This is a genomic window from Burkholderia sp. D-99 (assembly GCF_011605345.1).
In the GTDB taxonomy this organism is placed as follows: Bacteria; Pseudomonadota; Gammaproteobacteria; order Burkholderiales; family Burkholderiaceae; genus Burkholderia.
Map to the genome: position 1 here is coordinate 54,832 of NZ_JAAOXM010000014.1, position 112,457 is coordinate 167,288.

The 112,457-nt window shown below is 67.3% G+C and carries 105 protein-coding genes and 1 pseudogene (2 of these 106 only partly in view); 40 read left to right on the forward strand and 66 right to left on the reverse strand.

Features of this window, described 5'->3' with window-relative positions; all coding sequences use genetic code 11:
- Window positions 1-627 carry the 3' portion of an HlyD family efflux transporter periplasmic adaptor subunit gene (locus HAV18_RS33420; RefSeq protein WP_166964497.1) on the forward strand. 534 nt of this gene lie to the left of the window's left edge, so the window shows 627 of its 1,161 coding nt (coding positions 535-1,161); the start codon falls outside the window, past its left edge; it ends in the stop codon at window positions 625-627.
- Between the two features lie 60 nt (window positions 628-687).
- Window positions 688-2,244: a DHA2 family efflux MFS transporter permease subunit gene (locus HAV18_RS33425; RefSeq protein WP_166964498.1), complete on the forward strand. Its 1,557-nt coding sequence runs from the start codon at window positions 688-690 to the stop codon at window positions 2,242-2,244.
- 115 nt (window positions 2,245-2,359) lie between these two features.
- Here the strand turns inward: HAV18_RS33425 and HAV18_RS33430 are convergent, their stop codons facing one another.
- Window positions 2,360-3,091, reverse strand: a complete 732-nt coding sequence (locus tag HAV18_RS33430) for a TetR/AcrR family transcriptional regulator (RefSeq protein WP_208102220.1) — start codon at window positions 3,089-3,091, stop codon at window positions 2,360-2,362.
- 26 nt (window positions 3,092-3,117) lie between these two features.
- Here HAV18_RS33430 and HAV18_RS33435 point away from each other — a divergent pair, with 26 nt between their 5' ends.
- Entirely contained in the window at window positions 3,118-3,516 is a 399-nt protein-coding gene (locus tag HAV18_RS33435; protein ID WP_166964499.1) for a nuclear transport factor 2 family protein, read from the forward strand.
- Window positions 3,517-3,640: 124 nt separating this feature from the next.
- Here the strand turns inward: HAV18_RS33435 and HAV18_RS33440 are convergent, their stop codons facing one another.
- The 5 genes from HAV18_RS33440 to HAV18_RS33460 all read right to left on the reverse strand — a co-directional run bounded on the left by HAV18_RS33440 (window position 3,641) and on the right by HAV18_RS33460 (window position 7,724).
- The gene (locus tag HAV18_RS33440) at window positions 3,641-4,363 is read right to left on the reverse strand and encodes a hypothetical protein (RefSeq protein WP_208102221.1); all 723 of its coding nucleotides are present in this window, start codon (window positions 4,361-4,363) and stop codon (window positions 3,641-3,643) included.
- 43 nt (window positions 4,364-4,406) lie between these two features.
- Entirely contained in the window at window positions 4,407-4,811 is a 405-nt protein-coding gene (locus tag HAV18_RS33445) for an ester cyclase (protein WP_166964500.1), read from the reverse strand.
- A 148-nt stretch (window positions 4,812-4,959) separates the two neighbouring features.
- Window positions 4,960-5,721 carry an SDR family oxidoreductase gene (locus HAV18_RS33450; protein ID WP_166964501.1) on the reverse strand — a complete coding sequence of 254 codons (762 nt, stop codon included), beginning with the start codon at window positions 5,719-5,721 and terminating at the stop codon, window positions 4,960-4,962.
- Window positions 5,722-5,770: 49 nt separating this feature from the next.
- The gene (locus HAV18_RS33455) at window positions 5,771-6,577 is read right to left on the reverse strand and encodes an alpha/beta hydrolase (protein WP_166964502.1); all 807 of its coding nucleotides are present in this window, start codon (window positions 6,575-6,577) and stop codon (window positions 5,771-5,773) included.
- A 142-nt stretch (window positions 6,578-6,719) separates the two neighbouring features.
- Complete coding sequence (locus HAV18_RS33460) at window positions 6,720-7,724, reverse strand: LysR family transcriptional regulator (protein WP_166964503.1); 1,005 nt, start codon at window positions 7,722-7,724, stop codon at window positions 6,720-6,722.
- A 236-nt stretch (window positions 7,725-7,960) separates the two neighbouring features.
- Between HAV18_RS33460 and HAV18_RS33465 the strand changes: the two genes are divergently transcribed.
- The gene (locus HAV18_RS33465) at window positions 7,961-8,617 is read left to right on the forward strand and encodes a glutathione S-transferase family protein (protein WP_166964504.1); all 657 of its coding nucleotides are present in this window, start codon (window positions 7,961-7,963) and stop codon (window positions 8,615-8,617) included.
- Window positions 8,618-8,755: 138 nt separating this feature from the next.
- Here HAV18_RS33465 and HAV18_RS33470 read toward each other — a convergent pair whose 3' ends face one another.
- Entirely contained in the window at window positions 8,756-9,028 is a 273-nt protein-coding gene (locus HAV18_RS33470) for a DUF4148 domain-containing protein (protein ID WP_166964505.1), read from the reverse strand.
- Between the two features lie 290 nt (window positions 9,029-9,318).
- Here HAV18_RS33470 and HAV18_RS33475 point away from each other — a divergent pair, with 290 nt between their 5' ends.
- Window positions 9,319-10,032, forward strand: coding sequence for a gamma-glutamylcyclotransferase (locus HAV18_RS33475; protein ID WP_166964506.1), 714 nt, complete (start codon window positions 9,319-9,321; stop codon window positions 10,030-10,032).
- 48 nt (window positions 10,033-10,080) lie between these two features.
- Here the strand turns inward: HAV18_RS33475 and HAV18_RS33480 are convergent, their stop codons facing one another.
- On the reverse strand, window positions 10,081-10,992 hold the full coding sequence (locus HAV18_RS33480) for a LysR family transcriptional regulator (protein ID WP_166964508.1): 912 nt from the start codon (window positions 10,990-10,992) through the stop codon (window positions 10,081-10,083).
- A gap of 117 nt (window positions 10,993-11,109) precedes the next feature.
- Window positions 11,110-11,562: a MaoC family dehydratase gene (locus HAV18_RS33485; RefSeq protein WP_166964510.1), complete on the reverse strand. Its 453-nt coding sequence runs from the start codon at window positions 11,560-11,562 to the stop codon at window positions 11,110-11,112.
- A 397-nt stretch (window positions 11,563-11,959) separates the two neighbouring features.
- Between HAV18_RS33485 and HAV18_RS33490 the strand changes: the two genes are divergently transcribed.
- The 3 genes from HAV18_RS33490 to HAV18_RS33500 all read left to right on the forward strand — a co-directional run bounded on the left by HAV18_RS33490 (window position 11,960) and on the right by HAV18_RS33500 (window position 14,827).
- Window positions 11,960-12,544: a GNAT family N-acetyltransferase gene (locus HAV18_RS33490; protein WP_208102222.1), complete on the forward strand. Its 585-nt coding sequence runs from the start codon at window positions 11,960-11,962 to the stop codon at window positions 12,542-12,544.
- A gap of 432 nt (window positions 12,545-12,976) precedes the next feature.
- Complete coding sequence (locus tag HAV18_RS33495; protein WP_166964514.1) at window positions 12,977-13,201, forward strand: LysR family transcriptional regulator; 225 nt, start codon at window positions 12,977-12,979, stop codon at window positions 13,199-13,201.
- A gap of 168 nt (window positions 13,202-13,369) precedes the next feature.
- Window positions 13,370-14,827 (forward strand): hypothetical protein, encoded by a 1,458-nt coding sequence (locus HAV18_RS33500; protein WP_166964516.1) that lies wholly within the window; start codon window positions 13,370-13,372, stop codon window positions 14,825-14,827.
- A gap of 69 nt (window positions 14,828-14,896) precedes the next feature.
- Here HAV18_RS33500 and HAV18_RS33505 read toward each other — a convergent pair.
- Window positions 14,897-15,064 (reverse strand): annotated as a pseudogene (locus tag HAV18_RS33505) (helix-turn-helix domain-containing protein); the annotation flags it as partial.
- Window positions 15,065-15,309: 245 nt separating this feature from the next.
- On the opposite strand from HAV18_RS33505, the gene HAV18_RS40325 reads away from it, so the two are divergent.
- A complete protein-coding gene (locus HAV18_RS40325) occupies window positions 15,310-15,627 on the forward strand; it encodes a terminase large subunit domain-containing protein (RefSeq protein WP_347814795.1) in 318 nt (105 codons plus the stop codon).
- A gap of 146 nt (window positions 15,628-15,773) precedes the next feature.
- Complete coding sequence (locus HAV18_RS33510) at window positions 15,774-16,097, forward strand: hypothetical protein (RefSeq protein WP_166964518.1); 324 nt, start codon at window positions 15,774-15,776, stop codon at window positions 16,095-16,097.
- A 220-nt stretch (window positions 16,098-16,317) separates the two neighbouring features.
- Here the strand turns inward: HAV18_RS33510 and HAV18_RS33515 are convergent, their stop codons facing one another.
- From HAV18_RS33515 to HAV18_RS33595, 17 genes are all read right to left on the reverse strand, one after another.
- Window positions 16,318-16,971 carry a glutathione S-transferase family protein gene (locus HAV18_RS33515; protein WP_166964716.1) on the reverse strand — a complete coding sequence of 218 codons (654 nt, stop codon included), beginning with the start codon at window positions 16,969-16,971 and terminating at the stop codon, window positions 16,318-16,320.
- A 111-nt stretch (window positions 16,972-17,082) separates the two neighbouring features.
- A complete protein-coding gene (locus HAV18_RS33520) occupies window positions 17,083-20,244 on the reverse strand; it encodes a multidrug efflux RND transporter permease subunit (protein ID WP_166964520.1) in 3,162 nt (1,053 codons plus the stop codon).
- Window positions 20,245-20,265: 21 nt separating this feature from the next.
- Complete coding sequence (locus tag HAV18_RS33525) at window positions 20,266-21,627, reverse strand: TldD/PmbA family protein (RefSeq protein WP_166964522.1); 1,362 nt, start codon at window positions 21,625-21,627, stop codon at window positions 20,266-20,268.
- Entirely contained in the window at window positions 21,627-23,078 is a 1,452-nt protein-coding gene (locus HAV18_RS33530; RefSeq protein ID WP_166964524.1) for a TldD/PmbA family protein, read from the reverse strand. Before HAV18_RS33530 ends, HAV18_RS33525 begins: the two co-directional genes overlap by 1 nt.
- Window positions 23,071-24,714 (reverse strand): ABC transporter ATP-binding protein, encoded by a 1,644-nt coding sequence (locus HAV18_RS33535; protein WP_166964526.1) that lies wholly within the window; start codon window positions 24,712-24,714, stop codon window positions 23,071-23,073. Before HAV18_RS33535 ends, HAV18_RS33530 begins: the two co-directional genes overlap by 8 nt.
- Window positions 24,714-25,826 carry an ABC transporter permease gene (locus tag HAV18_RS33540; protein ID WP_166964528.1) on the reverse strand — a complete coding sequence of 371 codons (1,113 nt, stop codon included), beginning with the start codon at window positions 25,824-25,826 and terminating at the stop codon, window positions 24,714-24,716. The genes HAV18_RS33535 and HAV18_RS33540 overlap by 1 nt, the downstream gene beginning before the upstream one ends.
- Window positions 25,780-26,832, reverse strand: coding sequence for a microcin C ABC transporter permease YejB (locus tag HAV18_RS33545; RefSeq protein WP_166964529.1), 1,053 nt, complete (start codon window positions 26,830-26,832; stop codon window positions 25,780-25,782). Before HAV18_RS33545 ends, HAV18_RS33540 begins: the two co-directional genes overlap by 47 nt.
- A gap of 13 nt (window positions 26,833-26,845) precedes the next feature.
- Window positions 26,846-28,699, reverse strand: coding sequence for an extracellular solute-binding protein (locus HAV18_RS33550; RefSeq protein WP_166964719.1), 1,854 nt, complete (start codon window positions 28,697-28,699; stop codon window positions 26,846-26,848).
- A 308-nt stretch (window positions 28,700-29,007) separates the two neighbouring features.
- Window positions 29,008-31,806: a TonB-dependent receptor gene (locus HAV18_RS33555; protein WP_166964531.1), complete on the reverse strand. Its 2,799-nt coding sequence runs from the start codon at window positions 31,804-31,806 to the stop codon at window positions 29,008-29,010.
- Window positions 31,807-32,154: 348 nt separating this feature from the next.
- Window positions 32,155-32,730: a helix-turn-helix domain-containing protein gene (locus HAV18_RS33560; protein WP_166964533.1), complete on the reverse strand. Its 576-nt coding sequence runs from the start codon at window positions 32,728-32,730 to the stop codon at window positions 32,155-32,157.
- A 291-nt stretch (window positions 32,731-33,021) separates the two neighbouring features.
- The gene (locus HAV18_RS33565) at window positions 33,022-34,212 is read right to left on the reverse strand and encodes a tetratricopeptide repeat protein (protein ID WP_166964535.1); all 1,191 of its coding nucleotides are present in this window, start codon (window positions 34,210-34,212) and stop codon (window positions 33,022-33,024) included.
- Between the two features lie 16 nt (window positions 34,213-34,228).
- Window positions 34,229-34,660 carry a biopolymer transporter ExbD gene (locus tag HAV18_RS33570; RefSeq protein ID WP_048022780.1) on the reverse strand — a complete coding sequence of 144 codons (432 nt, stop codon included), beginning with the start codon at window positions 34,658-34,660 and terminating at the stop codon, window positions 34,229-34,231.
- Window positions 34,661-34,934: 274 nt separating this feature from the next.
- Complete coding sequence (locus HAV18_RS33575; RefSeq protein WP_021160935.1) at window positions 34,935-35,357, reverse strand: biopolymer transporter ExbD; 423 nt, start codon at window positions 35,355-35,357, stop codon at window positions 34,935-34,937.
- A 20-nt stretch (window positions 35,358-35,377) separates the two neighbouring features.
- Window positions 35,378-36,295 carry a MotA/TolQ/ExbB proton channel family protein gene (locus HAV18_RS33580; RefSeq protein ID WP_166964538.1) on the reverse strand — a complete coding sequence of 306 codons (918 nt, stop codon included), beginning with the start codon at window positions 36,293-36,295 and terminating at the stop codon, window positions 35,378-35,380.
- An 86-nt stretch (window positions 36,296-36,381) separates the two neighbouring features.
- A complete protein-coding gene (locus tag HAV18_RS33585; RefSeq protein ID WP_166964539.1) occupies window positions 36,382-37,080 on the reverse strand; it encodes an energy transducer TonB in 699 nt (232 codons plus the stop codon).
- A gap of 825 nt (window positions 37,081-37,905) precedes the next feature.
- Entirely contained in the window at window positions 37,906-38,391 is a 486-nt protein-coding gene (locus HAV18_RS33590; protein ID WP_122945468.1) for an aminoacyl-tRNA deacylase, read from the reverse strand.
- Window positions 38,392-38,491: 100 nt separating this feature from the next.
- Window positions 38,492-39,478: a cysteine synthase A gene (locus HAV18_RS33595; RefSeq protein WP_166964541.1), complete on the reverse strand. Its 987-nt coding sequence runs from the start codon at window positions 39,476-39,478 to the stop codon at window positions 38,492-38,494.
- A gap of 140 nt (window positions 39,479-39,618) precedes the next feature.
- Between HAV18_RS33595 and HAV18_RS33600 the strand changes: the two genes are divergently transcribed.
- Together HAV18_RS33600 and HAV18_RS33605 are read left to right on the forward strand one after the other, a co-directional pair.
- The gene (locus HAV18_RS33600; RefSeq protein WP_208102223.1) at window positions 39,619-40,107 is read left to right on the forward strand and encodes an adenosine-specific kinase; all 489 of its coding nucleotides are present in this window, start codon (window positions 39,619-39,621) and stop codon (window positions 40,105-40,107) included.
- 321 nt (window positions 40,108-40,428) lie between these two features.
- The gene (locus tag HAV18_RS33605) at window positions 40,429-40,716 is read left to right on the forward strand and encodes a YciI-like protein (RefSeq protein WP_166964543.1); all 288 of its coding nucleotides are present in this window, start codon (window positions 40,429-40,431) and stop codon (window positions 40,714-40,716) included.
- A gap of 13 nt (window positions 40,717-40,729) precedes the next feature.
- Here HAV18_RS33605 and corA read toward each other — a convergent pair whose 3' ends face one another.
- Complete coding sequence (gene corA / locus HAV18_RS33610) at window positions 40,730-41,707, reverse strand: magnesium/cobalt transporter CorA (protein ID WP_166964545.1); 978 nt, start codon at window positions 41,705-41,707, stop codon at window positions 40,730-40,732.
- Window positions 41,708-41,886: 179 nt separating this feature from the next.
- Between corA and cydX the strand changes: the two genes are divergently transcribed.
- Together cydX and HAV18_RS33620 are read left to right on the forward strand one after the other, a co-directional pair.
- Window positions 41,887-42,033, forward strand: coding sequence for a cytochrome bd-I oxidase subunit CydX (cydX, locus tag HAV18_RS33615; protein ID WP_166964546.1), 147 nt, complete (start codon window positions 41,887-41,889; stop codon window positions 42,031-42,033).
- Window positions 42,030-42,647 carry an ATP-binding protein gene (locus HAV18_RS33620; RefSeq protein ID WP_166964548.1) on the forward strand — a complete coding sequence of 206 codons (618 nt, stop codon included), beginning with the start codon at window positions 42,030-42,032 and terminating at the stop codon, window positions 42,645-42,647. The genes cydX and HAV18_RS33620 overlap by 4 nt, the downstream gene beginning before the upstream one ends.
- Window positions 42,648-42,743: 96 nt before the next feature.
- Here the strand turns inward: HAV18_RS33620 and HAV18_RS33625 are convergent, their stop codons facing one another.
- On the reverse strand, window positions 42,744-43,844 hold the full coding sequence (locus tag HAV18_RS33625; protein WP_085039114.1) for a saccharopine dehydrogenase family protein: 1,101 nt from the start codon (window positions 43,842-43,844) through the stop codon (window positions 42,744-42,746).
- 249 nt (window positions 43,845-44,093) lie between these two features.
- Between HAV18_RS33625 and HAV18_RS33630 the strand changes: the two genes are divergently transcribed.
- The 4 genes from HAV18_RS33630 to HAV18_RS33645 all read left to right on the forward strand — a co-directional run bounded on the left by HAV18_RS33630 (window position 44,094) and on the right by HAV18_RS33645 (window position 47,512).
- Window positions 44,094-44,876, forward strand: coding sequence for a hypothetical protein (locus HAV18_RS33630; protein ID WP_166964550.1), 783 nt, complete (start codon window positions 44,094-44,096; stop codon window positions 44,874-44,876).
- Between the two features lie 47 nt (window positions 44,877-44,923).
- Entirely contained in the window at window positions 44,924-45,364 is a 441-nt protein-coding gene (locus HAV18_RS33635; protein ID WP_166964552.1) for a hypothetical protein, read from the forward strand.
- A gap of 82 nt (window positions 45,365-45,446) precedes the next feature.
- Window positions 45,447-46,112 (forward strand): response regulator transcription factor, encoded by a 666-nt coding sequence (locus HAV18_RS33640; RefSeq protein WP_166964554.1) that lies wholly within the window; start codon window positions 45,447-45,449, stop codon window positions 46,110-46,112.
- Window positions 46,088-47,512 (forward strand): HAMP domain-containing sensor histidine kinase, encoded by a 1,425-nt coding sequence (locus HAV18_RS33645; RefSeq protein WP_166964556.1) that lies wholly within the window; start codon window positions 46,088-46,090, stop codon window positions 47,510-47,512. Before HAV18_RS33640 ends, HAV18_RS33645 begins: the two co-directional genes overlap by 25 nt.
- Window positions 47,513-47,515: 3 nt before the next feature.
- Here the strand turns inward: HAV18_RS33645 and HAV18_RS33650 are convergent, their stop codons facing one another.
- Entirely contained in the window at window positions 47,516-47,980 is a 465-nt protein-coding gene (locus HAV18_RS33650; RefSeq protein ID WP_006481526.1) for an Lrp/AsnC family transcriptional regulator, read from the reverse strand.
- 255 nt (window positions 47,981-48,235) lie between these two features.
- Here HAV18_RS33650 and HAV18_RS33655 point away from each other — a divergent pair, with 255 nt between their 5' ends.
- Together HAV18_RS33655 and HAV18_RS33660 are read left to right on the forward strand one after the other, a co-directional pair.
- Complete coding sequence (locus HAV18_RS33655; protein WP_166964558.1) at window positions 48,236-48,781, forward strand: Spy/CpxP family protein refolding chaperone; 546 nt, start codon at window positions 48,236-48,238, stop codon at window positions 48,779-48,781.
- A gap of 140 nt (window positions 48,782-48,921) precedes the next feature.
- Window positions 48,922-49,353 (forward strand): PGDYG domain-containing protein, encoded by a 432-nt coding sequence (locus tag HAV18_RS33660; RefSeq protein WP_021160921.1) that lies wholly within the window; start codon window positions 48,922-48,924, stop codon window positions 49,351-49,353.
- Between the two features lie 22 nt (window positions 49,354-49,375).
- Here HAV18_RS33660 and HAV18_RS33665 read toward each other — a convergent pair whose 3' ends face one another.
- From HAV18_RS33665 to HAV18_RS33700, 8 genes are all read right to left on the reverse strand, one after another.
- Window positions 49,376-49,738 carry a DUF3022 domain-containing protein gene (locus HAV18_RS33665; protein WP_166964560.1) on the reverse strand — a complete coding sequence of 121 codons (363 nt, stop codon included), beginning with the start codon at window positions 49,736-49,738 and terminating at the stop codon, window positions 49,376-49,378.
- Window positions 49,739-49,751: 13 nt separating this feature from the next.
- Entirely contained in the window at window positions 49,752-50,540 is a 789-nt protein-coding gene (locus tag HAV18_RS33670) for a YhfC family intramembrane metalloprotease (protein WP_166964562.1), read from the reverse strand.
- 54 nt (window positions 50,541-50,594) lie between these two features.
- Window positions 50,595-51,638 (reverse strand): LacI family DNA-binding transcriptional regulator, encoded by a 1,044-nt coding sequence (locus tag HAV18_RS33675; protein WP_166964564.1) that lies wholly within the window; start codon window positions 51,636-51,638, stop codon window positions 50,595-50,597.
- 525 nt (window positions 51,639-52,163) lie between these two features.
- The gene (locus HAV18_RS33680) at window positions 52,164-53,129 is read right to left on the reverse strand and encodes an NAD(P)-dependent oxidoreductase (RefSeq protein ID WP_166964566.1); all 966 of its coding nucleotides are present in this window, start codon (window positions 53,127-53,129) and stop codon (window positions 52,164-52,166) included.
- A gap of 5 nt (window positions 53,130-53,134) precedes the next feature.
- Entirely contained in the window at window positions 53,135-54,415 is a 1,281-nt protein-coding gene (locus HAV18_RS33685; protein ID WP_166964568.1) for an MFS transporter, read from the reverse strand.
- A 347-nt stretch (window positions 54,416-54,762) separates the two neighbouring features.
- Window positions 54,763-55,755 (reverse strand): sugar kinase, encoded by a 993-nt coding sequence (locus HAV18_RS33690; protein WP_166964570.1) that lies wholly within the window; start codon window positions 55,753-55,755, stop codon window positions 54,763-54,765.
- A gap of 28 nt (window positions 55,756-55,783) precedes the next feature.
- Window positions 55,784-56,548 (reverse strand): sugar phosphate isomerase/epimerase, encoded by a 765-nt coding sequence (locus HAV18_RS33695; RefSeq protein ID WP_166964572.1) that lies wholly within the window; start codon window positions 56,546-56,548, stop codon window positions 55,784-55,786.
- Window positions 56,549-56,719: 171 nt separating this feature from the next.
- A complete protein-coding gene (locus HAV18_RS33700) occupies window positions 56,720-57,613 on the reverse strand; it encodes a LysR family transcriptional regulator (protein ID WP_166964574.1) in 894 nt (297 codons plus the stop codon).
- A gap of 112 nt (window positions 57,614-57,725) precedes the next feature.
- Here HAV18_RS33700 and HAV18_RS33705 point away from each other — a divergent pair, with 112 nt between their 5' ends.
- Together HAV18_RS33705 and HAV18_RS33710 are read left to right on the forward strand one after the other, a co-directional pair.
- Window positions 57,726-58,793 (forward strand): YeiH family protein, encoded by a 1,068-nt coding sequence (locus HAV18_RS33705; protein ID WP_166964576.1) that lies wholly within the window; start codon window positions 57,726-57,728, stop codon window positions 58,791-58,793.
- A gap of 103 nt (window positions 58,794-58,896) precedes the next feature.
- Window positions 58,897-60,630, forward strand: coding sequence for a ClcB-like voltage-gated chloride channel protein (locus HAV18_RS33710; RefSeq protein ID WP_347814796.1), 1,734 nt, complete (start codon window positions 58,897-58,899; stop codon window positions 60,628-60,630).
- A 96-nt stretch (window positions 60,631-60,726) separates the two neighbouring features.
- Here HAV18_RS33710 and HAV18_RS33715 read toward each other — a convergent pair whose 3' ends face one another.
- A complete protein-coding gene (locus HAV18_RS33715; protein ID WP_166964580.1) occupies window positions 60,727-61,347 on the reverse strand; it encodes a TetR/AcrR family transcriptional regulator in 621 nt (206 codons plus the stop codon).
- A gap of 186 nt (window positions 61,348-61,533) precedes the next feature.
- Between HAV18_RS33715 and HAV18_RS33720 the strand changes: the two genes are divergently transcribed.
- The 4 genes from HAV18_RS33720 to HAV18_RS33735 all read left to right on the forward strand — a co-directional run bounded on the left by HAV18_RS33720 (window position 61,534) and on the right by HAV18_RS33735 (window position 68,511).
- Window positions 61,534-62,643, forward strand: coding sequence for an efflux RND transporter periplasmic adaptor subunit (locus HAV18_RS33720; RefSeq protein WP_166964582.1), 1,110 nt, complete (start codon window positions 61,534-61,536; stop codon window positions 62,641-62,643).
- Window positions 62,640-65,786, forward strand: a complete 3,147-nt coding sequence (locus HAV18_RS33725) for an efflux RND transporter permease subunit (RefSeq protein WP_166964584.1) — start codon at window positions 62,640-62,642, stop codon at window positions 65,784-65,786. Before HAV18_RS33720 ends, HAV18_RS33725 begins: the two co-directional genes overlap by 4 nt.
- A gap of 2 nt (window positions 65,787-65,788) precedes the next feature.
- A complete protein-coding gene (locus tag HAV18_RS33730) occupies window positions 65,789-67,363 on the forward strand; it encodes an efflux transporter outer membrane subunit (RefSeq protein ID WP_166964586.1) in 1,575 nt (524 codons plus the stop codon).
- A 119-nt stretch (window positions 67,364-67,482) separates the two neighbouring features.
- Complete coding sequence (locus HAV18_RS33735; RefSeq protein WP_166964588.1) at window positions 67,483-68,511, forward strand: MerR family transcriptional regulator; 1,029 nt, start codon at window positions 67,483-67,485, stop codon at window positions 68,509-68,511.
- A 57-nt stretch (window positions 68,512-68,568) separates the two neighbouring features.
- On the opposite strand, the gene HAV18_RS33740 is transcribed toward HAV18_RS33735, so the two are convergent.
- From HAV18_RS33740 to HAV18_RS33760, 5 genes are all read right to left on the reverse strand, one after another.
- Window positions 68,569-69,276, reverse strand: a complete 708-nt coding sequence (locus tag HAV18_RS33740; RefSeq protein WP_166964590.1) for a hypothetical protein — start codon at window positions 69,274-69,276, stop codon at window positions 68,569-68,571.
- Entirely contained in the window at window positions 69,251-69,475 is a 225-nt protein-coding gene (locus HAV18_RS33745) for a helix-turn-helix transcriptional regulator (protein WP_027787308.1), read from the reverse strand. Before HAV18_RS33745 ends, HAV18_RS33740 begins: the two co-directional genes overlap by 26 nt.
- Window positions 69,476-69,483: 8 nt before the next feature.
- Window positions 69,484-70,044 (reverse strand): DUF2975 domain-containing protein, encoded by a 561-nt coding sequence (locus HAV18_RS33750; protein WP_166964592.1) that lies wholly within the window; start codon window positions 70,042-70,044, stop codon window positions 69,484-69,486.
- A 165-nt stretch (window positions 70,045-70,209) separates the two neighbouring features.
- Window positions 70,210-70,740, reverse strand: coding sequence for a M949_RS01915 family surface polysaccharide biosynthesis protein (locus HAV18_RS33755; RefSeq protein ID WP_166964594.1), 531 nt, complete (start codon window positions 70,738-70,740; stop codon window positions 70,210-70,212).
- 79 nt (window positions 70,741-70,819) lie between these two features.
- The gene (locus HAV18_RS33760) at window positions 70,820-72,217 is read right to left on the reverse strand and encodes a sigma-54-dependent Fis family transcriptional regulator (RefSeq protein WP_166964596.1); all 1,398 of its coding nucleotides are present in this window, start codon (window positions 72,215-72,217) and stop codon (window positions 70,820-70,822) included.
- A gap of 221 nt (window positions 72,218-72,438) precedes the next feature.
- Between HAV18_RS33760 and HAV18_RS33765 the strand changes: the two genes are divergently transcribed.
- The 4 genes from HAV18_RS33765 (at window position 72,439) to HAV18_RS33780 (ending at window position 77,635) form a co-directional block, all read left to right on the forward strand.
- Entirely contained in the window at window positions 72,439-73,350 is a 912-nt protein-coding gene (locus HAV18_RS33765; protein ID WP_208102224.1) for an MBL fold metallo-hydrolase, read from the forward strand.
- 29 nt (window positions 73,351-73,379) lie between these two features.
- Window positions 73,380-75,050, forward strand: a complete 1,671-nt coding sequence (locus HAV18_RS33770; RefSeq protein WP_166964598.1) for a bifunctional protein tyrosine phosphatase family protein/NAD(P)/FAD-dependent oxidoreductase — start codon at window positions 73,380-73,382, stop codon at window positions 75,048-75,050.
- 18 nt (window positions 75,051-75,068) lie between these two features.
- Window positions 75,069-75,875 carry a sulfite exporter TauE/SafE family protein gene (locus tag HAV18_RS33775; RefSeq protein ID WP_166964600.1) on the forward strand — a complete coding sequence of 269 codons (807 nt, stop codon included), beginning with the start codon at window positions 75,069-75,071 and terminating at the stop codon, window positions 75,873-75,875.
- Window positions 75,876-76,033: 158 nt separating this feature from the next.
- Window positions 76,034-77,635 carry a DUF3472 domain-containing protein gene (locus tag HAV18_RS33780; RefSeq protein WP_166964602.1) on the forward strand — a complete coding sequence of 534 codons (1,602 nt, stop codon included), beginning with the start codon at window positions 76,034-76,036 and terminating at the stop codon, window positions 77,633-77,635.
- Between the two features lie 139 nt (window positions 77,636-77,774).
- Here HAV18_RS33780 and HAV18_RS33785 read toward each other — a convergent pair whose 3' ends face one another.
- The 5 genes from HAV18_RS33785 to HAV18_RS33805 all read right to left on the reverse strand — a co-directional run bounded on the left by HAV18_RS33785 (window position 77,775) and on the right by HAV18_RS33805 (window position 82,405).
- A complete protein-coding gene (locus HAV18_RS33785) occupies window positions 77,775-78,176 on the reverse strand; it encodes a hypothetical protein (protein WP_166964604.1) in 402 nt (133 codons plus the stop codon).
- Window positions 78,177-78,323: 147 nt separating this feature from the next.
- A complete protein-coding gene (locus HAV18_RS33790) occupies window positions 78,324-79,145 on the reverse strand; it encodes an ABC transporter permease subunit (protein ID WP_166964606.1) in 822 nt (273 codons plus the stop codon).
- Window positions 79,142-80,068: an ABC transporter permease subunit gene (locus HAV18_RS33795; RefSeq protein ID WP_011352199.1), complete on the reverse strand. Its 927-nt coding sequence runs from the start codon at window positions 80,066-80,068 to the stop codon at window positions 79,142-79,144. The genes HAV18_RS33790 and HAV18_RS33795 overlap by 4 nt, the downstream gene beginning before the upstream one ends.
- Window positions 80,065-81,225: an ABC transporter ATP-binding protein gene (locus HAV18_RS33800; protein WP_166964608.1), complete on the reverse strand. Its 1,161-nt coding sequence runs from the start codon at window positions 81,223-81,225 to the stop codon at window positions 80,065-80,067. Before HAV18_RS33800 ends, HAV18_RS33795 begins: the two co-directional genes overlap by 4 nt.
- 85 nt (window positions 81,226-81,310) lie before the next feature.
- Window positions 81,311-82,405 (reverse strand): polyamine ABC transporter substrate-binding protein, encoded by a 1,095-nt coding sequence (locus tag HAV18_RS33805; RefSeq protein ID WP_166964610.1) that lies wholly within the window; start codon window positions 82,403-82,405, stop codon window positions 81,311-81,313.
- 511 nt (window positions 82,406-82,916) lie between these two features.
- Between HAV18_RS33805 and HAV18_RS33810 the strand changes: the two genes are divergently transcribed.
- Window positions 82,917-83,120, forward strand: a complete 204-nt coding sequence (locus HAV18_RS33810; RefSeq protein ID WP_166964612.1) for a DUF1289 domain-containing protein — start codon at window positions 82,917-82,919, stop codon at window positions 83,118-83,120.
- An 86-nt stretch (window positions 83,121-83,206) separates the two neighbouring features.
- On the opposite strand, the gene HAV18_RS33815 is transcribed toward HAV18_RS33810, so the two are convergent.
- The 3 genes from HAV18_RS33815 to HAV18_RS33825 form a co-directional block, all read right to left on the reverse strand.
- Window positions 83,207-83,848 (reverse strand): OmpW family protein, encoded by a 642-nt coding sequence (locus HAV18_RS33815; protein WP_166964614.1) that lies wholly within the window; start codon window positions 83,846-83,848, stop codon window positions 83,207-83,209.
- Between the two features lie 65 nt (window positions 83,849-83,913).
- On the reverse strand, window positions 83,914-85,104 hold the full coding sequence (locus HAV18_RS33820) for a nitronate monooxygenase family protein (protein WP_166964616.1): 1,191 nt from the start codon (window positions 85,102-85,104) through the stop codon (window positions 83,914-83,916).
- A gap of 123 nt (window positions 85,105-85,227) precedes the next feature.
- The gene (locus HAV18_RS33825) at window positions 85,228-86,664 is read right to left on the reverse strand and encodes an aldehyde dehydrogenase family protein (protein WP_166964618.1); all 1,437 of its coding nucleotides are present in this window, start codon (window positions 86,662-86,664) and stop codon (window positions 85,228-85,230) included.
- Window positions 86,665-86,788: 124 nt separating this feature from the next.
- On the opposite strand from HAV18_RS33825, the gene HAV18_RS33830 reads away from it, so the two are divergent.
- Window positions 86,789-87,550: a hypothetical protein gene (locus tag HAV18_RS33830; RefSeq protein ID WP_166964619.1), complete on the forward strand. Its 762-nt coding sequence runs from the start codon at window positions 86,789-86,791 to the stop codon at window positions 87,548-87,550.
- 319 nt (window positions 87,551-87,869) lie between these two features.
- Window positions 87,870-88,235, forward strand: coding sequence for a hypothetical protein (locus HAV18_RS33835; protein WP_166964620.1), 366 nt, complete (start codon window positions 87,870-87,872; stop codon window positions 88,233-88,235).
- Window positions 88,236-88,362: 127 nt separating this feature from the next.
- Here HAV18_RS33835 and HAV18_RS33840 read toward each other — a convergent pair whose 3' ends face one another.
- Window positions 88,363-88,842: a DUF2501 domain-containing protein gene (locus tag HAV18_RS33840; protein WP_166964621.1), complete on the reverse strand. Its 480-nt coding sequence runs from the start codon at window positions 88,840-88,842 to the stop codon at window positions 88,363-88,365.
- A 286-nt stretch (window positions 88,843-89,128) separates the two neighbouring features.
- Between HAV18_RS33840 and HAV18_RS33845 the strand changes: the two genes are divergently transcribed.
- Window positions 89,129-89,668 (forward strand): hypothetical protein, encoded by a 540-nt coding sequence (locus tag HAV18_RS33845; protein ID WP_166964622.1) that lies wholly within the window; start codon window positions 89,129-89,131, stop codon window positions 89,666-89,668.
- Window positions 89,669-89,700: 32 nt separating this feature from the next.
- On the opposite strand, the gene HAV18_RS33850 is transcribed toward HAV18_RS33845, so the two are convergent.
- From HAV18_RS33850 to HAV18_RS33895, 10 genes are all read right to left on the reverse strand, one after another.
- Entirely contained in the window at window positions 89,701-90,939 is a 1,239-nt protein-coding gene (locus HAV18_RS33850) for an MFS transporter (RefSeq protein ID WP_166964623.1), read from the reverse strand.
- A 36-nt stretch (window positions 90,940-90,975) separates the two neighbouring features.
- Window positions 90,976-92,079: a 3-deoxy-7-phosphoheptulonate synthase gene (locus HAV18_RS33855; protein ID WP_166964624.1), complete on the reverse strand. Its 1,104-nt coding sequence runs from the start codon at window positions 92,077-92,079 to the stop codon at window positions 90,976-90,978.
- A 34-nt stretch (window positions 92,080-92,113) separates the two neighbouring features.
- Complete coding sequence (locus tag HAV18_RS33860; RefSeq protein ID WP_166964625.1) at window positions 92,114-92,908, reverse strand: 2,3-dihydro-2,3-dihydroxybenzoate dehydrogenase; 795 nt, start codon at window positions 92,906-92,908, stop codon at window positions 92,114-92,116.
- Window positions 92,905-96,825 carry a non-ribosomal peptide synthetase gene (locus HAV18_RS33865; RefSeq protein WP_166964627.1) on the reverse strand — a complete coding sequence of 1,307 codons (3,921 nt, stop codon included), beginning with the start codon at window positions 96,823-96,825 and terminating at the stop codon, window positions 92,905-92,907. The genes HAV18_RS33860 and HAV18_RS33865 overlap by 4 nt, the downstream gene beginning before the upstream one ends.
- Before the next feature lie 44 nt (window positions 96,826-96,869).
- Window positions 96,870-97,202, reverse strand: coding sequence for a DUF2218 domain-containing protein (locus HAV18_RS33870; protein WP_166964629.1), 333 nt, complete (start codon window positions 97,200-97,202; stop codon window positions 96,870-96,872).
- Entirely contained in the window at window positions 97,199-98,089 is an 891-nt protein-coding gene (locus HAV18_RS33875) for an isochorismatase family protein (protein ID WP_166964631.1), read from the reverse strand. Before HAV18_RS33875 ends, HAV18_RS33870 begins: the two co-directional genes overlap by 4 nt.
- 45 nt (window positions 98,090-98,134) lie before the next feature.
- Window positions 98,135-99,751 (reverse strand): (2,3-dihydroxybenzoyl)adenylate synthase, encoded by a 1,617-nt coding sequence (locus tag HAV18_RS33880; protein WP_166964633.1) that lies wholly within the window; start codon window positions 99,749-99,751, stop codon window positions 98,135-98,137.
- Complete coding sequence (locus HAV18_RS33885; protein WP_166964635.1) at window positions 99,748-100,932, reverse strand: isochorismate synthase; 1,185 nt, start codon at window positions 100,930-100,932, stop codon at window positions 99,748-99,750. Before HAV18_RS33885 ends, HAV18_RS33880 begins: the two co-directional genes overlap by 4 nt.
- Window positions 100,933-100,981: 49 nt before the next feature.
- Window positions 100,982-103,183: a TonB-dependent receptor domain-containing protein gene (locus HAV18_RS33890; protein WP_166964637.1), complete on the reverse strand. Its 2,202-nt coding sequence runs from the start codon at window positions 103,181-103,183 to the stop codon at window positions 100,982-100,984.
- Between the two features lie 117 nt (window positions 103,184-103,300).
- Window positions 103,301-104,272, reverse strand: a complete 972-nt coding sequence (locus HAV18_RS33895) for a helix-turn-helix transcriptional regulator (RefSeq protein ID WP_166964639.1) — start codon at window positions 104,270-104,272, stop codon at window positions 103,301-103,303.
- Between the two features lie 162 nt (window positions 104,273-104,434).
- Here HAV18_RS33895 and HAV18_RS33900 point away from each other — a divergent pair, with 162 nt between their 5' ends.
- The 5 genes from HAV18_RS33900 (at window position 104,435) to HAV18_RS33920 (ending at window position 109,422) form a co-directional block, all read left to right on the forward strand.
- Window positions 104,435-105,556, forward strand: coding sequence for an ABC transporter substrate-binding protein (locus HAV18_RS33900; protein ID WP_166964641.1), 1,122 nt, complete (start codon window positions 104,435-104,437; stop codon window positions 105,554-105,556).
- Window positions 105,557-105,578: 22 nt separating this feature from the next.
- Window positions 105,579-106,496, forward strand: a complete 918-nt coding sequence (locus tag HAV18_RS33905; RefSeq protein WP_243771816.1) for an alpha/beta hydrolase — start codon at window positions 105,579-105,581, stop codon at window positions 106,494-106,496.
- A complete protein-coding gene (locus tag HAV18_RS33910; RefSeq protein ID WP_166964645.1) occupies window positions 106,493-107,557 on the forward strand; it encodes an iron ABC transporter permease in 1,065 nt (354 codons plus the stop codon). Before HAV18_RS33905 ends, HAV18_RS33910 begins: the two co-directional genes overlap by 4 nt.
- Entirely contained in the window at window positions 107,550-108,359 is an 810-nt protein-coding gene (locus tag HAV18_RS33915) for an ABC transporter ATP-binding protein (protein WP_166964647.1), read from the forward strand. The genes HAV18_RS33910 and HAV18_RS33915 overlap by 8 nt, the downstream gene beginning before the upstream one ends.
- A gap of 487 nt (window positions 108,360-108,846) precedes the next feature.
- Window positions 108,847-109,422 (forward strand): polysaccharide deacetylase family protein, encoded by a 576-nt coding sequence (locus HAV18_RS33920; RefSeq protein ID WP_166964649.1) that lies wholly within the window; start codon window positions 108,847-108,849, stop codon window positions 109,420-109,422.
- 18 nt (window positions 109,423-109,440) lie between these two features.
- On the opposite strand, the gene HAV18_RS33925 is transcribed toward HAV18_RS33920, so the two are convergent.
- The gene (locus tag HAV18_RS33925; protein ID WP_208102226.1) at window positions 109,441-110,436 is read right to left on the reverse strand and encodes a phosphotransferase; all 996 of its coding nucleotides are present in this window, start codon (window positions 110,434-110,436) and stop codon (window positions 109,441-109,443) included.
- Between HAV18_RS33925 and HAV18_RS33930 the strand changes: the two genes are divergently transcribed.
- A complete protein-coding gene (locus HAV18_RS33930; RefSeq protein ID WP_166964651.1) occupies window positions 110,435-111,124 on the forward strand; it encodes a CmcI family methyltransferase in 690 nt (229 codons plus the stop codon). The genes HAV18_RS33925 and HAV18_RS33930 overlap by 2 nt on opposite strands.
- Here the strand turns inward: HAV18_RS33930 and HAV18_RS33935 are convergent.
- Entirely contained in the window at window positions 111,081-112,286 is a 1,206-nt protein-coding gene (locus HAV18_RS33935) for a glycosyltransferase (RefSeq protein ID WP_166964653.1), read from the reverse strand. The two genes, HAV18_RS33930 and HAV18_RS33935, sit on opposite strands and share 44 nt — an antisense overlap.
- Window positions 112,287-112,293: 7 nt before the next feature.
- Window positions 112,294-112,457, reverse strand: partial view of an asparagine synthase-related protein gene (locus HAV18_RS33940; RefSeq protein WP_166964655.1) — the end only. 898 nt of this gene lie beyond the right edge of the window; 164 of the gene's 1,062 nt are visible here — the last part of the coding sequence; its start codon lies off the right edge, out of view; it ends in the stop codon at window positions 112,294-112,296.

The window sequence follows — 112,457 nt, forward strand, 5'->3', positions numbered from 1 at the left end:
CAGCTCGGCTCAAACCGGGCGCTGACGTCGAACACGACCGTCGACCACCATCCGGACGTGATGGCGAGTGCCGCGCGCGTACGCGACGCGTATCTGGCCTATTCGCGCACGACGCTGCCGGCGCCCGTGACCGGCTACGTCGCGCAACGCTCGGTCCAGGTCGGGCAGCGCGTGTCGCCGGGCGCCGCGCTGATGTCGGTCGTGCCGCTGAACCAGGTGTGGGTCGACGCGAACTTCAAGGAATGGCAGCTGCGCCACATCCGCATCGGCCAGCCGGTCGAGCTCACGGCCGACGTCTACGGTTCGTCGGCCGTCTACCACGGCAAGGTGGCCGGCTTCACGCCGGGCACCGGCTCGGCCCTCGCGCTCCTGCCGGCGCAGAACGCGACGGGCAACTGGATCAAGGTCGTGCAGCGGCTGCCGGTGCGCATCGAGATTCCGCCCGAGGAGCTGGAAAAGCATCCGCTGCGCGTCGGGCTGTCGATGACGGTCGACGTCAACGTGAAGGATCACGGCAACACCGGCCCGGAAACCGATCCGCCGTCGACCTACAAGACCGACGTGTTCGCGAAATACGGCGACAAGGCCGATGCCGCGATCGCCGACATCATCGCCGCCAACCAATGACCTCCCGTCGCCCGGCGCACGTGCGCGCGCAGCCGGCCCGACCTTGACCGGATCACCAACATGACCGCCAACCAATCGAATCCTCCTCCGCTGACGGGAACGGCGCTCGCACTGGGCTCGCTGAGCGTGGGCCTAGCGGGTTTCATGACCGTCCTCGATTCATCGATCGCCAACGTTGCGATCCCCACCATCTCGGGCAACCTCGGCGTGTCGGTCGACGAGGGCACCTGGGTCATCACCGTCTTTGCCGCGGCGAATTCCGTCGCCATCCCGCTGACCGGCTGGCTGACGCAACGGCTCGGGCAGGTCCGGCTGTTCGTCGGCTCGATCCTGCTGTTCGTGCTCGCGTCGTGGCTATGCGGCATCGCGCCGTCGCTGCCGTTCCTGCTCGGGGCGCGCGTGCTGCAGGGCCTCGTGGCCGGGCCGCTGATCCCGATGTCGCAGGCGCTGCTCCTCAGTTCGTGGCCGAAATCGAAATCGTCGCTCGCGCTATCGCTGTTCTCGATGATCGTCGTGACCGGGCCGATCGTCGGGCCATCGCTCGGCGGCTGGGTCACGGACAGCTACGCGTGGTCATGGATCTTCTACATCAACATCCCGGTCGGGCTGTTCGCGGCCACGATGGTCTGGTTCCTCTACCGCAAGCGCGATACGCCCACCCGGAAGCTGCCGATCGACTTCGTCGGGCTGACGCTGCTGATCGTCTGGGTCGCGTCGCTCCAGGTGATGCTCGACAAGGGCAAGGATCTCGACTGGTTCTCGTCGAACACGATCGTCGTGCTGACCGTCGTCGCCGTCGTGGGCCTGGTGCTGTTCGTCATCTGGGAGCTGACCGACAAGAACCCGGTGGTCGACCTGACGCTCTTCAAGCAACGCAATTTCCTCGGCGGCACGATGTCGATTGCGATCGCGTACGGGATCTTCTTCGGCACACTCGTGCTGCTGCCGCAGTGGATGCAGGAATATCTCGGCTACCGGGCCGTCGACTCCGGGCTCGCGACGGCGCCGCTCGGCATCTTCGCGGTGATCGGCGCGCCGATCATGGGCAAGCTCCTGCCGCGCTCGGACGCACGCATCATCGGCACGCTCGCGTTCGTCGGCTTCGCCATCGTCTACTACATGCGCACGTTCTTCTTCACCGACATCAGCGAGGGCTACATCATCCTGCCGACGCTGCTGCAGGGTATCCCGATGGCGCTGTTCTTCGCGCCGCTGACCGTGATCATCCTGTCGGGGCAACCGCCCGAAAAAGTGCCGGCGGCGGCGGGGCTGTCCACCTTCGCGCGGATGTTCTTCGGTGGCATCGGCACGTCGCTCGCGGGCGTCGTGTGGAACAACCGGACAATCATGCACCACGAGATCCTGACGCAGCAGTCGAGCCCGACCAACCCGCTCTTCAATGCGCAGATGGACAGCTACCATTCGCTGCTCGGGCTCGGCCAGGGATCGTCGTATGCGCTGTTCGACCACGTCGTGCAGTCGCAGTCGGCCATGCTCGGCCTGAACGACGTGTTCTACGGCGCGGCGGTCGTGATGATCATCATCATTCCGCTCATCTGGATTACCAAGCCGGGCAAGGCGGGAGGATCGAGCGACGCGGCAGCGGCCGCGCACTGAAGGGAAGGGGGCCGGCGCTCAGTGGTGACGCCGCCGGCCCTCGACTCGCCGGATGAACGCCAATGCATCGCCAGGCCGCGCCCGAACCGGAGCGCGGCCTTTTGCATCGGGCGGCTCAACGCTCGTCGGGAGACGCCTGGATTGCGCTGTCGATCAGCCGTCGCGCGCCATCGGCCAGCTCGCCCTTCAGATCCGCGACGCCAAAGGTCATGGCCGACGCATACGCGCCTTCCATCAGCAGCGACAACTGGTTGCCCAGGCGCACCGGATCGTCGACCACCAGCGCGCGGCACAGCGCGTGCAGACGGTGACGGACCTCCGCCTTGTTCGCGCACGCGATGACCGTGCCGGGATGGTCGCGATCGGGAAACTCCGTCGCGAGATTGACGAACGGGCACCCGCGGAATCCTGGGCTCGCGATCAGGCCGGCGATTGCGTCGAACAACGCGTCGATCTGCCGGCGCGGTGCGCCGGGGTGCGCGGCAACGATCGCGTCCCACCAGGCCCAGAACCGGCGGTTCTGCTCGTCGGCGAAGGCCGCGATCAATTCATCCTTCGACGCGAAGGTGCGATACAGCGATGACTTCGATACGCCCGAACGTTCGAGCACGGCATCGATGCCGATCGCCCGGATGCCGTGCTGATAGAACAGTTCGATCGCGGTCTCGACAAGCCGTTCACGTGCGGAAGGCTCGCCCCGTTTCGGGGCGCCCCGCCTTGTGGTCGTTGTCGTCTTGCTCACCGGGCCCTCCGCGCTTTCGTGATTGACAAAAGTACACCAGACGCCCATTCTGAGTAAAGGAACAGATCTGTACCTTTGTCGGACGCGACCGGCCGCGCGAATCATCGGCCCTCATTCATCGGAGCACGGCAATGACGACATCCGGGTCAACGGCAGCAAACAAGGCACTGGTTCTCGAGGCGATCACCGGCGTATTCATCGACCGCGATCCTGCCGTGCTGGACCGGCTGTTCAGCGAAGACTATCGGCAGCACAACCCGAGGATTCCGAACGGGACGGCCGCGATCAAGGCGCTGCTCGGCAATCTGCCGGCCGATTTCAGGTACGAGCCGGGGCTCGTCGTGGCGGAAGGCGACTATGTCAGCATCCACGGACGCTATGTCGGATGGGGCCCGGAACCGATGGTGGCCGTCGACATCTTCCGCGTGGAGAACGGCAAGGTCGCCGAGCACTGGGACGTCATGCAACAGGAGGTGCCCGCGGCACAGAGCGCCAACGGCAACAGCATGCTGACGTCGGCGCAAGGCTAGGGCGACGCAGGGGCCTCATCGGCCCGTCGCATGGCGGCACGGTGACGGACCCGACGCGCGGATCGACCGTCGCGCAAGAAGCGGTCACAACACGCTCCTGCGAACCATCAACGGCATCCCGCACCTATTCGGTGTGGAAATCGATGCTGCGGAAATCGATGGATACGAGCAGCGGTTCGTCGATCTTTTGCGTCGCATCGTCGTACGCAAAGACCCGGCGCGACATCGGCACCATCACGCCACGCACGTTGCGGTAGTCCGACGCATAGTTCGCACCGCGTGCGCCGCCCATCACGTCGACCGTGTAATCATGGCGGCGCAGCAGCCCGTCTTCGCCGAAATAGGAAATCTGTTCGCGGCTGTGGCTCGCGATCGCATCCGGGAACGTGACCTTCAGACGCCGCCAGGTTTCGCCGTTCTCGTGCCAGTCAGGTAGCTGCTCCGTCCGGAAACCCGGGCGGGCGTAGAGAAACGGAATGGTCAGGTAGGTCCACAACGCGTAGCCGGTGAAGTACATCGCATGCAGGCGATCCCAGCGGGTTTGCTGCGTGTGGCCCTGATAGGCGCTGCGCGGCGTGCGCCTTGCTTCGGGCGCCGCGCCGTTCATGGAGTCGATAGCGACGACGTCCGACTCGAACGTGCCGCGCCAGTTGCCGCCGCTCGACGTGATCGCGACGTGCTGGCGCCGCAGGTCGGCGGCCAGCTCGATACCGTGGAACATCCCGGGCTGGTCTTTCAGGTGCCAGACGGCCCCCCCGATATCGAGTTCCGCCGAAACCGTGCGGAATCTTTCCCAGTTGTCGATCCCGCCATGGGCGTGGATGGCCTCGTCGAGCAGTGTATTCATTGCGTCCTCCGTAGGTTGGGCCGAGTGAACTGGCAAGCGCGTGTCAGCGCTCGTCGCCGAACCTGTCGCCGAACATCGGATAGCCGCCGGCGGATTCGCTGCGCGCCGCTTCGTTCTGCAGCACGTCCCAGTGCTCGACCAGCTTGCCGTTCTCGATGCGCAGGATATCCATCGCGATCAGCGCGACAGGCGACGCTGAGTGGCTGTAGCGGCTGTGCACCCACACGAAATCGCCGTTGGCGGCCACCATGTCGTATTCGAAGCGCAGGTCGGGCATCGAATCGACGAGGCCGAACAGGCCGTCCCGGCCAGCCGGCACGTGCTGGCTGTGCTGGATATACGCGTCGGACCAGAACTGCGCGGCCTTCTCGTAATCCTTCTTGTTGAACAGGGTATCGAGCGCGTCCAGCACGAACGCGATGTTCTTCTCTTCCATTTCTTTCGACATGATTCGGACTCCGATAATTAAAGGTGTCGTTCCATTCATTCCGGTTAGCTTTCACCGCGGCACGATCCTCCGGAACGACAAGGCAGGGTGACGGGAAAGCGTCTTCAGTACGTGTTGCTGCGCTGCGCATGCGTGGCGCTTGCGGCTGTCATGCGACCGGAATCGGGTTCTCCGCAATCATCCGGTTGAACTGCTCGACGAACGCGTGTTCGTTCGGCCCCGCGTTGTCGCGCAGCGGCTTGCCTGCGTCGACGACGACTTCGGTCGTCGCGGTTTCGAGCAGCGTCAGCGTTTCGGCAATGAACGTGTCGACCGGCATCGCGCGCGGGTCGCCGCTCTTGTGCACGAGATCGGTGTCGACCCACGGCGGCGCGATTTCGAGCACGCGCACGCCGGTGTCGCGCAGCGCGAAACGCTGCGACAGCGTGTACGAGTGGATCGCAGCCTTCGTCGCCGAGTAGAGGGCCGTCGCGGCGAGCGGCACATACGCGAGCACCGAGCTGTTGTTGATGATCGTCGCGTCGGGCTGCCGCTTCAGGTGCTCGACGAACGCCGCGCTCACGCGCACGGGGCCGAGCAGGTTCGTCGTGACGAGTCGCACCGCCTGTTCGTCGTCGAGCGGCCCGCCGGCATCGTCGAACGGCATGATGCCGGCGTTGTTGATCACGACGTTCAGCGCCGGATAGCGCGCGATCAGTTGCGCGGCGACTGTACGGATCTGCGCCGCATCGCCGATATCGAGCTCGACGGTGTCGATGCCGGGGTTCCGCTGTGCGATTTCATCGAGCAGCCCCTTGCGGCGGCCAGCGACGATGACCTTGTTGCCGCGCCGGTGGAAGGCTTCCGCCAGCGCACGGCCGATACCCGACGTGCCGCCGGTGATGAAAATGGTGTTTCCGCTGAGTTTCATGATGAGTGCTCCTGGGTGGGTGAAAGGTGTCGATGTGCGTGCGCGGCTGTCAGCTGCCCGTGAGATGGCGCTGAAGAAAGGCGCCGACGGAGCGCAGCACGGGGGAATACGTCGCGATGCCTGCGCGCGTCGTGTCGGCATAGCGTGCGCATTCGGTGGGAACGCCCGCGGCAATCAACGCCGCGGCGTAATGTTCCGCTTCGAGATGCAGCGGATCGTGCTCGACCGTGGCGATGAACGTGGCCGGCAGGTGGGCGAGGCGACACGATTCGAGCGGCGCGGCATACGGATGAACGCGCTGCGACAAAGTCGGCAGATATGCACGGTAGCTGGCCGCCAGCGTGTCGATGGCCGGTGTCGTGGGCGTCGCGGGCGTCATGTAGCGGCCGATGCGCGTCATGCTCGGGTCGAGCAGCGGCGCGAGCAGCACCTGCGCGCGGATGCCCGTGTCGCCGCGGTCGCGCGCAATCGCGGCGAGGCCCGTGGCGATATTCGCGCCGGCGTCATGACCGGCCACGGCCATCTGCCGCTTGTCCGCACGCATGCCCCGGGCTTCCGCCCGCGCCCACAGCAGCGCGCGATGCGCGTCTTCCACCGCATTCGGAAACGGCAAGGCCGGGGCGAGCGAATAACCGACGGAGACCACCCACGCACGCGCCTGCAATGCGAGCGCCTCGCACACGGCATGCGTTTCGTCGAGCGAACCGGCGGTGAACAGGCCGCCGTGGAAATAGAGGACGATCGAGAGCGGGTGCTTTTGCGCCAAAGGCCGGAAGCTGCGCACGTCGATCGGCTGGCTATGGCCGTCGATGCGTGCGTCTTCAACCAGCAAACCTGCAAGAGAAACGGTAGACATACCAGTCAACGCGGCTGCGTTCTCGTTTGCTTGAACAATGAACGCATTCTGGTTGTTACCGCGAAACCGATAAATCTCGCGCTCACCTCAACAGTGTTCTCTCCTCGAGAACAATGCGCGGGCCGTGGCCGGCAGGGCTTGCCTACGCCAGCGGCGCTTCCTCGTCACCGTCCAGGTCGATCGCATCGCCGTCCTGCGACTCGATGCTGGCCGGGCCGCAGCGGGCATCCGTCTCCGGCGTGCTGGCCAGGCGCGGATCCGTGCGGAACAGCTCGGCGATCCAGTCGACGAATGCGCGCACTGTGGCGGACAGGTGGCGATTGTGCGGATAGACCGCGGAGACGGGCAGCGGCGGCGGTTTCCATTGCGGCAGAAGCTCGACCAGTGCCCCCGATTCGAGGTGCGGCAGTGCAAGGAAGCGGGCACCCTGGACGATCCCGAGGCCCTTCAGCGCGCCGCTCAGGTAGGCCTCGGCATCGTTCACCGCGATCGCGCCGCGCATCTTCACTTCGACCACCTTGCCGTCGACGTCGAACGTGAGCGGCATGATCCGCCCCGTGCGGCCCCAGTAGTAGTTCACGGTGCGGTGATCGTCGAGCGCTTCGAGCGTCCGCGGGGTGCCCGATCGCGCCAGGTAGTCGGGGCTCGCGACCGTCACACCCTGGTAGACGCCGACGCGCCGCGCCACGAGCGACGAATCCTGCAGCGTACCGATGCGCACCACGCAGTCGATGCCTTCCTGGACGAGGTCCAGCGGCTTGTCGCCGAGGCCGAGCATCAGGTCGATGTCCGGATAGCGCGCATGAAAATCGCTCAGCGCGGGCATCACGATGACGCGCCCGAACGCGCCCGGCATGTCCACGCGCAACCGGCCGCGCGGCGATCGCTCCTTGCCGAGGAACGAATGCTCGATGTCGTCGAGATCCGCGAGCACGCGAACGCAACGCTCGTAGTAGGCCGCGCCGTCTGCGGTGAGGTTCAGGCTGCGCGTGGTGCGCTGCAGCAGCCGCGCTTTCAGATGCGCCTCGAGGCCCTGGACGATCACGGTCACACGCCCGCGTGTCAGGTCCATCGTATCGGCTGCACGCGTGAAGCTTTTCGTCTCCACGACACGCGCGAACACTCGCATGGCCAACACGATATCCATGACTCGAACCTTTCAGAATGACGCATCGAAATTCCCGAGGCTCCGGAGCGGGCAATACGCGCGGGAGGTCGCCCCTGGGCCATGACGTCCAGCGCGCAGTCTAAACCGCGGCGGGGAAGGCCGCCACACGCCACGGCGCTGCGTGATTACCCGGCCCGCCATCGCGCCGATTCGCCAAGGAATTGACCTACACTGACGCTTCGCGTCGTCCAAACGATCTCCATGGAGATGTCACGATGAAGCTGGTGGGTCCGTGGTTGTCCGGGTACACGCGCCGCGTCGGCGTGACCTTGAATCTTCTGAACATTCCGTTCGAGCACCTGCCGTATCACGCGTACCTGCAGCCGGAGCGCGTCGCGGCCTTCAGCCCGATGAAGCGGGTACCCGCGCTGCAGCTGGACGACGGCCAGGTACTCATCGACAGCGGTGCGATCGTCGACTATCTGGACAGCCTCGTCCCGGCCCGGCAGCGCCTGATGCCTGCCAGCGGCCCGGAGCGCATGCGTGCGATGCAGCTCGTGAGCTACGCGAGCGCGTGTTACGACAAGCTGGCCCGCTATTGCGACGAACTGATGCTGCGCCCCGAGTCTCATCGGCTGCCGCATCTGCAGGCCGGCTACGTGGCGCAGATGCAGGCGGGGTTCGGTGTACTGAATTCTGCCGGTTCGCAGCCATGGTTGCTTGGCGCACGCCTGTCGCAAGCGGACGTGATGACGGTCATCGCGTTTCAGAGTGCCGCCGTGGTCTTGCCGCAGGCCGTTGGCGACGACGCCTTCCCGGAACTGGCGCGCCTCGCGCAACGTGCGATGCAGTTGCCGGCGTTTTCTTCGACGGTGCCTGATCTGGCCGATCTGCAAGCGTCGGGATTGCTCGGCGCGAACAGCGGGGCATGACGGCCGTTCGTGTCGGACTCACCACGTCGTTCTTGGCGGGCGAGGAACGGCGATGTCGCTCCTCTCGTCCCTATCGGTGAGACATCCTTCCCGATGCCGATGGATGCACGGGAAGCCGGTGCTCCTGCACCACGGCCCTCATTTCCGCGCGACGTTCAGCGGCGAATGCGCTTCGGCCTGTGACATGACCTGCTTGCTGCCCGATTCCGCCTGCTGGCGCGCGATTTTCGCTTCTGCGGCCTGCAGGCTGTCCGCATAGTAGTAGTCCATCGGGTTGTAGCCGGCCCGTTCGAGTTGGACGAGCTCGTTGCGAACCTGCGCGCGTGTCAGCGGCTGCGTTTCCTGTGCGAACGTGATTGCCGGTGCAGCGAGCGCAGCGGCAACGACGAGTGTACGAATCAGCGATTTCATGATGACCCCCTCCGGAATATCGGGTGAAGCGACCTTTGCGTCAGTCGTTGAGCGCAGCTTAGGATCGAACGTCGACGCGATAAATGGCCGCTGCTCCAATTCAACATTCCAGCCGGAACAAAAATGCCCGCGCGATCGTGCCGCCCGGCAGGCGCGTCGTGGATCATGCGTCGGCACGCTTCGCGCACCTTTTCATTCGCGTCAAAATCGCATTGTTTGCCCTCGGCTTTCGCGCGACGGCCGCGCGGCATACAGTCGCCTCACCACCACGACGCGCAATCGCTCCAGCCATGGCTGACGACCGAAGCCTCCCCGATTCCGTCTACGAGATGACGCGCGAGCGTCTCGCGCGCGGCACGCTGCTGCAGGCGCTGCGCGCCGATCCGCCGGCCGGCATGACGGTACGAAGCGATGCGGAACTGGAGCGCACGTTGCGCGCCACACTCGAGCGCCACACGCCCGGGCGCGATCTCCACGTATTCGCCTACGGTTCGTTGATGTGGAATCCGGCGCTCGATGTCGCTGGCGAGTCGGTGGCGCGTGTCGACGGCTGGCACCGCGCGTTCTGCCTGCGGCTCGTCATCGCGCGCGGCACGCCCGAGCAGCCGGGCGCGATGCTCGCGCTAGACCGCGGCGGCCGATGCGACGGGCTGCTGTACCGGATCGACGCGCCCAAGGTTGAAGCGGAATTGCGCCTGCTGTGGCGACGCGAAATGCTCGCCGATTCGTACGAACCGCGCTGGATCGCCGCACAGGTCGACGGCCGGCCGATCCGCGCGCTGACGTTCGTCGTCAACCGCTCGCACGACCGTTACCTCGGCGGATATACGCTCGACCGTGTGGCGCACCTGATCCGCACCGGCCACGGCCCGCTCGGCACGTCGCGCGACTACTTCGACTCGACCGTGCAGGCGTTGGCGCGCCTCGGCCTTCGTGACGCCGGCATCGAGCGGCTCCGGCGCGAAATCCGCGGTGCGGACGATGCCGACTCGGCACGCGGCTGATTCCACGCATCGGACGGACGTGCGCATGCCGCGGCCAGCCCCGCGACGTCAGCGGCGCCGGAGGTGCTCGTCGCGCTCGAACAGCGCGATAACCCAGTCGATGAATACGCGCACTTTCGCGCTCAGGTAGCGGTTGGGTGCATAGATCACGCACACCGGATTGGAAGAGGGCGTCCAGTCCTCGAGGATCGGCACGAGCGTGCCGGCGGCAATCGCGTCGCGAACCGAATACGACGGTGCCTGAATAATCCCGAGGTGCGCATGGCCCGCGGCAAGATAGGCGTTCGTATCGTTCACGACGAGCCGATGATTCAGCGCGAGATCGCTTCGCGTGCCGTCTTCCGAGAACTGGAACGGCAGCGAGCGGCCACCCCGGGAGGGGATCATGCCGAGCGTCGGAAACTCGCGCAATGCGTCCGGCGACGCCGGCGTACCGTGTGCGTCGAGGAACGCAGGCGTCGCGCAGGTCGTAAATCCGAAGCTGCCGATCTGCCGGGCAACCAGCGACTGCTCGTCGACTTCGCCTGCGCGTATCGCGCAGTCGACGCCCTCGGCGATCAGGTCGGTCCGCTTGTTGCCGATGTCGAGTTCGATCTCGACGTCGGGATACGCGTCATAGAATTCCGCAAGCGCGGGCACGAGGACGAGCGTGCCGATCGCCGCGGCGGTATCCACGCGAATCTTGCCGGACGGCTTCGCGCGAGCATGGGTCGTCGACGATTCGATTTCCGCGAGATCGGCGAGCAGCCGCACGACGCGCTCGTAGTAGATCGCGCCTTCGGGCGTGACCGTCACCGATCGCGTGGTGCGATGCAGCAGGCGAACCTGCAGGTCTTCCTCGAGCTTCTGGATCAGCCGCGTCAACGTCGCATTCGGCATGTCGAGCGTATCGGCCGCTTTCGTGAAGGTGCCGGCTTCCACGACGCGGACGAAGGCGTTCATCGCAGCGATGCGGTCCATGTGCGCGGCTCCAGTCGAGAGTGGAATCGCCATTTAACCGCAATCCGGCCGCGCCCCGCCAGCATCCGCGGAAATCCATCGCCGGGCGCGGGCGGCCTTCGTTCAGGGCAGGACACGTCACGCGGCGCGACGTTCGACCAGCAGCCGGGCCGTCAGGAGCTGCACGACCTCGCCATGTTGATTCAACGTCCTAGATCGCAACGTCAGCATCCCGTATTGCGGGCGCGACCGGGACGGCGTCAGTTCCACGACCTCGCTTTCGACCCGCAGCACGTCGCCGGCACGGGTCGGCCGCTTCCATTCGATGTCGGCACCCGCGCCGAGTATTCCGTTCGCGAGCTTCGGCCCGCTCGACACGAGCAAACGCATCGTGATCGCCGCCGTGTGCCAGCCGCTGGCCGCCAGACCGCCGAACAGCGTGTTGCGCGCGGCTTCGTCGTCGAGATGGAACGGCTGCGGATCGAATTCCGCGGCGAATCGCTTGATGTCGGCGGCGGTGACCTCGTACGTGTCGCCGACGAAGGTATCGCCGACCGTGAAATCGTCGAAGTAAAAAAGCGGCTGTTCCATGGACGTTTCCGATGCGCTGGGGAGATCCGGGCGGCAGCGCCGTTGCGTTGCCGTTCGGGCTTGCTCCAATGTATGAGAGGTTCCGGGGCGAAGTAAGAGGCCGGCGATGAATGCGGCATTCCGGATCGGTCAATAATCGGCACACGTGGAGGCGGGTGCTGCAGGCGGCAGCGTGCAGGGGAGAAGGCCACGCATGACCGGTAGTCGTGCGCACGCGGCAAGCCGCGCTGCATTATTGATACGACTGGAAAACCGCTTTGATCCGGCACGACTGGGGTCGAGGCGGGCGCATCGCTACACTGGGTGCATGACGAAGCGCCGGCCAAAGGCGGTTTGCCTGCCGTGTCGAACGGAATCGGGACACGCCGGGCAGGGCGCACACCATGCGGAGGTCAGGATGGACACGATCGAGCTCGAACCGGCCGCATGCTGCAAGCCCCCGCCGGACATGCCGGCCCTCGGCATCCGGCGCACCTGGGAGGCGAGCGACGGCACACCGGTAAGCCTGCGTGCGATCGCGCGCAGCGATCTCAAGATGGAGCGCGAGTTGGTGGGCCGGCTGTCGAGCCAAAGCCGCTACATGCGCTTGATGTCGGCGCGCATGCCGACTGACGACGAGATGATCCGATGGACCCGCATCGACCGCCGGCGCGAAGGTGCGGTCATCGCAACCGTCCGGGCCGACTGGCGCGAACGGCTGATCGGCGTCGCGCGTTATGCGATGGTCGAGGGCGAAGCCGATGTCGTCGAGTGCGCGATCGTGATCGACGATGCGTGGCAGCGGCAAGGTCTTGGCCGTACGTTGTTGTCGAGCCTGGTCGACCTGGCGGAACGGTCCGGCATGAAGCGGATGGTCGGCACGACGCTGACCGAGAACGACGCGATGACCGGTCTCGCGCGCTCGCTCGGGTTCAGTCTGTCACGGGAGCCGGGGGCGGCGTTCGTGACGGAACTGTGGCTCGATCTGGGCGCTCGACGTTAGTCGCCCTGGGGATGGAATCCTGATGCTGGTCGGGAATTGAGCCGATCGGCAGGCCGAGTCGCGACACGCGTCCGGTCTCCAGGGACTCTCGTCACGATCGCGCTTCGGGAAGCGATACATGCTGCGTCGAAGCGCTGCTCGCGCCCAGGATTCCTTGAGAGACAAGGGAGGGCGCACAATGGCATCGCTCAATTCAGGCTCCGGATTGAATCTCGCGGTTTCAGGCACCGTCAGCCAGATCGCACGTGTGCCGCATGCGTCAGTTGCCGACAACAGGCCGGATGATAAGTGACCGTCGACGATCTAAAAAATGTATTAATTGGATGGATCCGTTCGACACCATTGATCGATGTTGCTACGCTGGCGCAATCGACTTGCACGCTCGCTCGAGCGTGACCGGGCAGCATCGTGAAGAAACCACGTCAGGCACCTATGGAACTGCGGCACCTTCGGTATTTTCTGGCCATCGCTGAACTGAACAACCTGTCGCGAGCCGCCGAAACGATGTGCGTCGCGCAATCCACGCTGTCACACGCGCTGCATCAGCTAGAAGAGGAGTTGGGCGCCGCGCTGTTCGACAGGGCAGGGCGAACCCGCTCGGCGAGCATGTTGTTGAGGCGCCTGCCCGCCAAGCCCGCGGATAGCTCGCGCGCTTGATTCGTGATCGAGTATCGGGAACGTCGGCGCAACGTCCGCGCCGACGTTCGTCAACACGACCCATTTGAATTCGACGCCAGGTTTCCAGATCGCGGCAGCGCAGCTCGCGCCGGCAATCGGGATCGATGCGTCGGGAGCACAGGTATGAAAAGGGTGTTTGGAGTCACGATGGCGTTCTTCGCATCGGTAGCGGTCGCTCAGACCTTTCCGGTGCATAACCTCTCTGTCAATGGCGTTGCAACGATCGCCACGCCGCTAGGTGTCGCGTCAGGCGGTACCGGTTCGAACACGGCAACCGGATCAGGCGCGGTTGTGTTGGCAACGTCGCCAACCGTATCCGGCAGCGCCAAGTCGCCGTTCACCGTCAACGGCTTGCAGTCGGTCAACGACAGCGGCCGCGCAAGCAGCGACAACACGCCTACGATCAATCTGAGCGTGAGCGAGGCGTTGAACTACACGGCGTCATACGCCACTCACTACGGGCTGATCCTCAACGCGCACGAACTGAAGGGCGCAACGGGCGACCGCATTGGCATCGGCGCTGTCCAGAAGTGTGATGCGACGCTCGCCGGCAAGTCGTGCGTCGGCGCATCGGGGCTGTCGGTGGCGGGCGGTACGTCGCTCGGGAATTACACCGGCATGAATCCGAAGGCGCTGATCCCGGCCGGGCTGACTGGTCCGGCGGGCGCGGCGGTCGGCATGGAAAGCGATATCGAAACGCACAGTCCCGTGTCGATTCGAAACGGACTGCGCATCGCCGACGAGAACCTCGCGGGCGGTACGATCACGCACGGAACCATCGAAGACGCGGCTATCGCGATCGTCACTGATGCATCGGCCGGCACGCCCGGATTCAAGACGGGCATTCAGTTTGGCGAAGCGACGCAGGGCTATCCGCAGTACTGGCCGATCCTCGCGGGTGGCACACTGATCGAGGCGAACAACCCGAACGTGCCGTTGAAGCACGGTCTGGATTTTTCCGGCGCGACCGGAGGTTTTACCGGTAACGCAATCGTGCTGCCGGCTGTCACGTCGGGCAACGATATCGCGTGGGGTGGCGGCGGCCACGAGGGCGGCTCGATTGGCAGCGTCGCGGCTAAATCGGGCGGCCATATCAGCTTCACCGATGCAGGAATCAGCTTGAATGACGCGGGCGGTCGTGTCGTGATGAACGTCGGCGGGTCGACTGGCGCGGACGTAACAAACCGGGGATACGAGACGCAGTACTCACTCACGGGTTTCGTCTACTGCAACGGCTCGGCGGGGAGATGCACTGCGTCGAAGAGCGTCAACACGCCGACCATCACGCACACACAGCAGGAGTTCGACAAGTCGTATGTGGTTGCGAGCCCGAACAACGGTGAGACGCTGCATTTTACGGCCGGCGTCGAAACGCTGATCGTCGATCCGGCCAGCGCACGTACGTCGCTCACGATCACGATGCCGGCGTGCAATGCGGGTAACGATGGCCTGATTGCGCGCTTCTCGACGACGCACAACATCACAGGCCTCACGGTGAATGCGACGAACGGTTCCGTCGCCAACGCGCCTGCGTCGATGAACGCAGGAAGCGGTAAGGGCTATCTGTGCGCGGGCGCTCGGACGACCTGGTACCCCCTGTATTGATGAGCGACAGCACTGGCCGAGCGGTGTTGGTACTCGCAACCGGTGCGACTGCAATCCCGGCTACGCCGCTGGCCCGTGCTCTCGATACCGGATGTCCAATCGCTCCACCTGGCGCACGCTCAGGCCCAGCCGTTCCGCCGCACGCCCAGGCTTCAAACCCGTGTCCACTACAGCCTGGATTACCTTGAGTCGATCAAGCTCTCGCATCGTCAGTGTCACCAATCCGGCTGGCTGCATGGTCGGCTCCCGTGCTTGCTCAACGAGCCGTCCAGCATGCCAGCAGTCAAAAACACGACATCTGTAAATAGCTAGAACACGACATTTCTAAAAAGCTACTACAACACAAATTATCGATAATGATGATTATGTCAACTCACAGAAACTGATGAAATTCAGCGTCGTGACGACCGCGGCTTGCCGCCGGCCGTGCGTCGCGAGGCTTCCACTGCCTGCGTCAAATCCGTGAAGCGCTTGTCGTCGGCATCACCCCTGTTCCTGACAATGCCGAGCAGCTCGGCGACACGGCCGAAGATAGACAGTGCCGGCGTCTCGAAAAAAGCGCCGACGATTTCGCGCAGCTCTATCTCTGCCAGTTCATCGACGACAGCACATCGATATTCAAGTTCGCTGATATCCAGCGATGCATGATCGACTCATGGGAAGAATGGGACGACGTTGAATTCCTGATCCAGCGACCGTTCGGCCATCACGGCGGCCTTATCCATTCCCAGACGATTACGGTGCCCGTCTCCTGTCTGCCCACCACGAGCCTGATGCGTACGACGTGTAATCACGCGTAATGGAAAAATCGATTTTTATTTTGTACTTTGAACTCGCAGCACGCCACACACGACGACGCCAACGAACACCCGATCGCCGAAATCTTAACTTGCCCGCCCAATGTGTCGCGGACTTTATTGACTATTGAGCTTAACTGGAGAAAGTCATGAGCGAGTCGCAGAAAGAAGTGAATGTTCCTCATCAAAAAACGGCTGTCACCTACTGGTCCAATATGATTGTGTCGGCTATTGCAGTGGCATCGCCTGAATATCCCTACAATCACAAGGTCACACTGTTAAATAACGATGGCTCAAAATTTGGCGACTTTTTGCTGGATAACAGCTTTGGCCAGGCAAACAATGTCCTTGCCGGCCTATTTGTTGCTCTTTCCGATGCCGCTTCAATTGGAGTGTATGGGGTCGTAGGGGAAACCCAGGGAGGTCTCCAACTCATTTTCGGGCTTTACCTGCCTGGCCCGAACACCCAATAGGGCGAATCGAGATCATTTGAAAATTTGAGAGCCGATTAGCCTTGGCGAGATCGGATTTTCAGAAGCGAAAAGGCTGCCGCGCGTTACCACGTCGGCGGCCTTTTCCACTCTCAGCCGGTCCCAGCCGGCCTGCGCCGTTTTCCACGGGCAGGCGCCCTTGCCTACTGTTCAAAAATATCAATTAAAAAGTAAATGTATCGAATGAAAAACTCGCCGGGCATCATCGCGAATCTTCCGCGTTCATCCACTCCGTCAGTCCTTCGCGCGCGTTCAATTCCAGAAATGCCGGCATCGCGCGAAGTTCCTGTATGTAGCGCGCCAGATTCGACCATGTCGTTGCCGGGCGCGGCATGTTGCGCGTCCAGCGCATCAGCATCAGCGCCAGGAAGTCGACCGTACTCAACCGATTGCCGATCAGGTACGAACGACCGTCGGACAGCAGATTGTCGAGATGCGCCATCGACGCCTCGACTTGCCCCTGCGAAAACGCCTTCACCATCTCAGCGCATCGCGGATCGCCATCCGTCTCCGCATAGAACCAGTTTCGCATCGCAGGCAGTACGGAATTGGCCAGATAGATCATCATCTCGAACCACTCGGGACGTTCGGGCGCGCCCGGATGCGGAGCCAGGGCCGGCTCCGGATGACGTTCGGCAAGCAGCATCAACAAGGCGGCCGATTCGGTCCGCGGTACGCCGTCGACGACCAGCGTCGGCACGCGGCCGGCCGGATTCAGCCGCAGGTACTCGGCCGTATGCTGCGCACCCGTATCGATATCGACGAGGCGCGTTTCGAACGGCACACCGAGTTCGATCAGCATCCAGTGGACGGCCATGCTTGCCGCGCCGGGCGAGTAATACAGAACGTAGGACATGGTTTGAATCAGTCTCCTTGAGTTGAGTTGTCTGCGAGTCGCCTGCGAGCCATCCGCACGACGATCGAATTTGATCAACGCAACGCACGAAAATCAGCTGCCGGAACGGCATCACTCCCCTACCGTCTCCGCCTGACGATCGTCGCGCGTCGTCACCGCTGCACGCCGGCCGCGTCGCCCGGCCGACGCCACGACACGAAACGCCACCGGCGCGAACACGAGCCCGAACACCGTCGCCGCCAGCACGCCTCCGAACGCGCCCGTGCCGATCGAGCGCCGGCTTTCCGCCCCGGCGCCCGTCGCCAGCACGAGCGGCACGACCCCGAGCAGGAACGCCATCGACGTCATCACGATCGGCCGGAATCGCGCAGCGGCCGCGTCGACCACCGCCTGCCGCAACGACACGCCGTGACCAGCCAGGTCGCGCGCGTACTGCACGATCAGGATCGCGTTCTTCGCCGCCAGCCCGACCACGGTGATCATCCCGACCTTGAAGTACACGTCGTTCGGCATGCCGCGCGCGAGCGCCGCCGCGATCGCGCCGATCATGCCGAGCGGCACGATCGTCAGCACGGACAGCGGGATCGTCCAGCTTTCGTACAGCGCGGCGAGCGCCATGAAGACCGCGAGCACGGACAACCCGACGAGCAGCGGCGTCTGCCGTGCGGCGACCTGCTCCTCGCGCGCCGCATCGACCCAGTCGAAGCCGATCCCGGCCGGCAGCGCACCGGCAAGCCGCTCCATCTCCGCCATCGCCGCGCCCGAACTCGTACCGGTCGCCGCCCGCCCGCTGATGTCGAGCGACGGATAGCCGTTGTACCGGTTCAGCATCACCGGGCCGATCGTCCAGTGCGGCGCGGCAATGGCCGAGAGCGGAACCATGTCGCCGGTGCGGTTCGGCACGGTCAGCGCCATCAGCTGCGCATCGGTCGCGCGTGCGACCGGATCGGCCTCGATGATCACCCGCCGCATCCGGCCCGACGCCGGAAAGTCGTTGATGTAGTTCGAGCCGAACGTGCCGCCCAGGAGCCCCGCGATCCGCTCGAACGGCACGCCGAGCGCATACGCCTTCGCGCGATCGACATCGAGCTCGATACGCGGCGCGTCCGGCAGGTCTTCGAAATGCACGGCAGAGAGCTGCGGATCCGCCTTCGCACGTTCGGCAAGCTGCTCGCGAGCCGCCTTCAGCGCGTCGAGCCCGACCCCGCCGCGATCCTCGAGCCGGAACGTGAATCCGTCGGAATGCCCGATGCCCCGCACCGAAGGCGGTAGCGCCGCCTCGACGTCGCCATCGAGGATCGCGCCGAAACGCCCGTTGAGCCGGTCGCGCAACGCCATCGCGTCGACGTCGCGCTGCGCCCAGTCCTTCAGTTCCACGAACGCCATCCCGACGTTCTGCCCGCTGCCCGCGAAACTCCAGCCGATCACGCTCGTCACGTTCGCAATCGCCGGCTCCGCGTGCAGGATCGCCTCCACCCGCTCGACGACCGCGAGCGTGCGCGCCTGCGTGGCGCCTGCCGGCAACTGGATCATCACCTGCAGTTGCCCCTGGTCCTCGGTGGGCAGGAAGCCGCCGGGCATCATCCAGTACAGCAGCCCGCATGCGATCACGAGCCCCGCATAGACGGCCACGGCCATGCCCGTGCGCCGCACGGCGAACACGGCAACGCGGCGATAGCCGGATTCGGCGCGCGCGAAAGCCGCACCGAACCGGTCGGCCAGGCGCGCGCCGATGCCGCGTCGCGTCGCACGCGCGGCTCCGCCGTCGTGTCGCGCGACGGGCTTCAGCAGGTTCGCGCACAGCGCGGGCGTGAGCGACAGCGCCATGAACGACGACACCAGCATCGACGCGATCATCGACACCGCGAACTGCCGGTAGATGCCGCCGACACTGCCCGGGAAAAACGCCATCGGCACGAACACGGCGGTCAGCACCGCGGTCACGCCGACGATCGCCCCGCCGATCCGCTTCATGGCCCGGCGCGTGGCGTCGCGCGGCGACACGCCCTCCTCCATCACGCGATGCACGCTCTCGACGACGACGATCGCATCGTCGACGAGGATGCCGATCGCCAGCACGAGGCCGAACATCGTGAACACGTTGATCGACAGCCCGAACGCCCACATCGCGACGAATGCGCCCATCAGCGTGACCGGGATCACGACAGTCGGCACCAGCGTGTAGCGCAGGTCGCGCAGGAACAGCCACATCACGCAGAACACCAGCACGACAGCCTCGACGAGCGTCAGCACGACTTCGTGGATCGCGATCTTGACGAAATGCGCGCCGTCGAACGGAATCTCGACCGCGACGCCCGGCGGCAGCGTCCGCGACAGCTCGGCGAGCCGCGCGCGAATCGCATTCGACGTTTCGAGCGCATTGCCGCGCGGGCCGAGCTGGATGCCGACCGTCGCGGCCGGCCGGCCGTTCAGCCGCGAATAGAACGAATAGTCGTCGCGGCCGATCTCGACGCGCGCGACGTCGGCGACGCGCACCGCCGAACCGTCCTGCTTCGACTTCAGCACGATCCGGCCGAACTCCTCGGGCGACGTCAGCTGCCCCTTGACCACGACCGTCGCGGTGAGCTGCTGGCCATGCACGAACGGCGCGTCGCCGATCGCGCCGGCCGTGACCGTCGCATTCTGCGCGCTGATCGCCGCGATCACGTCGTCGGCACCGAGGTCGTATTCGCGCAACTTGACCGGATCGAGCCAGACCCGCAGCGCCTCGCCGGCATCCCACAGCTCGGCCGCACCGACACCCGGCGCGCGCTTCAACTCGCGCAGCACGTAGCGGTTCAGGTAATCGCCGAGCTGCGCGGAATCGCGCGTGCCGTCGGTCGACGTCAGCGTGACGAGCATCAGGAACGTGTTCGCTGCCTTGAACACGCCGATCCCCTGCTGGACGACCTGCTGCGGCAGCCGCGGCTCGACCTGCTTCAAGCGGTTGTTGACGTCGACGAGCGCGATGTCCGGATCGGTACCGGGCGAAAACGTCACGTCGATCTCGAGGTTGCCGTGACCGTCGCTGCTCGTCTCGTAGTACAGCAGCCCGTCGGCGCCGTCGAGGCTTTCCTCGATGATGCTGCCGACGTCGGCATCGACCGTCTCGGTCGACGCGCCCGGATAGGCCGCGGTGATCACGACCCGCGGCGGCGCCAGGCGCGGATACTGCGCGATCGGCAGTTGTGGAATGGCCAGCACGCCCGCGACGACGATCGCGAGCGCGACGATCCAGGCAAAGACGGGACGGTCGATGAAGAATGACGGCATCGGCGAGTGTCGGCGAACGCCCTACAGCGTGAGTTCGAACGCGCGCGCGAGCAGCCCCGGCAGTTGCGCGCCCCCGGTGGCGCGTTCGCCGTACGTGTCGTCGTTCGCGAGCAGCGTCGGCACCGCGCCGAGCTGCTCGAGCTCCGGCCCGAACAGCCGGTAGAAGCTGTCGTCGAACCGCATCGCGTCGACCGGCGCGACAATGCGCCCGCCTTCGACCCAGAACGTCGCGAAGCGCGTCATCCCCGTCATCCGGCAGGCGATCGGGTCCGAGAAGTTCAAGTACCAGAGGTTGCCGACGTAGAGCCCCGTGTCGAGCGCGGCCAGCACGTCGGCATCCGCGAGCGTGCCGCCCGCGATCGCCAGCGACTGCGGCGATTCGCCGTTGTCCGCGCCGTTCGGCGCGCGCCCGTGCTCGCGCGCGGTGCGTGCGCTCACGAGTTGCCCTTCCCCCCGCCCGCCGACGACGAGCGGCACGCTGTCGCGCCGGTAGCCGTCCGCATTGAACGCCGGCGCGAGGCCCAGCGACAGATCCTCGGTGATCGACACGCGCGGATCGAGCGCGACCTCGCCGGCGTACAGGCGATGCAGCGGGCTGCGCGCGCTCGCCAGCGCGCGCGCCGAAAAGCCGCTCCAGCCAAGCAGGCTCGTCATCTCGTGGACGGCGTCCGGCGCGAAATACGCACGGTAGCGCCCGGGCGCAAGCGCCTTCGGCGTGCGGCCGAGCACGGGCAGCCGCGCGGCGGCCGCCTCGACGCGGGCGGCGAACGCCGCATCGCGCCAGTCGTCCCCCGCATAGACGGTCTTGATCGCCCGTCCGCTCGGGTCGTACAGCGACCAGCTGAAGTTGAAGTTCTCGACCTCGTACCAGCCGCGACTGCCGGTCGACGACGCGAAGCCGCGCGCCAGCGTGCCGCCCGCGTAAAAGCCGACGAAGTCGAGCCCGCGCGCGCATTCGGTCACGATGCGCGCGAGCCCGTCCGCATCCGGCAGGCGCCCGGTGCGGCGCGTTTCCTGAACCCACGACGAGGTATCGAACAGCAGGTGCGGATCGTCCGGCGCATCGCGCAGGCCGTCGCGCAGCACGGCCAGCGCGGCCGCCAGTTCGGGCAGGTCCGCCGCCGGATCGCCGCAGACGGTCAGCGCCGAGTGCGCTTGCCGCGCCCCGTCGACGAGCCGCACGGACAGTCGCCCCTGCGTGACGCGGCCGGTCTGGCGGATCCTGCCGCCATTGAAGCGGATGAAGTCGGACGTTTCGCCGGAGAAGCCGAGCAGGACGGTTTCGGCCGGCGCCGTCAGCCGTTGTGCCTCGTCGGCGAGCCGGGTGAAATGCGCATGCCAGTCGATGCCGGCGCGGCGTGCCATCGGATCGAATCCTGTCATCACGCCCCTCCGAATACGTCGACGCCGGCGAACACGCAGGCCGGCGCGGCGTGGCCGACACGGATGATCTGCGCGGGTTCGCCCTTCCCGCAGTAAGGCGTGCCGTAGATGCCGAACGTGCCCGCATCGCCCACCGCGCGCAGGCTGCGCCAGAACTGTGCGGAGATGCCGCGGTAGTTCGGGCGCTTGACGACCTGCGTGAGCCGGCCGTTCTCGATCAGTTGCCCGAATTCGCAACCGAACTGGAATTTGTTGCGGTGGTCGTCGATCGACCAGGACGTGTTGGTGCGCATCAGGATCCCGTGCTCGGTACCCGCGATCAGCGCATCGAGCGACTGGTCGCCGGGTTCGACATTCAGGTTAGCCATCCGGTCGATCGGCGCGCGGTTCCAGCTCGACGCGCGCGAGTTGGCCACACCCGGCAGGCCCGCACGCTGCTGTGACAGCGCCCCGCCGAGCAGCCGTTCGAGCACGCCGTTGCGAATCAGGTACTGCTTGCGCGCCGGCATGCCGTCGTCGTCGAACGAGTAGGACGCGGCTTCGGCGGCCGACTCGGGATCGAACGTGACGTTCAGCAGCGGCGAGCCGTACTGATAGTGCCCAACCATCTCCGGCTTGACGAAGCTCGATCCGGCGAAGTTGCGTTCGTCGCCGAGGATCCGGTCGAGTTCGAGCGGATGGCCGATCGACTCGTGGATCTGCAGCATCATCTGGTCCGGCATCAGCAGCAGGTCGCGCCGGCCGGTCGGGCAGTTCGGCGCGGCGAGCAGTTGCAGCGCCTCGTCGGCGACGCGCGCGCCGGCGCCGTCGAAGCCGTAGCGCGCCAGCACGTCGATGCCGCCCTGCGCCAGCGTGCCCGATTGACCGAGCGAGCGTGTCTGCGTGTCGCCGTCGGCGTGGGCGACCGCGTGCAGTTCGGGCATCAGGAAGCGGAACCGCTGGTCGATCCGGACGCCGTCGCTCGTCAGATAACACTGCTCCGTGTTGACGATCATCACGCTCGCCACACGCTCGACGATGCGCGCGCCGAGGTTCGCCGCCGCGCATTCGTGCGCGAGACGCTCGATCCATTCCGCGCGCGACGGCAGCGCCGCATCGACATCGGGCGACGCATGGGTGCCGCTCGCCTGCGGGCGCGCAGCCTGGCGATGATCGACCAGCGCCCACGGCGCGCTTGCCCGTGCCCGCGCGGTCGCGATGTCGAGCGCCGCCTGCAGCCCGGCCGGGGACAGGTCGGGCGTCGCCGCATAGCCCGCGCCCGTGCCGGCCCAGGCCATCAGCATCGCGCCGCGCTCGCGCGTGCGCGAGAACGGCTGCGCGACGTCGTTACGCACCGCATGTTCGTCGATCGTCTCGTCGACGATGCGCAGCGACCAGAAATCGGCGTCACTGCGCAACCCCTGCGCCGCCTGTACGGCTCGGGCGCCCGGCGCCCGGTTCTCGTCAATCATCGGTTCTCTCTTGCCTCTCCTGCGCGGCGCGCTCCGGCGCCAGCAGGGACGACGCGAGCAGCGCCCGCGTGTAAGGATGGGATGGCGCGTGCAGCACGTCGAGCGTCTCGCCCTCCTCCACCACGCGCCCCGCCTTCATCACGACGACCCGGTGGGCCATCGCGCGCATCACCGCCAGATCGTGCGTGATGAACAGGTAGCTGAGTTTGTACTTCTTTTGCAGATTCGTCAGCAGATTCAATACCTGCTTCTGGATCGACACGTCGAGCGCGCTCGTCGGCTCGTCGAGCACCAGCAGTTCCGGCTCCACCGCCAGCGCCCGCGCGATCGCGATCCGCTGCCGCTGCCCGCCGGAAAACTCGTGCGGATAGCGCAGCATCGCCTCGGCCGGCAGGCCGACCTCCTGCAGCAGCGCGGCGATCCGCGCCCGCCGTGCGTCGCCGGCCACCTGCGGCCGGTGTACGCCCAGCCCCTCGCCGACGATCTGCTCGACCGTCATGCGCGGCGACAGCGAGCCGAACGGATCCTGGAACACCACCTGCATGCGCCCGTACAGCGTGCGCCGGCCCTGCGTCGTGCGCAGCGACGCCAGCGGCATGCCGTCGATCTCGATCCCGCCCGACGCCGGCCGCTGCAGGCCGAGCACCGCAGCCGCGAGCGTCGATTTCCCCGAGCCCGACTCGCCGACGATCCCGAGCGTTTCGCCGCGCTTCAGGCTCAACTGCACGTCATGCACGGCGCGGAACGTCGTCTTGCCCAGCACCGAGCGCCAGCCCTTTGCCGTCATGCGGTAGTCGACGGCGAGGTGCCGCACGTCGAGGATCGTCTGCGCGCCAGCGGCGACCGGCTCGAGCGCCCGTTGCGGCGCACTGTCGAGCAGCCGGCGCGTATACGGATGCTGCGGTGCCGCGAACAGTGCGGCGGTCGTGTTGGTCTCCACCAGCACGCCCTTCTCCATCACGGCCACGCGCTGCGCGAAGCGCCGCACGAGGTTCAGGTCGTGCGTGATCAGCAGCACGGCCATCCCGCGCGCGGCGGCCTCCCGCTCCTGCAAGTCGATCAGCAGGTCGACGATCTGCTGGCGCACCGTCACGTCGAGCGCCGTCGTCGGCTCGTCGGCGAGCAGCAGCCGCGGCCGGCACGCCAGCGCCATCGCGATCATCGCGCGTTGCCGCTGCCCGCCCGACAGCTGATGCGGGAAACTGTCGATGCGCCGCTCCGGCTCGGGAATCCCGGTGCGCCGCAGCAGCGCGATCCCGCGCTCGCGCGCGTCGCCCGGGCGCAGCCCCTCGTGCAGCCGCAGGCTCTCGGCGATCTGCTTGCCGATCGTATACAGCGGATTGAGCGCCGTCATCGGCTCCTGGAACACCATTGCGATATCGGCACCGCGGATCCCGCGCATCTGCTGCTCGGTCTTCGCGAGCAGATCCTCGCCGTCGAACAGCATCCGCCCCGACAGCGTCGCCTGCTGTGCGAGCCGCAGGATCGACAGCGCGGTCACGCTCTTGCCCGACCCCGACTCGCCGACGAGCGCCACGCGCTCGCCGCGGCCGATCGACAGGCTCAGGTCCTGGACGGCCGCGTTCGCGCCGAAATGCGCGGAAAACCCGTCGATCTGCAGCAACGGTCTCGTCATCATCGCCCTCCGCCGAATGCCGAACCGCGCGTGCGCGTGTCGAGCGCGTTGCGCAGCGCATCGCCCATGAAGGTGAGCAACAGCAGCGTCACCACCAGCGCCGCGAACGCCGCGATCGAGATCCACCACGCATCGAGATTGTTCTTGCCCTCCTGCAGCAGCTCGCCGAGGCTCGGCGTCGGCGGCGGCACGCCGAGGCCCAGGAAATCGAGGCTCGTCAGCGACAGGATCGCCGCGCTCATTCGGAACGGCAGGAACGTGATCACCGGCGTGAGGCTGTTCGGCAGCACGTGGCGCCACATGATCTGCGCGTTCGTCAGCCCCATCGTGCGCGCCGCTTTCACGTAATCGAGCGCGCGGTTGCGAAGGAATTCGGCGCGTACGTAGTCGGACAGCACGAGCCAGCCGAACATCGACAGCAGGATGAACAGCAGCCACAGCGACGGTGTGAAGATCGACGCGAAGATGATCAGCAGGTACAGGTCCGGCAGCGCGCTCCAGATCTCGATCAGGCGCTGCCCGACCAGGTCGGTACGGCCGCCGTAGAAGCCTTGCAGCGCGCCGGTCAGCACGCCGACCAGCACGCCCGATACCGTCAGCGCGAACGCCATCAGCACCGACAGCCGGAATCCGTACAGCAGCCGCGCCAGCACGTCGCGCCCGAACTGGTCAGTGCCGAGCCAGTTGCTGGCCGACGGCGGCGCCGGATACGGCCGCGACGCGAAATAGTCGATCGTGTCGTAGCGATAGCGGATCGGCGGATAAATCGCGAAATTGCCGTGCGACTCGAGTTTCGTGCGGATGTACGGGTCGAGATAGTTCGTCATCGCGGGAAAGTCGCCGCCGAACGCGGTCTCCGGATAGTCCTTCACGATCGGGAAGTAATAGTGGCCGTCGTAACGCACGATCAGCGGCCGGTCGTTCGACAGGAGGTTCGCGCCCAGGCTGAGCACGAACAGCACCATGAAGATCACGAGGCTCCCGTAGCCGAGCGGCTGCGCGCGGAAGCGCAACCACGTGCGCCGCCACGGTGACGGCGACGCGGCGCACGCGGCGCATGCCTGGTCAGTGGTCCAGGCGGTTGAACTGGATACGGGGGTCGACGAGGACATAGCAGATATCCGCGATGAGTTTGGTCAGCAGGCCGATCAGCGTGAACAGGAACAGTGAGCCGAGCACGACCGGATAGTCGCGGCGGATCACCGAGTCGTACGACAGTTGCCCCATGCCGTCGAGCGAGAACAGCGTCTCGATCAGCAGGTTGCCGTTCAGGAACGCGCCGACGAACGCGGCCGGCAGCCCGGTGAGCAGCGGGATGGCCGCGTTGCGCAGCACGTGCTTCCACAGCACGTCGCGCTCCGGCGCGCCCTTCGCGCGTGCGGTCAGCACGTATTGACGGCCGATTTCCTCGAGGAACGTATTCTTGGTCAGGATCGTGACGATCGCGAAGTTGCCGACGACCGACGCCGTCACCGGCATCACGATGTGCCACAGATAATCGAGCGCCTTGGCCATCAGCGTCAGGTCGTCGAAGTTGTCGGACGTGAGCCCGCGCATCGGGAACACCTGCCAGAACGTGCCGCCGCCGAACAGCATCAGCAGCAGCACGCCGAGCACGAAGCCCGGCACCGCGTAGCCGGCCAGCACCAGCACGCTCGTCACGGTGTCGAACCGCGACCCGTTGCGCACCGCCTTCGCGATGCCGAGCGGCACCGACACCAGGTACGTGAGGATCACCGTCCACATCCCGAGCGTGATCGACACCGGCAGCTTCGAGCGAATGACCGCCCACACGCTGCGGTGCGCGAAATAGGACTGGCCGAGATCGAACGTCGCATAGCTCTTCAGCATCAGCACGTAGCGTTCGAGCGGTGGCTTGTCGAAGCCGAACTGTTTGCGGATCTGCTCGATCTGCTGCGGGTCGACGCCCTGGCTACCGTGGTAGCCGCCGCCTGCGCCCCCCGCCTCCCCGCCCCGCGCATTGCCGTGGCGCAACTGCGCGAGCACCTGTTCGACCGGGCCGCCCGGCACGAACTGCGTGACCGCGAACGTGATCGTCACCACCCCGATCAGCGTCGGGATCATCAGCAGCAATCGCCTGAGTATGTATGCCAGCATCGTCGTTCCCCCGTCAGGCCGCCGGCGCGGGTTTCGCCGCCGGCTGCTTCACGTACCAGTAGTCGATGATCCAGTCCTCGTATTGATAGGAGTCCGGCACGATCGCCGGATGGCCGAGCGCCGCCTTGTACGCGATCCGCGCATTCGGCAGGTAGTACTGCGGAATCAGCGCGTACAGGTTGATCAGCACGCGGTCGAGCGCATGCGTGGCCGTCTCGAGATCGTCGAGCGTGTCGGCCGCGAGCGCCGCGCGGATCAGCGCATCGACGGCCTGCGACTTCACGCCCGGATAGTTCTCGGAGCCCGGCTGGGACGCGGCCGCGCTGCCGAAGCGGCGCGTCAGCTCCGCCCCCGGGATCGTCACCGGCAGGTAGATGTACGTCGTCATGTCGTACTCGAAGTTGTCGAGGCGCTTCAGGTAGACCGCGCTGTCGATCTCCCGCAGGTACGCGTGGATGCCGAGCATCGCGAGCGCCTGCGTGTACGGAAGGATCAGGCGGTCCATGCCGGGCTGGTCGTCGATGATCTCGATCGTCATCGCCGTGCCGTTCGCGTCGCGCAGCGCGCCGTCGCGGTAATGCCAGCCGGCCTGCGCGAGCAGGTCGCGCGCTTGCTTCAGATTCGCGCGCAGCGAATCGGGCGGCAGCGTCGACGGCTGCTGGACCATCGGGCCGAACACTTCCGGGGGCAGCGTCGAGCGGAACGGTTCGAGCAGCGCAAGCTCCTTCTCGCTCGGCGTGCCGGTTGCCGCGAACGGGCTCGCCTCCCAGAAGCTGTTGGTCCGGCGGTATTGCCCGTAAAACATCATCCGGCTCATCCAGTCGAAGTCGAACGCCAGCGCGAGCGCATGCCGCACCCGCACGTCCTGGAACATCGGCTTGCGCATGTTCATCAGGAAGCCCTGCATCTGCGCGGGGCCGTCGGGAAACTCGCCGCGCTTGAGCATGCCGTTGCGGAAATTCTTGCCGACGTACTTGCGCGCCCACTGCGTCGCGCTGTATTCCATGCGCGCGTCGATATCGCCGGCCTTGAATGCCTCGAGCGCCGTGTACTGATCCAGGTACAGCTTGAACGACACGTGCGCGAAGCGGAACATGCCGCGCCGTGACGGCAGGTTCGCCGCCCAGTAGTGCGGGTCGCGCACGTAGCTGATCTGCTTGTCGTTCTTGCGCTGGTCGATCAGGTACGCGCCGCTCGCGATCGGCGGCACGTTCGCGATCTGGTCGAACGGCGGTCGCGTGCCGTCCGCACGCTGCCCCCATTTCGGCGAGAACACCGGCAGGTCGCCCGCGATCAGCGCGGCGTCGCGCTCCGCGTGCTTGAACTCGAAGCACACCGTGTGGCCGTCGACGACCACCGCGCGCTTGATGATCGAGAACTGCGCGTTGTACAGCGGCGAGGCCTGCGGGCTCGTCAGCGTGTCGAACGAATATTTGACGTCGGCCGCGGTGATCGGGTCGCCGTTCGAGAAGCGTGCGGCCGGATTGAGGTGGAACGTCGCCGACAGCCCGTCGGGCGCGACGTCGACGTCGTCGGCGATCAGCGCGTATTCGGATGCGAGCTCGTCCCAGCTGCGCTGCATCAGCGTGTCGAACATCAGGTTCTTGATGTCCGGTGCGGGCGAGCCGCGCACGAGGAACGGGTTCAGCGAGTCGTAGCTTTGCGTTTCGTCGTAGTTCTCGAAATTGAGCGTGCCGCTGTCCGGCGCATCCGCATTCGCGTAGTCGAAATGCGTGAAGCCCGGTGGATATTTCGGATGATCGTATTGCGAGATCGCCGGCACGGCGAGCGCGGCCTGCGGCATGACGCCGCCCGACACGAGCCACGCGGCGCACGCGAGCAGCGCGGCGCGCGTGGCGGCGCGCATCCGCGCGTGCGTGCGCTTCAGGTGCGAGTGGCGCGGCACGCGTGCCCGTCGCCCATTCAACAGTCTCATGGTCAGTCTGTCCGGAAACGTGCGGGCGCGATGCCTGCGCACGGTCGATGCCTGTGCCGGACGCCGCATGCCGGCCGCGTCCCGCGAATGGTTCGTGCTGTACTCGATCGGATCAACTGCGCCGCCGCGCGTCCCGGTTGCGGGCCGTCGTGGCGCCAGGCGAAAAAAGGCCGCTCCCAAAGGGGGGTAGTGGACGTGGAGCGGCCGGTCTAAAGCCTGTCAGTGCATCGCGATCGCCATCAGAACTTGTACGTCGCGCCGATCTGCGCAAACCGGCCGATGTACGAATACACCGACGTGTCGTACCCGCTCTGGTCCAGCGTGCCGTTCGCGAATTCCGGGTCGTACGGCGGCGTGCGGTTGAAGAGGTTGTTGATGCCGCCGTAGATCGTCCAGTTCTTGAAGCCCGTGTACGTCATCATCAGGTTGAACTGGCTGTACGACCCGACCTTCGACGGGGCGGGTGCGGGCATCAGGTTCTGCGCGTACGGGCCCGTGAATTCCCACGTCAGCGCCGCGTCGAACTTCCGGTAGTTCCAGTCCAGCGTCGTGTTGCCGCGCCAGCGCGGGAAGCTGCCGCCGAACGGCTGCGTGATCGTGTAGTTGTTGCCCGCGCCGTTCACCGGTGTGCCACCCGGGAAGCCGATCTTGTAGCTGTTGATGTACGCCCAGTCACCCGACAGCGTGACCGTGCCCCAGCCCTTGAGCGGCAGCCCCTGGCGGAACGTGCCTTCGAAGCCGTTCGTGTCGAGGTAGCCGAGGTTCTGGTACGGGATCACCTTGTACAGCAGCTGGCCCGTCGTCGGATCGGTCACGACCTGCGACGGCGCACCCTGGCCGATCACGTTGTCGATGCGGATCTTGTACCAGTCGAAGCCGAGATCCGTGTAGCGGCTCGGCGACACCTGGAAGCCGATGTTGAAGTTGCGCGTGCGTTCCGGCGCGAGGTTCGGGTTGCCGACGGTGATCGACGTATAGTTCTGGCCGGTGGCCGGGTCGATCTGGATGCCGAGCGTCTGCGACTTGCTGTCCTCGACGAAGGTCGGTGCGCGGAACCCGCGGTTGTACGACGTATACAGCGTGAGGGCCTTGATCGGCTGGTAGCGCAACGCGAAGCGCGGCGAGAAGGCACCGCCCACGTCCGTGTAGTGGTCGTAGCGGCCGGCCTGGCTGAACGTCAGGTTCTCGAGGATCGGCACGTTGATCTGGTAATACACGGCCGCGACGTTGCGCTGGCCGTTCACCGTCTCGAGGTCCGGCGTGATGACCGCCCCGCTCAGGTATTCGGAGCCCGGCGTCAGCACTTCGCTCTGGTGCGTGAACTGCGCGCCGAAGCCGATACCGACGTCGCCGGCCGGCAGATGGAACAGGTTAGGCGTCGACAGCGTCGCGTCGATCGTGTCGAGCTTCGAGATGCCGAAGTTGTTCGCTTCCTGGTACAGCCCGTTGAACGCGTTCGGCGTCGCCGCGGGGTTCGCGAAGTTCAGCGTGCCGTTCTGGTAGATGTTGTTCAGCGCATTGACGTTCAGCTGGTTCGTGAACACGTTCGACACCGTGCTCTGCGAATGGCTGACCGACGTCGCCCAGTCCCAGTCGCCGTACGGCAGCGTGAACGACCCCTTGATGCCGGCGGCCGCACGCCAGTAGTTCGCCCAGGTCTTCTGCGCGACCGTGTTCGGGAACGCGTAGGTGAGCGGCGTGGCCGCGCCTGTCGTGTTGTACGGGTTGCTGACCGGTACCGTGAAGTTGAACGGCGACAGCAGCTTCGTCTGCGGATTCCAGACGAGCGCCGGGTTCTGCGAGTTGCCGATCACGTTGTTCCACAAGCCGTCGTTGGTCGTGGTCGTGTTGTAGCTCTCGAGGAAATCCGCGAATGCGGTCGTCTTGTCATCGATCTTGAAGTCCGCATGGAGCTTTGCGTTCAGGCGCTCGGTCATCGGCAGGATCGACGTGCTTTCAGCGGTGTTGTACCCGCAGACCGTGCCCTGCGACCCGGCCGACAGCGAATTCGACACGGCCGGATGCACCGAGCCGCCGAACGGGCAGCCGCCGCTCAGCGCCTGCGCGACACCGCCGGGCATGTTCCAGTACGACGGCGCGAGCAGCGAGAAGCCGCCCGGCTTGCCCGTGAAGTCCTGGTTGCGCGTCGAATCGCGGTCGGCCAGCGTGAAGCCGTTCGACTTGTAGTAGCTCATCGCGGCCGTCACGTTGAAGCGGTCGGCGTTCAGGTCGCCGAAGCCGCCGAGCACGCCGAACTTCACCGTGCCGTCGCCGTTACCGGCGTTGATCGCGCTGCCGAGGCTGCCGTCGAGCTGCAGGCCACGGAAATCGTGTTTTGTGATGATGTTGACGACACCGCCGATCGCGTCCGAACCGTACTGCGACACGGCGCCCGTCTTCACGATTTCGATCCGCTCGATGTCGTTGAGCGGGATCGTGTTGAGGTCGAAGAACGAGTCGACGCTGTTCGAAAAGAATGCATACGGTGCGACGCGCTGGCCGTCGACCATCACGAGCGTGTACTTCTCGGACAGGCCGCGCAGCGCGATGCCGGCCGCGCCGGCCGCGAAGTTGCCCGATTGCCCTTCGCCCCAGCTGTTCGCCGAGTTGGCCGCCGCGTCACGCAGGAAGTCGGTGACGGTCACCGCGCCGCTGGCCTGGATTTCCTTCGGCGTGATCGTCTGCACCTGCTGGAAACCGGTCTTGTCGGCCTGCCGGATCAGCGAACCCGTCACTTCGAAGCGCTTGATCTGTGCGACCTTGCCCTGCCCGTTCGCACCGGGTACAGCGGGCGTGGCCTCGGTTGCCGCGCCCGCTGGCGCATCGGGCGCCGCGGCGCCCGTGGCAGCGGCGGCGCCCGGCGTGCCACCCGCCTGTGCAACGGTCACGGGCGCGCCGTTCGCGACCGCATCGGCGACCGCGACGGCGCCCGGCGCCGGCTGGCTCTGGGCAAACGCCGGCGGCGCCAGGACTGCCGTCAGCGCCAGTTCCGCCCAGACTATCCTCTTGATGGCCAACGCCAAAACTCTCTGCTTCATCTTGTTCCCTCTCGCTCGTAGTAAGACCCCACCTGCTGTGCGCCGGAACCTTGTGAATTCCTTGCGCGTCCTGGGTGCCCGTGTGCCGGAACCCGCGATTGCCATGCTTTCGACTGCCACGACTCGAACGGATCGGCTTCGGGGCACCAGCACCTTTCAGCATCACCGTCGTTTTCTATTTTGATTCGTCATGCTAACCACCTACATTGAGCGCCTTGCCTGCTTCCTGCCGATTCGACGGACAGCCGCGATGCACACGGCGAGCCTCTGCACGCGCCGTACTGCGCACCCTCCGCTACCGATCGGGTACTTCTCCTTCGTGGCGGCCTGCCGCGCCGGCCGCCTTTGCTAGAACAGCCTGGGCGTGCCGACCCAGACGATCACCGCCTCTTCGTCGGCCGTGTTGCGCCACGCATGCGGCATCGTCGATTCGTAATGCGCGGTGTCGCCCTCGTTCAGCGTGAACGTGCAATCCTCGAGCGTCAGCGCCACCTGCCCGCGCAACACGTAGACGAACTCCTCGCCCGCATGCGTCGTCACCTCGGACGACAACTGCCCCGCCGGCATCCTGACGAGAATCGCGTCGAGCTTGCGGCCGTCCACCAGATTCGTCAGCCGGGCGAACCGGCTGGCCGAGTTCGTGAACTGGAAATACTGCAGCGCATCGCCGCGGCATACCGAGCGCGCTTCCGTCGGCGTGTCGATGAAGTACTGCATCGTCACGCCCAGCGCCTTCGCGATCCGGACCAGCGACGTGATCGACGGCGTCGCCCGCCCGCGCTCGACCTGCGACAGGAACGGCTTCGAAATGCCGGCGATCGTGGACGTTTCGTCGAGCGTGAGTTTCAGGCGCTGGCGCAGCGCCCGGATCTTGTTGCCTAGCGACACGGCGACGAGCACCGACTCATCAGGGGGCAAAGCCATGGAAAGACGGACCCTCGCAGTCGAATTCGGTTTGATGTCGTCAAGCGTCGACCGATGCCGTGACGCGACCGGCCCGGCGCGATACCCGGCTGCACGCCACGCGTGGTGCGGCACGGCACCTGCGTCGCGCGGCCGCGCAGCCCTCGCACATTTCATTCGGTTTACTAATCAAAAAGGTTGCCCCTTTCCATCGGCTGACCTGCCCGTCGTGCATCGGTGCTATCGCGGCGGCACCTCGCTTGCCGATCGCATCCGCTCGCGCACCGTGCGCCGTCGTACCCTTGCGTTGCGTTACCGGGATGCCACCACCGTCCAGAGCCGTGCGAGATCACCGGAACCGTCGGTACCCTTGACCGTGCGCAGTACCTGGACCGCCCGCGCCTTCTGGCCGGCCACGTAATACGCCTCGCCGAGCCGCAGTCGCGCCGCATCGGGATGCTCGAGCCCGCCTTTCGCGATCGCCTGCTCCATCATCGGCAGCCCCTGCTGCGCATTGCCTGCGAAGACGAGGTTCATACCCGCGTCGATCGGCGCAGCCGGCGTTGCGGCGTCCCCGCCCGATTGCGCGCGCTTTGCTGCGAGCGTCTGCAACCGCTTCTCGCGATCCGCCTGCGCGTCCTTGCCGAGTACGCCGGACGCGAACCCCTGGTCGATCACCTGCTTGCCTTCGGCGGGCGACCCCGCAACCAGCGCGAGCTGCGTCATCTCCATGTACGCGTTGGCTGTCGCGAGCGAGCCTGTCGCCCGGCGCAACCGGTAGATGTCGAGGTCGAGCGACGGCAGATAGCCGGGGTTGCCGCGAATGGCCGTGACCATTTCGTCCCAGTACGCGGGGCTCGGGTGGTAGGCCACCAGCAGCCCGAGCGCGCTGCGATACGCGTTGCCGTCCTTCACCTTCTGAGCACAGGTCGCAAGCATCTGCAACTGCCCTTCATCCGGCGCGTGCCCGCCATTCGCCTGCGCGTCGGTGCTCGCTTTCAACTGGCTCACGAGCGGCGCGCAATCGTTTGACAGGTAGTACGACTGCGTGAGCAGCGTGCGCATTTCCGGATCGGATCCATCAGCCTTCAGGTAGCGCTGGGCAATCCGGATCGCCAGCGGGTAGTTCTTCTGCTGGAAGTAGATGCCGGCCAGCGCCGCCGTCGTCCGCTGCTCGTCCTCGCCCGACAGCCGCCCCGAGTTCAGCACGGCCTCGTAGGCCTGCGCGGCCGTACCCGGGTCGCCGGCCGCCATCGCGGCCGCGCCGCGCATCTCCTCCACCATGTAGGTTTCGTACGGCGTCCGGTTCGGCACGGCGGCCGCCTGGGCAATCTTGCCCAGCGCGTCGCGATACTTGTGCGCCCGGTACAGCTCCTGTGCGGCCGCCAACGGTTTCGCCACGTCCGGCCGCAGTGCGTCCGCCGGCAACGCCGGGCGTCCGAGCAAGCCTGCCGCGCCGAGCGCCGCCACCGCCATCATCCGTTTCCATCGTCGCTGGTTCATCGGCTCGTCCGTGTCGTCATTGCATGAACTGTTCGTTACCGATCAGGCCGATCTTGGTCGCGCCCACGCGTTGCGCGGACGCGAGCACGGCGGCCACGTCCTTGTACGGCACCAGCTTGTTGGGGCGCAGGTGGATTTCCGCCTGAACGGGTTCCGCCGCCACCTGGGTCAGTTTCGCCTCGAGCGCCGTACGGTCCGGCACCGGTGCACCGTTCCACGTCGTCGTGCCGTCGAAGTCGATGTCGATCTGCACGATTTCCGGCGGCGTGGCCGGCGGTGGCGGATTGCCCACCGGCAGGTCCATCTTCACCGAATGCATCTGAATCGGGATCGTGATGATCAGCATGATCAGCAACACCAGCATCACGTCGATCAGCGGCGTGGTGTTGATATCGACCATCACTTCCGGTTCGGCATTGCTTCCGCCCGAAGGCACATTCATTCCCATCGTCGACTCCTGTCGATCTGCGTTAGTGCTTCAGCACTTACGCTGGTCCCATGCTTCGCGGTCGATCTGCGTTAGTCCTTCAGCACTTACGCAGATCCCATGCTTCGCGGTCGATCAGCATTAGCGCTTTAGCACTCACGCTGGCCCCATGCTTCGCGGTCGACCGGCGTTAGCACTTCAGCACTCACGCAGATCCCATGCTTCGCGGTCGCCCGGCATCAGTGCTTCAACCCTTGCCGCCGGCCCCCTGCCTCACCAACGCTCCCGTGCACGACTATCCACCGCGCGCGGGCGGCTCCGTAATGAACGACAGTTTCGCAATCCCCGCGCGCTCGCACATCGTGACCACCCGACCGATGAACTCGTAACGCGTGTTCTGGTCGCCCCGCACGTGGACGCTCGGCTGCGGCTGCTGTTGCGACACGTCCTTCAGCTTCGCGAGCAGTGTCTGTGCATCCACCAGCTGCTCGCCCCAGAAGAAATCGCCGTCGCGGTTCACCGCGATCTCGATGCTCTTCGGCGTCGTCTGCAGCGGCTGCACCGTTTCCTTCGGCAACTGAAGCTGGATCGTGTGCGTCACGACCGGAATCGTGATCAGGAAGATGATCAGCAACACCAGCATCACGTCGACGAGCGGCGTCGTGTTGATGTTGGCGATCACCTCGTCGCTATCGTCCTGCCCGACGTTCATGGCCATCGCGCGTCTCCGTCAGCCGATCAGTTCGCAAGCGATGCTGCTGCAGGCGACGAGGACGATGCGCGCACCGGGCGCCGATTGCCGGCCAGCAGCACCGTATGCAGTTGCGCGCCGAAGTTGCGAACCCGCTCCATCACCGACTTGTTGCGCCGGACCAGGAAGTTGTAGCCGAGCACCGCGGGCACCGCGACGGCGAGGCCGATCGCGGTCATGATGAGCGCCTCGCCCACCGGGCCCGCGACCTTGTCGATCGACGCCTGGCCGGCGATACCGATGGCCGTCAGCGCGTGATAAATCCCCCAGACCGTGCCGAACAGCCCGACGAACGGCGCCGTGGAGCCCACCGTCGCCAGGAATGCGAGTCCGTCCTGCATCCGGTTCGACACGTTCGTGATCGAGCGCTCGACCGAGACGTCGATCCACGTGTTGCGGTCCACCGCTTCGAGCAGCGCGTCTTCATGATGCTCGCCGGCCTCGATTGCCGTTTCGGCGATGAACCGGAACGGCGACGCCTCGTCGAGCAGCTTGGCGCCCTCGGCCAGCGACGGCGCGGACCAGAGCTGTGCATCCGCCAGCTTCGCGCGGCGGTTGGCACGCAACTGCTCCAGGAACTTCGTGATCATGATGTACCAGCTTCCCATCGACATGATCACCAGCAGGATCAGCACGAAACGGGCGACAAAGTCGCCGTTCTTCCATAGCGCACCGAGCCCGTACGGATTCTCGACCGCTACCGTTGCGGCCGGTGCGGGCGGCGGAGCCGGCTCGGCGGCGGCTGGAGCCGTGGCCGGCGCGGCCGACGGCGCCGCGGCCTGTGCCGATGTGTCGGCCGCGCCGCTTGCCTGCGCATGGGCGAGCTGCGGCGCAACGAACCCGTCGATTGCGGCGACGGACATCAGGATGCTTGCCGCCAGCGCGGCCATTGAACGCTTCGTCATACCCCACTCCAGTTATTTCGGTGAACTTAATACGTCAGTTCGAGATGGTTTTTCCCGGCCCGGTTCGCGCCGGGCCGCCCACTGCATCAATTCAGATTGAACGAGAACGGTACCTGGACCCGCACCGACTGGCCCTGCGCGACGCACTTGAATCGTTTCACGGTGTTGAAAGCAGCGCGATCGAGGATCGGGTCCGCCGACTGCGCCACGCGCTCGTTCGTGATGTTCCCTTCCGCATCCACGACGAATTCGATCGTCACGTCGCCCGTGATGTTGTTTTCCTGTGCTTCCTTCGGATACTGGATCGACGCACGCAGCGTGTCCGAGTTCGGGCAGACGACCCCCACGTCATGGCTGACGGGCTTGGCGGGTGCCGGGGGCGCCACGACCGGTGCCTGCACGGCCGGCGAGGACGGTACCGGGGCCGACTGGTGCGTGATCGTCGCCTGCGGCGGCGCCTGCACCGGCACTTCCGGCGGCGGGACGAACGGCGGCGGCGGCGGCGCGAATTTCGGCGGCGGGAGTTTGACCACGGGCATCGGCGGTGGCGGCGGCGGCTTGACCGGCTCGATGATGCGGGTTTCGATCGGGTGCTGGATAACCTGGACGACTTTCGTCGCCAGGCCGTTGAGCAGCGCGTAGATCAGCACTGCATGCAGCACCAGGACGATTCCGATGCCGCCGAACCGGCGTACCGGGTTCTGTTGCTTCTTGCCGAACTCTCGCGGACGGCCCAGCGTAGCCAGTCCGCTGTTCGATGTAGCCAGACGTTCTTCGACTTTCATGCCCACCATCCATCCCCCAAGCGATTCGCCCAGTTTCGGATTGCAGCCGACGGTGAAGCCAGGTCGGCATCACCACCGCATCAACCCGAACATTTCATTTCAAATTCAATTAGCAATCCGAATTGAAAGAATTACATTCGAATTCCAATTCATTCTTTTTCAAGGAATCGTTCCGGCCGGCGCGGCCCGGTGTGGTACCGGAAAACCACGCGCCTGCTCGTTCAGGCAATTGTCAGCTGAGCGGGCGGCACCTTGTAAGTCGCATGACGATTAGCCGTTCGTTACACGGTGATGTCACTGGCGCCGTTCACTTGGGTGCAGAAGATAGCAAGGAAAAAATTTGCGCGTCAAACTTTATTTGATGCCCGAATACAAAGTTTGGAGGGTTTATTCAAATAATATTCCGGTAAGCACAAATCAAACTTTTATTATTAAACGGTAATTGAATTGTATGGATATATGCAAAACCGGATATTAAGCCGCTTCAACATAAATAAAGGCGTATTTCCTGCACCGCACCAAAACGGGTCGTCCGGGAAGCGACCGGCTGGATGCGCACCCTCGCTTCGTCAATGCCCGCATCGGTCGCCAGGCGCGTCAATCGACCGCCTCGAACTGGCCGATATCGTCTCCTCAAAACGTCTGGCACGCAGAAGATATCCGGACAGTTAATCTGGAATGCGATGGAAATTTCAGGTTGATCAGCCACCTGAAAAGCTCGACATAATATTTCGCATATCGAAACACCTAGCCGAAAACTCGCCGATTGCCCCGACACACAACCCTGTTACACACGCTCCGGCAAATGCCCATGCACCGTGTGCGTCAGGACTGCATGCCCTGCATCTTGTGCGAGAAATGCGCACGCTCGGCCGTCTCCATCAGCATCAGGAATTCATCCTGCATCATGTGGATCAGCGCTTCGTGGTCGCCGGCCTCGAAATAGACTTCCGGCTGCTGCGCGAGACGTTCCTCGAGAAACGTCTTCATTCCGTACGCCATGCAGACCGGCGGCAGCGCACCCATGTCGCAATCCTTGAACAGCTCGCGCAGTTCGACCTCGCGGGCAAGCACGAGATGGCGTCCCGTCTTCACCCAGAGATCCGACAGGCGCACGGCGTGCGTGGTCGGCAATACGGCGGCGACGTAGCCTTCGTCGTCTTCAAGGAGCACCGTTTTCGCGAGGCGATCGCCGGGAATATGCGCGGCGGCGGCGGTCTCCATGCTCGTATGGCTATAGGGGTGGTACACCACTTCGTACCGCGATGACTTCTGGCGCAGGCAATCCTGCAGGGTGGCAGATACAGGCATGGCACACCTCGTCTGGGCGAATCGGGCGAACGGAGTTCGCTCCGGATTTGTTCAGCATAGGTCGCATTCGAGCCAATGGAAACGCCGCTTCGCCCCTTCCTCATTCGGGCGCCCGCTCCGGTTCCAACCCCTTTTCGCGCAGCCATTCGCGGTTGAAAAGCCGCGCACGATAGATGTCGCCGTGATCGCACAGCAAGGTCACGATCGTATGCCCCGGGCCCATCCGGCGGGCCAGCCAGACCGCCGCCGCGACGTTGATGCCGCTCGATCCGCCGACGTACAGCCCTTCTTCGCGCAGCAGCCGGTAGACCATCGTCACGCACTGCGTATCGTCGATCCTCACGGCGTCGTCGATCGGCGCGCCGGCCAGATTCGCGGTGACGCGCGTCGAACCGATGCCTTCGGTGATCGAGCTGCCTTCGGCGCTGAGGTCGCCCGTTTTCACGTAACCGTAGAGCCCGCTGCCGTGCGGATCGGCCAGCACGATCCGGATCTCCGGATTCTGCTCTTTGAGGTAGCGGCTCACGCCCGCCAGCGTGCCGCCCGTGCCGGTCGCACAGACGAACGCATCGACCGTGCCCGCCGTGTCGCGCCAGATTTCCGGCCCGGTCGTCTCGTAGTGCGCCTGCCGGTTCACGATGTTGTCGAACTGGTTGGCCCATACCGCGTTGTCGAGTTCGTCCGCGAGCCGTCCGGCAATTTTCTGATAGTTGTTCGGGTCACGGTACGGCGCCGCCGGCACCGGGCGCACGTCGGCACCGAGCGTGCGCAGGATCGCCATCTTGTCCGGTGATTGCGTATCGGGAATCACGATCACGCAGCGATAACCGCGCGCCGCGCAGATATGCGCAAGACCGATGCCCGTGTTGCCCGCCGTGCCCTCGACGACGGTGCCGCCCGGCTTCAGCGCGCCACGCCGCTCGGCGTCCCGGATGATGTAGAGCGCCGCGCGATCCTTCACCGAGCCGCCGGGATTCATGAATTCCGCCTTGCCCAGGATTTCGCAGCCGGTTTCCGCGCTGAGCTTCGTCAGCCGGATCAACGGCGTGCGTCCCACGCAGTCGACGAAGCCGTGTCGCACGTCCATGTTGCCCTCCGTTGCATTCGCGCTCGCGCGCCCTACACAACGAAGGATAGGACGCGCCCGCGGCTTTCGACGCCGGCCGCCGCGTACTAAGCTTGGAGAGCCCATTGCGGCACGCGCCGCATCGCCAGACGAGGTCCGCCATGCTGCAATTGCAATCCGTTGCCATTGACAAGCCCGAGGCCGTGAATTTCATCCTCGGCCAGTCGCATTTCATCAAGTCCGTCGAGGACATCCACGAGACGCTGGTCGGCACCGTGCCCGGCATCCGTTTCGGGCTCGCGTTCTGCGAGGCATCGGGCAAGCGGCTCGTGCGCCGTTCCGGCACCGATGCCGAACTCGTCGAACTCGCGTGCCGCAACGCCCTTGCGATCGGCGCCGGTCACGCGTTCATCGTGTTCCTCGGCGACGGCTTCTATCCGGTCAACGTGCTCAATGCGATCAAGGCCGTGCCGGAGGTCTGCCGGATCTACTGCGCGACCGCAAACCCGACCGACGTGATCGTCGGGGAAACCGCGCAGGGGCGCGGGATCGTCGGCGTCGTCGACGGCTTTCCGCCGCTCGGCGTCGAGAACGACGACGACGTGCGCTGGCGCAAGGATCTGCTGCGCACGATCGGATACAAGGCTTAGGCGCGCGCCGCCGGGGCCGACGCGCCGCGCGTGCGGCACGTCCCCCGGGCCCTGCCCTGCAGACGTGACCGCATCATCGATGCGGATCTCGCCTCCCGGCCTTGCAGAACGAAATGAACAGGCGCCTGGATCAAAAGCACGAGCGCGGTCAGGATTCGAGGGCGCAAGATGTCCTGACCGTTAGTTGCAATTTAGGGGGCGAGAACACGCTTCTTGCTGCAGCGCGCTGGCCACCCGGCTGTCCTATACTGCCCGCAGCAGACTGACCGAAAGCCGCGCCGGCACGACGGCCGTGGCCGCCAACCCTTCCCGGAGCAACGCATGCATTACCAGTTGATCTACGAACTCGTCGACGATTACCTGTCCCGTCGCGAACCGTACCGCGCCCAGCACCTCGCGCTTGCACAGGCTGCGACCGAGCGCGGCGAACTCGTACTCGCCGGCGCGCTGTCGGACCCGGCCGACCAGGCCGTGCTCGTATTCGAAGGCGATTCGCCGGAGGCGGCCGAATCGTTTGCACGCGCCGATCCGTATGTGCAGAACGGCCTCGTGAAATCGTGGCGCGTGCGTCCGTGGCGCGTCGTGATCGGCAAGCACGCGCCGCGCTAAGCGCGACGCAGGACTACAACCACCCTGCCCGCTTGAATCGCCACCACAGCGCGAAGTCGGCGACGACCATCGAGGCGATGCAGCCGTAGAAACCGTATTTCAGGTGCAGTTCGGGCATGTTCGCGAAGTTCATCCCGTAGATGCCTGCGATCATCGTCGGTATCGCGAACAGCGCGGCGAACGACCCGAGCCGCTTCGTCACTTCGCTCTCGGCCAGCGAAATCATTCCGAGGTTGACCTGGATCGCCGTCACGACCATCTCGCGGCGCCCTTCGATCGTCTTCACGATCCGCTGCAGATGGTCGTACACGTCGCGAAAATAAGCCGCCATCCCGCTGCAGACCTGCGGAACGCGCCCGCCGGTGAGTTTCGCGAGCGGTTCGATCAGCGGCGCCGTGTGCTGGTACAGCATCACGAGGCGGCGCTTCAGCGAATAGAGATCCTCGATGATCGCGCGCGACGACGCGGGCGTGGCCTTCGCGAAGATGCGATCCTCGAGTTCCTCGAGCTCGGTGCCGAGCGTTTCGAGGATCGGGAAATAGCGGTCGACGACCTGGTCCATCAGCGCGTAGAACACGAACGCCGAACCTTCCTGTAACAGGTGCGGCTCGCGCTCGCAGCGCTTACGCACGTCGCGGAAATCCTGCTCGGTATGGTTGCGGATCGACAGCACGTAGTTCGGGCCGACGAACACGTTCAGCTCGCCCATCTTGAATTCGTCGTCATCGTCGAGCTCGACCGTATGCAGCACTGCGAACAGCGAATCGCCATACTCCTCGATCTTCGGCCGCTGATGCCCCTTGCGGGCATCCTCGAGTGCCAGCTCGTGCAGCCCGAACTCCTCGCCCATCAGGTCGATTTCCTCGGGTGTCGGATCTTTCAGCGCGACCCACACGAAGCATTCGGGCTTCGACACGTAGTCGCTGATGGCGTCGATATCGATGTCGGCCAGCTTGCGGCCGTCCTGGTATGCAGCACAGTTGATCAGCATGGTGTCCGTGATGTTGCGGTTTGCGCATCAGTTTACCGGTTTGCTGCGCGGGCAGCCCGGCTTGCGCGGCACGGCGATATTGGTCATGATCGTGCTGCGTGCGCCGCAGCACGCGCACCGGAACACTGCGGCACACACGCCGCACGGCCGTGCGGCCCAACCGTCAAGGAGACAGACCCATGTGGTATTTCTCGTGGATACTCGGCATCGGCGTGGCGCTCGGCTTCGGCATCATCAACGCGATGTGGCTGGAAGCGGAAGTGTTCTCGCGCGGCGACAAGCGCAACGGTGCGTCGAGCCCGCGGCCGGGGGGCAAGGTTTCGTGACGCACCTGGTGTTCTTCTGCGGTCACGCCGGCACCGGCAAGACCACGCTCGCGAAGCGGCTCATCGGGCCGCTGATGCGCGCGACCGGCGAGGCGTTCTGCCTGCTCGACAAGGACACGCTGTACGGCCGCTACAGCTCGGCCGCGATGGGCGCGCTCACCGAGGATCCGAACGACCGCGACAGCCCGCTCTACCTGAAGCACCTGCGCGATCCCGAATACCACGGCCTGCTCGACACGGCCCGTGAAAATCTCGCGCTGGGCATCGGCGCGCTCGTCGTCGGCCCGCTGTCGCGCGAAGTGCGCGATCGCCGCATTCTCGACCGCGCATGGCTCGGCATCGCACCCGACGTCACGCTGACGGTCGTCTGGGTCCATACGTCGGAAGACGTCGCGCACCAGCGGATCGTCGCGCGCGGCAACCCGAACGACGCGTACAAGCTCACGCACTGGGACGAATACCGGCAGCGCCGATTCGTGCCGACCGGCCACGAATGCGACGGCATCGTGATGTTCGACAACACCGCGCCATCCGACACCGACGTCGATACGCTGCTGTACCGCATCGCGCCGCCTCCGCCTGCGGCAACGATCGTCCCGCCGCTGCCGGCCTGAGCGCCGCACCTTTTTCGCTCCCCGCAAAAAACAACGCCGGAAGCGCTGCTGCGCTCCCGGCGTCGTACGGCCCTCGTGCCAGAGGCTGGCGGACGCTCAGGCCACCGCGTGCACACGCTCCATCGTGCCGCCTTCGTACAGCTTGCCGAAGCGGTTCGACAGGAACGCCTTCAGCGAGACCTTTTCCTGCGGGATGAAACCGCTTTGCGGCAGCTTCTTCTCGCGGAACAGATCCAGCACCGCGCACATCGCACCGGCCGTCGTGATCTGGATCGCGCTCATGTGCATCCCGCACACGTCCTTCGCGAAAATCTTGCGCGTGAACACGTCCTGCACCAGCTGGCCATCCTTCACGCCCGTCACCGTGATGAACACGAGCACGACGTCCTGCTTCGTCGACGGCACTGCACGGCGCATGATCGACTTCAGCGTGTCGCGGTCGGTCGACAGGCGCAGGTCTTCGAGCAGGAACTGGACGAGATCGCGGTGGCCCGGGTAGCGCACCGACTTGTAGTCGAGCGTCTCGACCTTGCCCGACAGCGTCTCGCACAGCGTGCCGAGGCCGCCCGACGTGTTGAACGCTTCGTATTCGGTACCGTCGAGCGAGAAGTGCTCGAGGCCTTCGAGCGGCTGCACCCACTGCTTGCGGCCGTCGCGGATCGCTTCGCACGGCTGGCAGTATTCGTTGATCAGGCCGTCGACGCTCCACGTCAGGTTGTACTTCAGCGCGTTGGTCGGATACTCGGGCAAGGCGCCTACGCGCATCTTCACGTCGCGCACTTCGCTGAAGCCGTTCACCAGTTCATGCGCGGCGAGACCGATGAAGCCCGGTGCGAGGCCGCACTGCGGCATGAACGCACGGTCCGAGCCGTCGGCCAGCTCGCGGATCGCGTGGGTCGCGCGCACGTCTTCGGTCAGGTCGAAGTAGTGGACGCCGGCAGCCTTCGCGGCGGCGGCGACGTTGACCGCGAGGTAGTAAGGCAGCGCGTTGACGAGCGCATCGAAGCCCTTCACTGCTTCGCGAATCGCGTTGGCGTCGGCCGAATCGACCCGTTGCGTCGCGATGCCTTCGCGCGAGAGCTTCGCGAGCGCATCCGCGTCGCGGTCGAACGCGACGACTTCGTAGTCGCCCGTTTCACGCAGCATGTGAGCAATGGTGTGGCCGATCAGACCTGCGCCGACGATGGCGATTTTCATGCGCTTATCTCCTGATGATGGGTTTGGTGTTGTGGACGGCGTTGAGCCATGAACACAGTTTAGGGACGCGCAAAATCAGTTCCAAGACGAAGAATGATGCGAAACGACCGATAATTTCGACGTTACGACGACACATTTCGTCGAAACGTCGAAACGAGCGTTTTTCACCCGCTGCCGGCCCGCTATGGCTGGCCTAAGTCTCGCGATTCAGACTGCATGCCGACCACCCGATTGCCAAGGAGGCATCGCATGCAATCCCTGCCCGCCCATCGCACGCCGCACTGGCTGAACAAGGTGCCCGACGTCGCGCTGTCGTTCTGGATCATCAAGATCATGTCGACCACGGTCGGCGAAACCGGCGCGGACTTTCTCGCGGTCAACGCGGGGCTTGGCCAGACCGTCACGCGCGTCGCGATGGCGTCGCTGCTCGCGATCGCGCTGTGGCTGCAGTTGCGTACGCGCCGCTACGTGCCGTGGATCTACTGGCTCACGGTGGTGCTGGTCAGCATCGTCGGCACGCAGATCACCGACCTGCTCACCGACGGCCTGAACGTCAGCCTGTATGCGAGTACCGCCGCGTTTGCCGTCGCGCTCGCCACGATCTTCTTCGTGTGGCATCGCGTCGAAGGCACGCTGTCGATCGACACGATCGTTACGCCGCGGCGCGAACTGTTCTACTGGGCCGCGATCCTCTGCACGTTCGCGCTCGGCACCGCAGCCGGCGATCTCGCGACCGAAGCGCTCGGGCTCGGCTTCACGCTCGGCGCGCTCATCTTCGGCGGGTTGATCGCGGCCGTGTTCGTGATGTGGCGGCTCGGCGCCAATGCAGTGCTGGCGTTCTGGATCGCGTACATCCTGACACGCCCGTTCGGCGCATCGCTCGGCGACCTGCTCACGCAGGCGCGCACCTATGGCGGGCTCGGCTTCGGCGCCGCATGGACGAGCCTGCTGTTCCTGACCGTGATCGTGCTGCTCGTCGCCGTCGCGCAGTTCGGCAGCGGCCCGCGCACGCGTGCCGGTACCGCCGAATGACGCCCCTTTCTTTCCGTTCTTTCCGTTCACCGAATCGAGGACACGCCATGCGCATCCCCCATCCCGTTACCCGTCTCGCCCTTGCCGCGGCCACCATTGCGCTGTTGAGCGCCTCCGCCGGCTGCTCGAAGCAGCAGGATGCGAACGCATCGACCCCGTTGCCCGCCTCGGCTGCAACATCGCCCGCGGCGGCCCACGCATCGAAGCTCGGCGACCTGTCGCAGTTCCGCACGATCGCCGTCGACGTGAACACGCTCGTCGCCAAGGGCGACCTGCCCGGCGCGAAAACGCGCATCAAGGATCTCGAGATCGCGTGGGACGCAGCCGAAGCCGGCCTCAAGCCGCGCGCGGCCGCCGACTGGCACATGGTCGACCAGGAGATCGACCGGGCGCTCTCCGCGCTGCGCGCCGACCATCCGACGCAGGCCGATTCGGCCGCCGCGATGAAGAGCCTGCTCGCGGCCCTCGACCGGTTCAGCGGCACGTGAGGATCGCGGCAAGCGCACGGCACGTGACGCACGCGCGGGAATCGCATACGCTGGCGGCGTTTGCGCGGCACGGAGAACACGCATGCGAATACTGCTCGTCGAAGACGACCCGATGATCGGCGAGGCCGTCCATGCCGCGCTGAAGGATGCGTCGTACGCCACCGACTGGGTCACCGACGGCGTGCGCGCGTTGACCGCGTTCGCCGCGCAGCCCTACGACCTGGTCCTGCTCGACCTCGGCCTGCCCGGCCGCGACGGGCTCGACGTGCTGGCCGCCATCCGCGCGAAAGATGCCAGTACGCCGCTGCTGATCGTCACTGCACGCGACGGGCTCGACGATCGCTTGCGCGGCCTCGACGGCGGCGCCGACGACTACATCGTGAAGCCGTTCGAGATGGCCGAACTGCTCGCGCGGATTCGTGTCGCGATCCGGCGCCGGGCCGGTTCGGCCGCGCCGCTGCTGAGCAACGGAATCGTGTCGCTCGACCCGGCGACGCGCGAGGCCGCCGTCGACGGGCAGGCGCCGGTGCCGCTGTCGAATCGCGAGTTCTCGCTGCTGCGCGCGCTGCTGGTGCGCCCGGGCGCGATCCTGTCGCGGCGCGAGCTCGAAGATCGCCTGTACGGCTGGGGCGAGGAAGTCGAAAGCAACGCGGTCGAATTCCTGATCCATTCGCTGCGCCGCAAGCTCGGCAGCACCGTGATCAAGAACGTCAGGGGTGCGGGATGGATGGTTTCAAGAAACGTCTGAACGAATCGATCGGGTTCCGCCTGTCGGTCGCGCTGTCGGCCGCGATCCTGGCCGTCGCGATGGCCGCGGCCGCGTTCGCCTTTTCATCGGCATTCGACGAAGCGCACGAATTGCAGGACGACGTGCTGCGCGAGGTCGCGACGCTGCTCGACCGCCAGCAGACACCGTCGCTCCATGCCGGCGGCGCCGGGCCCGCACGTGAGAGCGACGAACTGTCGCGCGTGATCGTGCAGCCGCTCGGCGGCGCACCGCAGCCGGGCAGTGACGGCGCGCCGCGGCTCGCGCTGGCGCCGACGCTCGCCGACGGGCTGCATACGGTCGACGCCGGCGGCAGCACGTATCGCGTGATGGTCCGGACGTTCGCGAACGGCGAGCGCATCGCGGTCGCGCAGGAAGCCGGCATGCGCGACGATGTCGCGCGCGAAAGCGCGTGGCGCACCGCGTTGCCGCTGCTGATCCTCGTACCGATCCTGTTGCTGCTCGTCGCCGATCTCGTGCGCAAGCTGTTCCGCCCGGTGGCCGCGCTGTCCGCCGGTATCGATGCGCGCGACGAGCACGACCTGCGCGCGGTGCCGGTCGATCGCGTGCCGGTCGAGGTACGGCCGTTCGTCGTCGCGATCAACCGGATGCTGGCGCGTGTCGCGCAATCGGTCGCCGCGCAGCGCCGCTTCGTCGCCGACGCCGCGCACGAACTGCGCTCGCCGCTCACGGCGATGTCGCTGCAGGCCGAGCGCCTGGCCGAGTCCGACCTGCCGGACGATGCGCGCGCGCGGCTCGCCGCACTGCGCGGCGGACTCGACCGCAGCCGCCACCTGGTCGGGCAACTGCTCGCGCTCGCGCGGGCGCAAAGCGCGCCGGCTACGCCGCCCGGCGACGTGTCGGTCCATGCGGTCTATCGCCGCGTGCTGGAAGACCTGATGCCGCTCGCCGAAGCGAAAACGATCGACATCGGCATCGAAGACGGCCCGGATACCTCCGTGTCCGTCGACGAGCGCGAACTCACGTCACTGGTGATGAACCTGGTCGACAACGCGATCCGCTACACGCCGCCGGGCGGACGCGTGGACCTGTCGACGCAATGCACGGACACGCACGCGTGCGTGACAATCGCCGACACCGGGCCGGGCATCGCGCCGCACGAACACGAGCGCGTGTTCGATCCGTTCTACCGGGTGCCCGGCAACGCGCAGATCGGCTCCGGGCTCGGCCTGTCGATCGTGAAGATCGTCGCGGACCGGATGGGCGCCGACATCACGCTCGCCTATGCGGACGAAGCGGAATCGCGCGGCTTGCGCATCTCGGTGCGGATTCCGCTTGCGCGGCCGCCCGGTGCGGCGCTGCCCGACAGCCGGGCCGATACGGCGGCGCAACACGCGCGGCGCGACGGACACCGCGCTTGAGCGTCAGCCGCCGATCGTCCCGCGATCGATCTTGCGCGACAGGATGATCGACGTCGTCGTGCGTTCGACGCCTTCGAGCGTGCCGATCTGGTCGAGCAGGTCGTTGAGCCGTTCGGGCGAATCGGCGCGCAGCCATGCGACGTAGTCGTACTCGCCGCTCACCGCGCACAGCAGTTGCACCTCGGGCATCCGGTCGAGCTTGCGCAATACGTCCTTGCCGAACTTCGGCGTGAGGATGATGCCGACATACGCGTAAATGCTCGCGTCGAGCACGTCCTGCCCGAGCCGGACGCTGTAGCCGGCGATCACGTTGGTGCGTTCGAGCCGCGCGATGCGTGCGACGACCGTCGTGCGCGCGACGTCGAGCTGGCGCGCGAGATCCGCGACGCTGGCGCGCGCATCGGCCTGCAGCAGCGCGACGAGTTGCCGGTCGAGATCGTCGAGTTGGTCGAGGCGGGGTGGACGCATGAGGCTGGGCCGGGGCACGACGCGCCGGCGAAGTGGAAGGTGACGCGATGATAGCGCCGAACGCCGGAGCGCCCAAACGGCATCGCCCGGAGCCGATACGAACCTTTCAATTTCGATTCGTATCGGATGTAAGCAAGTGTCGCATTCACTGCTGCGCCGCACGCAACGTGCTACTAATAGCGGGCGACGCGAGATGCGCGCTTGCGGCAGTTGCCGCCGCGCCCGTTCGCACGACACCACCCCGGAGAGCCAACCATGAAGAAAATCTCGCTCACCCTCGCTACGCTCGCCGTTGCAGCCAGCGCGTTCGCGCAAACCCCGGCGCAGCCGCAAGCGCCCGCTCAGGCCACGATGGCCGCGGCTTCGGCCCCGAGCGCCGAGCAGCGCGAGGCGCGCCACGAAGCGCGCGTCGAGCAGCGCATCAAGTACCTGCACGACCAGCTGAAGATCACGTCGGCGCAGGAACCGCAGTGGAAGACGTTCGCCGACACGATGCGCGACAACGGCGACACGATGGGCCGCCTCTATCGCGAACGGATGGCCAAGCATGACGTCTCCGCGCTCGACGACATGAAGCAGTACGCGGAACTGTCGCAAGCGAACGCCGACGGCGCGAAGAAGCTCGCCGACGCCTTCGCACCGCTCTACGAGAGCTTCCCGGCCGACCAGAAGGCCCTGGCCGACACGACGTTCCGCAGCTGGCTGCACCACGGTGGCGAGCACCGCGGCAAGGGCAAGGCGAAGGGCAAGGAAAGCAAGGCGGCAGCCGCGCCGGCCGCCAGCGCGCCCGCGCAGCCCTGATACCCTCCCCGCCGGCGCCGTGCCGCCCGTCCGGGCCGAACGGCGCCGCGTCGCGCCGCTACAGGCGACCGGCGCGTCACACGGCGCGCCGGATTCGGGATAAGCTCCCGGCTTTTCCAGCTTTCCCGCACTTCCCCGCCATGCTCGAACTCAAGCACATCGACCTGCGTACCGATCCGCAGGCCCGTCGCGTCGTCAAGGACGAAACCGTCGCCGTTTCCTTCGCGGATGCGGACGGCGAACTGATGAGCCTCGAAGGCCCGAACCGCTATGTGGCGGGCGACGCGCTGATCACGGGCTCGACCGGCGACCGCTGGGTCGTGTCGCGCGCGCGCTTCGACGCCAAATACCTGCCCGCCGATCCGGCACTCGCGCACGGCGCACCGGGCGCCTACCGGAACCGGCCGGCCGTCGTGCTCGCCCGCCGCATGGACGAACCGTTCACGATCGCCCGCTCGGAAAACGGCGACACGCTGCGCGGCGTCGCCGGCGACTGGGTGATGCAATACGCGCCCGGCGACTACGGTGTCGTGCAGGCGCAGCGCTTCGCGCAGGTTTACCGCGACGCGTAATGCGGCGCGCCGGCGCGAACGGTCACGCAAAGTCTTCGTCGAGCTCGAGTTCGGCGTCGCGCTCGACGGCCTCGCCGGCCGCGTGGCGCTCCTCGAGCGACCCGAGCATCGCTTCCGTATACGCGTGCAACACCGCATGGCTGCGTGCACGCTGCATCGGCTTGAGCGCCAGATAGCGCGCGAGCGCCGCCGGCACGATGCGGATATCGAGCGTCATCCGCTTCGGCACAGCGCCGAAACGCATCGCCAGCCAATGCACGGACAGGAACCGCCCGCGCTCATCGCTGCTTTCGGCGAAACGCGTCTGCTCCGGAAAGAGATCGCAGATCACGCGAGCGAGCGCGTCAAATTCCGCGCTCTGGCATTCGATCAGATAGTCGTCCATCCCGTCTCTCCCGTCAGGCTGCCGATTGCGTCGGCCGGCACGTCTTCACCAGCACGACGACCAGGATCGCCGCCAGCACAAAATACGCGGCCTCGACCCAGCCGGCCGGCAGCACACGCACCTGGTACAGCAGCGCCGGCGCGGCCGCCAGCGCATGCAGCACGATCGCAAGCGGCAACACGCTCGCGCGGCCGGCGCGCACGCCGCGCCAGACCAGCACCGACAGCGCAAGCTGCAGCACGAACGCCGCGCAGCGCTCAAGCAGCAACAGCAGGATCGACTGTGTCGACAGCGTCGCGAGCATCACGTGCAGCCGCACGACGGTATCGCCCGGCAGGTCGGCGAGCTGGGTCTCGAGCTGGCCGCGGCTCGCGAGCCACGCGAGATACGACCACTGGCCCCACACGAGTACGCCGACGAACCACGCTTCGGCGCCACCGTGACCGATCCCGTAACCGATTCCACGGCCGTCGCCGGCCGACGCGCCGTAACGGCGGTTCAGGAAACGCATCCCGAGATAGCGGCCGACTTCCTCGAACACGGCGGTCACGAGCGCGCTGTACGCGACGAACGCGAGCGGCTGCGTGAGCCAGCCGTCCGGCGGCGTCCGGCTCAGCACGAGCCCGTGGAACGCGCGTTCGAGGATCATCGCAAACAGCGTGAAGACGGCCACGCCGACGATCGTGTCGCGGCGGTTCAGCGCAAGCGGCTTGCGCAGGATACGGTAGAGGACGAGCGGCAGGAGCGCGATGATCAGCGTGGCGGCGATCAGCACCGCCAGCGTGACGGGAGCGACAGTCATGTATTTCCTTGTTCGGGGCAGCGCACCTGGCGCGCTGCGTGCCCCGAATGATACTCAGCTTGCGGTCGACGCGCGCGCAACCAGCTCGCCCGGCAACAGCGAGACGCGTACGTCGCCCGCCGCGCCGTCGATCCGCTCGTGCACGAATTCGACGGCCTTGTAGCCGATTTCGTAGGTCGGCTGCCGGATCGTCGTGATGCCGATCAGCTCGGCCCATTCCGGATCGTCGATCGACAGCAGCGCCGCCTTCTGCTGCCACGCGGTGCCGAAACGCGCGCGCAGATGGCGCGCGATCGCGAGCGCGACCGGCGCGTTCGCGGCGAACAGCGCCGCGCGCACGCCGCGCCGTGCCGCGTCATCGATGCGGGCATCGATGTCGGCCAGCGCCGCTGTGACCGCGTCGGGCTCGTTCAGGTCGAGCACGACCGTCGACGGCACCGTCAGCCCGCGCGCCGCCAGTGCCGCGCGGAATGCGGCCTCGCGCAGGCGCCGCGAGCTGACGCGCTCGAACGGCTGCACGACGAAATGGATTGCATCGAAACCGTGTTCAATCAGGTGCGCGAGTGCCGTCTCGATCGCGTCGGCGTTGTCGAGGCCGATCAGGTCGGCCTCGAAGCCTTCGACCGTCCGGTCGACGAGCACGGCCGGGATGCCGGCCCCGCGCAGCGGGCGCAGCACGTCCTCATCGGCGCCGAGCGCGTTGACGATCAGCCCTTCGACGCGGTAGGTCGTGAGCAGCTGCAGGAAGCGGCGCTCCATCTCGACTTCGTTCGCCGCGTGACAGATCAGCGGCATGTAGCCGAGTGCGTGGCAGGCGGCTTCGACGCCCTGCAGCACTTCAATGGTATAGGGATTGGTCAGGTCGGCTGCGAGCATGCCGAGCAGCCGGTTGCGGCCGCGCTTGAGCCCGCGCGCCATCTGGTTCGGCCGGTAGTTGAGCCGCGCGATGGCTGCTTCGATCCGCTGGCGCAGATCGGTGGACAGCACGTGCGTCTCGCCGTTCAGGTAGCGCGACACGCTGGTCTTGCCTGTGCCGGCCTCGCGCGCGACATCGCTGATCGTCGCCGGACGCGTCGTGGTTGGTTGCGAATTGGTCACTGTCGTGCCTCGCGACGTGCGATCCGCGCCGCTTCGTGAGCAGACGGACCTTTGTTGTTGGAAACGTAAGCCACCCGGTGGAATCTCCTGTCGGTCCGCGTTAGCGCTTTAGCGCTTACGCGGACCCCATGCTTCGCGGTCGGTCAGCGTCAGCCCTTCACCGCTTACGCGGACCCCATGCTTCGCGGTCGGTCAGCGTTAGCCCTTCACCGCTTACGCGGACCCCATGCTTCGCGGTCGGTCAGCGTCAGCCCTTCAGCACTTACGCGGCCCCCATGCTTCGCCATCGATCGGTGCCGGCGCGGTGGCACCCGCCCCGGTCACGCGCAAAAGCAGTCGGCAGCATCGGACCTGGCGTGGATACCCGTCGCGGGACGCCGCCGGCATCGTGGCCGGACGCATCGATACGACGCGCGGGGATCATAACGCAGCCAGCCCTCCGGCACCAAGATCATCGACTCTAACGAAGCCGGCCCCCCCGCCGGCCGGACGTCGACTGCTGGCCGGCCCATTACCCGTCGCGGCTCAGGCGCGCGCGAGCGCATCCAGATTGACGAGATTCGTGCGCAGCGTGCCGGCCAGCGCGCCGACCAGGTTTTCCGCGGCGCAGCGCGCCATCGCATGGCGCGTCTCGTGCGTCGCCGAGCCGATATGCGGCAGCGCGACGACATGCTTCATCTGCAGCAGTGGCGAATCCGCCGCCAGCGGCTCCTTCTCGAACACGTCGAGCCCCGCGCCGCGGATCGTGCCCGCACGCAGCGCATCGATCAGCGCGGCTTCGTCGACCACCGGCCCACGCGACGCATTGATCAGGATCGCGCTGCGCTTCATCTTCGCGAACTCGGCCGCGCCGATCAGGTGGTGCGTTTCCGGCGACAGCGGCACTTGCAGGCACACGAAGTCCGATTGCGCGAGCAGTTCGTCGAGGCTCACGCGCCGCGCACCGTACTGAGTCTCCGCTTCCGCATGCGCGGACCGGTTCGCGTACAGCACCTGCATCCGGAAACCGAGTGCCGCGCGACGCGCGACCGCGCCGCCGATCCGCCCGAGCCCGACGATGCCGAGCGTCTTGCCCTGCACGTCGGTGCCGTACAGGTCAGGGCCGATGCTGCGATGCCAGTGGCCCGCCTTCACCCACTCGGCCAGTTCGACCACGCGTCGCGCGGACGCGAGGATCAGCGAGAACACCGTGTCGGCGGTCGACTCGGTCAGCACGTCCGGCGTATGCGCGAGCACGATCCCGCGCCGCGTGAGATCCGCGACGTCGAAGTTGTCGTAGCCGACCGAAATCGTCGACCACGCCTTCAGCCGCGGTGCGCGGTCGAGCATGTCCGGCGTGACCTTCAGGCTCGCGCCGATCGCGCCGTCCGCGTCGCCGAGCGCATCGGCGAGGGCTGCGACACCGTCGGCCTGCACGACGTCCGCATGTTCGCGCAGGTACGCGAGGACGTCATCGGGCAGCGGCTTGTACGCGACGATACGGGGCTTCATCTGATTCATTTTCCTTGCAGCGGCGCCGCGAGCGAATGCGCATCGGGCGCGTGGGGTTTGACGGACAGCGTGAGGATCACCGCAGCCACGAGCGCGGCGCTCATGAATGCGTACGACGCGACGGGCGAGCCGGTCGCACCGTTCAGGTAGCCGACGAAGTACGAGCCGACGAACGAGCCGAGCGCGCCCATGCTGTTGATCAGCGCCATCGCGCCGCCGGCGACGTTCTTCGGCAGCAGTTCCGGCACGATCGCGAAGAACGGGCCGTACGGCGCGTACATCGCGGCGCCCGCGACGACCAGCAGCGCGTACGAGATCCAGAAATGCGACGAGCCGAGCGCGTACGACGCGGCGAACGCGGCCGCGCCGATCAGCAGGAACGGCCACACGAAGCCGCGGCGCGAGCCGACCTTGTCGGACGCCCACGACGCCGCGATCATCGCGATCGTCGCGGCGAGATACGGCAGCGCGGACAGCCAGCCGGTCGCGACCATCCCGAGGTCGGAGCCGTTCTTGACGATCGACGGCAGCCACAGCACGAAGCCGTACACGCCGATGCTCCAGCAGAAATACTGTGCGCACAGCTTGATCACGGCCGGCGAGCGGAATGCCTCGCCATAGTTGCGCACGGGCTTGATTGCTGCCTGCTCGGCTACGAGCGCGGCGTCGAGGTCGCGTTTTTCCTGCGCGGTGAGCCACGGCGAATCGGCCGGCTTGTCCTGCACGAGGAACCACCAGCACACGGCCCAGAGCACGGCCGGCACGCCTTCGGCGATGAACATGTGGCGCCAGCCGAATTCGTGCACGAGATAGCCCGAGACGATCGACATCCACAGCACGGTGACCGGGTTGCCGAGAATCAGGAACGTGTTCGCGCGCGAGCGCTCGTTCTTCGTGAACCAGTTGCTGATGTAGATCAGCATCGCCGGCATCACGGCCGCCTCGACGACGCCGAGCAGGAAGCGGATCGCCATCAGCGACGGGATGTTGCTGACCACGCCCGTGAGCGCCGCGCAGGCGCCCCACAGGATGAGGCTGACGAACACGAGCTTCTTCACGCTGCGGCGTTCCGCATAGATCGCGCCGGGGATCTGGAAGAAGAAGTAGCCGAGGAAGAACAGCGCGCCGATCAGTGACGAGAGACCCTTGCTGATCCCGAGGTCCTGGTTGATGCCGGCCGCGGCGGCGAACCCGTAGTTCGCGCGGTCGAGGTAGGCGAGGCTGTACGTGATGAAGACGATCGGCATGATCGTCCACCAGCGGCGGGCAGCGAGAGTATTGGCCATCAGAATGTCTCCTATGTCGACCGGAGTTAGTGCTTTAGCACTTACTCCGGTCCCATGCTTCGCGGTCGACCCGAGTTAGTGCTTTAGCGCTTACTCCGGTCCCATGCTTCGCGGTCGGCCAGAGTTAGCGCTTTAGCGCTTACTCCGGTCCCATGCTTCGCGGTCGGCCAGAGTTAGTGCTTCAGCACTTACTCCGGTCCCATGCTTCGCGGTCGACCCGAGTTAGTGCTTCAGCACTTACTCCGGTCCTATGCTTCGCGGTCGACCCGAGTTTGCCCTTCAGCACCGACTCAGATCCCATGCTTGTACGACGAAATGAGTCCGCGGATTGTGCCGTGTCCGGCCTCTCATTGCGCGGTGAAGGTTTCCTCTAAGCGATCGGCGCGATTGCTGACATTTTCGAACCGATCGAGCGCAGCACGGGTCGGCAGCCCTTCCGAGTCGCCGATCACCTGGATCGCAAGCGCGCCGATCCGGTTGCCACGCGCCACGGCCTGCTCGATCGTCTTCCCCTCCAGCAGCGCGCTGACCACGCCGACCGCGAAGCCGTCGCCGGCGCCCACCGTATCGACGACGTTCTGCACGCGCTCGCCCACCACCGTTCCGTCGCGGCCGTCAGCCGTCCGGTAGTACGCGCCTTGCGCACCCAGCTTGATCACGACGCCGCGCGCGCCCTGCGCAAGATAGAAGCCCGCGATGTCGGCCGGCGTGTCGTGTCCGGTCAGTTGCCGCCCTTCGGCGATGCCCGGCAGTACCCAGTCGGCGAGCGACGCGAGCGCGTTCAGCGTCTTCGTCATCACGTCGGCGGACGGCCACAGCGTCGGGCGCAGGTTCGGGTCGAACGAGATCGTCTTGCCGGCCGCGCGCATTTCGCGCGCCAACTTGAACGCGAGTTCGCACGACGTCGCGGAGATCGCGGGCGCGACGCCCGTCAGGTGCAGGTGGCACGCGCCGAGCACGTAGTCGGCCACGTAGTCGTCGCACGACAGGTGGCTCGCGGCCGAACCCTTGCGGAAATACTCGACGGTCGGGTCGCTGCCGTCGTCGTTGCGCGACTTGAGCTGAAAGCCGGTCGGGTAACGCGGATCGACCGTCACGCACGACGCGTCGATGCCCTCGCGCGCCAGCGTGTCGAGCACGTAGCCGCCGAACGAATCGCGGCCGACGCGGCTCATCCAGCCGACCCGGAAGCCGAGCCGCGACAGGCCGATTGCAACGTTCAGGTCGGCGCCCGCGATCCGCTTCGAGAATTGCGTCGCGTGCGCGAGATGGCCGGGCTCGGTCGCGACGAACATCGCCATCGCTTCGCCGTAGGTCACGACATCGAGTGCTGCTTTCATGAATGAACTCTCCAGGATCCTTCCGCGGTCACGCGGTTGCGAGCCACGCGACACGCCGGCACGCGTCGCCCGCCAGGTCGGCCGCATCGAACGGAAACTCGATGCCGCGCGGCGCCTGCTGCGGCAGCGCCGCGAGCACGCCGGTCACGAGCGGGTCGTTCGGCGCCGGCGCGGCGGCGAAACGGCGCGCGCCCTCGCCCTCGACAGCCTTGCAATGAATGTATTCCACATGCGGCGCGAGCACTTGCGCGCAATCAAGCGGCGCTTCGCCCGGCCATTGCCAGTTGCCGATGTCGAACGTCATCCCGAGCGCATCGGGCAGGCCCGCCGCGGCCAGTGCCTCGAACAGCCCGCGAAACTGCGCGAGCGCGCCGCCGACCGGAAGCTGGCCGTTCTCGACCACCACGCGTGCCCGTGCGCCGCGCGACAGCGCGACGATGTCGGCCGCGTGTGCGTCGCCGGCGAAGCCGCCGAGCTGGAATTTCACGAAGCGCGCGCCGAGCGCGTCGGCTTCCGCGAGCGCGCCGCGCAATGCATCCGCGTCGAGCGCGCCCGTTTCCGTGTACAGGTTGGCCGGCGTCGAATAGACCGACCACAGCCCCTGGCCGGCCAGTTGCGCACCGAGCGCGGCCAGCGCGCCGTGCGCCGCATCCGCTTCCGATGCGAACAGCTCGCGCCGCACCTCGAAACCGGTCGCACCGGATGCCGCCGCGGTCGCGACGAATGCGCTGTGGCCCTCCTGACGCACGCGGTCCATCCCGAATGCGCTCGCCACGATCACGATGTCTGTCATTTTGCCCTCTTTCCCCGGAATGGAACCGGTTCCATTTGCTTGAGACGGATGGTGCGCTTCGCCTCGAACCCACGCCATAGAGGAAATCCCTAAGACGGTGCACGGCGCGAACGCGCGCCTGACGACACGCATCGCGCGTGCCCGGTCCGGGTTCGGTCGTTCAGGCGAGGTTCAGGCGATGTCGTGCGCGAGGCTCATTTCGAGGAATTGCGCGGCGACCCGCGACGGCGCGCCGCCGTGCGGCACGAGGATGGAGAAGTGGCGCGTGAGCGGCGCGGGCGCGAGCGAGCGCAGGACGAGCGCGGCATCGTCGTGGCGCAGCGACATCGCGGACACGAACCCGACACCCATCCCGGCACGCACGGCCTCCTTCACGGCCTCGACACCCGCGATCTCGAATGCGACACGCATCGGCGCCGCGCCATGCGCGAACGCGCGCTCGACGAGTTGCCGCACGGCGGAGCCCGCCTCGCGCAATACGAGCGGATGCGCCGCCAGCGCGGCGAGCGTGACCCCCGGCGCGTATTCGGGAGCGGCCAGTGGATGCCCGGTCGGCACGATCGCCACGATCTCGTCCTCGCGCCACGCGTGCACCGCGGTGCCCGGCGGCAGCGCCTCGCCGGGCGGCCCTTCGATCATCGCGATATCGAGCGACGGCAGCGCCGCGACCACGTCGGCCGTGTTGCCGCTCATCGTGTGAATCGCCACGCGCGGTGCGCGCGGCTGGAACGCCGCGATCAGGTACGGCAACAGGTAGCTCGCGGGCGTCGTGCTCGCGCCGATGCGCAGCGTGCCGGCCTCGAGGCCGCGTACCGCGTCGCGAAACGCGCGCGCCTGCGCGAACGTGTCGCGCTGCGCCTTCGCGTACTGCGCGAGCTGTTCGCCGACCGGGGTCAGGCGGATGCCGCGGCCTTCGCGCTGGTACAGCGGCTCGCCGAATTCGTCCTGCAGCAGCCGCAGCTGGCCCGACACGGCCGGCTGCGACAGATGCAGCGCCACGGCGGCGTGGCTGATGTTCAGGTGTTCGGCGACGGCGGCGAACGTTATCAGTTGATCCGGGGTCATGGGGATAAATTATCGGCTTTCCGGATAGTTTATGTCACAAATCACAATTTTTCATATCGATATAACGAAATTAGGATTACAGCATCGCAACACGCTCCAACACGGTGCTTCCATGTCCACTGCCCCGACTCCCCATCTCAGCCCCGCCGCGCCGTCAATGCGCGGCCAGTTGAACGGCGTGCTGTTCGTCGCGCTGTTCGCCGCCGCCGTCACGAGCCTGTCCCAGCTTCCCGCGATCGCGGGGCTCGGCCTGTCGCCGCTGATCGTCGGCATCGTCGCCGGCGCGCTGTACGGCAACGCGCTGCGCGACGGCATGCCGGCCAGCTGGGCGGCCGGCGTCAATTTCTCCGCGCGCAAGCTGCTGCGCATCGCGGTCGCGTTCTTCGGGTTGCGCGTGAGCCTGCAGGAAATCGCGCAGGTCGGGCTGCCGGGCCTGACGGTGTCGGTGCTGGTGGTCGTCAGCACGCTCGTGATCGGCACCTGGGCCGGCATGAAGATCATGAAGCTCGACCGCGATTCCGCCCTGCTGACCGCTGCCGGCAGCGCGATCTGCGGCGCGGCCGCCGTGCTCGCGTTCGAGTCGACGCTGCAGTCGAAGCCGCACCAGAGCGCGATGGCCGTGGGCAGCGTCGTGCTGTTCGGCACACTGTCTATGTTCCTGTACCCGATCGCGTATCACGCCGGGCTGCTGAACCTCGATCCGGCCGGCCTCGGCCTGTTCTTCGGCGGCACGATCCACGAGGTCGCACAGGTAGTCGGCGCGGCGAGCGACATCAGCCCGCAGGTCGCGCACATCGCGACGATCGTGAAGATGACGCGCGTGATGCTGCTGGTGCCGGTGCTGCTGGTGCTCGGCTGGTGGCTCGCCCGCTCGGCACGTGCGACGGCCGGCGGCGCGCAAGGCAAGCGCAAGGTGGCCGTGCCCTGGTTCGCACTCGGTTTCCTCGGTTTCGTGATCGTCAATTCGCTGAACGTGCTGCCGGGCCAGGTCACCCACACGCTGAACGTGCTCGACACCTTCGCGCTGACGATGGCCATGACCGCGCTCGGCATCGAAACCCGCGTCGCGCAGATCCGCGCGGCCGGCCCCCGGGCACTGATGACCGGCCTGATCCTGTACGTATGGCTGATCGTCGGCGGCTACGGGATCACCTGGGCCGTGCAGCACTGGCTTGGCTGAGTTGCCCGCCCGTGACACTTCGCGCGCCGCGCCCGACGGGATGGTCCCGCGGGCGCGGCGCAGTGCTATGCTTCGCGTCGTTTTCCATCGCCCTCTTTCAGCCGTGCTCTCGTTCCTGCTGAAGCTGCGCACTCGCGCCCAAAAGCTGTTCCGCCTGTCGGACGCCCATACGATGCTGATCTGGTCGGCCATCGTCGGCGTCGGCGGCGCCTTTGCCACGATGGCGTTCCGCGAAGGCATCGACCTGATGCAGCACCTGATCTCCGGGCAAAGCGGCAGCTTCGTGCAGATGGCGAAGCGCCTGCCGTGGTACGTGCGGTTCTGGATGCCGGCCGCGGGTGGCTTCCTCGCCGGCTGCGTGCTGCTGCTCGCAACGCGCGGCGACAAGCAGGCCGGCAAGACCGACTACATGGAATCGGTCGCGCTCGGCAACGGCGTCGTCCCCGTGCGGCAGAGCCTGTGGCGCAGCGTGTCGTCGCTGCTGACGATCGGCAGCGGCGGCTCGATCGGCCGCGAAGGCCCGATGGTGCAGCTCGCGGCGCTCGCCGCGTCTCTCGTCGGCCGCTTCGTACACTTCGACCCGCCGCGCCTGCGCCTGCTGGTCGCCTGCGGGGCGGCGGCCGGCATCACGTCCGCGTACAACGCGCCGATCGCCGGCGCGTTCTTCGTGTCGGAAATCGTGCTCGGCACGATCGCGATGGAGAGCTTCGGGCCGATGGTCGTCGCATCGGTCGTCGCGAACATCGTGATGCGCGAATTCGCCGGCTACCGGCCGCCGTACGAGATGCCGGTGTTTCCGGCCGTCACGGGCCCCGAGGTCCTGCTGTTCGTCGTGCTCGGCGCGCTGTGCGGCGTGCTCGCGCCGCAGTTCCTGCACCTGCTCGACGCGTCGAAGAACCAGTTCAAGCGGCTGCCGCTGCCGCTACCGGTGCGGCTCGCGCTCGGCGGCCTCGTCGTCGGCGTGATCTCGGTGTGGACGCCGGACGTATGGGGCAACGGCTACAGCGTCGTGAACCAGATCCTGCATTCGCCGTGGACCTGGCAAGCGCTGGTCGCGGTGCTCGTGTTCAAGGTGATCGCCACCTCCGCCACGGTCGGCTCGGGTGCGATCGGCGGTGTGTTCACGCCGACGCTGTTCGTCGGCGCGGTGTTCGGTTCGCTGTTCGGGCTCGCGATGGAAGCGCTGTGGCCGGGCCATACGTCGGCGTACTTCGCCTACGCGATCGTCGGCATGGGGGCGTTCATGGCGGGCGCCACGCAGGCGCCGCTGATGGCGATCCTGATGATCTTCGAGATGACGCTGAGCTACCAGGTCGTGCTGCCGCTCCTGGTGTCGTGCGTATTCGCGTATTTCGTCGCGCGCGCGACGGGCACGACGTCGATGTACGAGATCACGCAGCACCATTACCAGGACGCGCAGGAGAAGCTGCGGCTGCGCACCACGCAGATGCGCGAGCTGATCCAGCCCGCGCAGACGGTCGTGCCGCTCACGGCGAGCGTCGCCGACATGACGCGCGTGTTTCTCGAATATCCGGTGAAGTATCTGTACGTGACCGACGACGCCGGGCGCTTTCGCGGCGCGGTCGCGCTGAAGGACATCACGTCCGACCTGCTGGACAAGCGCGACACGACCGACAAGACGGCCGCGCATTACGCGCACACGCCGTTTCCGCTCCTGACGCCCGACATGCCGCTCGCCACCGCGCTCGAACGCTTCATGGCGTTCCAGGGCGAACGCCTGCCGGTGATCGAAAGCGAAGCCGAGCCGACGCTCGCCGGGGTCGTCTACAAGACGTCGCTGCTCGATGCATACCGGCGGATGACCGGCGAGCGCTGATTCGCACGACGCCATGAGGCGCGGCGCGCGCCGCATGCTTCATCGCACCCCGCCTCTGCCGCGCATCGCACACGGCACGACGAACCCGCTGCCGCGTCAGTCCGGCGCGCGCCCGAGCACGACGCGCGCGAAGAATCCCGCGAGCACCGACTCGGCCACGTCGGCCGACACGTGCTGCGGATCGGCCGTGTAGTACGACTGCACGCCGTCGCACAGGCACATCAGCCCGAACGCAAGCGTCTCCGCCGGCAGCAGCAGCGGCGTGCCCGCGCGCTCGGAGAAACGCCGGATGAACTCGGCCATCTGCAGGCGCTTGCCGTGCAGGAACTGGTTGAAGCGCACGCGGAATTTCGCGTCGCGCGCGGCCTGCAGTTTCGCCTCGCCCCACAGCAGCGAATATTCGTCGTCCTGAAACAGCGTTCGGTAATACGCGAGCGCCATCGACTCCATCTGCTCGCGCGCTCCGCCCCCGTCGAAGATCGCCTGGAAGTCGGCCTGCACCTCGGCGTGATCGCGCTCCAGCAACTCGAGCAGCAGGTCGGACTTGCTGCGGAAATTCGAGTAGAACGCGCCGCGCGTATAGCCGGCCGCCGCCGCGATGTCCTCGACGCTCGCGGCCACATAGCCTTTCTTCAGAAAAATACGGTGCGCGGCAATCAGCAGACGCTCGCGCGTCTGGTCCCTGCTCTGCTCGCGTGTCAAGCGCTGTGGTTTCATGGCGCGCAGTCTAGCACCAATTGCCTTTCAGATTCATCTTTGCACTCAGATACAGGTGTGTATTAGAATTCGCCACAGTTTCTGAAAGATGGTGTCCGCGCGCCCGTGCCGGCGCCGCTCGGGGCAAGCGCCCGCCGCGCTTGCCGGCATCGTTCCGCTCTCGCTCTCACCTCATCTGGGGGTTTCGTGAATCGCTCCGGTTCCCGCGCCGCGCTGCTGATCGGCGCCGCGCTCGTCCTCGCCGCCTGTCATCCGAAAGAATCCGCGCCGCCCGCCCCGCGCCCCGTCGTCGCGCTGCCCGCCCATGCCGACGACGCCGCTGTCGCCCGCACGCTCCCCGGCGAGATCCAGCCGCGCTACGCCACCCCGCTGTCGTTCCGCATCGCCGGCAAGATCATCGAGCGCAAGGTGCGCCTCGGCGATACCGTCAAGGTCGGCCAGGTCGTCGCGCTGCTCGATCCGTCCGACGTCGAGAAAAACGCCGCGAGCGCGCAGGCGCAACTCGATGCCGCGACGCACAGCCTCACGTTCGCGAAGCAGCAGCTCGACCGCGATCGCGCCCAGGCGCGCGAAAACCTGATCGCGACCGCCCAGCTCGAACAGACCCAGAACAGCTATACGTCGGCGCTCGCGCAGCGCGACCAGGCGCAGCAGCAACTCGCACTCGCGAAGAACCAGCTCCGCTACGCGACGCTCGTCGCCGATCATGCGGGCTACATCACCGCCGAACAGGCGGACACCGGCCAGAACGTGTCGGCCGGCCAGGCCGTCTACCAGCTCGCGTGGTCCGGCGACGTCGACGTCGTCAGCGACGTGCCCGAGGCCGCGCTTGCCTCGCTCGCGCCCGGCCACGCAGCCGCCGTCACGCTGCCGTCGCTGCCGGGCCGCCAGTTCGCCGCGAAGGTGCGCGAAATCGCGCCGGCCGCCGATCCGCAAAGCCGCACGTATCGCGTGAAGCTCACGCTCGCCGCGCCCGATCCGGCGATCCGGCTCGGGATGACGGCCAGCGTCGCGTTCGACGGCGCACCGGCCGCCGGCGACGCACCGTCGATCACGCTGCCCGCGACCGCGCTGTTCCATGACGGCGCGCAGCCGGCCGTATGGGTCGTGCGCGCGAAGGACGACACGCTCGAGCTGCGCCGCGTCGACGTCGCGCGCTTCAACGAGCGCACGGTGACGGTGTCGCACGGGCTGCAGCCCGGCGAGCGCGTCGTGCTGCAGGGCGTGCACACGGTCAGCGCGGGCGAGAAGGTACGCGCGATCGCGCCGCTGCATCCGGAGGACTTCGCATCGTGAGCGTTTCGTACGAAGAAGGCCGCTTCAATCTCTCCGCGTGGGCGCTGCGCCACCAGGCGCTGGTCGTCTACCTGATCGCGCTCGCGACGCTCGCGGGCATCCTCGCGTACACGCGGCTCGCGCAGTCCGAAGACCCGCCGTTCACGTTCCGCGTGATGGTGATCCGCACGTTCTGGCCCGGCGCGAGCGCGCGGCAGGTGCAGGAACAGGTGACCGACCGGATCGGCCGCAAGCTGCAGGAAACGCCGGCCATCGACTTCCTGCGCAGCTATTCGCGCCCCGGCGAATCGCTGATCTTCTTCACGATGAAGGATTCGGCGCCCGTGAAGGACGTGCCCGAGACCTGGTACCAGATCCGCAAGAAGGTCGGCGACATCGGCTACACGCTGCCGCCCGGCGTGCAGGGCCCGTTCTTCAACGACGAATTCGGCGACGTCTATACCAACATCTGGACGCTCGAAGGCGACGGCTTCACGCCCGCTCAACTGCACGACTACGCCGATCAATTGCGCACCGTGCTGCTGCGCGTGCCGGGCGTCGGCAAGGTCGACTATTTCGGCGACCCCGACCAGCGGATCTTCATCGAGGTGAACAACGCGCAGCTCACGCGCCTCGGCATCTCGCCGCAGCAGCTCGGGCAGGCGATCAACGCGCAGAACGACATCTCGTCGGCCGGCGTGCTGACGACCGCCGACGATCGCGTGTTCGTGCGCCCGAGCGGCCAGTTCGACAATGTCGACGCGATCGCCGACACGCTGATCCGCATCAACGGCCGTACGTTCCGGCTCGGCGATCTCGCGACCGTCAAGCGCGGCTACGACGATCCGGTCGTCACGCAGATGCGCTCGAACGGTAAGGCCGTGCTCGGCATCGGGGTCACGATGCAACCGGGCGGCGACGTGATCCGGCTCGGCAAGGCGCTCGACGCCGAATCGAAGGACCTGCAGGCGCAACTGCCGGCCGGCCTCAAGCTGGTCGAGGTGTCGAGCATGCCGCACGCGGTCGCGCACTCGGTCGACGACTTCCTCGAAGCCGTCGCCGAAGCAGTCGCGATCGTGCTGGTCGTGAGCCTCGTGTCGCTCGGCCTGCGCACCGGGATGGTCGTCGTGATCTCGATTCCGGTCGTGCTCGCTGTAACGGCCCTCTTCATGTACATGTTCGACATCGGGCTGCACAAGGTGTCGCTCGGCACGCTCGTGCTGGCGCTCGGGCTGCTCGTCGACGACGCGATCATCGCGGTCGAGATGATGGCCGTGAAGCTCGAACAGGGCTACACCCGCGCACGCGCCGCCGCGTTCGCCTATACGAGCACCGCGTTCCCGATGCTGACCGGCACGCTCGTCACCGTGTCGGGCTTCCTGCCGATCGCGCTCGCGAAATCGAGCACCGGCGAATACACGCGCTCGATCTTCGAGGTGTCGGCGATCGCGCTGATCGCATCGTGGTTCGCGGCCGTCGTGCTGATCCCGCTGCTCGGCTACCACATGCTGCCCGAGCGCAAGCGGCAAGCACACGAGGCTCATCTGCCCGACGATCACGAGCATGACATCTACGACACGCGCTTCTACCGGCGGCTGCGCGGCTGGATCGACTGGTGCATCGAGCGGCGCTTCGTCGTGCTGCTGATCACGGGCGCCCTGTTCGTCGTGTCGCTGATGGGCTTCTCGCTGGTGCCGCAGCAGTTCTTCCCGAGTTCGGACAGGCCCGAGTTGCTGGTCGACCTGCGGCTGCCCGAAGGCGCGTCGTTCGCGGCGACGCTGCGCGAGACCGAGCGCCTCGAGAAGGTGATCGACAAGCGCCCCGAGATCGACCGTTCGGTGAACTTCGTCGGCAGCGGTGCGCCGCGCTTCTACCTGCCACTCGACCAGCAGTTGCAGTTGCCGAACTTCGCGCAGTTCGTGATCACCGCGAAATCGGTGAAGGATCGCGAGAAGCTCGCGACCTGGCTCGAAACCACGTTGCGCGACCAGTTCCCGGCCGTGCGCTGGCGCCTGTCGCGGCTCGAGAACGGCCCGCCGGTCGGCTACCCGGTGCAGTTCCGCGTGAGCGGCGACAGCATCGCGACGGTTCGCTCGATCGCCGAGAAGGTCGCGGCGACGATGCGCGGCGACGCGCGCACGGTCAACGTGCAGTTCGACTGGGACGAACCGGCCGAGCGCTCGGTGCGCTTCGAGATCGACCAGAAGAAGGCGCGCGAGCTGAACGTCACGTCGCAGGACGTGTCGAGCTTCCTCGCGATGACGCTGTCCGGCACGACCGTCACGCAGTACCGCGAGCGCGACAAGCTGATCGCGGTCGACCTGCGCGCGCCGAAGGCCGATCGCGTCGACCCCGCGAAGCTCGCCGGCCTCGCGCTGCCGACCCCGAACGGCCCGGTGCCGCTCGGCTCGCTCGGCCGCTTCAAGCCGACGCTCGAATACGGCGTCGTGTGGGAACGCGATCGCCAGCCGACCATCACCGTGCAGTCGGACGTGCGCGCCGGTTCGCAGGGCATCGACGTCACGCATGCGGTCGACGCGAAGCTGAACGCATTGCGCGCGCAGTTGCCGGTCGGTTATCAGATCAACATCGGCGGCTCGGTCGAGGAAAGCGCGAAGGCGCAGAACTCGATCAACGCGCAGATGCCGCTGATGGCGATCGCCGTGTTCACGCTGCTGATGATCCAGCTGCAGAGCTTCTCGCGCGTGCTGATGGTCGTGCTGACCGCTCCGCTCGGGTTGATCGGCGTGGTCGCCACGCTGCTGCTGTTTGGCCAGCCGTTCGGCTTCGTCGCGATGCTCGGCGTGATCGCGATGTTCGGGATCATCATGCGCAACTCGGTGATCCTCGTCGACCAGATCGAGCAGGACATCGCGGTCGGCCACGGGCGCGTCGACGCGATCATCGGCGCGACCGTGCGGCGTTTCCGCCCGATCACGCTGACGGCCGCGGCCGCCGTGCTCGCGCTGATCCCGCTGTTGCGCTCGAACTTCTTCGGGCCGATGGCGACCGCGCTGATGGGCGGCATCACGAGCGCGACCGTGCTGACGCTGTTCTACCTGCCCGCGCTGTATGCGACGTGGTTCCGCGTGAAGCGCGACGAACGCGACCCGCAGGACGGCCCGCCGCCTGGTGGCACGCCTGCCGCGCCGTCGGGAGCCTGACCATGGATCGATCGATGAACCTGAAAACCAAAGCCGTGCGGGCACTCGCCGTGGCGAGCCTCGCCGGCCCGCTCGCGGGCTGTTCCTGGTTCGCGCCGAGCGGCGAGCCGCCCGCGATGCCGTCGCCCGCGCACTACGGCACCACGCCGCAAGTCCAGCAGACCGTATCCGCGCAAGGCGTCGCGCAGCAGTTCGAGGTCGGCGCGCAGCCGGTGCCCGACTGGTGGAAACAGTACCGCTCCGATGCGCTGAACGCGCTCGTCGACGAAGGGCTGCGCAACAGCCCGACACTCGGCGCGGCATCGCATTCGCTCGATGCCGCGCGCGAACAGTTGCGCGGGCAGATCGGCAGCTCGATGCTGCCGTCGATCGACGCGGGCGGCCAGGCCACGCGCCAGCGTGCGCTCGGCGTGCCGATTCCCGCGCTCGGCGCGCCGACGCTGCTGTACGACACGTTCGTCGGCCAGCTGCAGGCGAGCTACACGATCGACCTGTTCGGCGCGTCGCGCTTCGCGAACCGCGCGCTGGCGCGACGCGTGGACGTCAGCGCGTTCCAGCTCGAATCCGCACGGCGCGCGCTGGCCGCGAACATCGTCACCGCGTCGATCACGGTGTCGGTGCTGAATGCGCAGATCAACACGACCGAGCGGCTCGTCGCGCTCGCCAACGATCAGGCCCACGATGCCGAACGCCGCTACGCACTCGGTTCCGCCTCGCGCAGCGACGCGCTGAACGCGCGGCAAAGCGCCGACACGTTCGCGGCAAGCCTGCCCGCGCTGCGCCAGCAGCGCGACTCGGCACGCCATGCGCTTGCCGTGCTGGTCGGCCGCACGCCCGACCGGCCGCCGGCCGATCTCACGCTCGCCGATCTGCACCTGCCCGAGCAGGTGCCCGTCGTCGTGCCGTCGGACCTGCTGCAAAGCCGCCCGGACATCCAGGCGGCCGACGCGGGGCTGAAGGCCGCCGCGGCCGAGGTGGGCCTCGCGACCGCGCAGATGTTCCCGCAGCTGTCGCTGTCGGCGGCGATGGGACAAGGCGGCTTCAGCTGGCCGACGATGCTGTCGGGCGCCGGCGCGATCTGGAACGTCGGCGCGTCGCTGAGCCAGCCGATCTTCCACGGCGGCGCGCTGCTCGCGCAGCGCCGCGCGGCGAAGGCGACTTACGAGGCCGCCGTCGACCAGTACAAGCAGGCCGTGCTCGGCGCGTTCCAGAACGTCGCGGATTCGCTCGCGGCGCTCGAACACGATGCGGAAGCACTCGATGCGTCGTCGCGTGCCGCGCTTTCCGCGCGCGGCGCATACGACGACGCGGCGGCGCGCGTGCGGCTCGGCGCGCTGCCGCCGTCGGCCGCGCGCGCCAGCGAGCTGCAGTACCGCAATGCGCGGCTCGACGAGATCCGCGCGACCGGCGCACGGTTCGCGGATACCGCGCGGCTTTACCAGGCGATGGGCACGCCGCCAGTCGACAAGGCCGATAAGTCCGGCAAGCCCGGCAACGCAGGCAGCGACGGCGCAACCGGCCAGCAAGCACGCGCCGCCACCGCCGACATCGCCCACACCCCGCCTTCACCGCAATAAGCCGGCCGTGCCATCGGGTGCGCGCGGAATCCCCCGCGCACCCGTTTCCCGATCTTCCGCTTGACCCTCACGTAGCGTAACGTTCGAGACTCCAGTGTGCGTACCGAACGGAGGAACGAATGCGACTGAAAGTGGGAGAGCTGGCGAAACGCAGCGGGCTGACCGTCCGCACGCTTCATCACTATCACGCGATCGGTCTGCTGACGCCTTCGGCGCGCGCCGACAACGGCTACCGGCTGTACGACCGCCACGACATCGCCCGGCTCCACCAGATCCAGGCGTTGCGTCGCTTCGGCCTGTCGCTCACCGAAATCGGCGACCACCTGAACCAGCCCGACACCCCGCTCGTCGATCTCGTCGCGAAGCAGATCGCGCTGCTCGACCGTCAGCTCGCGCAAACCGCGCAGCTGCGCGAGCGGCTCGTGAGCCTGCACGCGCAGCTCGCTGCAGGCACGGAGCCGGAGCTGGCCGATTGGCTCACCACACTGGAGTTGATGACCGTGTACGACAAATATTTTTCCGAGGAAGAACTCGCGCGCCTGCCGATGTACCAGAAAAGCCAGGCGGGCGACGCCGAATGGATTGCGCTCATCGACGAAGTTCGCGCGCTGCACGACGCGGGCATACCCGCCGAAGACGAACGCACCCGTGCGCTCGCCGGTCGCTGGATGATGATGCTCGTGCGCGACACGAACAACGACCCGCGACTGCTGGCGAAGCTGAACCTGATGCACCAGCACGAACCGGCGATGCAGTCGAAGATCGGCATTTCGACCGCGCTGCGCGACTATGTGCTGCGCGCGTCGTCGGAAACCAAGATGCGGATCTTCGAGAAGTATCTCGCACCGGACGAGATCCGCTTCATGCGGGCGCACTACGGCGAGCACGCGATGGAGTGGCCGCAACTGATGGGCGACGTGCGCGACGCGATCGATGCGGGCATCCGACCTGCTTCGCCGGAAGGCCGCGCGCTCGCGCAGCGCTGGCTCGAGCTGTTCTGCAGCTATGCCGGCACCGATCCGGCCACGCATGCGAAATTCCGCGAGGCGATGATGAACGAGCCTGCACTGACGCGGGATACGTGGGTCGACGATACGCTGATCGGCTTCGTGCGGGAGGCGATGGCGCAGCTTGCGCCTGCGCGCTGAACGCGTTGAGCGCATGAAGGTGCGGGCGGCAGGCGGGTTTCCCGCGTGCCGCCCGTTTCACCATTTGCAGCCCGCGTCGCGCACCGCATCCAGTGCGAGCATCGGCAATGCCAGCAGGCCCGCACGCGAATACGCTTGCCGGCAGTCGGTGCGACGGGCCTCCGACACGCCGTCGGCCAGCCTCGCATCGACGGTGTCACGACGCGCGGCCATGCCGCCGGACGACGCGCCCAATGCCCCGACCGCCGCCTGCGCCGGGCTGCGCGCCGCCGCAGGCCGCGAACCGATCGCGTCCAGGTCGCGGCGCCAGTCGAGAGCGGGGCCTGGTGCGGTCTCGGGACGGAGTTCGCGTCGGCCCGCGATTGCGGCGGCAGGTGTTTCGCCTTGCCGATGCGCAACGCCTGCTGCATCCGAAGACGACCGCGTCGTCATGCGCGACGCTGCAACCGCGGCGGATCGTTTCGTCGACGGCTCGGCCCCCTCGGCAACGCGCCCACCCGCGGCTGGCCCGATTCGCCCGGCGCCATGCGCGCTGGCCACGGGCACCGGCCGCGCGGGAATCAACTCGACGCGCAGTGCTACCCGGGGCCGCGCCCCGGCTTTCGGGCCGGCCACCGTCGACGCCCGTTGCAGCACGAACCATCCGAGCAGGTGAAGCGATACGGAGGCGGCGACGGCCAGCGCGACGATGCGCGACCGGCGCCGCCCCGCCGCCTCGGCACGTCGCGGTGGCGATGTGTCAGTCCGGCTCGCCGACACCGTCATCGCTGAACGCGAGCAGGTCGCCGGGCTGGCAGTCGAGATAGCGGCAGATCGCCTCGAGCGTCGCGAAACGAATGCCCTTGACCTTCCCTTGCTTGAGCAGCGACAGATTCTGTTCGGTGATGCCGACCGCTGCCGCGAGATCCTTCGAGCGGACCTTGCGCGTCGCGAGCATCACATCGAGCTTGACCACGATCGACATGGCGCGCCTCAGACGAACTGCCGATGTTCGGCATCGAGTTCGCTCGCCTGCCGGAGGATGTGCGCGATGACCGCGATGCAGGCCGCGGTGAACAGCGCGACCACGTACGGCAGGCTGAAACCGATGGTGATCACGCGATGGCCGACCGGTTCGCGCAGCGTCGCCCACACGCTCAGAAGCGGTTCGCACAGCAGGCTCAGCACCACCCACATCCCGATCGCACGGCCCGTCTTGCCGAGATGGCCGGCCGCTTGCGCGGAGAAATAGTCGCGCCGCGCGTAGGTGCGAAACAGGGCACGCAGATGACGCAGGCCGTTCGCGAGCGCGATCAGCGGCACGCTCGACAGCAGGATGCCGACCGCCTTCTGCCACCACGGGAATGCGGCGACATCCACGCGCAGGTTCGAGATCACCGAATCGGTGAGGCCGAATACGAGGCCGGGCCCGGAAGCCGCGTTCAGTGACGGGAACGCCCAGCACGCGGCGTTGAGCACCAGCATGGCGACGATGAACCACAGCGTGACGGTGGCCATCTGCTGGCTGATACGAGCAATGCGATCGGAATGCATGCGAAGTCCTCGACGGGGAATGAACGTGCGTCGATTGTACGACAATTAATTATCGTGAAACGATAATTAATTGTCGTAGTCTCATGATTTCTTATCGCATGACATGCTCAACCCGCCTCGACAGGCGCGTGTCGCGCGCACCATCGCGTGTCGCCGGGCGCGCGCCTATCGATAGTCTTGCGCGCTGATCCCGTGCCAATGCTTCATCATGTAGCGCAGAAACGCGGGTTGGGCTTTCAGGTCTGCATTCGGCACGGGCGCCGCGCCGCCGTCCATGAACTTGCCGTTGACCGTGACGGTTTCCTCGCCGCGCAGCACGTACTTCGTGCCCTGGTCGATCAGGAAGTACTTGACCTGGTCAGCGCTGACGTCGCCGCGGCAGCCGATCTTGTACGCAAACAGGAACTGCTTGCGGCCGTTGCCGAGCAGGTCGCGCATTTCGATCGACGCGGGCACGACATCGAGAATCACGTCGACCGGGCATGCCTTCACATAGTCGCGCACGGTCCAGTCAGGCCGGCCGTCGAGCGTCGCGGCAACCTTGAGCTCGAGGTCGTCGCCGGACGCGGTGCGTACGAGCGTCACCGCATGCGCGCCGGCCGCATCGGTCCAGGTGTATTCGGTGGCGGCCTGCGCGAGGTTGCACAGCGCAGTGGTGGCAAGAAACAGGCAAGGCGAAAGGAAGCGTCGTTTCATCGGCGAGGTGGAGGCAGGATCGAACGCGCCATTATCGACAAAGCCACCCGCCGCTGCCAGCCGCACGCCGCACGCCCGTTCAGCGCTCGCGCGCCCCGAGCCCGAGCGCCCTCATCCGCCGGTACAACGTCCGCTCGCTCATCCCGACCTGCTCGGCGAGCGCCTTGCGCGTGCCGTCGAACGTGCGCGCGATGCGCACGAGCTCAGCGTCCGACACGCCGCGCGCATCGGCCGTACGATCCTGCGGCGCCGCCGATGCGGCGACCAGCTCGGCCGGCAGATGCTCGACCCGGATCGTCCCGTCGTCCGCGAACAGGCACGCGCGTTCGAGCACGTTGCGCAGCTCGCGGATATTGCCCGGCCACGCATACGCATCGAGACACGCGCGCGCGCGTTCGGTCAGTCCGAACGGCCGGGCCGCGAATGGCCGTGCGCCCGCGTCGCCCGCGCTGGCACGCGCGTTCGCGATCCGCCGCAGGATCGATTCGGCCAGCAGCGCGACGTCCCCGTGCCGGTCGCGCAACGCCGGCAACGGAATCGGAAACGCGTTGATCCGGTAGTAGAGATCCTGCCGGAACCGGCCGTCGTCGATCATCTCGCGCAGCGGCTTGTGCGTCGCCGCGACCAGCCGGAAATCCGCACGCAGCGCCTCGACGCCGCCGACGCGGCGGAACGTGCCCGACTCGATCAGCCGCAGCAGCTTCACCTGCATCGGCAGCGGCACGTCGCCGATCTCGTCGAGAAACAGCGTGCCGCCCTGCGCGGTCTCGACGAGGCCCGGCTTGCGCTGGTTCGCGCCCGTGAACGCGCCCTTCTCGTAACCGAACAGCTCGCTCTCGAACAGCGACTCGGCGATCCCCGAGCAATCGACGACGACGAACGGCCCCATCGCCCGATCGCTCGCCTCGTGCAGCGCGCGGGCGAACAGTTCCTTGCCGGTGCCCGATTCGCCGAGCAGCAGCACCGGCAGCATCGACGGCGCGACGCGCTGCAGTGCGCCGAGCGCCGCATTGAATGCGTCGGCGCCGCCGACGAGCCCTTCCGCACTCGGCTGCGCGGACGCGCTGCGCACCGTCGTCAGCCGCTCGACATACGCAATCACGTTGCCGTGCGCATCGAAGATCGGCCGCAATTCGACGTCGACATGCTCGGGGCCGCGCGGCGTGTGATGGATGTGCAGCACGCGGTTCAGCCCGCGCGATTCGAGCGCCTGCTTCATCGGGCAATGCTCGCCGGCCTGGTCGCACGGCACGTCGTAGTGATGCGAGACCTGGAAACAGTGCCGACCCACGTGCTCGACGCCCGCGACGCCGAACTGGCGCCGGTACGCATCGTTCGCCGCGAGGATGCGGTAATCGGGATCGACGACGATCATCGGCTGCGGGTCCTGCTCGAGATACGCGACGAGCGCGCGCACGTCGGGCATGACGTCGCGACGCGGCGCGGGGACGATCGGGATGGTGTCGTGCGGATTCATGCGGACGCTCGGTGAAGGGTTGCTGACGAACTGCCAGGCAGACTGCCAATTCTGCCACGACACTGCCAGATGTGGCAGTCTGCGGCAGCAGCCGGGGGCCGCCGACGCCCGCGCATCGCTGCGACCGCACCGAAAACCCGAGCCGAATCAAGTCCTTGGCAGATCGGCCGGCGCCGCGCTGCACGCTGGCACGCTTCTTGAGTTACAGATCCCGATTGCAGATGCAGAACCCGATCGAGGACACCCCCGTGAGCCATGCCACCACGCTGTCGGTCGAAGGCTTTTTCGACCCGGCGACCCACACCGTCAGCTATCTCCTGCTAGATACCGCGAGCCGCGCGTGCGCGCTGATCGACAGCGTGCTCGACTACGACCCGAAATCCGGCCGCACGCACACGGCCAGCGCCGACCGGCTGATCGCCCGCGTCGCCGAACTCGGCGCGGACGTGCACTGGCTGCTGGAAACCCACGTGCACGCCGACCACCTGTCGGCCGCGCCGTACCTGAAGGAACACGTCGGCGGCCGGATCGCGATCGGTTCGCACGTGCGCCGCGTGCAGCACGTGTTCGGCACGCTGTTCAACGCAGGCCCCGGTTTCGCACAGGACGGCCGCCAGTTCGACCGGCTGCTCGACGACGGCGACACGCTCGCGCTCGGCGCGCTGACGATCCGCGCGCTGCATACGCCGGGCCACACGCCCGCGTGCATGACCTATTGCGTCGACGATGCGACGCAGCGCGCGGCATTCGTCGGCGACACGCTGTTCATGCCCGACTACGGCACGGCCCGCTGCGACTTCCCGGGCGGCGACGCGCGCACGCTGTACCGCTCGATCGAGCGCGTGCTCGGCCTGCCGCCCGACACGCGCCTGTACCTGTGCCACGACTACCAGCCCGGCGGCCGCGACGTGCAGTTCGTGACGACCGTGGCCGAGCAGCGACGCGCGAACGTGCACGTGAAGGACGGCGTGACCGAGGACGATTTCGTCGCGATGCGCACCGCGCGCGACGCCACGCTCGCGATGCCCGTGCTGATGCTGCCGTCCGTGCAGGTCAACATGCGCGCCGGCCACCTGCCTGAGCCCGAAAACAACGGCGTGCGCTACCTGAAGATCCCGCTCGACGCGATCTGAGCGTCGGCGCCCCAACCGAGACCCCCGACATGACCTCCATCCGCAAGCTGACCGACGCGCTGTCGGTCTCGCCGCAGATCGCGGCGGCCGACCTGCCCGCGCTTCACGCGGCCGGCATCCGCGCGATCATCTGCAACCGCCCCGACGGCGAAGGCCCCGACCAGCCGACCGTCACCGAAATCCGCGCGGCCGCCGCGCCGCTCGGCATCGACGTGCATTACCTGCCGGTCGATACCGGCAAGGTGACCGACGACCAGGCCGCGCAGTTCGGCGCACTCGTCGCGTCGCTCGACGGCGCGGTGCTCGCGTACTGCCGCAGCGGCACGCGTTCGGCCACGCTGTGGGCGTTGTCGCAAGCCGGCCTGCGCCCGCTGGACGACATCGTCGCGACGGCCGCCGCGGCCGGCTACGACCTGCGCGCGCTCGCCTCCCGTGTCGTGCAAGGCGGCAAGCAAGCAGCACCGGCTGTCGACGCGCGGCACGACATCGTGATCGTCGGCGCGGGCGCGGCCGGCATCGCGGTCGCGTCGAGCCTGCTCGCGCGCGACGCGTCGCTCGACATCGCGGTGATCGATCCGGCCGACGTCCACTACTACCAGCCGGGCTGGACGATGGTCGGCGCGGGCGTGTTCCGGCCGGAAACCACCGCACGCCGGATGACCGACGTGCTGCCGCGCGGCGTGCAGCGGATCCAGGCCGCCGTCGCGGGCTTCGAGCCCGACGCGCACACGGTCGTGCTCGACGGCTGCCGCCGCATCGGTTATCGCAAGCTCGTCGTGTGCCCGGGGCTCAAGCTCGACTGGCACGCGATCGAAGGCCTCGCCGACACGCTCGGCCGCAACGGCGTCACGTCCAACTACCGCTACGACCTCGCGCCGTACACGTGGGAGCTCGTGCGCGCGTTCCGCGGCGGCAACGCACTCTTCACGCAGCCGCCGATGCCGATCAAGTGCGCAGGTGCACCGCAGAAAGCGATGTACCTGTCGTGCGACCACTGGCGGCGCGCGGGGCGCCTCGAGGCCGCGAACGTCGAGTTCCTGAATGCGGGCGGCGCGCTGTTCGGCGTCGCCGACTACGTCCCTGCGCTGATGGAGTACGTGAAAAGCTACGACATCGCGCTGTCGTTCGGCCACAACCTCGTGTCGATCGACGGGCCCGCGCGCCGCGCGACCTTCGCGCGCGCGCTGCCCGACGGCGGCAAGGAAACCGTCGTGCGTGCGTTCGACATGATCCACGTCGTGCCGCCGCAGAAGGCGCCCGATTTCGTGCGTTCGAGCCCGCTCGCCGATGCGGCCGGCTGGATCGACGTCGATCCGGCAACGCTGCGGCACCGGCAGTTTCCGGACATCTATGCGCTCGGCGACGCCACCAACACGACCAATGCGAAAACTGCCGCGGCCGCCCGCAAGCAGGCGCCCGTCGTCGCGCACAACCTGCTCGCATCGCTCGGCCGCGCACACGGCGACGCCGCATACGACGGCTACGGCTCGTGCCCGCTTACCGTCGAGCGCGGCAAGATCGTGCTCGCCGAATTCCTGTACGGCGGCAAGGTCGCGCCGACCTTCCCCGCGTGGCTGATCGACGGCAAGCGCCCGTCGCGGCTCGCGTGGCTGCTCAAGGAACGCGTGCTGCCGCCGCTCTACTGGAAGGCGATGCTCAAGGGCCGCGAATGGCTCGCGAAACCCGCCGTCGCACGTTGACCGGAGCGCGATGACGTCATGCTGATTTCTCTCGTACTGGGCGGCTTCGTCGGCGCCGTGCTCGGCCTGACCGGCGCCGGCGGCGGCATCCTCGCGGTGCCTGCGCTCGTCGTCGGGATGAGCTGGCCGATGCAGCAGGCCACGCCCGTCGCGCTCGTCGCGGTGGCCGGCAGCGCCGCGCTCGGCGCGCTCGAAGGTTTCCGCCGCGGGCTCGTGCGCTATCGCGCGGCACTGCTGATGGCCGTGGCCGGCGTGCCGCTGACCACGCTCGGCGTGCGGCTCGCGCATCTCCTGCCGCAGCGCCTGCTGCTCGCTCTGTTCGCGTTGACGATGCTGGTCGTCGCCGGCCGCCTGTTGCGGCAGGCGCTGCGGCACGCGCCTGTCGACGCCGACGCGTCGCCGCTGTGCGTCGGCCGCGTGAATCCCGATACGGGCCGGCTCGTGTGGTCCTGGCCGGTCGGCGTCGCGCTGGCGTCGACCGGCGCGATGACGGGCCTGATGACGGGGCTGCTCGGCGTCGGCGGCGGCTTCGTGATCGTGCCGATGCTGCGCAAGTTCACGAACGTGTCGATGCATGGCGTCGTCGCGACGTCGCTGATGGTGATCGCACTCGTCGGCACCGGCGGCGTGTTCGCGACGCTCGTGTCGGGCACGCGCGCACCGCTCGACGTCACGCTGTGGTTCACCATCGCGACCGCGCTAGGCATGGCCGCCGGCCGCGGCGCGTCGCGCCACCTCGCCGCGCGGCACGTGCAGGCCGGGTTCGCGGCCGTGCTCGTGTGCGTCGCGCTCGGCCTGCTGGCCAAGGCGGCGTTCGGCGCGTGAGCCGGCACACGACCGGGCGCGGGCAACGAGCCGGCGCCCGGATCACGATGAGCCGCCGTTCCGAAATCTTCATGATCCGCCGGGAGTCCCGTGCTAGATTCGTGTCGCGTCGCCGTCGCGACGGGTATCGAATCTAACAACTAGTAAGGATTCCTGTTATGGCCATCAGCACACGAGGATGCGCGGCGATTGCCACGCTGCTGTTTGCACCGCTCACCACGTTCGCCACCCCTGCCTACACCGCCGCGCTGACGCTCGCCACGCTGTCGCCGTCGGTCGGCGGAACCGACAAGGCCACGCTCAAGCTCGCCAACACCGGAACCGCGCCCGCGGCCGCCGGGCTCTTCGTCGGGATGCCCGCCGGCTTCAGCGCGAACGGCCTCACCAGTACCTGCGGCGGCACGCTCGCCGACGACGGTGCGTCGCGCGTCGCCCTGTCGGGCATGACGGTGCCGGCCGGCGGCGCCTGCACGCTCGGCTTCACGCTCGACGTACCGCCCGTCGCGTCGCTGCCGCCGGCGGGTGCGCGCGGCTTCACGATCGCGGCCGACACGGCCGCGGGGCTCGCAACGCTATCCGCCGCCACGGCACCGACGCTGTCCGGCTTCCTCGGTTCGACGCCGGGCCTCTACAGCAACACGTGGTTTCCGTCGACGGTGCGCAGCGTCGGCACGCTCGACCTGTTCATCACGCCAAAGACGGATCCCGGCCCGAACTCGAATGTGTTCTGGTCGAACCAGATCAATTCGTTGAACGGCTACACCGGCCTGCAGTCGACCGAACTGGTATCGGCAAGCGAAGGCGTCGGCAAGCAATTCCTGTTCAGCCTGTGGGGCGCCACCGCCGCGAAACCCGGCACCCCGGCGAGCGCCGGCATCGGCGCGGGCAGCTATTGCACGGTCAGCGGCTCGGCGACGGACGGCAGCGCGGGCGCGCAATGCCGCTACCGCTACCAGTGGATTGCGGGTCACACATACCGATTCCGCATCACGCCGGATACGAGCCAGGGCCCCGGCTGGTTCAAGAGCAACGTCACCGACGTGACACCCGGCTCGACCGGCGACAGCTTCGACATCGGCAGCATCTACGTCGGCAACAAACAGACGCAGGTGCCCGTCAGCTCGATCAGCCAGTGGGTCGAATATTTCGACTGGAATTCGAGCCGGACGAGCTGTGCGTCGGTCGCATATACGGACGCGCAGTTCAGCATCCGCGCTTACGATTCGATCGGCAATGCCGTGACGGTCCCGGCACCGTCGGTCACGGTCAACAAGTCGTGTCCCGCCAGTGATGCGAACGCCTCGGAGGAGAACGGCGTCGCCACGTTGAACGGCGGCCCGCGGCAGTCGGCGGCCGGCCTCGTGAAGGCGAGCGGCGCGTGCCTGACGGCGACCAGCGGCCTGAGCGACGGCAGTCCCGCCGCACTCGCCGCATGCCCGACCCGCGCGTCGGTGCGCACGTCCGGCGGCACGCACTTCAATCCGCAACTGTGGGTCGTCGCGGGCGATGGCACGCTGCAGACCAAGTACAGCTACTGCCTCACCGCGCAGGCCAACGGCACGCTGCTGCGTACCTGCGTGGCAGGCGCGACGGATCAGCAATGGCTCGTGAAAGCCGGCACGGGGCCGGGTTCGGCACAGCTCGTGTCGCAGCCGACGGGCCGCTGCCTGGTGCCTGCCGCCGGCGGCGCGTTGAGCCTTCAGCCGTGCACGGCGGCCACGGCAGTCTGGACGACGCCCGGCAAGAGTTTCGCGTACTGACCGGCGCCGATCGACGCGCAGCACCGCCAAGCAAAACGCCCGGCCCGACTCTTCGTCGGCACCGGGCGTTTTTCATTGCGGGCACCACCGGCCAACAGAGCGACGGCCCGTCATCGTCGAAACAGACGCTGTGTGGCCGTCATTCGAGCCATTTGCGCAGCCTGCCGGCAATTCTGGATCGCTCGAGATACCCCAGCGCCGAAACCGCGCACATCGTTCCGATTGCCGCGTACAGCATGGCCATTTCGCCGTGCCTTGCGATGTTCGACCATGCTGCCTTCGTCAGCACCGCAAGAACGCTCAATCCAGCCACGCCGCCCACGATGACCAGCATCGGCAACACCGCCTTCCGAGGAAGCAGCGTGCTTACCCAATAGACCGGATACGAAAGCAGCATTGCCACGGGAAATGCAACCGCGAAAGCCGCAACGGCAAAAACGATCGAAACACCGCCGAAATCCTTGACGGACAAAAAACCGATGAGCAAGCCTGCCACGATCGCGGCAGTCAGGCTCGCGCCAAGCCATTCTGAAATCTTCAATTCGCGTCTCCCGTAGCGGACGCCGGCAACACAGCGCCGCTTCCCCTAATTTGCCCGGTACCGCCGCGATCCGTCTCGCCAAACAAAACGCCCGGTCCGACTCGTCGTCGGCACCGGGCGCTTCTCATGGCAGACGCCATTCGAGCATCAGGTCGCGAACCCCGCCATCCGCTTGCGTTCCTGGCGCAGCATCACGAAGTTCGCGATCACGACGCCGGCCGTCACCGCGACGATGAACAGCGTCGCGAGCGCATTCATCTCCGGGTTCAGCCCGAGGCGCACACGCGAGAACACCACGAGCGGCAACGTCGTCGAGCCGGGGCCCGACAGGAACGCCGACAGCACGAGGTCGTCGATCGACAGCGTGAACGACAGCAGCCAGCCCGCGATCAGTGCCTGCGAGATCAGCGGCAGCGTGATCGTGAAGAACACCTTCAGCGGCGTCGCGCCGAGATCGAGCGCGGCTTCCTCCAGCGACGGGTTCAGCTCGCGCACGCGCGACTGCACGATGATCGCGACGTACGAGATGCAGAGCATCACGTGACCGAGCCAGATCGTGAACACGCCACGCTCCGCCGGCCAGCCGATCCACTTCGCCAGTTCGATGAACAGCAGCAGAAGCGAGATCCCCTGGATCACCTCGGGAATCACGAGCGGCGCGTTGATCATCCCGCTGAACAGCGCGAAACCGCGAAAGCGCCCCATCCGCGCGAGCACGAAACCGGCCCACGTGCCGATGAACACCGACGCGAACGCGGTCAGCACGCCGATCTTCAGCGACAGCCACGCGGCCGTCAGCAGTTCGTCGTCCTCGACGAGCGCCGAGTACCAGCGGAACGAAAACCCCGACCACACGGTGACGAGCTTCGACTCGTTGAACGAATAGACGATCAGGCTGATGATCGGGATGTACAGGAACGCGAAGCCGGCAAACAGCGCCGCGAACTGCAGGTAACGATTCGGCTTCATCGACGGCCTCCCTGCTCCTTCGCCTGGAAGTGCTGGAACATCGCCATCGGCACGAGCAGCAGCAGCACCATCGCGCAGGTCACGGCCGATGCCATCGGCCAGTCTGCGTTGTTGAAGAACTCATTCCACATCACGCGGCCGATCATCAGCGTGTTCGCGCCGCCGAGCAGTTCCGGAATCACGTACTCGCCCACCGCCGGGATGAATACGAGCAGGCAGCCCGCGATGATCCCGTTCTTCGACAGCGGCAGCGTGATCTGCACGAACGCCTTCCACGGCTTCGCACCGAGGTCGTAAGCGGCTTCGAGCAGACGCAGGTCCATCTTCACCAGGTGCGCATACAGCGGCATCACGAGGAACGGCAGGTACGAATACACCATCCCGATGTACACCGCGTAGTTGGTGCGATACAGCTCGATCGGCGTATGCGTCAGGCCGATCCACATCAGGAAATTGTTCAGCAGCCCGTTGTTCTTCAGGATGCCGATCCACGCGTACACGCGAATCAGGAACGACGTCCAGAACGGCAGCATCACGCCCATCATCAGCAGGTTGCGGGTCGCCGGGTTCGAGCGCGCGATGTAGTACGCCATCGGATAGCCGATCAGCAGGCACAGCAGCGTCGTGATCGCGGCCACCCATACCGAATTCACGTAGGTGGCGAAATACAGGCTGTCCGTGAACAGGAACGCGTAGTGCGACAGGTTCAGCGCGACGTGCACGACGCCGTCGGTATACGACGCAAGCTCCGTGTACGGCGGGATGCCGAGCTGCAGCTCCGCGAAACTGATCTTGACGACCAGCACGAACGGCACGAGGAAGAACAGCACGAGCCAAGTGAACGGCCCGGCGACGACCGCCGTGGCGCCCGTCAGGTTGAAGCGCCGCACCGGCCACTCGAGCAGGGACTTGAACGTGGTCATGACGTCAGCACCACACCCGCGGTCGCACTCCAGCGCACGTAGATCTCGTCGCCGAGCGCCGGCGTTTCAAGCTCCGAAATCGCGAGGCTCGACACGTTCGCGATCACCGTCTTGCCGCCGTCGAGCTTCACGTGGTACAGCGAGTAGCCGCCCATGTACGCGACGTTGCTGATCCGGCCGCGCGCCCAGTTGAACGCGCCTTCGGGCGGCTTGCGCGTGAGCGCGATCCGCTCGGGGCGCACCGACACCGTGACCGGCATCCCGAGCGGGCCCGAGATCCCGTGGCTCACGTACAGCCGGCTCGGCAGTTCCGGCGATTCGATGTACACGTGGTCGGGTTCGTCCTCGACGGTCAAGCCTTCGAACAGGTTCGTCGAGCCGATGAATTCGGCCGAGAAGCGACTGTTCGGATATTCGTACACTTCGTTCGGCGAGCCGATCTGCACGATCTGCCCTTCGCTCATCACCGCGAGGCGATTGGCCATCGTCATCGCCTCTTCCTGGTCGTGCGTGACCATGATGCAGGTGACGCCGACCTTGTTCAGGATGTTGACGAGCTCGATCTGCGTGCGCTGGCGGATCTGCTTGTCGAGCGCGGACATCGGCTCGTCGAGCAGCAGGAGCTTCGGCCGCTTGACCAGCGAGCGCGCAAGCGCGACGCGTTGCTGCTGGCCGCCCGACAGCTGGTGCGGCTTGCGCTTCGCATACTTGCTCATCTGCACGAGTTCGAGCGCCGTGGCCACGCGTTCCTTCAGCTCGGCCTTCGGCGTGCCTTCCTGCTTGAGGCCGAACGCGACGTTCGACTCGACCGACATGTGCGGGAACAGCGCATACGACTGGAACATCATGTTCACGGGCCGCTTGTACGGCGGCATCTGCGCGAGGTCCTCGCCGTCGATCAGGATCTTGCCCGACGTGACCGTCTCGAGGCCCGCGAGCATCCGCAGCAAGGTCGACTTGCCGCAGCCCGAGCTGCCGAGCAGCGCGAACAGCTCGCCCTGGCGCACGGTCAGGTTGACGCTGCGCACGGCTTCGGTGTCGCCGAATTTCTTGACGACGTCGACGATCTGGACAAAGTTCTCGGCGCGCGCATCGGCGCCGGAGGAGGAAACGGAGGACGGCGCGCCCACGACCGGCGCACCCGACTGGCTATTCATGATGTGCTGCTTCTCTCCTGCGTTGAACGAACAAAGCCCCCGGGGGCACCAGGGGCTTCATGACTGCTGGGAATGCCGGCTCGCGTCAGCGGCCCGACTTCAGCTCGGTCCACAGACGCGTCTGCAGACGCTGGATTTCAGGCGGCAGCGGCTTGAGCAGGAACAGCGTCTTCACGACGTCGGCCGGCGGATAGACGGCCGGATCGTTCGCGACGTCGGGCCGCACGTACTTGCGGGCCTCGGCGTTGGCGCTCGGGTAATACACCGCGTTCGTGATCGCCGCGTGCACCTTCGGATCCTCGATGTAGTTGATCCACTGCAGCGCGGCATCCTTGTTCTTCGCGTCCTTCGGGATCGCCATCACGTCGAACCACACCGGCGCGCCGCCCTTCGGAATGTAGTACTCGACCTTGTACGGCTTCTTCGCTTCCATCGCACGATGCTTCGCGATCACGACGTCGCCCGACCAGCCGAACGCGAAGCAGATGTCGCCGCCGACCAGGTCGTTGATGTAGCCCGACGAGTTGAATTGCGTGATGTACGGGCGGATCTTCTTCAGCACTTCCATCGCGGCCTTGTAGTCGGCCGGGTTCGTGCTCATCGGATCCTTGCCGATGTAGTGCAGCGCCGCCGCAAACATCTGGTCGGGCGCGTCGAGCACCGACACGCCACAGGTCTTCAGCTTCGAGATGTTTTCCGGCTTGAACAGGATGTCCCAGTTGTCGAGCGGCACCTTGCCGAGCGCCTGCTGCGCCTTCGTCAGGTTGTAGGCGAGACCGGTCGTGCCGTATGCCCAGGGCACCGCGAACTTGTTGCCCGGATCCGCGCCGGCGACGAGCGCCATCAGTTGCGGATCGAGATACTTGAGGTTCGGCAGCTTCGACTTGTCGAGCGGCGCGAAGATGCCGGCGGCGATCTGCTTGCCCGCGTAGTTGCTGGTCGGCACGACGATGTCGTAGCCCGAGCTGCCCGTCAGCAGCTTCGCCTGCAGCGTGTCGTCGCTGTCGTAGTTGTCGTAGCGGACCTTGACGCCCGACTGCTTCTCGAAGTTCGGGATCGTGTCCTTCGCAATGTAGTCCGACCAGTTATAGACATTGAGCTGCGTATCCTTCGCCGCTGCCGCCGATGCACCCACGCACAGCGCGAGCGCTGCGAACCGGCCCACTACCTTTGCTTTCATCCCGTTCTCCCTCCGACCGGACACGTCGCCCGGCTGCCGTCTGCCTCGTCATGGCGGCGCATTCTGGCACGCCGCCCCTCGAAAACCCCGAAAACTACCATCATTCGCGCCCCGTCACAAAAAAATCATGACGGTGTCGCGCAAACGGAACAAATTCCCGCCGCCCGCCTGTCTGGCGGCCTGTTCGGCAGGATATTCCGGAGGAAATTCTATCGGGTAATCGGCGGCTGTCCACCGGAAAAACAAGCGGCCGCGAAACGACGTTCGTGCGGCGGGCGGGTCGCCTGCCGGGCAGCAGTGCAGGCTGCGGTATCACCGGCGAACCCGCGACACGTCTCGCGCACCTGCTGCGGTCGCCGGCGCCGGCCCGCCGTTGGCCGCAGCGCCATCGATCGCGCGGCCGTACTGTCACGACGGCACGCCGGTACAGCATGCCGGAAGCCCCGTCGGACCGTCCGGCGCCGATGCATTAAAATGACGGCCTGACGATTCAACTGCGCGAACCCCTCCGATGGCCTCCAATCTCCACGACCTGCCCGACAGCCCCTGCATCGGCGTGTGCTCGACCCTCTTCGACGAAATCTGCAAGGGCTGCGGCCGCACGGCGGCCGAAGTGTCGAACTGGGTGTTCCTGAGCGACGACGAAAAGCGCGCGGTATGGGAGCGCATCCAGCGCGAAGGCACCGCGATGCGCTTCCAGTACGACAAGCTGTAAACCCGCCGCGCATAAAAAAAGCGGCATGCCGACCGACATGCCGCCAACCCCAACTCTGTTCTGTTTCTGTTCTTTTCCCGCCGCGTCTAGAACTTCATCCCGACGCCCACGCCGACGATCAGCGGATCGATGTGCAGCGTGCCGATGCCCTTGTCGCCGAGCGTCGCATCGGTGCTCATCCATATCTTCTTCACGTCGACGTTCATGAAGACCTTCTTCGTCACCTGCACGTCCACGCCGAACTGCAGCGCGGGGCCGAAGCTGCTCTTGTTGATCGACACGCCCTCCCCGCCGACGTTGAGCCCGTTGTTGTAGAAGTACGTGTAGTTCACGCCGGCACCGACGTACGGACGCACCTTGCCGGCATGGTTGAAGTGATACTGCAGCAGCAGCGTCGGCGGCAGCACGCCCACGCCGCCGAGATTGCCGAGGCTCGACGTCAGCTGATGCCGCGACGTGCCGAGAATCAGTTCGACGCCGAGGTAATCGCGGATCATGTACGTGAAGTCGAGCTCGGGCACGATCGCGTTGTTCACGCCGACGTTGAGCGCGCCCAGCGTGTCGCTCGCGCGTTCGTTCGGCTGGATGCTGATCGCGCGCAGCCGGACCAGGACGTCGCCCTGGTTGATACCGTCACCCGGCGAAGCCGCGTGCGACAGCGAAGGCAGCGCGACGAAACTGGCCGCAACGGCGGCAGCGGTGACACAAGTTCGAATCGTTTTATGCATGGTACGGACCCCCGAAGAATGGTTTCCATTCTCCCTGTAGGGTCTTTTCATCGTCTTGATATCCGTCAAGCCAGCGTAAACGTGGGACGGTTTGCCGCAGGTTCGGTCGCACAGCCCGTCAGCAGCAGGTCGAGCAGATCGCGCACGCTGCGGATCGCACGGCCGAACGGCAACGCCTCACGGCCGCGGAAGAACAGCCCGTTCGCGACGTCGCCGCGCAGCGCCGCCGCCAGCCGTGTGTCGATGCAGAAATGGCCGAACTTCTCGATGCCGTCGCGCAAGCCGCATACGCTCAGGCATTCGAGCGTGGTCGGGCAGCGCTGCTTCAGCGCGCCGAGCTTGTTGCGGATGCGCGTCTCGTTGCGCAGGTAACGATCGAGCCACGGCGTTTTCACCGCGCGTGCGGGCAGCCCCGTCACGCTGACGAATTCGACGATGTCGTCGGGTGTCGCGTCGGCCAGCACCCGTTTGAAGTGCGGATGCGCATCGCCCTCTTCCGTCACCGCGAACGGCGTGCCGACCTGCACGCCGTTCGCGCCGGCCTCGAGCGCCGCACGCACCGTGTCGTGACTGTTGATCCCGCCCGCAACGATCAGCGGGATCGTTTCGCGCGCGAGGCCGAGCGACGCCATCACCTGTGCGGCCTCGTCCAGCACGCGTGCGAAATCGAAGCGACGGTCGTGCATGTCGTCGATCTGCGTGACGCCGAGATGGCCGCCCGCATGCGCCGGGTGCTCGATCACGATCGCGTCGGGCAGGCGCCCCTTCTTCATCCACTTCTTCAGCACGAGCGCGATCCCGCGGCTGTCCGACAGGATCGGGATCAGCGCGATATCGTGTCCTTGCGTGAGATCGGGCAGGTCGAGCGGCAGGCCCGCGCCCATCACGATCGCATCCGCGCCCTCGTCGCATGCGACCCGCACGTAGTCCGCATGCGCGCTCACGGCCTTCATCACGTTGACCGCGATCATCCCGCGCCCTTCGCTGTAGGTCTTCGCGAGGCGGATCTCGCGCGCGAGCGCCTCGCGGTTCGCGGCCTCGAGCGTCGCGCGATCGGGTTGCGCCCGGCAACGCGCGAGCAGGTCCGCATGATGGTGACGCAGGTCGATGCTCGCGATCGTGCCGACCGCGCCTTCGCGCGCGACGCTGCCCGCCAGCCGGTGCGCGGAGATGCCGACACCCATGCCGCCCTGCACGACAGGCAGCAAGGTGCGGCCGCGGAGAGTCAGCGGCGGAAAGGAAGTGCGTACGGTCATCTGATACCTCGTCGGAACATCGGAACCGCGATGATCGACGATCCACCGCCGCGCACCTTGACGACCGTCAATAAAAAAACGGCACGCGAGCGTGCCGTTTCCGGTTCGGGTCGTGCGAAGCGCTCAGGCCGGCTTCGCGGGCTTGAGCTGCATCGACTTGTACTCGAGATATTCTTCGAGCCCGTACACGCCGTTCTCGCGGCCGTGCCCCGACTGCTTGTAGCCGCCGAACGGCGCGGCGCCGTTCCACGTGCCGCCGTTGATGTCGACCTGCCCGGTGCGGATACGGCGCGCGATGCCCATCGCGCGTTCGTCGCTGCCGGCCCACACCGCGCCGCCAAGCCCGTATGGCGAATCGTTCGCGATCCGCACGGCCTCGTCTTCATCGCGATACGTGATGATCGACAGCACCGGCCCGAAGATTTCCTCCTGCGCGATCGTCGATTTCGGATCGACGCGGCCGAACACGGTCGGCTTCACGAAGAAGCCCTTCGCAAGCCCTTCCGGCAGGCCCGTGCCGCCCGTCACGAGTTCCGCGCCTTCGTCGATCCCGCGCTGGATGTAGTCCTGCACACGCTGCTGCTGCACGGCGGATGCAAGCGCGCCAAGGCGCGTCGCATCCTGCCGCGGATCGCCGGCAACGTAGGTTTCGGCCGCCGCCTTCGCAATCTCGCGCGCTTCGTCGTAGCGCGCTTCCGGCACCAGCATGCGCGTATGCGCCGAGCAGGTCTGCCCCGCGTTCAGGTAGCACGCGTTGACCGTGCCCTTCACCGCCGTCGAGAAATCGGCATCGTCGAGGATCACCGATGCCGACTTGCCGCCCAGCTCGAGCGCGACGCGTTTGACGCCCGCGGCCGCCAGCTCGGCCACGCGCTTGCCGGCGCGCGTCGAGCCCGTAAACGACACCATGTCGACGTCCGGATCGGTCGCCAGCACCTCGCCGACCACCGGGCCGTAGCCGCACACGAGGTTGAACACGCCGGCCGGCAGCCCGGCTTCGTGAATCGCTTCGGCAAGGATGAACGCGTTGAGCGGCGCGACTTCGGACGGCTTCAGGACGACCGTGCAGCCGGCCGCGAGCGCCGGTGCGACCTTCAGCGTCACCTGGTTGAGCGGGTAGTTCCACGGCGTGATCGCCGCGACGACGCCGACCGGCTCGCGCACGACGAGCGAGTTGCCGACCTGTGCCTCAAACTCGAACGACTCGGCGAGCTTCGCGTACGCCTTCCAGTTGTAGATCGGGCCGCCGACCTGGATCGCGCGTGACAGCTTGATCGGCATCCCGACTTCGCCGGTGATCGACTGCGCGAGCTCCTCGCTGCGCGCCTGCAGATGCTCGACGATCTTGCGCAGGTAGCCCGCGCGCGTCGCGGCCGGCGTGGCCGCCCACGCGTCGAAGGCTGCGCGCGCCGCGCGGATCGCGTCCTGCGCGTCGGACGCGACGCCTTCCGGAATCCGGCCGATCACGGCTTCGGTGCCCGAGTCGATCACGTCGATCGTGCCGGTGCCGGCCGGTTTGCGCCATGCGCCGTCGATATAGAACTGGTCGTAGGTTTTCATCGTTTTCCGCCTCCAGGAAAGCCGACATTCTAGCGAGCGTTTCGGTCGGCCGGTGTGACGATTGACAGCCTTTGGAAAGGTCTTTAGCCTCGGCGCCTCATTCATCATAAGAAAGGAGAATGCCTTGAGCATCCTGACCAAAATCGAGGGCGGCTATCTTCAGGTACTGCGCGTGATCGTGCTGTTGTTCGCGACCGCAGTCCTGATCGGCGGGGTCATATTCGGCGCGATCGCACTCGATGCGCGCCTGTCGAAACCGCCGAAGGTCGATTCGGCCATCCAGGTCGATCCTGCATCGTTCGCGTGGGAGAAAAATGCACCCGCCAAGGCCGCGCCGGCCGCCGACGGCACGGCAGCCAAGGACGACAACGCGTCGCCCGCGCTGCGCCTGTCAACGCAACTGTCGGGCATCGTGCAGAAGCACGGCCGGGCGGCCCTGTCGCCGGACTACGCGGTCGATCGCGACGCATACGAGCCGTCGTTCCAGCGCGTGCTCGGCGACGACGACCATCCGGAGGTCGCGTACTACGAGCAGCAGATCGCGTATCTCGACAAGGTGCTGTCGCGCGCGGACGTCGCGGCCAGCGTCAAGAAGAAGGTCACCGGGCACGGCGACGAATATGCGCGCGAGCAGGCGTACACCGATGTCGTGTCGGCGGTCATGCGCGACTTCTCCGAGCGCTACGACGCACGCCGGACCGCGATCGACAACGAGAAGAAGGCCGCGGAAGAAACCGCTGCCGAGAACGGCCAGACCGCGCGCTACGCCGGCGTCGCCGCGCTCGTCGCGCTGTATTCGTTCGTGTCGCTCGCGGTGCTGATCATCCTGATCCGCGTCGAGCGCAGCATCCGCTCGATCGCGCGCGCCACGCACACGACGACCTGATCCCGTTCATCCGCCAGCCCGCGCGCCGGGCTGCGGCGGGCCCGGCAACGGGCCCGCTGCGCGGCGCAAGCGGCCGCTTTCCGGTCGCTTTCCGGCCGCGTCTCCCCGCGTTGTTCCTCACGCTCCCGTACTTTCCATTCCCGCCGCTCCCTCACTCCGCGGTCGGCCATCCGCGCCGGCATGGCATCCGTTTCGCCACCGCCATGTCAGCATCCGCCCGGGTGCGCGGCCGGGCCCGCATCGTGCTATGTTTTTATTATCGGCACCGGCCTATTGCAACCGGCGCCGCCCGGAATCGACGTATTTCGTGAGCGCTGCCATGTCCGACGCACCCCATACCCTCGGCTCGCAAGACCGCCTGGAGCTGCTTTGCTGGCTCACCTGCGGCAATCTCGGCGCGTTTTACCTCAACGAATCGTGGCCGGACGCCACGTTCCAGGTCCAGGCCGCGCATCGCTGGCTCGACCGCCATCACCGCCAGGCCGACTGGCTCGTGCTCGCCAAGCTCGCGGCGCTCGCGCAGGACATCGCCAAGCGGCACGCCGGGTTCGTCGATGCATCGTGGGCGCGCGACGCGGTCGAGGAAATCGTCGATACCGACGATCTCGACTATCGGGCGAAACTCGTGCAATGGGTCTACGAAGACTGCTGCAAGGCGCTCGCCGACAAGCGGCTGGCCGATTGACGATCAAGACGGGATGCGGGGCGCGGTACCGCGCATCCCGCGATCCCTTCGTTGATGGGAATGTGACCGCCTGAAAGGCTGACGGGTGCGGTACGTCGCGCACCGCACCCCGAACCGCGCTGCGCGCCTACAGCAGCGACTTCGCCTGCGTCAGCACCTTGTCGCAGATCTGCTTGGTCACCTGCTGCTTCAGGCCGCCGCCGCTCAGGTCGAGCTTGCTGCCGTTGCCGGCGTCGAGGATCCCGCTCGCGCCGCTGCTATAGCCGCTGTCGGACGACGCGTTGCCGCCGAGCTTGCCCATCAGCGCGTCCTTCACCGACGACGCACCGCCGGACGCCCCGCCGAGATAGTTGTTCTGGATGCAGAACTGCAGCAGGCCCGCGACGTTGCCGGTGCTGCCCGGCATCAGCGACGAACCGCCGCCACCCGTCAATGCGCCGCCGATGCCGCCGAGGTTGCCAAGCGCACCGCCCGCGCTGCTGCCTGAATCGCCACCGCCGCCGACCTGCTTCAGGACATCGCCAAGCTGCGCATGCGCCACCGAAAACGGCGCGAGCAATCCGATCAGCGCGCCGGCAACGGTCGCGCGGTATAGACGTGCATTCATGTGAAGCCTCCCGGTTGTGACTGCGTGAGTACCGCGAATCGAATCCAAGGATACTCAATCAACCCGTACATGACAGCCTTCGCATGCGGCCTGAAACGTCAGGCATCGTGATATCGCCACAATTTGACAAAGCTTGACGGCGAGCCGTGTGCGGAAACGCCGGTTTTGCACCCGCGCGCGATCGCCCGCCCGGGTCGCCTGCGCACGCGAAGCGTCATAGAATCGTCGTCGCCGACCGTTCGGACCCTCCGGCCCGATCTCAATCCCGAACATGAAGGATGCTCGCGTGACGCTTGCCCATCGATTTCTGCTGATCGCCGGCGCATCGGCCGCGCTGTGTTGCGGCACCGGCACCGCCGGCGCGGCCACGGCCGCGGCGGCCGCTGCATGCCCGTCGCCATCGTTCGACCGCTACCCGGCACCCGCCGCAAGCGCGCCGCGCAAGCCGGCCGCAGCGCCACGCCTGACCAGCAAGGAAGCGCGCCTCTACCGCACCGTCATTCGCGACGAATTCACGCAACCGGCCAATTTTGCCGGCCACTATCGTGTCGCGACCTGGGGTTGCGGAACGGATTGCCGGAATTTCGCGATCGTCGACAAGTACACGGGCGCGACGTACACGATGCCCGGCGTACAGGCCATCGCAGGCGTGATGGGCAACGACGAGGAGCGCGTCGATTTCCGGCCGGGCAGTACGCTGCTGATCGTCGCGGGCTGCTTCAACGACGATTGCGACGACGGCAACGCGAAGGCGGCCCGGCACTTCTATGAGTGGACCGGTACGCGCTTGCGGCCGGTCGGCACATGCCCGCTGCCGATCGAGTAGGCGGCGGATTCGCACGGCGCGCGCGATAACGATTACCCCGCCGGCGCGCTGCGCCCCGCCCCCCAGGCCGCGATGAATACGGCCGCGAGCACCGCGCCGATCGACGCGAACGGCAGCGCCGGATGCAGTTCGTACAGCATCGTGCCGGCCAGCGGCGCGACCACCATGCTGAGCCCTTGCGCCATCGACATCGCCCCCGCGCACGCGGCCTGCTCGTGCGCGTCGACACGCGTGCTCGCCAGCGCCGCAACCGCCGGAAACGCAGCACCCATCCCGCACGCCGCGACGAAGTAGCTCACGCACAGCAGCAACGGGTAGGCGGCCGGCGCCGCCAGCGCCGATACGAACCCTGCGCCGCCCGCCAGCGCACCCCAGCGCAACCATTGAAGCGGCGCGACCGAGCGCCAGCGGCCGACCAGCGACTGTGTCGCGATCAGCCCGACACCTGCACTGCCGAGCGCATAGCCGACCACCATCGACGCATCGCTCGCCCGCACGTGCAGCCTGTCGATCACGTAGAAACCCAGCACGCTGTTCGCGATCATCACCGCGCTGTACAGCGCGAACGCGCTGCACCACGGCAAGCGCAAGCGTCGATCGGTCGGCTTCAGCCGGGGCGGCGCCTGCCGCATTGCATGCACGCCATCGTCGCGCAGCCGGCGCAACCCCATCAGCCCGGCGAGCGGCAGCAGCGCGAAAACGGCCAGTGCGAACGTCATGTCGAACCCGGCCAGCCAGCCCGCAAGCGGCGGCGCGAGCACCATCCCGATCGCACCCGCCGCGCCGAATCGCGCGATCGCGGCCGCGCGCCCCGTGGCCGGCGTCCGGTCGGCGATCCACGCCATGGCGGCAACGGGCAGCCCTGCATAACATCCCCCCATCGCGGCGCGCGTGACGAGCAGCGCGACAAAACCGGCCCACACCGGCGGCACCGCGCTGCCGCCGGCGCGCAACGCCCAGCCGACATAGGCGGCCAGCAGCAGCGAACTCGCGACGAAGCCGCCAATTGCCGCACGCATCGACGACAACCGGCCGCGGGTGTCCGCCGCGCGCCCCCAGCGCGGCGCGGCGATCATCCAGACAAGCCCGACGATGCCGATGATTGCGCCGATGTGCAGCGGCGCGAGATGCATGCGCCTCGCCATCGGACCGGCAACCGTCACGAATGCATAGGTGCCGGCTACCATCGCGAAGTTCGCGAGCAGCAACGGCAGGAAGGACACGCCGGCATCGGCCGGCGTGGGCAGGGAGTCAGCGGAAGTCGTCGACATAAGGTGTTCCGATGAAAGAAAGTAAAACGTCGCGCATCAGTGAAGATCGGCACCATTGCCAGTCAGCCGGCGACGGGCGCGCACCAGCGCGTCCACGGTCGCCTCCCAGCCGATGCACGGATCGGTAATCGAGCAGCCGTAGCGCAACGCAGTACCCAGCGGCTGCGCGCCGTCCTCGATGAAGCTTTCGAGCATCACCCCGCGGATCGCTTCGCTGCCCGCGCCGATCTGCCCGACGACATCGTCCAGCACCGCCAGTTGCTGCACGGCCTGCTTGCCGCAGTTCGCATGCGAGCAGTCGATCAGCAGGTTCGGCGTCAGGCGCTGGGCGCGCAGCGTCTCGACCGCGGCGGCCACCGACGCGGCATCGTAGTTCGGCCCGTGACGGCCGCCGCGCAGCACGAGGTGCGCGTGCGGATTGCCGGCGCTGTGCAGCAACGCCGGGTGGCCGGCGCCGTCGATGCCGATGAACGTGTGCGGCCGCATGCTGGCCAGCATCGCGTGCGCCGCGATGTCGACCTGGCCGTCCGTGCCGTTCTTGAAACCGACCGGCAACGCGAGGCCCGACGCCATCTCGCGATGAATCTGCGACTCGGTCGTGCGGGCCCCGATCGCGGCCCAGCTCACCAGATCGGACAGGTAGTGCGGCGTCGCCACGTCCAGCACTTCCGTCGCGACCGGCAGCCCCAATGCGTTGATGTCGACGAGCAGCCGGCGCGCGGTGTGCAGCCCCTCCGCGACGCGATGACTGCCGTCGAGCCCCGGATCGTTGATCAGCCCTTTCCAGCCGACCGTCGTTCGCGGCTTCTCGAAATAGACGCGCATCACGACGCACAGCGCGTCGCGCACCGCGTATGCCAGACCGGCGAGGCGACGCGCGTAGTCGAGCGCGGCCGCCGGATCGTGGATCGAGCACGGACCGACGACGACAATCCGGCGCGCATCGCGCCGTTCGAGAATCGCGCGCACCTGTGCACGCCCCGCATCGACGGTCGCCTGTGCGGCATACGACGCCGGCACCGCGTGGCGCAGCGCATCGGGTACGGGCAGTCGCACGCCGACACGCAGCCGCTCGTCGGGGTGCGGCAACGCGAATGCACCTGCCGTGCCGTGTTCGGCACAGGCCGGGATATGTTTCATGACGATGCTCCGGAAACGGAAGACGGGCGCGCCGTCACACGCCGAGCGTCGCGCCGCCGTCGACGCACAGCGTGTGCAGCGTCACGTGGCGGGCGGCGTCGGACAGCAGGAACAGCACGGTGTCGGCAACATCGGCCGGTGCGGCGATCCGGCCGAGCGGGATACCCGTGCGATAGGTTTCGAGCGAGCCTGCGATGACGCCCGCCGGGCCTTCGGGGCCGCGCCAGAGCTGGCGCTGCATCGGCGTATCGGTCGAGCCCGGCGCGACGATGTTGCAGCGAATCCCGTGGCCGGCCAGCTCCAGGCCGAGGCAGCGCGTGAACTGGTGCGCGGCGGCCTTCGATGCGGCATAAGCGGCCATCTGCGTGCGCGGCACGAGCGCCGCGTTCGAGCCCACGGTCACGATGCTGCCCGCGCGCCGCTCGATCATGCGTGCCGCAACCGCGCGCGACAGATGGAACACGCCGTGCGTATTCACCGCGAAGCAGTGCGCCCAGTCGTCGTCCGTCAGCGATGTCGCGGCCGCCAACCGCAACACGCCGGCGACGTTCGCGAGCATGCCGATCGGACCGATCGTCGCCTCCACCTGCTCGATTGCCGCGCGTACGGCGTTCGCGTCCGCCACGTCGACCGCGAACGGATGCACGCGCCCGGATGCCGGCGGGCGGTCCTCGCCGGCTCGCATTAGCGTGTCGCCATCGGCGTCGAATGCGGCAACGTCGACGCCGCGTTCGGCGAGCGCGCGCACCACGGCTGCGCCGATCCCGCGCGCCGCGCCGGTCACGACGGCGACGCCCGCCGGAAATGTCATGTCGGTTTCCCTGCTCATCGATTCAGATTCCTCGTATCGGTTTCCATCGCGGCCCAAACGGCGAGCCGCTCGCTCAGTGCGGCGCCGATCGCCGCCATCGGTTCGGGGTCGGACATCCCGTCGTGCGAACAGTCGAGCGCCACGCAGGTCGGCAACGCCGCCGGCCGGTGCGCGGCCCAGCTGTCGGGCACGGGCGTGCCGGGCCGCTTGCGGGTCGCGTTGAACAGCAGCAGCTCCCCGCCGTAATGCGGCGTCGACGCCGCGCGAAACTGGCGCATCTGCCTGAGCGTCGCGTCGACCAGCGCATCGAGCCCCGCGCCGCCGAGCGCCGCAAACGGGCTGTTCGCGCGCAGCAGACGCTGGCGCAGTTGCGCGTCGGACAACGACGCCGTGTCGAAATCGCCGTTGACCGTCAGCAGGATCCGCAGCGCATCGCCCGTTTCCGGCTGCGACTGCGCCGTCCACGCGGACGACGGATAGCTGTCCATCAGCGCGAGCACGCCGACCGTCGCACCGGCCCGCTCGAGTGCCGCCGCAACCGCATACGCGAGCGCGCCGCCCAGCGACCAGCCGAGCAGGTGGTACGGCCCGTCCGGCTGCAGCGCCCGCACGCGCCGCACATAGGTGCCGACGAGCGCGTCGAAATCGGCTGCATCGTTGGTGTCGTCGACCGACAGTTGCAACCCGTCGATCGTCGCGTCGGGCAGGTACGCGGCAAGTCGCAGGTAACTCCATGCGAGACCGTCGGCCGGATGGATGCAGATCAGCCGCTGCGCGGGCCCGCCCGCCGTCTGGATCGCGAGATGCGGCGCGAACGCGTCGCGCGCCGCGCGCGGCCGGTACGGCAGCGGCGTGCGCAACGCGGCCGTCAGCGCCGCGACCGTCGCGTGACGGAACAGCATCGACACGGGCACGTCGCGGTCGAGCGCGGTTGCCAGCCTCGCGCTCGCCTGGATCGCCTGCAACGACTTGCCGCCGATGTCGAAGAAATTTGAATCCGGCGTGAGCGCGACGCCGCCGAGCACGCTGCGCCACGCGTGCATCACCTGGCGTTCCAGCGCGTCGGCGCGCGGATCGTCGTCCACGCCGATCCGGCCCGCAACCGCCAACTGCCGCAACGCGTTGCGATCGGTCTTGCCGTTGACGTTGCGCGGCAGCCGTTCGAGCACGTGCCACGCGTCGGGGATCGCCGCAGCCGGCAGCGCGTCGGCGAGCCGCGCGCGCAACGCAGCCGTATCGTCGAACCCGTCGACTCCGGCGACGAACGCCGCGAGCGTCGTCACGTCGGCGTCGCCGCGCAACGCGACGACCGCCGCTTCGCGCACCTCGGGCGTGCGCAACAGCCAGTCCTCGATCTCGCGCGGATCGATGCGCACGCCGCTGATCTTCACCTCGTGGTCGATCCGGCCGTCGAACACCAGCCGGCCGTCACGTACGGTGGCGAGGTCGCCGGTTCGATACGCACGCGCGCCTTCGGGGAGCGTGACGAAACGCTCGGCAGTCAGCGCCGCATTGCCCGGGTAGCCGAGCGCCAGCGCGTCGCCGCACACCACCAGTTCGCCCGTGCGGCCTTCGGCCACCGGATACAGCCGTTCGTCGACGACGCGCACGTCGACGCCCGCGCGCGGCATCCCGATCGGCACCGGTTCGCCGTCGCGCCAGACCGCGCCGGGGCCGCTCACGCAGGCAGCCGTCGCGATGATCGTCGCTTCGGTCGGCCCGTACGTGTTCAGCAGCGCCAGGTCCGGCAGGTGCGCATGCCAGCGCTGGATCCGCTCAGGCAGCGCGGCCTCCCCGCCGATGATCGTCAGGCGCACGCCGGCCAGGCGTTGCGCCTGGCGCGCGTCCAGTGCGTGCGCAAGCACGTGCCAGTAGGCGGTCGGCAGGTCGAGCACCGTGATGCGGCGCCGCTCGACCTCGGCCGTAAACGCGTCGACCGAGTCGAGCATCGCATCGTCGCGCAGCACGAGCGTCGCACCATTGCAGAGCGTCGCGAAAATCTCCTCGAAGCTCGCATCGAAATGCAGCGGCGCGAACTGCAGCACGCGGTCCCCCGGGGCGATGCGATACAGGTGGCTCGTGCTGTCGACGAAATGCGCCAGCGCGCCACGCCCGACCAGTACGCCGTTCGGCCGGCCGGTCGAACCCGACGTGTACAACAGGTACGCCGGTGTCCCGGCGTCGAACGCGGCATGCGCGATGCCACGGAGCGACGGCGTGCGCGGCGCGTCGAGATCGAGCACCGGCAGGCCACCCGCGCAGCCACGGTAGGCCGCCCGCGTGATCACGAGCGTGGGTGCGGCATCCTCCAGCATCGCCGCGACGCGCTGCGGTGGGCCCTCCGGATCGACCGGCACGATCGTGGCACCGACCCTCAGCACGGCGAGCATCGCCGCGATCACGTCGGGCGCACGCGGCGCGGCGATCGCCACGCGTGCGGCGCTCGCGACACCTCGCCGGTCGAGTTCCTCGGCAAGCGCATCGGCATCGGCGAGCAGCGCGCGGTAGTCGACGCACCGGCCGCCCGCCTCGATCGCCGGTTGCGCCGGCGCATCGCGCGCAATGCGTTCGATCCGCGCGAGCACGTCGGCATACGGCCCGGCCAGCGGCGCACCGCGCACGATCGACGGCGCGGGCATCCCGTCGAGCAGCGTATCGAGCGACGCATCCGGCACGTGCGCGGCAAATGCGTCGAGCCACGCGGAAAGATCGTTTGCGTGCGCAACGACCGTGGCCTCGTCGTACGCGTCGGGATTCGCCTCGAGCGTCAGGTGCCACGCGCCGCCGCGTACGGCAAGCGTCACGTTCAGGTCCTTCACCGGACCGCCGCTCACGGCCTGCGTATTGCTCGCAAGCCCATGGAACGCGACCTGCCGTTCGAACGGCATCACGTTGACGGCCTGGTTGAACAGGAACGCATTGCGCTCCAGCAACCCGAGATCGCCGCGAATCCACCCATACCGGTAGTACAGGTGCGGCCGGATCGCGCGCACGCGTTCCGCGCATTCGTGCGCGAGCGCGCGCGGCGAGCGCCCGGCATCGACATGCATGCGCAGCGGCACGATGTTCATCGCCATGCACGGCACGCCGAGCGCCGGCGTGCCGAGACGGTTCATCACCGGCAGTCCGAGCGTCAGGTCGCGCTGGCCGCCCTGCTTCGCGAGCCAGAGGCCGGTCGCGCACAGCAGCCACGCGTTCCAGTCGACGTCGATCCGCTCGGCAGCCGCACGCAACGCATGCACGCGTTCGACATCGATCACGCACGTCGCCCGCCGCGCATCCCGGGCGGCATCCTGTTTCGGCGCGAGCTCGAGCGGCGCGGGCACGTCGCGCAGGTGCGCGCGCCAGAACGCACGATCCGCGTCGAAGCCGCCGCTGGCGCAGTAACGCGCCTCGGCCTCCACGACACGATCGATCCGCCAGTCAGGCAGCGGTGGCAGCGGCGCACCGGTGACGCGCGCGCTGTAGCGGGCCGCCACGGCCTGCTGCAACAGCCCGTAGCCGAAGCCGTCGAGCGCGATGTGGTGAACCTGCAGATACCACCAGTGCCGGGTCGGCGACAGCCGCAACAACGCCGTGCGGTAAAGCGGATCGGCCGTCACGTCGCAGCAGATCGACAGCGACGCCTTCATCCACGCATGCGCCGCCTCGACGGGATCGGCCTGCGCCGACAGGTCGACGAGCGGCAGCCGCGTGCGCGGCGCGCGACGCACCTGCCACAGCGCGTCGTCCTGCCACGCGAACTGCATGTGCAGCGCGTCGGCGTGATCGAGTACGGCCTCGACGCTGTCGGTCAGTGCGGCGACGTCGAGCGCGCCGTCGAGTTCGACGGTCTCGGCCGTCAGATAGCCCGGATCGTCAGGGTCGACCTGCTGTGCGACCCAGATGCCGTATTGCGCGGACGTCGCGCGGATCGGCAAGGATTCGTTTTTCATCGGCGGATGTGCCCCGAAGTTCGTTGAACCGGCAGCGGGCCGCGTTACGCGCCCCGCTCCCATGCGACCACCAGCGCGCGGTTGCGCGACATCAGCCCCAGGTGTTCGTCCATCACGTACTGAATCTGCTCGAGCCGCTCCGATGAATCGGCTTCGCATCGAAGCTGCAGCACGTCGTCGGTACGCAGCATCCGGCAGACGCCGTACGGAAAATCGATGGTCGCGCGATGCGTGTCGAACACGACCGGCACCTTGATCGCGTAGTGCTTGCACAGCTTGAACAGCACGCGGTCGGCCTGTGGCACCGACACTTCCGCCGTGCTGACGAACGGTGCCGGACGGGCGTCGGCCATCGGCATCACCGGACGCGCCGTCATGCGCTCACCTGCGCCGCATGCCGCAGCACGCGCGTCCATGCGTCGAGCGTCGGCTGCTCCGCGAGCTGGACGAACGTGACGTCGTAGCCTTGCGCACGCCACGCTTCGACGAGCGTCATCATCCGGATCGAATCGAGCCCGCAATCGATCAGGTTGTCGTGCTCGCGCAGGTCGGCGGCCGGCATCCGCAGGCTGCGGGCGACCTGTGCCGCGATCGTGGCAAGCGTCGGCGCCGTGTCATCCGCAGCCGCTTCAGCCTCCAGCGCAGCGCCGACCAACGCGTCGGTGGTCACCACTTTCCCGCAACGGCCGGCCACGTAGTCGAGCGCCATCCGGTGCTCGCGCTCCGAGAAATCCGCGAGAGCGTCCGCGACAAAGAACGGCCGCACGTCGCGCATGAACGCGTCGCAGGCCGTCATCAGGCAGCCGATGTGCGCATAGATCCCGCAGATCGCGAGCTGGTCGCGCCCCTGCTCGCGCAGATGCGTCTCGAGCGGCGAGCGCCGGAATGCGCTGTAGCGCCACTTGTCGAGCACCGTATCGCCGGGCGCCGGCGCGAGCGCGCCGCAGATCGCCGCGCGCGACGGCTGCGCGGTCAGGCCGGGGCCCCACATGTCGGTCAGCAGTGCGCGGTCGGCCGCCGCCTGTGTCGCCGGCTGCGCGGTGTAATAGACCGGCATCCCGGCCGCATGCGCGAAATCGATCAGGCGGCGCACGTGCGCGACAAGCGTAGGCACGGGCGCCGCTGCGCGGTCGTAGAAATCGAGGAAGTAATCCTGCATGTCGTGCACGAGCAGCGCCGCGCGGCGCGGGTCGAACCGCCAGTCCACACGGTTGGCCGGCAGCTCGGCGGGCATCGGATAGGAAGCGATTTTCGGAATGGCCATGATGGTTTGCGTTGAGATGAAAGAGTCGGGGTTCCGGCGCACGCGTCACGCGGCGTCGGCCAGGCTGTCCGCGATGTGCTGCCGCAGCGCGCGCTTGTCGATCTTGCCGACGGGCGTTTTCGGGAACGCGTCGACGAATTCGATCCGGTCGGGCACCTTGTACGCGGCCACGCCCTGCTCGCGCACGAAGCGAACCAGGTCCGGCGCAGCCGGCGCGGGCGTCCCTCGAATCACGTAGGCGCAGCTGCGCTCGCCGAGATACGGGTCGGGCATCGCCACCAGCGCAGCATCGACGACGCCCGGATGCGCGAGCAGCAGGTGTTCGATCTCCTCGGCGGAGATCTTCTCGCCACCGCGGTTGATTTGGTCCTTCGCGCGCCCCTCGACGACGAGCTGACCGCCTGCCGTCACGCGGACACGATCGCCGGTGCGGTAGAAGCCGTCTGCCGTGAAGGCGCGCGCGTTGTGTGCTGCGGCGTCGTAGTAGCCGCGGATCGTGTAAGGCCCCCGCGTCAGCAGATGGCCGACTTCGCCGGGTTCGACCGGTCGGTCGTCGTCGTCGACGATGCGGATCTCGTCGTCCGGCGAGATCGGACGCCCCTGCGTACCGGTCACCACGTCGCGCGGATCGTCGAGCCGCGTGTAGTTGACGAGCCCTTCGGCCATGCCGAACACCTGCTGCAGTTGCGCGCCGAAACCGTCAACCGCGCGTGCCGCGAGCGCCGGATCGAAGCGCGCGCCGCCGACCTGCACGAGTTCGAGGCTCGCGAGCGCGCCGCGCCGCCGTGCGGCCGCGGCCAGCCATACGGGCACGAGCGGCGGCACCAGCGCCGCCACCGTCACGCGCTCGCGCTCGATCAGCGGGAACGCGATTTCGGGGCTCGCGCCGTCGCTCAGCACGACGGTGCCACCCGCCTCGAAGACGCCGAGCGAGCCCGGCGAGCTCAGCGCATAGTTGTGCGCAGCCGGCAGCGCCGCGAGATAGACGCTGCGCTCGGTCAGCCCACAGATGCGCGCGCTCTCGCGCACGCTGTACAGGTAGTCGTCGTGCGTGCGCGGGATCAGCTTCGGCGTGCCCGTGCTGCCGCCCGACAGTTGCAGGAACGCGATCTCGTGCGCGCCGGGGCCCGGCGGCAATTCGTCGTCGGATGGCGCGTCCGGCAGCGCGACGCGTGCATTGCCGGGCGCCGTGAACAACACGTGGCGCAGCGTCGGCGCATCGGCACGGACCTCGTTCGCGAGTGCCCGGTAGTCGAATCCGTCATGCGTTTGCGCCGCGACATAGGCCACTGCGCCCGCGTGCCGGCAGAAGTGGCCGATCTCGCGCCGGCGATGCGCGGGCAGCGCGAACACCGGCAGCGCGCCGATGCGGAACAGCGCGAACGTCACCGCGAAAAACGCAACGCAATTCGGCAATTGCACGACCACGCGGTCGCCCGCGACGATCCCGCATGCGCTCAGCGCGCGGGCCGTGCGTTCGGCTTCCGCCGCGAACGTCCGGTACGACCAGCGCAGCTCGCCCTGCACGAGCGCAATGCGTTCGCCGTGTCGTGCAACACGTTCACCGAACCATTGCGCGAACGACTGGCCGAGCCAGTAACCTTTCTGCCGGTAAGCGGCGGCGGCCTCGTCCGGCCACGGCGTGCGGTGCGCGGACGTCATGCCGCCTCCTGCGCGGCACCCGACGCGGCGTCGCGGTCGATACCGAGCGCATCCAGCATCGTCCGGAATTTCGCGGCGGTTTCCGCACACTCCCCGGCGGGCGTCGATTCGCCGACCACCCCCGCACCCGCATAGAGCCGCAGCGTGCGGTCGAACGCTTCGGCGCAGCGGATCGTGACGACCCACTCGCCGTCACCCTGCGCGTCGACCCAGCCGAGCATGCCCGCGTAGAAGCCGCGATCGAACGGCTCGGCATTGCGAATGCAGTCACGCGCCGCCGCACGCGGCGCGCCGCAGACGGCCGGCGTCGGGTGCAGCGCGAGCGCTAGCGTCAGCGCATCGGCGTCGGTTTCGCCGCACACTTCGGTCGACAGATGCCACATCGTTTCCGTATGCACGAGCGACGGACGCGCCGGCACGTCGAGCCGACGGCACAGCGGCGCGAGACTGTCGCGCACGGCCTCGACGACGACCCGGTGCTCGTCGAGATCCTTCGCGGACGCCAGCAGCGCCTGCGCGCGCCGTCGATCCTCGTCCGGGTCGCGGCTGCGCGGCGCGGACCCGGCCAGCGGATTCGCGCGCACGACACCGCCGAAGCGGCTGACGAGCAGCTCCGGGCTCGCACCCAGCAGCGTACGGCCCTCGCCGAGATTCACCGAGAACGTGTAGCCGTGCGGATTGCTCGACGCGAGACGCGCGACCAGCGCCGCTACCTCGACCGGTGCGTCGCCGGTTGCCTCCAGCGTGCGCGCCAGCACGACCTTGTCGAGCTCGCCCGCGCGAATCCGGGCAACCGCCTGCGCAACCGCGTCCGCATAGACGTCCGCCGACGGCACTTCGCGCGTCGCATAGCGCGCGGCGGCCGGCGCGGCTGCGCGCAGCGCACCGAGCGGCCGCGCGCGCAGCATCGTGTGCGCGACCCGCAGCGCGGCCGGCGCGTGGACATCGAACGGCACCGCGCCGACCACGGCAGCGCCCGCATGACCGTCGTCCCGCGCGCGGCGCAGCGCGTCGTTCACACGCGTCGCGAGCGGCAGGTCCGCATGCGCAATCGCGTCCGCGATGTCGCTCGCCAGCAGCGTATGCGCCGGCGTCGCGAGAAACAGCGGCGTATCCGCGCGATACACATCCCATACGTTATGGGGTACTAATAACTCGGAAGGTCGGGAAATCGCATTCATGACATTGCCTCGAGATTGATTGAGCCGGCGCCTGGCGCCGGCCATGCCGTCACATTTCGGCGGTCAGACTCACCGCGATGCGGCGCCCCTGGTCGACGAGCCAGTTGCCGCTCAGCCCGGTCGTGCGTGTCCGATCGTCGATCGGCACCATCTTGTTGGTCAGGTTCAGCACCGCGAAATTGACGGAGAAACGCTTGTCGATCCGGTAACGGCCGCCGAGATCGAAGGTCGTCGTCGACGGCCGCTCGCGCACGCCCTGCGCGCCGTTGCGGAACGCGGCCCAGTATTCGCTGCCGATGTAGTTCGCCGTCGCGTAGAGGTCGAGCTTGGCCGTCGGCGTCCAGTCGACCTGCACGTTGAATTTGTGCTTCGGCGTCTTGTCGAGCGGATAGCCATCGAGCGAACTGCCGTTGAACGCCTTCTCGCCGCTACCCTCGCGGCGCGATTCGGTCAGCGTGTACGCGCCCGACACCTTCAGCGTGCGCGACAGCCGCGTGCCGGCGCCGATCTCCAGCCCGTACAACTTGACCTTGTCGATGTTGTCGTACACGTAGATGTTGCGGCCCGGCGAGCGCGGATCGGGCCTGCCCGTGTCGTAGCTCGCCACCTTGTTCTTGAACAGGTTGTTGAACAGCGTCAGGCCCGCATACGTGTCGCCCAGGTCGTAGCGCACGCCGAGTTCCTCGGTCAGGCTCGTTTCCGGCTTGAGGTCCGGATTGCCGCACAGCGTACCGGGCACCGCGCCCGCCGCACCGCCCGACGTCATGCAGTAGCCGGCCGTGCTCTGGCGCAGCGACGGCGGACGGAAGCCCGTCGATACGCCGCCGCGCACCGTCCACGCCTTGCTGAGCTGGTACACCCCGTAGATGCGCGGGCTGACGTGGCTGCCGTAGCGGTCGTCGTGGTCGAGCCGCACGCCGGTCGTCAGCGTGAAGCGGTCGTTGAAGAAATAGTCGTTTTCGCCGAACAACGCCCACGCGTTGCGCGTGACGCGATCCGCATTGGCGCCATGCCCTTTCGGCACCGCGTCCTGCACGCTGACGCCCGACAACCGCGACCAGATATGCTGGCCGCCCACGGTCAGGATGTTGCGCTCGCCCCACCACGGCACCGCGGCCTTGGCTTCGAGGATCGTGTCGGTCAGCGCGGGCTTCACCGGCGAACGCCCGGACGGCGTCCACTGGTCCTGCACACCACGCTCGCCGTACAGCGACACCGTCGTGTCGGCGAAGCCCCAGCGGCCGTCGTGCGTGATGCCCCAGTAATCGCGCACGTGCCGCGTCTCGGTCAGCGCCGACGCGGCCGTGCGCGGCGTGAGCGGCGCGGCGCTCTTGCCCGGCGTGCTGAGATAGGTGAGCTGCTCGCGCCCGATGTTGACGCTCACGTCCTGGTTACTTGCGGGCTTCGCCGACAGCTTCACATCGAAGCTGCCGATCCGCTGCCCGTTCGCCCCGCCCGTTCCGCTGTTCGGGTAGTAAATGTTGTCTTCCCCGCGATGCAGGAGACGACCCGACGCCTGCAACCCGAGCACATCGGATTTCAGCGGGCCGCCGAGCCAGAAGTCGACGCTCTGCGTGTCGCCCTGATCCGATTCGAGCTGCCACACGCTGCCGGCCGTGATCGTGCCGCCCCAGCGCTTCGGCACCTTGCGCGTGATCACGTTGATCACGCCGCCCATCGCGTCGGCGCCGTACAGCGACGACATCGGCCCGCGCACGACCTCGATCCGCTCGATCGCGGACAGCGGCGGCATCAGGTTCGACTGCACGCCGGCCGTGCCGCGGTTCATCGTTTCGCGCGTGTTCTGGCGGCGCCCGTCGACGAGGATCAGCGTGTACTCGCCCGGCATCCCGCGAATCGAGATGTCCTGGTCGTTCGGCGACGCGCCGACGACGCTCACCCCTTCGACGTTGGCAACGATCTCGGCGACCGACGTATACGGCTTCGCCGCGATGTCTTCGCGGCTGATCACCGAAATGCTCGCGGGCGCCTCGCGGATCGCCTGCTCGCGGCGGCTCGCCGTGACGACGATCTCCTTCAGCGTGGCCGGATCGGCGGCGGCCTCCGGCGGCGTGGCTTCGACCGGTTTGGCCGGCTTGCCCGGATCCTCCGGCCTGACGGCGACGGACGACGCGGCGACAGGCTCCGTCGCCCGGTCAGGCGTCTGCGCCCATGCGCACGACGCACCCATCAGATACAGGCCGGCAACGACGACCGGCTTCAATGCAAAGCTTGCGGCTTGATTCGACATGGTGGCGCTTTCTATGTTTCACAATGAGATTGATTCTCATTTGTATTGTGAAACATGTAAGCAGCCGAAATGTTTGCGTAAGCATCGAACTCGTTTGAGCGCCGCCGCCGGATGTCGTCAGCGTTGGTCGCTGCGCCGCGCAAGCGTGGGCGTGACGCCGAAGCGGCGCTTGTAGGCCGTCGCGAAATTCGCTGCACTCGTATAGCCGGCCAGTGCCGCGGCCTGCTTGACGCTCACCGCGTCGCGCTCGAGCGCGAGCCGCGCACGCTGCAGATGATGCTCGCGGACAAAGTCGAACACGGTCGTGCCGTAAGCCGCGCGGAACTGCCGCTGCATCGCGTTCGCGCTCATCCCGGCGTGCCGTGCGATGTCGTCGAGCGACAGTTCCTGCACTGCGTCGCTCGCGAGGAACGCGCGCAACTCGGCCATCCGGCGGAAGTCGCGCGAGCCGAGCGACGTGTCGGCCGCCTGCGCCGCGCCGGTCTCGAGCGGCGTGAACGCCTCCGCGAGCAGTTCGAGCACGCGGCTTTCGAGATAGATCGCCTGCAGCATCGGCTGATAGGCCGGCGGCCGCACGATCTGCTCGGCGAGCGCCGTCGCGCGCGGCGTCGGCTGCCAGAAGCGGATCGCGAGATGCGCGGACAGCATCGCATCGAGTGGTTGCGGCAGGACACCGCAGCTGGCCGCCTGCAGATGCCCGAGCCATTCGCCCGACATCGCGAGGCTCAGCCGCCGCGCGTACCCGCCCTTGCTGAGCCGCCGGCGGAACGTGTCCGGCTCGACCGCGTTGAGCAGGAACGACTGCATCCGCACCGCGGGCCGCGCGGCTTCACAGGGCGCGCGACCGGTGCGGCGCCCGTCCGTCGTCAGCACCACGCGCCGGTCGCCGTACGACACGTCGAGCGCGCCCTCGAGCAGCAGGACGAGATGCAGGCCCGGCGAACATTGTCCGGACATCACGGCGTCGAATTCGTCGGTGGCATCGTCCGAGTGGATCCGCAGCCCGGGCCGCACCTCGCGGATCTTCGCGACGTGTGCGTCGTGTCGATAGCGATCGGAATGGGAAGCGGCTGGCGTCAGCGCTGTCATGTCGTCATTACCCCCGCGCGCGGGCCGCTCGTGCCCGCGCAAACTATTCTGGTGTTCGATCAAACGGCCAATACCCCTGTCGCGGCTTCGGCTCGGTTACAATTAAATGCGAATGGTTCTCATTTATATCGTATCGGGAGTCGCGTGAAAAAGACAAGCGGAATGTGGTCGATGCTGGGGGTATGGCTGTGCAGTTGGCTCGTGATGCATGCCGCGCAGGCAGACACGACGATCGTCACCGACCTGGCCGGGCGCCAGGTCCGGATTCCTGCGCGCGTCGAGCGCGTGCTGCTCGGCGAGGGCCGCCTGCTGCCGGCGCTGGCGGTCGTCGACGGCGGCGATCCGGCCCGCCGGCTCGTCGGCATGATGGGCGATTTCGAGCAGCTCGATCCCGCCAGCTACGCACAATGGCTCGCACGCTTCCCGCGCCTGAAGGACGTGCCGCGCATCGGCCGCTCGCAATCGGGCAGCTTCAGCGACGAGCGCGCGCTCGCGCTGCGCCCGCAGGTCGCAATCTTCGGGCTCGGCGGCGGCCACGGCCCCGGCGAGCGCGACCGCGAAACGCTCGCGCGGCTCGAGGCGGCCGGCGTCGCGATCGTGTTCGTCGACTTCCGGCACGACCCGCTCGCCAACACACCGCGCAGCATCGCACTGCTCGGCCAGGTGCTTGGCTCGCCGCAGCGCGCGGCGGAATTCAACGCGTACTGGCAGCAGCAGCTCGACCTCGTCCGCACGCGGCTCGCGACCGCGCGCCCCGCTGCGCCGAGCGTATTCCTCGAAAGCCGCGTCGGCCTGTCGGGCGACTGCTGCGACACGATGACCGGCATGATGGGCCACCTGCTCGACGCCGCCGGCGGCAACAACGTCGCGAAAGGCCGTGTGCCCGGCGAGCACGGCACGCTGAACCCCGAATACCTGCTGAGCCGCCAGCCCGACTTCTACATCGGCACCGCGATCGGCTCGGTTCAGACGCTGCAAAGCGCTCCGCAGCGCATCGCACTCGGCGCCGGCGTGCCGCGCGACGCTGCCATCCGCTCGCTCGACCAGTCGCTGAAACGGCCGCAGATCGCGCCGCTGCGCGCAGTCCGCGAACGGCGCGCGTATGCGATCTGGCATCACTTCTACAACTCGCCGTTCAACGTCGTCGCCGTGCAGGCGATGGCCAAGTGGCTGCATCCCGCGCTGTTCGCCGATCTCGATCCACGCGCCACGTTCGACACGATGGTGCGACGCTTCCAGCCCGTTGCGCTGCAAGGCGAATACTGGGTGCAGGAGGGCTCCTGACATGCGGACGCCCGCCTCTTCCATGCGCCGCTCCCTGCTCGTCGCCGGATTGACCGGCCCGCTCGGCGCGCTCGCGCCCGCGCGCGCCGCCGAAGCGCCCGCGTGGCCCGGCCTCGACGCCGCGTCGCCCGTCGTCGTGCCGCATAGCCGCCAGTTCGACGTGACGATCGCCGGCCGCACGCGGCGCCTGTTCGTTGCATTGCCGACCGAGCGCTCCGGCACGACACCCCACCCGGTGCTCACCGTGCTCGACGGCAATGCGCTGTTCCCGCTCGCCGCGCAACTCGTCCGCAATCGCCGCGCCCGGCCGGACGGTGCGCGCGACGCCGAGGCCGTCGTGATCGGCATCGGCTATCCGGTCGACGGGCCCTACGACATGGCCGCGCGCGAGAGCGACTACACGCTTGCGCCAACGCCGGACGGCCGCGGCGGCGGCGCCGACCGTTTTCTCGACTTCATCGAGCACGACGTGCAGCCGTGGCTCGCCCGCCAGTTGCCGGTCGATCCCGAACGGCAGACGCTGTTCGGCCACTCGTACGGCGGCCTGCTGACGCTGTACGCGCTGCTCACGCGCGCACACCTGTTTCGGCGCTACGTGGCAGCGAGCCCGTCGATCTGGTGGGGCGAGCGCGCGCTGCTGCCCTATGCCGACCGGTTTGCCGCGCAAGCCGCCCCGCTCACGCCGCCGCTGCGCGTCCTCGTAACCGCCGGCAGTCTCGAGGAAGGCGCATCGACGCCCGACCCCGAGCGGATGCGCCGTCAGCAGGCGCGCAAGCAGATCAGCTCCGCCCGCGACTTCGTCGCGCGCGTGGGCGGCCGCCCGGGGCTCGACGCCGCGTTCCGCCTGATCGACGGCGAGGATCACGGCGGTGTCGTACCGCCGAGTCTCGCGCTCGCGTCGCGCATGGTGTTCGAGCCTGCGACCGGAGCGCCTGCATGAGCACGACGACACCCGTCACGCCCCCGTCGCTGCGGCTTCGCTACCGCGCCGTCACCGCGCGGCGCGTCGGCGCGCTGGCCGCACTTGCCTGCGTGCTCGTCGCGCTGCTCGTCATCGACATCTCGACCGGCCCGTCGCCGTTCCCGGTCGCCGACCTGATCGGCGGCCTGTTCCGGCCTGACGGCCTGCCGCTCGAACAGCGCGTGATTCTGTGGGACGTGCGCCTGCCTTACGCACTGATGGCCGTGCTGGTCGGTGCATCGCTCGGGTTCGCCGGCGCCGAAATGCAGACCGTGCTGAACAACCCGCTCGCGAGCCCGTTCACGCTCGGCATGTCGGCCGCCGCAAGCGTCGGCGCGTCGCTCGTCGTGATTTCCGGCTGGCATCTGGTGCTGTGGAACGAGAACATCGCGCTGTCGCTCGGTGCGTTCGCGTGCGCGAGCGGCGCCACGCTGCTGATCGTCTGGCTCGCCTGGCGGCACGGCGCGACGACCGAAACCGTCGTGCTGTTCGGCATCGGCCTGATGTTCAGCTTCGAGGCGCTGCTGTGGCTGCTGCAATTCATCGCCGACGCGAATGCGCTGCAGCAGATCGTGTTCTGGAGCATGGGCAGCCTCGCGCGCGCGACGTGGGGCAAGATCGCGCTGCTGACCTGCGTATTCGGCGCCTGCACGCTGTGGGCACGGTTCGACATCGCGTCGCTGACGGCGCTGCGCGCCGGCGACGAGCAGGCGCGCAGCATGGGCATCGCGGTCGAGCGGCTGCGGCTCGTCGCGCTCGCGCGCATCAGCCTGTTGTCCGCAACGGCGCTGTCGTTCGTCGGCACGATCGGCTTCGTCGGCCTCGTCGGGCCGCACGTCGCGCGGCTGCTGGTCGGCGACGAGCATCGCTACTACCTGCCGGGCGCGGCGCTCGCCGGCGCGATCATGCTGGCCGGCGCATCCGTGCTCAGCAAGACGCTGATTCCCGGCGTGACACTGCCGATCGGCATCATCACCGCGCTGGTCGGCGTGCCGATGTTCATGCTGCTCGTCAGCCGCCGCAGGAGGCTCGATGGCTGATCCGACGCTGCATCTCGACGCGCTGCGGGTACGCTACGGCACCCGGGCCGTATTCGACGGGCTGTCGCTCGCACCGGTCGAGCCGGGCACGATGGTCGGGCTGCTTGGGCCGAACGGCGTCGGCAAGTCGACGCTGCTGCGCGCGCTGGCCCGGCTCGCGACCGCGACCGGCCGCGCGGGTTTCGGCGGCTTCGACCTGCTGCGCGGGCCGCGCCGCGAACACATGCGGCAGGTCGGCTATCTGCCGCAGACCTTGCCGCAGCCGTCGTCACTGCTCGTGTACGAAGCCGTGCGCAGCGCGTTGCGCGCCACCTGCGGCGGCCTGTCCGACGCGGCGCGCGACCAGCGGTTGCAACAGGTATTCACGCGGCTGCGGCTGCACATGCTGGCGATGTCGCCGCTCGATCGCCTGTCGGGCGGCCAGCGGCAGATGGTCGGGCTCGCGCAGGTGCTCGTGCGCGCCACGCCGCTGCTGCTGCTCGACGAGCCGACCAGCGCGCTCGACCTGCGGTGGCAATTGCTCGCGCTGGAGGCTGTCAGCGACGCGGCCCGCCAGCGTGGCGCGATCGTGCTGGTCGCGATGCACGACCTGAATCTCGCGTCGCGTTTCTGCGACCGGCTCGTGTTGCTGGGCAGCGACGGACTCGTCGCGGACGGCGCGCCGGCCGACGTGCTGACGCCGTCGAACCTGCGGCACGCGTACCGCGTCGATGCGCGGGTCGAGCGCACGACATCGGGCGATTATGTCGCGCTGGCCGAGCGCGCGATTCCGGACGAGCCCGCGCTCGCGCACGACGCTTGAGCAACGCGACGCTCGAACGCAGGCGGTTTCGCGCGGCCGTCGCCGTGTCGCGCACGGCACGGCCGCGTTCGTGTTTCGGCACCTTTGTTCGCCTGTCGTCGTTTCCGCGCGCAGGCGCACCCTATGCTGCACGGATTTCCTTGGCTTTTGACGGTGCTCGCAATGCGGACGGAATGGACGCCAGGCAGCGGCTCGATCTGAAACTCGAGCGAATCCGACGTCGATTCAATTCAAACCTGACGACGCAGGCCCGGCAAGACCGTCAGGCGACGTTTGCCGGTCAGCGCGTCGACGCGCCGAACCGCACGCCGATCGCACGACAGGCCATCGAACGGCACGGGCGTGCCGTACGGACACGCTCGCCCGTGCGCCCCGCTCGCGGAGACGGGCGCGCGCGCCAGCGCCGTACCGACGGTCGTGCCCAGGCAGCCCGGCGTCGGATTGCGCTATCGTTCGGGTTCCACTCACACGGCGCATCACACACGCGATGTCAGTTCGCCTCAGTTTCGACGACGGCCCGGGCCCCTCGACGCCGGCCTTGCTCGACGTCCTGCGCGCCGCCTCGTGCAAAGCAACTTTCTTCCTGCTCGGCAAGAACCTGACGGGGGCGCTCGACGTCGCGGCGAGCATGGCGCGCGAAGGCCATCGCCTCGGCAACCATACTCATTCGCATGCGCGGCCGGGCACGCTATCGGACGACGCGCTGATCGACGAGATCGAGACGACCGACGCGCTGATCCGCGATGCCTATCGCCAGGCCGGCGTTCCCGCACCGGATGCGATCGCGCTGCGCCTGCCTTATGGACTGATGCCGCAGGACCCTCGCGCCGGCGTGCTTGCGCGGCTGCAGCGCGAACATACCGGCTGGACCGCGATACTGGACGACTGGCAGCGGCCGGCGCCGTCGCCGCAGGCGCTGTGCGACGCGATGTGCGCCCATGTCGACGCCAGCACGGCACGGCAGCGCGACGTGCTGTTCTGCATGCACGACGGCTCGCGGCACGGCGAGGCGCGGCCCAACACAGTCGAAGCCATACGCCTGTTCCTGAACCGGCCGCGCTGACACCGCAGCCGGCTCGCGTCAGGGCGCCGCACCATCCAGCAACTGCCACCAGCCGCCGAGAAAGCCGATACCGGGCCCCGGCGCCCACAGGCCGCGCTGCGCGGCTTCGAGATGAATCAGCGTCTGGTCCGCGCAGAACAGCACCATCAGCGCGTCGCGGCGATCCTGCATCCAGTCCGGCGCGGCATCGGGCCGCGTCGCCGCATAGGCCCGCAGGCCGGCGTCCCAGCGCCGCGCGTCGAATACGAAGCGATCGTCCCGGCCCGCATCGCGCGACAGCGCAAACAGCGCAAAGGCCGCTTCGAGCCACTGCGCGCCCTGCCCGACATCGTCGAAATCGAGCACGCCGTTCACGGCGCCTCCCACGTACAACAGGTTTCCCGCGTGATAGTCGCCGTGCAGCCAGTGCACCGTCCCCGTCAGCCAGCGTGCGGTAGCGTCGAGATGGGCACCGATCCGATGGATCACCGTCTCGTAGTGGCCGCTCAAGTCGCCCGGCAACGACGGCGCGGCACGCGCCGCTACGCGCGCGTGCCGTGCCGACAACCAGGCCAGCGGCGCCGATTCGGTCGCGGGTATCGCCGCCAGCGCCGCATGCAGATGCGCGAGCGCGCGCATCGCGTCGATCGCGCCCGCCTCCGCATCGTCCGGCAGGCCGGGACTGCCGTCGATATGCTCGAACAGATGCAGCCAGCTTCCATCGGGCAGTTGCACTCCGGATCGTGCGTCCACGGTCGGCCGCAGGCGCGGCAGCACCGGCAGCATGGGCGCCGTACGCGGATGGCCGAGATCGCCGAGACGGCCGAGTATCGCCGCCTCGCGATCCACCTGCTCGACCGGCTTGCCGGGCCACGACACGCGCAGCACCGCGCGCGCCGCATCGCACTCGACGAGATACGTTTTGTTAGTATGGCCCGACGCCAGCGCCTGCATGCTCGCAGGCCCGATGTTCCAGTACCGGTGAAGCCACGGTTCCAGCGTTTTCACGTCACTCCTACTCGTTGCATTGACCATGTCAGAGCGTCCTTCGGCCCGCATGCGGGACATCAATATCGAATGGCTGACGCGCGCCGCCGAATTCGACCATCTGTTCCAGACGCGCTGGCTCGGCGAGCGCTTCTTCCACTTGCCCGGCGACATGCTCGCGCTCCAGGAACTGATCTGGCGCGAGCGTCCCGACTGCATCGTGCAGACCGGCATCGCGGCGGGCGGCGGGGTCGTGTTCACCGCGTCGATGCTGGAATTGGCGGGCAACAGCGGCCGCGTCATCGCGATCGAGCCGCGCCTGCGCGACGAGGTCAGGCAGCGCCTGCAATCGCACCGGCTCGCCCACCGCATGACGCTGATCGAAGGCGAATCGTGCGCGGCCGACACCCTTGCCTCGGTGCGCGCACATCTGCGTGACGATGCACGCGTGATGGCGATCCTCGACCTCACGCATACCCACGCGCACGTGCTGCGCGAACTCGAATGCTATGCGCCACTCGTGACGCCCGGCAGCTACGCGATCGTGATGGATACCATCATGGAGTACCTGCCCGCGTCGATGTTCGACGGCAAACCGTACGGCAAAGGCAATAACCCGGCCACCGCCGTGCGTGAATATCTCGACCGCGACGGCCGGTTCGAGGTCGACTACGACATCGAAGACCGCGTACTCATGACGCTGTCGCCAGGCGGTTTCCTGAAGCGAGTGCGCTGATCAGGCGCGCCGCCTCCTCAGAGCCGTCGCGCGCGTAGCTCGCGCGGATCCGCGCCGCCTGCTCGCGCAACGAACCGGGACGCAACAGGCATTCGAGCGCATCGGCAATGTCCGCCACGCCGGCCTGCTGCAGATCCAGCACGCGCGCCGCGCCGGCCCGCTCGACGAAGTGCGCCGAATGGAACTGGTCGTTGCAGAACGGCGACAGCAACATCGGCACGCCGCATGCAAGCGACTCCATCACCGAATTCGCGCCGCCATGACTGACGAACGCGTGCGTGCGTCGCAGCAGCGCCAGTTGCGGCACGTAACGCACCGAGACGACGCGTTCGTCGTCGGCCGGCAGCAGATCCGAGTCGACCAGTTCGCCCACCGACAACACCAGTTGCGCGGACGTTGCGCTTGTCGCCTCGATGACTTTCGCGAACACATCGGGATGGTAGTAAAGCTGGCTGCCGAGCGACATGTAGACGAGCGGACGATCGGCATCGAGGCGTTCCCACGGGAACGGCGTCTCGTCGCCACGCGGGCCGGACGGCAGCGCGGGGCCGACCAGTTCGACACCGGGCGGCGGCGCGCCGACCAGCGCGTCGGTGGTGAACGCGAGCGTCAGATGCGGCGACAGGATGTCGCAACCGCGAAAGCGCGCATCGAGCCCGTAGCGCGCGAACAATCGTGTGCGTTCCGGCTCAAGCCACCGCACCGTGCGCAGCAATTCGGAGTCGAGATCGTCCGGCAGCACCGGATTCAGCGAATTCGACATCGCCACCCACGGCAGCCCTTCCAGCTCGGCGGCAATCGCTGCCGCATAGAGCAGCGGATCGATCACGACCACGTCGGGCTGCCAGTCGCGCAGCACCGCGCGGATGCCGTCCACCTGCGCGGGCGCGAGATCGATCAGCAGCGTGCGGATCCAGTGCCGCAGCCAGTCCGCGTCGCGAATGTTCGCGGCGAAGCTCGCGCCGCGCGACAGGTCGTGGCGCTCGGGTGTCTCGCGCGGCCCGACGAACGCGAAGCCGCCGGCGCCGTCGAGCTGGGCGCTGATATCGGCCGGCGCATAGAACGCGACGTCGCAACCGGCGGCGCGCAAATGCTGGGCCGGGCCGATGCACGGATTGACGTGCCCTTTCTCGGGCACCACGCAGAACAGGATGCGTTTCATGAGCGATTCAGGTGGGGCGATGCGCGGCATCGAGGTGGTCGAAATGATCGAGGATCAGCGACAGCGTCGTCCACAGCACGCGTTCGTTGTCCGTCTGCAGCGTGGGCGCGGCCAGACCGAGCGTATCGGCCAGCGCGCGCGTACGATCGCGATCGAGCAGCGCCGCGAGGT

What these genes read in the sequence shown, in the direction of transcription:
- HAV18_RS33430 (WP_208102220.1), bottom strand. Translation starts at nt 3,091, where the DNA reads ATGATTCGCGCGGCCGGTCGCGTCCGACAAAGGTACAGATCTGTTCCT.
- HAV18_RS33665 (WP_166964560.1), bottom strand. Translation starts at nt 49,738, where the DNA reads ATGGACGACTATCTGATCGAATGCCAGAGCGCGGAATTTGACGCGCTC.
- HAV18_RS33920 (WP_166964649.1), top strand. Translation starts at nt 108,847, where the DNA reads ATGTCAGTTCGCCTCAGTTTCGACGACGGCCCGGGCCCCTCGACGCCG.
- HAV18_RS33595 (WP_166964541.1), bottom strand. Translation starts at nt 39,478, where the DNA reads ATGGACGTGCGACACGGCTTCGTCGACTGCGTGGGACGCACGCCGTTG.
- HAV18_RS33655 (WP_166964558.1), top strand. Translation starts at nt 48,236, where the DNA reads ATGAAGAAAATCTCGCTCACCCTCGCTACGCTCGCCGTTGCAGCCAGC.
- HAV18_RS33750 (WP_166964592.1), bottom strand. Translation starts at nt 70,044, where the DNA reads ATGCATTCCGATCGCATTGCTCGTATCAGCCAGCAGATGGCCACCGTC.
- HAV18_RS33850 (WP_166964623.1), bottom strand. Translation starts at nt 90,939, where the DNA reads ATGTCGACGACTTCCGCTGACTCCCTGCCCACGCCGGCCGATGCCGGC.
- HAV18_RS33860 (WP_166964625.1), bottom strand. Translation starts at nt 92,908, where the DNA reads ATGAGCAGGGAAACCGACATGACATTTCCGGCGGGCGTCGCCGTCGTG.
- HAV18_RS33540 (WP_166964528.1), bottom strand. Translation starts at nt 25,826, where the DNA reads ATGTCCTCGTCGACCCCCGTATCCAGTTCAACCGCCTGGACCACTGAC.
- HAV18_RS33635 (WP_166964552.1), top strand. Translation starts at nt 44,924, where the DNA reads ATGCGCATCCCCCATCCCGTTACCCGTCTCGCCCTTGCCGCGGCCACC.
- HAV18_RS33800 (WP_166964608.1), bottom strand. Translation starts at nt 81,225, where the DNA reads ATGAATAGCCAGTCGGGTGCGCCGGTCGTGGGCGCGCCGTCCTCCGTT.
- cydX (WP_166964546.1), top strand. Translation starts at nt 41,887, where the DNA reads ATGTGGTATTTCTCGTGGATACTCGGCATCGGCGTGGCGCTCGGCTTC.
- HAV18_RS33495 (WP_166964514.1), top strand. Translation starts at nt 12,977, where the DNA reads ATGGAACTGCGGCACCTTCGGTATTTTCTGGCCATCGCTGAACTGAAC.
- HAV18_RS33585 (WP_166964539.1), bottom strand. Translation starts at nt 37,080, where the DNA reads ATGAAAGTCGAAGAACGTCTGGCTACATCGAACAGCGGACTGGCTACG.
- HAV18_RS33910 (WP_166964645.1), top strand. Translation starts at nt 106,493, where the DNA reads ATGAGCACGACGACACCCGTCACGCCCCCGTCGCTGCGGCTTCGCTAC.
- HAV18_RS33695 (WP_166964572.1), bottom strand. Translation starts at nt 56,548, where the DNA reads ATGACAGACATCGTGATCGTGGCGAGCGCATTCGGGATGGACCGCGTG.
- HAV18_RS33515 (WP_166964716.1), bottom strand. Translation starts at nt 16,971, where the DNA reads ATGTCCTACGTTCTGTATTACTCGCCCGGCGCGGCAAGCATGGCCGTC.
- HAV18_RS33890 (WP_166964637.1), bottom strand. Translation starts at nt 103,183, where the DNA reads ATGTCGAATCAAGCCGCAAGCTTTGCATTGAAGCCGGTCGTCGTTGCC.
- HAV18_RS33580 (WP_166964538.1), bottom strand. Translation starts at nt 36,295, where the DNA reads ATGACGAAGCGTTCAATGGCCGCGCTGGCGGCAAGCATCCTGATGTCC.
- HAV18_RS33465 (WP_166964504.1), top strand. Translation starts at nt 7,961, where the DNA reads ATGAAGCTGGTGGGTCCGTGGTTGTCCGGGTACACGCGCCGCGTCGGC.
- HAV18_RS33570 (WP_048022780.1), bottom strand. Translation starts at nt 34,660, where the DNA reads ATGGGAATGAATGTGCCTTCGGGCGGAAGCAATGCCGAACCGGAAGTG.
- HAV18_RS33475 (WP_166964506.1), top strand. Translation starts at nt 9,319, where the DNA reads ATGGCTGACGACCGAAGCCTCCCCGATTCCGTCTACGAGATGACGCGC.
- HAV18_RS33680 (WP_166964566.1), bottom strand. Translation starts at nt 53,129, where the DNA reads ATGAAGCCCCGTATCGTCGCGTACAAGCCGCTGCCCGATGACGTCCTC.
- HAV18_RS33550 (WP_166964719.1), bottom strand. Translation starts at nt 28,699, where the DNA reads ATGCGCGCCGCCACGCGCGCCGCGCTGCTCGCGTGCGCCGCGTGGCTC.
- HAV18_RS33425 (WP_166964498.1), top strand. Translation starts at nt 688, where the DNA reads ATGACCGCCAACCAATCGAATCCTCCTCCGCTGACGGGAACGGCGCTC.
- HAV18_RS33780 (WP_166964602.1), top strand. Translation starts at nt 76,034, where the DNA reads ATGGCCATCAGCACACGAGGATGCGCGGCGATTGCCACGCTGCTGTTT.
- HAV18_RS33450 (WP_166964501.1), bottom strand. Translation starts at nt 5,721, where the DNA reads ATGAAACTCAGCGGAAACACCATTTTCATCACCGGCGGCACGTCGGGT.
- HAV18_RS33880 (WP_166964633.1), bottom strand. Translation starts at nt 99,751, where the DNA reads ATGACGTCCGCGCACCGCACGCCGTGGCCGGACGAGGCCGCCGCCGCT.
- HAV18_RS33455 (WP_166964502.1), bottom strand. Translation starts at nt 6,577, where the DNA reads ATGTCTACCGTTTCTCTTGCAGGTTTGCTGGTTGAAGACGCACGCATC.
- HAV18_RS33835 (WP_166964620.1), top strand. Translation starts at nt 87,870, where the DNA reads ATGTCCGACGCACCCCATACCCTCGGCTCGCAAGACCGCCTGGAGCTG.
- HAV18_RS33805 (WP_166964610.1), bottom strand. Translation starts at nt 82,405, where the DNA reads ATGAAAGCAAAGGTAGTGGGCCGGTTCGCAGCGCTCGCGCTGTGCGTG.
- HAV18_RS33525 (WP_166964522.1), bottom strand. Translation starts at nt 21,627, where the DNA reads ATGACAGGATTCGATCCGATGGCACGCCGCGCCGGCATCGACTGGCAT.
- HAV18_RS33730 (WP_166964586.1), top strand. Translation starts at nt 65,789, where the DNA reads ATGGATCGATCGATGAACCTGAAAACCAAAGCCGTGCGGGCACTCGCC.
- HAV18_RS33670 (WP_166964562.1), bottom strand. Translation starts at nt 50,540, where the DNA reads ATGACTGTCGCTCCCGTCACGCTGGCGGTGCTGATCGCCGCCACGCTG.
- HAV18_RS33840 (WP_166964621.1), bottom strand. Translation starts at nt 88,842, where the DNA reads ATGAATGCACGTCTATACCGCGCGACCGTTGCCGGCGCGCTGATCGGA.
- HAV18_RS33810 (WP_166964612.1), top strand. Translation starts at nt 82,917, where the DNA reads ATGGCCTCCAATCTCCACGACCTGCCCGACAGCCCCTGCATCGGCGTG.
- HAV18_RS33565 (WP_166964535.1), bottom strand. Translation starts at nt 34,212, where the DNA reads ATGAACCAGCGACGATGGAAACGGATGATGGCGGTGGCGGCGCTCGGC.
- HAV18_RS33575 (WP_021160935.1), bottom strand. Translation starts at nt 35,357, where the DNA reads ATGGCCATGAACGTCGGGCAGGACGATAGCGACGAGGTGATCGCCAAC.
- HAV18_RS33535 (WP_166964526.1), bottom strand. Translation starts at nt 24,714, where the DNA reads ATGACGAGACCGTTGCTGCAGATCGACGGGTTTTCCGCGCATTTCGGC.
- HAV18_RS33745 (WP_027787308.1), bottom strand. Translation starts at nt 69,475, where the DNA reads ATGTCGATCGTGGTCAAGCTCGATGTGATGCTCGCGACGCGCAAGGTC.
- HAV18_RS33760 (WP_166964596.1), bottom strand. Translation starts at nt 72,217, where the DNA reads ATGAATCCGCACGACACCATCCCGATCGTCCCCGCGCCGCGTCGCGAC.
- HAV18_RS33490 (WP_208102222.1), top strand. Translation starts at nt 11,960, where the DNA reads ATGGACACGATCGAGCTCGAACCGGCCGCATGCTGCAAGCCCCCGCCG.
- HAV18_RS33705 (WP_166964576.1), top strand. Translation starts at nt 57,726, where the DNA reads ATGTCCACTGCCCCGACTCCCCATCTCAGCCCCGCCGCGCCGTCAATG.
- HAV18_RS33700 (WP_166964574.1), bottom strand. Translation starts at nt 57,613, where the DNA reads ATGACCCCGGATCAACTGATAACGTTCGCCGCCGTCGCCGAACACCTG.
- HAV18_RS33865 (WP_166964627.1), bottom strand. Translation starts at nt 96,825, where the DNA reads ATGAAAAACGAATCCTTGCCGATCCGCGCGACGTCCGCGCAATACGGC.
- HAV18_RS33815 (WP_166964614.1), bottom strand. Translation starts at nt 83,848, where the DNA reads ATGCATAAAACGATTCGAACTTGTGTCACCGCTGCCGCCGTTGCGGCC.
- HAV18_RS33775 (WP_166964600.1), top strand. Translation starts at nt 75,069, where the DNA reads ATGCTGATTTCTCTCGTACTGGGCGGCTTCGTCGGCGCCGTGCTCGGC.
- HAV18_RS33590 (WP_122945468.1), bottom strand. Translation starts at nt 38,391, where the DNA reads ATGCCTGTATCTGCCACCCTGCAGGATTGCCTGCGCCAGAAGTCATCG.
- HAV18_RS33500 (WP_166964516.1), top strand. Translation starts at nt 13,370, where the DNA reads ATGGCGTTCTTCGCATCGGTAGCGGTCGCTCAGACCTTTCCGGTGCAT.
- HAV18_RS33715 (WP_166964580.1), bottom strand. Translation starts at nt 61,347, where the DNA reads ATGAAACCACAGCGCTTGACACGCGAGCAGAGCAGGGACCAGACGCGC.
- HAV18_RS33530 (WP_166964524.1), bottom strand. Translation starts at nt 23,078, where the DNA reads ATGATTGACGAGAACCGGGCGCCGGGCGCCCGAGCCGTACAGGCGGCG.
- HAV18_RS33690 (WP_166964570.1), bottom strand. Translation starts at nt 55,755, where the DNA reads ATGAAAGCAGCACTCGATGTCGTGACCTACGGCGAAGCGATGGCGATG.
- HAV18_RS33650 (WP_006481526.1), bottom strand. Translation starts at nt 47,980, where the DNA reads ATGCGTCCACCCCGCCTCGACCAACTCGACGATCTCGACCGGCAACTC.
- HAV18_RS33735 (WP_166964588.1), top strand. Translation starts at nt 67,483, where the DNA reads ATGCGACTGAAAGTGGGAGAGCTGGCGAAACGCAGCGGGCTGACCGTC.
- HAV18_RS33820 (WP_166964616.1), bottom strand. Translation starts at nt 85,104, where the DNA reads ATGACCGTACGCACTTCCTTTCCGCCGCTGACTCTCCGCGGCCGCACC.
- HAV18_RS33440 (WP_208102221.1), bottom strand. Translation starts at nt 4,363, where the DNA reads ATGAATACACTGCTCGACGAGGCCATCCACGCCCATGGCGGGATCGAC.
- HAV18_RS33925 (WP_208102226.1), bottom strand. Translation starts at nt 110,436, where the DNA reads ATGGTCAATGCAACGAGTAGGAGTGACGTGAAAACGCTGGAACCGTGG.
- HAV18_RS33740 (WP_166964590.1), bottom strand. Translation starts at nt 69,276, where the DNA reads ATGACGGTGTCGGCGAGCCGGACTGACACATCGCCACCGCGACGTGCC.
- HAV18_RS33765 (WP_208102224.1), top strand. Translation starts at nt 72,439, where the DNA reads ATGCAGAACCCGATCGAGGACACCCCCGTGAGCCATGCCACCACGCTG.
- HAV18_RS33885 (WP_166964635.1), bottom strand. Translation starts at nt 100,932, where the DNA reads ATGAATGCGATTTCCCGACCTTCCGAGTTATTAGTACCCCATAACGTA.
- HAV18_RS33855 (WP_166964624.1), bottom strand. Translation starts at nt 92,079, where the DNA reads ATGAAACATATCCCGGCCTGTGCCGAACACGGCACGGCAGGTGCATTC.
- HAV18_RS33630 (WP_166964550.1), top strand. Translation starts at nt 44,094, where the DNA reads ATGCAATCCCTGCCCGCCCATCGCACGCCGCACTGGCTGAACAAGGTG.
- HAV18_RS33825 (WP_166964618.1), bottom strand. Translation starts at nt 86,664, where the DNA reads ATGAAAACCTACGACCAGTTCTATATCGACGGCGCATGGCGCAAACCG.
- HAV18_RS33790 (WP_166964606.1), bottom strand. Translation starts at nt 79,145, where the DNA reads ATGAAGCCGAATCGTTACCTGCAGTTCGCGGCGCTGTTTGCCGGCTTC.
- HAV18_RS33795 (WP_011352199.1), bottom strand. Translation starts at nt 80,068, where the DNA reads ATGACCACGTTCAAGTCCCTGCTCGAGTGGCCGGTGCGGCGCTTCAAC.
- HAV18_RS33915 (WP_166964647.1), top strand. Translation starts at nt 107,550, where the DNA reads ATGGCTGATCCGACGCTGCATCTCGACGCGCTGCGGGTACGCTACGGC.
- HAV18_RS33485 (WP_166964510.1), bottom strand. Translation starts at nt 11,562, where the DNA reads ATGGAACAGCCGCTTTTTTACTTCGACGATTTCACGGTCGGCGATACC.
- HAV18_RS33935 (WP_166964653.1), bottom strand. Translation starts at nt 112,286, where the DNA reads ATGAAACGCATCCTGTTCTGCGTGGTGCCCGAGAAAGGGCACGTCAAT.
- HAV18_RS33875 (WP_166964631.1), bottom strand. Translation starts at nt 98,089, where the DNA reads ATGGCCATTCCGAAAATCGCTTCCTATCCGATGCCCGCCGAGCTGCCG.
- HAV18_RS33685 (WP_166964568.1), bottom strand. Translation starts at nt 54,415, where the DNA reads ATGGCCAATACTCTCGCTGCCCGCCGCTGGTGGACGATCATGCCGATC.
- HAV18_RS33435 (WP_166964499.1), top strand. Translation starts at nt 3,118, where the DNA reads ATGACGACATCCGGGTCAACGGCAGCAAACAAGGCACTGGTTCTCGAG.
- HAV18_RS33555 (WP_166964531.1), bottom strand. Translation starts at nt 31,806, where the DNA reads ATGAAGCAGAGAGTTTTGGCGTTGGCCATCAAGAGGATAGTCTGGGCG.
- HAV18_RS33930 (WP_166964651.1), top strand. Translation starts at nt 110,435, where the DNA reads ATGTCAGAGCGTCCTTCGGCCCGCATGCGGGACATCAATATCGAATGG.
- HAV18_RS33480 (WP_166964508.1), bottom strand. Translation starts at nt 10,992, where the DNA reads ATGGACCGCATCGCTGCGATGAACGCCTTCGTCCGCGTCGTGGAAGCC.
- HAV18_RS33905 (WP_243771816.1), top strand. Translation starts at nt 105,579, where the DNA reads ATGCGCCGCTCCCTGCTCGTCGCCGGATTGACCGGCCCGCTCGGCGCG.
- HAV18_RS33460 (WP_166964503.1), bottom strand. Translation starts at nt 7,724, where the DNA reads ATGGATATCGTGTTGGCCATGCGAGTGTTCGCGCGTGTCGTGGAGACG.
- HAV18_RS33560 (WP_166964533.1), bottom strand. Translation starts at nt 32,730, where the DNA reads ATGGCTTTGCCCCCTGATGAGTCGGTGCTCGTCGCCGTGTCGCTAGGC.
- HAV18_RS33520 (WP_166964520.1), bottom strand. Translation starts at nt 20,244, where the DNA reads ATGCCGTCATTCTTCATCGACCGTCCCGTCTTTGCCTGGATCGTCGCG.
- HAV18_RS33660 (WP_021160921.1), top strand. Translation starts at nt 48,922, where the DNA reads ATGCTCGAACTCAAGCACATCGACCTGCGTACCGATCCGCAGGCCCGT.
- HAV18_RS33545 (WP_166964529.1), bottom strand. Translation starts at nt 26,832, where the DNA reads ATGCTGGCATACATACTCAGGCGATTGCTGCTGATGATCCCGACGCTG.
- HAV18_RS33640 (WP_166964554.1), top strand. Translation starts at nt 45,447, where the DNA reads ATGCGAATACTGCTCGTCGAAGACGACCCGATGATCGGCGAGGCCGTC.
- HAV18_RS33625 (WP_085039114.1), bottom strand. Translation starts at nt 43,844, where the DNA reads ATGAAAATCGCCATCGTCGGCGCAGGTCTGATCGGCCACACCATTGCT.
- HAV18_RS33445 (WP_166964500.1), bottom strand. Translation starts at nt 4,811, where the DNA reads ATGTCGAAAGAAATGGAAGAGAAGAACATCGCGTTCGTGCTGGACGCG.
- HAV18_RS33770 (WP_166964598.1), top strand. Translation starts at nt 73,380, where the DNA reads ATGACCTCCATCCGCAAGCTGACCGACGCGCTGTCGGTCTCGCCGCAG.
- HAV18_RS33755 (WP_166964594.1), bottom strand. Translation starts at nt 70,740, where the DNA reads ATGAAACGACGCTTCCTTTCGCCTTGCCTGTTTCTTGCCACCACTGCG.
- HAV18_RS33895 (WP_166964639.1), bottom strand. Translation starts at nt 104,272, where the DNA reads ATGACAGCGCTGACGCCAGCCGCTTCCCATTCCGATCGCTATCGACAC.
- HAV18_RS33645 (WP_166964556.1), top strand. Translation starts at nt 46,088, where the DNA reads ATGGATGGTTTCAAGAAACGTCTGAACGAATCGATCGGGTTCCGCCTG.
- HAV18_RS33605 (WP_166964543.1), top strand. Translation starts at nt 40,429, where the DNA reads ATGCATTACCAGTTGATCTACGAACTCGTCGACGATTACCTGTCCCGT.
- corA (WP_166964545.1), bottom strand. Translation starts at nt 41,707, where the DNA reads ATGCTGATCAACTGTGCTGCATACCAGGACGGCCGCAAGCTGGCCGAC.
- HAV18_RS33870 (WP_166964629.1), bottom strand. Translation starts at nt 97,202, where the DNA reads ATGACGGCGCGTCCGGTGATGCCGATGGCCGACGCCCGTCCGGCACCG.
- HAV18_RS33470 (WP_166964505.1), bottom strand. Translation starts at nt 9,028, where the DNA reads ATGAAATCGCTGATTCGTACACTCGTCGTTGCCGCTGCGCTCGCTGCA.
- HAV18_RS33900 (WP_166964641.1), top strand. Translation starts at nt 104,435, where the DNA reads ATGTGGTCGATGCTGGGGGTATGGCTGTGCAGTTGGCTCGTGATGCAT.
- HAV18_RS33510 (WP_166964518.1), top strand. Translation starts at nt 15,774, where the DNA reads ATGAGCGAGTCGCAGAAAGAAGTGAATGTTCCTCATCAAAAAACGGCT.
- HAV18_RS33600 (WP_208102223.1), top strand. Translation starts at nt 39,619, where the DNA reads ATGCTGCAATTGCAATCCGTTGCCATTGACAAGCCCGAGGCCGTGAAT.